Source organism: Pseudomonas sp. JUb42, from assembly GCF_024807945.1.
Taxonomy (GTDB): Bacteria; Pseudomonadota; Gammaproteobacteria; order Pseudomonadales; family Pseudomonadaceae; genus Aquipseudomonas.
Window position 1 is genome coordinate 229,692 of record NZ_JANUFD010000006.1, and the last position, 115,343, is coordinate 345,034.

The window sequence follows — 115,343 nt, forward strand, 5'->3', positions numbered from 1 at the left end:
CAGGGCGTCTGCGGCACCTGCAAGACCGCGCTGCTGCAAGGCACCGTGGATATGCAGCACAAGGGCGGCATTCGTCAGCGGGAAATCGACAAGGGCCTGCGCCTGCTGTGTTGCAGCAAGCCTACTTCGGATCTGGTGATCGACCTTTAGCCCGTTAATGTGCGGTCAGCGAACAGGAAATAGCGGCGGTCATTGAGCTACTCGAGTCGACGTTCTAGAGTTCCGACACTTGAACAAAACGAAGGATCAGCTCATGCCCACCGTCACCCTTGCCGACGGCGACCTGCATTATCAACTCGACGGCCCGGCCACTGCGCCGGTGCTGGTGCTGTCCAACTCTCTAGGCACGGACCTGCACATGTGGGACGCGCAGGTCCCGGCGCTCAGCCAGCATTTTCGCGTGCTGCGCTACGACACCCGTGGCCATGGTCGCTCCCTGGTTACTCCCGGCCCCTACAGCATCGAACAGCACGGCCGCGATGTCCTGGCCATGCTCGATGCCCTGGATCTGCAGCGCGTGCACTTCTGTGGCCTGTCCATGGGCGGGCTGATCGGCCAGTGGCTGGGTATCAATGCGCCGCAGCGCTTAGGTCGCCTGGTGGTCTGCAATACCGCAGCAAAAATCGGCAACCCGGATATCTGGAATCCGCGCATCGAAGCGGTATTGAGCGACGGCGCAGCCGGGATGCGCGCGCTGCGTGAAGGCACCATTACCCGTTGGTTCACCCCAGCTTTTGCCGCTTCTCATCCGGGCGAAGTGGACACCGTGGTCAGCGTGCTGCAGAACACCTCCCCCGAAGGCTACGCCGCCAGTTGCGCCGCCGTGCGTGATGCCGACTTCCGCGAGCAGATCGTCGGCATCAAGCTGCCGGTGCTGGTAGTTGCGGGCATGGCTGATCCGGTCACGACCCCGGATGACGGGCACTTCATGCTGGAGCGGATTGCCGGGTCACGGATGGTCACCCTTGAGGCAGCGCACCTGTCGAGTGTCGAGGCGGTCGAGGTGTTTTCGCGGTCAGTATTGGACTTCCTGCACGGTTGACTGCCAAAAATCCAAAACCCGCTCAGGCACCGGACTATGTGGGAGCGAATTCATTCGCGAAAGCGGTATTACAGACGATACAAATGCCTCGGATGCACTGGCCTATTCGCGAATGAATTCGCTCCCAAGCCGAAGATGGCGCGAGATCCAGCCCATGTATCACCTCGCCCAATACTCGGGATTCTCAATCACCCGCACATGCCCAGCCAACAGCAGCGGCAATTGCTCCTGCAGGAACGCCACCCAAGTCCGCACCTTGGCATCGAGAAAACGCCGTGAAGGATACAGCGCAAAGATATTGCGCTCGCGTAGCCGATAATCGGGCAGCAGACGCAGCAGTGTGCCCTCGCGCAAGGCCTGTGTGGTACTGAAGAACGGCAGTAGGCTGATGCCCATGCCTTCCTGAGTGGCCTTGACCATGGCGTCGGCGACATTGGTGGTAAAGGCGCCGTCCGATGAGATCTCGATCTGCTCTTCTCCCTCTTTGAACAGCCAGACATCCTCCTGAAAGTCCTGCAAATGCAGACGTCGATGCTGCAATAGCTGGCTTGGATGACCTGGCACTTCACGGCCTGCCAGGTAGCCGGGTGCCGCGCAGGGCACGCTGAACAGTTGCCCGATGGTCTGGCTGACCAGTGCCGAATCAGGCAGCGAGTGGGCAATGGAAATCACCACATCATGGCCTTCCTCCAAGGGATCGGGGTTGTGCTGGGACAGGGTCAGTTCGATGCAGACGTCCGGATAACGCTCGCTGTAGCGGGCAATCAGTGGGGTGATCAACACGCCCACGCCACTCATGCAATGCACCCGCAGACGCCCCCGCGGATTCAAATGCGAACCCCGCGCTTCGGCGGTGGCCTCACGCACGTCTTCGAGAATCTTGCGACAGCGCAGCAAAAAACGCTCCCCCGATTCGGTCAGCCCCAGGCGTCTAGTGGTGCGTTGCAGCAGGCGGGTTTCCAGGTGCTTTTCCAGCTCAGCAATCAGCCGCGAAACCTGGGCGCCGGAAACATCCAGCGCTTGGGCAGCCGCAGCAAAACTGCCGCTGTCGACTACCTTGGTGAATACCTGCATGCCGTTAAGTAAATCCATGAGAGTTGCGCCTTGATTGCTACCTGAAACGTACGAGTCCATCACCGGTTTGCGGCTTTATCCCGACTGAGGAATCAATAAAATGGACCCTACTTACAGAGGATTTGAATATGAACAGCAAAGTTGCCGCATTCGCCTTGATCGTTCTCGCCAGCAGCAGCGTCATGGCTGCCGAAAACAGCAACGTGCCGGATATCCAGCACGTCGTTTCCACTACCGCAGTGCCCGGCAGTTGCCAGGTGGAACCGGCAACCATGGTTTATCTCGACAGCCAGGGCGTCAGCCACACCGTCACCTACCGGGTGATGGGCACCTGCCAGGGCGGCGTCTGAGTCAGAGCAGTTTCCAGGTGTAACTGAGGATCAGACGGTTCTCGTCGATATCCGAGCGGTAATTCGAGCGGGCCATGACATTACGCACCCGAATACCCAAGCCGCCTAACAGGCCACTCTGCACCACATAGCCGACATCCAGGTCGCGCTCGCGGTCCTTGCCTTCGAAGCCCGCGCCGGTATCGACATTGTTGCCGCTGATATAGCGCACGGTGGTCGTCAACCCCGGCAGGCCCAGTGCTGCAAAGTCGTAGTCATAACGGGCCTGCCAGGAACGCTCATCGGTATAGGCGAACTCATAGGTCGGCACCTCGTTGCCCAGCGGCGTGATATTGGCAAACACCCGAGGGAAGGCGCTGTCGCCATACATGCCCTGATAACCGGCATAGAAAGTGTGACCGCCCCGCCTGGCCGACAACAGCGAGAAAAATGCGCGGTTATCGATCTTGCCCAACAGTTGCGAGCCGTCCTCACGCGCATCGTAGTAACCGAGGTTGGCACCCAGCACCCAGTCGCCTACGGGCTGACTGTGTTTTAGACCGATGAAATCCTGCGCGTAGATATCCTTGAGCTGGCCATGCCAGACGCTGACACTTGTGCGCTTGTCGTTGAAGGCATAGTCGCCGCCGACGTAGTTGAATGCATCGCTCTCGGCCTGGCGTTGCGGCACGTGGCCGAGCATGGCAACCATTTTCTCGTCGCCGGCCTCGTTGCGCAGACTGGTGCCGGTCAGGTGCCCGGCCTGTAGCGTCAGACCGCTGATCTCGCTGGAGCTGATATTCAGCCCCTGATAACTCGGGGGCAGCAGGCGGATATCGCTGAAGGCCAGGACCGGCAGGTTCGGTTGCAGCTCACCGACTTTCAGCTCGGTATTGGATAACTTCGCCTTGAAGGTCAGGCCCAGGCGGCTGTAGTCGTCGGCGGCGCGGCCGTCATCCTTGACCGGCAGCAAGCCGGTATTGACCCGGTCCGGGCTGCTGTCGAGTTTCAGGCCTAATGTACCCAGAGCATCGAGGCCAAAACCCAATGGCCCCGGGGTGTAGCCGGACTTGAAGGTGAGAATGAAACCCTGGGCCCACTCCTCGGCCTTGGACTGTTTGTTGGCGCCGACAATGTCGGAAAAGTCGCGACTGAAATAATAGTTGCGCGCCTGCAAGGTGGCGCTGGAACCCTCGATAAAACCGCCCTCACCCGCGCTGGCCGCCAGGGGCACACCGATAAGGGAAAACCAGATGCGTTGCGTGGTCCGCTGATTCATGTCGTCGCTCTTTGTCTTATTTTTATGGGGATGCCGTGCCGCAAAGGTGCAACCGGAGGACCGGCTTTAGCCGGGAGGGCACCCTAGCGGCTGAAGCTCCTACAGGCTGTATTTGATGGCCTCAGGCTTGAACGCCAGCCACCGCCACCACACCCCGCCGCTCACTCAGCGCATAGGCCGTCATGGCCAGGGCTGCGACGGCGCCGGGGACGGCAAAGGCGAGGAAATTCAGCTGCAACGGCAGTTCGATGCCCATCAGCGCACCGCCCAGCAACGGCCCGACAATGGCGCCATTGCGGCCGATCCCCGAGGCCCAGCCCAGTCCGGTGGAACGGATCGACAGGCCATAGAGCTGCGCAGCCCCGGCGTACAACAGGATCTGCGTACCAATGGTGGTAGCCCCGGCGACGAAGATCAGCAGGTACAGCACCGGCATCGGGCTGTTGATCCCCAGCAGGCTGATCGACACTGCAGAGGCGATAAAGAAGCCGACCATGACCTTGATCAGATTCAGCCGATCCCCCAACCAGCCGCCGATAATGGCACCGGCCATGCCGCCGAAATTCAGCGCCAACAGGAACGACAGGCTCGAACCCAGGCTGTAGCCCGCCCCGGCCATCAGCTTGGGCAGCCAGGAACTCAGGGCGTAGACCATCAGCAGACAGCAGAAAAACGCCACCCAGATCGCCAGAGTGCGCAGACCCAGGCCATGGCGGAACAGTTCCAGCACCGAAGCGCCGCGGCCTTTGCCGTCGCTGATCTGCAAGACATCATCTGCATCCAGCACGGTTTCCGGCGAAAGACGCTTTAGCAGCAACCGGGCCTGTTCCGTGCGCCCCTGACGAATCAGGAAGCCGATGGACTCGGGCAGCAGATAGAGAATCAGCGGCAGCAACAACAACGGAATGGTCGCGACGAAGAACATCGACGACCAACCGAAACGCGGCAGCATGTAGATGCCGACACCCGCCGAGAGCATGCCGCCCAGGGAATAGCCGCTGAACATCAGCGCCACCAGGGTGCTGCGCATTTTCTTCGGCGCGTACTCGTTCATCAGCGCCACGGCATTGGGCATCAGCCCGCCGCAGCCCAGCCCGGCGATAAATCGGCAAATGCCGAACTCGGTGGGCGAACTGGCGAAACCGTTGATCACCGTGGCGATGCTGAACAGCGCAAAGCAGATGGCAATGCCCTTCTTGCGGCCGATCCTGTCGGCCAGGCTGCCGAATGCCAAAGCGCCGAACATCATGCCGAACAGCGCATAACTGCCCAGAGCACCGGCCTGCAAGGGCGAGAGCCCCCACTCCTTCATGATCACCGGCAGGACCACGCCGTAGATGAACAAGTCATAGCCGTCGAAGATCAACAGCAAGGCACACAGGCCCATCACCAACCAGTGAAAGCGGCTGAAACGGGCATTATCGATAAGCGAATGGACATCATGGGTACGCATGGCAGTGCTCTCATTATTGTTGTTGTGAGTCAGTGTCCGCAGTAAGGCCGTGGCTTCAGCCCAGGTCGCCACCTCCCACCGGCAGGGTCACGCCGGTGATGTACGACGCTTCATCGCTGGCCAGGAACAGGATCGCGCCCGCCTGTTCGTCGATGCTGCCGTAGCGTTTCATCAGGGAGCTGTCGAGGGTCTGGTCGACGATCTGCTGATACCAGACGCGCTCCTGCTCGCTTTGCGCCTGGCTGTTGCGCGGGATGCGTCGTGGCGGTGCTTCGGTGCCGCCCGGTGCGGTGGCGTTGACGCGGATGCCGCTGCCGGCGGTTTCCAGGGCCAGGCAGGCGGTCAGGGCATTCACCCCGCCCTTCGCCGCGCCATAGGGCACGCGATTGACGCCACGGGTGGCGATGGAGGAAACATTGACGATGGCGCCGCGGCCCTGTTCGAGCATGTAAGGCAGCACGCTATGGCAGCACCACAGCGTCGGGAACAACGAGCGGCGCACTTCTGCCTCGATCTCGTTGGGCTGGTAATGCTCGTACGGCTTGGCCCAGATGGTCCCGCCAACGTTGTTGACCAGAATATCGATGCGGCCGAAACGTGCTTTGGCCGCGGCCATTACCCGTGCGCAGTCTTCATACTGCTCAAGATCAGCGGTGAGGATCAGGGCGTTGTCGTGCTGCAGTTCATGGACGATATCCGAGCGATCGACGGCCACCAGCAAGGCGCCCTCTTCCAGCAAACGCTCGGCGACTCGGCGGCCGATACCCTGGGCTGCGCCGGTAACCAGCGCAACCTTATGGTTGAAACGTGAGTTCATGGTGAATCCCTCAGGCAGCGTCGCCAGTGGTCACGGGAGCAGAGACGGCGTTGGGGGTGAACTTCTCGTAGTGGAAGCTGGCCGGATTCACGCCCTGATTCTTGAAGTGCTGGCGCACGGCATCGACCATGGGTGGCGGCCCGCACAGGTAGACATCGACATCGCCGTCATTGAGGACCTCGGTGGCCATATGCTGGGTGACATAGCCCTGCCGTTCATGACCGGTGGCGGGGTCCGCCACGCAAGTCACGAAGCTGAAATCAGGCAAGCGCGCGGCGAATGCCTGCAAGGCCTCGACCATGACGAGGTCCTGATCCCGGGTCACACCGTAAATCAAGGTCACAGGCTGACGGGCCTTGCTCTCGGCGAGCACTTCCAGCATGGCCAGGAACGGCGCCAGGCCGGTGCCCCCGGCGAGAAACAGCAATGGCCGGCTGACTTCGCGCAGATAGAAGCTGCCCAGCGGCCCGGTCATGGCCACGCTATCGCCGACCTTTGCCCGCTCCAGCCAACTGCTCATCAGGCCGCCGGGCACCTGTTTGATCAGGAAACTGGCGCGCTTGTCGCCGGGGCGGCTACTGAAGGAGTAGGAACGGGTCTGGCCACTGCCCGGAACGCCGATATTCACGTACTGGCCGGGCAGAAATACTGGCGCCTGATCCAGTTCAAAACTGATGTCTACGGCGGCATCGGCATGCCGGGTGATACTGGCCACCGTGGCATTGAATTGCCCGGTGCCGGTCTTGCAGGCACTGGACGGCACCGGCACGGCAATTACACAGTCCGATTGCGGCACCATCTGGCAGGTCAGCACCTGGCGTTCCAGGGCTTCATCCTCGCTCAAGGCGTCTTCGATATAGTCGTCGCCCAGGTCATAGGCACCGGTTTCGCAGTGACATTTGCAGGTGCCGCAGACACCGTCCGAGCAGTCCATGGGCAGGTTGATACGTTGGCGGAAGGCCGCATCCAGCACCTTCTCGCCCACTTTGCAGTCGATAAAACGGGTCACCCCATCCTCGAAATTCAGGGCAATGGCGTATGTCATGGGCGAGTCCTCAGATGTGGTAGATATCGATGACCTGGTGGATGTAGTCGTTTTTCAGCACCACCTTCTTGCTCGTGATCAGCGGCTGCCCGCCGCGCACATCGAGACGGTAGAAGGACGTGCCGAAATACATATCCGTGGTCTTGTAGCGATGGCTGAGGGTTTGCCAGTTGAAGCGCAGCTCGACGGACTCGCCGTCGTTGGCCAGCACTTCCAGGTTGCTGACGAAATGCGCGGTGCGCGGCTCCGGGGTGCTGGCACTGGAGCGCTCGGTCTTGATGCGGAACACCCGGTCTTCCAGGCCGTCACGGTTGGGGTAGTAGATCAGCGAGATTTCGCTCTGGGGGTCTTCGGTCAGGCTGTCGTGGTCATCCCAGGCCGGCATCCAGAACTCCACCTTGGGCGAATAACACTCCAGCCATTCGTCCCACTGGCGATCATCGAGCAGGCGCGCTTCGCGGTAGAGAAAGTCCAGCAACTGGTCGCGGGAAATGCTCATGAGTGCACCTCCTTGTCCGTGGCGATCAAGCCTTGCTGCTCCCGCTCGATGGCCCGTTGCAGGCTCGCCGCCCAGTGGGCGTGCTGGCGTACGAACAGCCCTTCGTCTTCGGTTTTAACGCCACTGAGCTGCGGGCTCATGCCCATGGCCCTGGCGTTCTCATCGGCGCCTTCGATCCACTGTTTGGCGCCACGGCTGAGGTCATTCCACAAGGTGGTCGCGCCCTGGTAGCCGGTCTGACAAGCGCGGAATTCCTCAAGATCGTCCGGTGTGCCCATGCCGCTGACATTGAAAAAATCTTCGTACTGCCGAATCCGCGTTGCGCGCTCCTGGGCACTTTCGCCCTTGGGTGCCATGCAGTAAATGGTCACTTCGGTCTTGTCCACGGCAATGGGCCGCACGACACGGATCTGCGTGGAAAACTGATCCATCAGGTACACATTGGGATAGAGGCAGAGGTTGCGGGTCTGGTCGACGATAAAGTCGGCGCGATCCTGGCCCAAGCGCTCGGCCAGGGCTTCACGGTGGGCGTGCACCGGGCGCACTTCAGGGTTGAGCAGGCGCGTCCACAAAAGGATATGGCCGTGCTCGAAGGCATAGACGCCACCCAGGCTTTTCGACCAGCCATTGGCGTCAACGGTGCGGGTGCCTTCAGCTTCGTAGTTGCGGCGGCCCATGGTTGCAGAGTAGTTCCAGTGCACAGAGCTGACGTGATAGCCGTCGGCACCGTTCTCGATCTGCAGCTTCCAGTTGCCGTCGTAGACATAGGAGGAACTGCCGCGCAGCACTTCCAGGCCTTCGGGGGCCTGATCGACCATCTGATCGATGATGATCCGGGTTTCGCCCAGATAGTCGCTCAGTTCCGGGGCGTCCTCGCTGAGGCTGCCGAACAGGAAACCGCGATAGTTCTCGAAGCGGCCGAGGCGCTTGAGGTCGTGGGAGCCGTCGCAGTCGAAGCTGTCGGGATAGGCGCCGGTCTTGGCGTCCTTGACCTTGAGCAGCTTGCCCGCATTGCTGAACGTCCAGCCATGGAACGGGCAGGTAAACGAACCCTTATTGCCCTGTTTACGGCGGCAGAGCATGGCGCCACGGTGGGCGCAGGCATTGACCAGACCGTGCAGCGCGCCTTGTTTGTCCCGGGTGATGACCACCGGCTGACGGCCGATCCAGGTAGTGAAGTAGTCGTTGATCTGCGGCACCTGGCTTTCATGGGCCAGGTAGACCCAGCCACTTTCGAAGATGTGTTTCATCTCCAGGGCGAAGAGTTCGGTGTCGGTGAAGATATCGCGGCGGCAACGGAAGACGCCGGTGGCGGGGTCTTCGTGGACGGAGTCGCGCAGTTGTCGGGCGAGTCGGTCGAGTGTGCTGATCATGGCGTAGGCCCTCGGTTGTTCTTGTATCAGGCCCCCTCACCTTATGTGCTTGCCTCGTCCCCCAATATCCGCTGGCTGCAAATCGTTGTCCGCTGAGTGCAGCAGCCTGATTGCATAAACATCGCGCCTCAACACATTACAAAACCTGATATCAGTGGGTATCGGTCAATACCGCCCCGTGCCTACAGCCCTCATGGCGCAGGCATAGATCCAATAGTGCGCGACTTATAACCGGGACAAACCATAAGCATATGCACTATCAACTGTTTATTTTCCCGGACGGGACACGGCACGATCGGCTCATTTTCAATGACAAGCCCTACCACAGAGGAGCGATCGGTGCCTGCGATAGACCTGCCTAACGGCACACATATGCACTACGAAATAGCCGGAGAAGGCCCTGTCCTGCTGGCCCTCGCCCCAGGCGGCCTGCACTCGCGCAGCGAACTCTGGAACTACCGCGAAGATGGGCGGCCACGGGGTGGCGTCAGCCCCGTTGCAGCGTTTGCCCATCGCCATACCGTGCTGACCCTGGATCAGCGCAATGCCGGGCGCTCGACCGCACCGATCAGCCAATCCGATGGCTGGCAGGCTTACGCTGAGGACCATCTGTTGCTACTCGATGCCTTGGGCATCGAGCGCTGCCATATCATCGGCGCCTGCATCGGCCCTTCCTTCGCACTGAAGATTATCGAGTTGGCGCCTCAACGCGTCCTGTCTGCCGTCCTGCAACAGCCGATTGGCAAGAGTGATGACAACCTGCAGTTGCGTCGCCAATCCTTCAACTCATGGAGTGAGAAGTTATTGGCCCAGGGGCGTCAGTTGGATATGCGGGTGATGGCGGCAATAGAGCGCAATCTGTTTGGCAGTGACTTTGTCTACAGCGTCAGCCGTGACTTTGTCCGCGCCTGCGCTACACCGCTATTGGTACTGCCGGGCAACGATGCCCGCCACCCCAAAGCCGTAGGCGAAGAAATCGCCGCGCTGGCGCCGAACGCCCGCCTGTTCAGCGACTGGGACAGCGCCGCCGGGCAGGCGCTCTACGCCGAAACCTTGCATACCTTTTTCGATAGCCACAATGAACCGGTTGGTCAGCCCTGATGACACAGAAACTACTTGCCTGCCTGTTGGCAGCTGCTGCACTCCTGACCCTGCCCCTCGCTCAGGCGGATGACCTGTACACCACTATCAAGGAACGCGGCAAGGTGCGCATCGGCGTGAACCTCAGCGGTTTGCCATTTGGTACCTATAAACCCGGTACACAAACGCCGTTCGGTTTTGCCGTGGACCTGGCCCGGGATATCGGCGACAAGCTTGGGGTCGAGACGGAAGTCGTGCCTGTGGTGGCTGCCAATCGGGCGGTGTTCCTGCAACAGGGCAAGGTGGATCTGCTGATCGCCAATATGACGGTCACACCGGAACGCAGTGAAAAGCTCGATTATGTGCCGACACCTTACGAACAGCTGGGCGGCGCCCTGGTGGCTCCACGCAATTCGGGGATAAGTCGCTGGGAGGATCTCAAGGACAAGACCGTGTGCATCTCCCAGGGCGCGAGTTTCCAGCAACCCCTGACCCAGGACTATCACGTCAACCTCAAGGCCTATCGGGGCCAGTCTGAAGTACTGTTGGCCCTGCGTGGTAACAGTTGTGATGCCGTGGTGCTGAATAGCCCGATCATGCACGAACTGTTGCGCCAGCCTGAATGGTCGGGGTTCGAGATTCCCATTGCCGAGGATCTCGTCCCCGCCGACTCGGTCATCTGGCTGCGCAAACAGGAACCGCGCATGCAGCAACTGCTGGATCGCATCGTCCAGGACTGGCACGCCAGCGGCTGGCTACTGGCGCTGGGCCAGCAATACCGGATGCAGCCCTCACCCTTGATTGTCGCCCTGCATGATCGCTATCAGGGCGCCCCGGCGCTGAAAACCCCGGTGACGCCCTGATACTTTGCTACGTGGCCTGGCGCTGGCGCCGCCAGGTCTGCGACGGCAGCTCGCCAAAGCGCTTGCGATAAGCCTCGGAGAAGCGCCCCAAATGCAAAAAACCATGATCCAGAGCGACCTCGGTCACACTGCGCGCAGTGGCCAGTTGCAGCACGGCATGGACCTTTTCCAGCTTGCGCTGACGCATGTAGTCGCGTGGAGACAAACCTGCCTGGCGTTCGAACAGGGTATACAACGAGCGCTCGCTGACCCTGGCCACGGCCATCAATTGCTCGATGCTGATGTCTTCGCACAGATGTTCTTCGATGAACTGGCGTACCGGCTCGAAACCGCCGCTTTCATCGGGCCGGGGAATGACCCGCAGGACATTGCTGGCCAACAGCGCCAGCAGTTTATTGGCGACGATGCGCTCGTAAAGCGCCTGCATCGGTGCTTCGGCGGCATTCTCCGCTTCGTGACAAATCAGCCCGAGCAGTTGCAGGAAGCCACCCATTTCAGCCAGCTCGTGACGCGCGGCGATAAAACGGATGCCCTGCTGGGGCAGGCTCCAGTGCTGTTCGAGGCAGGCGTTTTCCAGCAGGCGCACCGGCAATTTGACGATGAATTTCTCGCAGTCGGCGGAATAGGTCAGGTCCACCGGGTCATCGGGGTTGATCAGCAACACTTCGCCGGGGCCGAACACCTGTTCCTTTCCCCGGGCGCTGGAGCGGCAATGACCCTGCAGGAGAATTTGCAGGTGATAGATGGTTTCCAGCGCCGTAGAAGTGACCTGCACCGGCGCACCATAGCTGATGCGGCACAGGTCCAGACTGGAAAAGGTCCGGTGGCTGATGCTCGCCTCGGGGCGGCCGCGGCGTGGCAGGCGAATGCAGTGGCTACCCACATGCTGGTTAACGTAATCCGACACGGCATAGGCATCGGCACGATCGAATATCCGGCTGCGCTCACTCAATAGCACGGTCATGGTTGCGCCTCTTATAGTTGTATTAGGCTCAGACTCAAGGCAAAACGCCCCCGCAGGCAAGACCTGTGGGGGCGGCTGGTTAGGTAATGCAGTGCATCAGGCTTCCAGCGCCCTCACCCGCACATGGCGACTTTCGTCCTTGGGCGCAGCGGTGGGTTGCAGCACGAAATCGAAGTCGATATCGGCGCGACGGCCATTGGCATCGTCGCTGAAGTGAATCTCGGCGATCAGCTCGTCACGGGTGGCGTAGGCAAAATCGTCGTGCAGGTATTGGTCTCCGGCCAGGTTGATCTGTGTGGTCAGGTGGCGATGCCCCGGCGCCGAGATGAAGAAGTGGATATGCGCCGGGCGCTGACCATGACGGCCCAATTGATCGAGCAGCTTTTGGGTCGGCCCATCCGGTGGGCAGCCGTAGCCGGACGGCACGATGCTCTGCAAGCGATAGCGGCCTTCGGCATCGGTCTGGATACGACGACGCAGATTGAACTCCGATTGCGACGGGTCGAAATACGAATAGGTACCTCCCGTATTGGCGTGCCAGACATCGACAATGGCATTGGCCAGTGGCACGCCATCGGTGTCTCGGACCTGACCGGTCATGTACAGCACGGTGCCGGGGTCCTGGCCATCATCGAGGCGGGCAAAGTGCTCGCTCAGCGGCGCACCCGCTACGTAAAGCGGGCCTTCAATGGTCCGCGGCGTACCGCCGACATGGCCGGCCTGTTCGTCTTCGGCATCCATCAGCAGGTCAAGGTAATGCTCCAGCCCCAGGCCCGCGACCAGCAGCCCGGCTTCCTGGCGACTGCCCAGTTCGTTGAGGTAATTGACGGCTTTCCAGAACTCTTCAGGAGTGATCTGCAGGTCTTCGATGATCTTGATGCTGTCGTTCAGCACTCGGTGCACGACATTCTTCATGCGCTGGCTGCCGCCAGCCTGGTCAAAGCCGCAAGCGCCCTCGAAGAATTGCTGGACTTCGGCAGTTTGCGAGATACGGATGGTCATGGCGGTGGTCCTCATCATTTCTTTGTTCTTGTTGATATAGGTGCTACGCAGGAGACATAGGTGAATGCAATTCTTGTGGGAGCGAATTCATTCGCGAAAGCGGTATTTGAGGCAACACAATTGCGTCGAATGTACCGGCCTCTTCGCGAATGAATTCGCTCCCACGGGGTTATGTCCACTCAGCGATCGTCGTCGTGAACCGAAGACGGATGTCGGCACAGCGCCGTGACGTCCATCTCCATATAGGGGTAAAGCGGCAGCTGCATCAAGGTGTCGTGCAGTGCCTGGTTATCCGCCACATCGAAAATACTGACATTGGCGTACAACCCGGCAATGCGCCAGAGGTGGCGCCAGACGCCGTCACGTTGCAGGCGCTGAGCCAGTTCCTTTTCATCGGCCTTGAGCCGGTTGGCCTGTTCGACGGGCATGTCGGGAGGCAGTTTGACGGTCATGCGGACTTGAAAGAGCATCGCGTGGTGTCCTTTTTATTGGAGAAATCAGCGGCGGGCAAAGCGCGCCAGGCGTTCATCGTCCAGCTCCAGGCCAAGGCCCGGGGTGCGCGGCACCAGCAGTTGGAAATCGCGGTAGACCGGTGGCTCGACCAGAATGTCTTCGGTGAGCAGCAACGGGCCGAACAACTCGGTGTGCCATTCCAGTTTGTCGAGGGTGGCGAAAGCGTGGGCCGAGGCCAGGGTGCCGATGCTGCCTTCGAGCATGGTGCCGCCATACAGGCCGATACCTGCCGCCTCGGCGATCGCCGCTGTGCGCAACACGGCCTTGGGGCCGCCAGTCTTGGCGATCTTCAGGGCAAAAATCGACGCCGCGCCCATTTGCGCCAGGGCAAAGCTGTCAGGCACCGACTCGATGGCTTCGTCGGCCATCAACGGAATCGGGCTGTGGGCACTGAGACGCACCATGCCCGCACGGTCGTAGCGGGATAGCGGTTGCTCGACCAGCTCGACCCCGGCGTCGGCCAACAGGTAGCAGGCGCGAATTGCAACCGCTTCGCTCCAGGCCTGATTGATATCCACCCGCACGCTGGCGCGGTCGCCCAGGGCGCGTTTGATCGCGGCAACGTGGGCAATATCCCGGACCGGCTCCCCGGCGCCGATCTTCAGCTTGAAATGCCGATGGCGACGCAGGTCGAGCATGCGCTCGGCCTCTTCAATATCCTTGCCGGTGTCACCGCTGGCCAGGGTCCAGGCCACTTCGACACCGTCGCGCACCCGGCCGCCCAACACTTCGGCCACCGGCAGGCCCAGGCGCTTGCCCTGGGCATCGAGCAAGGCGGTTTCCACGGCGCTGCGGGCGAAGGTATTGCCACGGATACCGCGATCGACGCGCTGCATGGCGGCATTGAGGTTGGTGGCATCCTGGCCGATCAGCAGCGGCGCAAACCACTTGTCGAGGTTGACCTTGATGCTTTCCGGACTTTCCCCGGCATAGGCCAGGCCGCCGATGGTGGTGGCTTCGCCGACGCCGATGATGCCGTCGCTGCTGTAGATACGCAGGATCACCAAGGTCTGACCGTGCATGGTATGCATCGCCAGCTTATGCGGGCGGATGGTGGGCAAGTCAACAATCTGGGTATCGAAGCGTTCGATGGTAATGGCGGTCATGGGACGTTCCGGCTGTGTTGTGTTTGTTCTTGGCCACAGATTGACGCTGCACCGGCACAGCGTCCAATATTGAATAGGTCTGGTTTGATACCCTGGAGGTATCGTGGAGCTTCGTCATTTACGCTACTTCCGGGTGCTGGCCCAGACCCTCAACTTCACCCGCGCCGCCGAACAGTTGAATATCGCCCAGCCGCCCTTGAGCCGGCAGATCCAGCAACTCGAGGATGAACTGGGGGTGGCCTTGCTTGAGCGCTCCCGGCCGTTACGCCTGACCGAGGCCGGGCGCTTCTTTCATGAGCACTCCAGCCAGTTGCTCGAACAGCTGGCGCGGATCAGTGACGATACCCGGCGGGTAGCCGCAGGCCAGAAACGCTGGCTGGGTATCGGTTTCGCCCCGTCGACCCTGTACGGCGCCCTGCCCGACCTGATCCGCCGCCTGCGCAGCCTGGGGGATATCGAACTGGGCCTGTCGGAGCTGATCACCTTGCAGCAACTCGAAGCCCTGAAGAGCGGGCGCATCGATATCGGCTTTGGCCGCATCCTGTTCGACGATCCGGCCATTACCCAACAAGTCCTCCGGGAAGACCCGCTGGTCGCCGCCCTGCCCGCTGGCCACCCGCTGCTGGCGGAGCCGGCGACGCTGGAACAGTTGGCCGCCGAGCCTTTTGTGTTGTATCCGGGCAGCCCGCGCCCCAGTTACGCTGACCATGTACTGGGCATATTTGCCGCCCAGGGCCTGCATATCCACGTTGCCCAAACCGTCAACGAACTGCAGACCGCCATCGGTCTGGTCGCCGCAGGGATCGGCATCACTCTGGTGCCGGCCTCGGTACAACGCCTGCATCGCGACGATATCGGCTACACCGCGTTGCTCGACAGCAGTGCTACGTCGCCGATAGTGGTCAGTTATCGCGCTGGGGATGTCTCGCCGGTCTTGCAGCAATGCCTGGGCCTGCTGGGTCATCGCTGAGGGCATTACCGCCCAAAAAGTCCGAAGTGTTGGGACAGTCGGCCCGTTTATCCGCCGGGATGAATCGCGTCTACTGGCCGGGAACAAAAGCCCCCGGACGCCGCCAGTGCAACAGCGCGCCACGGCGCAGGGCTTTCACCCGCTTGAATACCGAGGCTCTCATGTCCACATTGCATTCTTCCGTCAAAGTAGGCCCTTACACCTTCGCCCACCGCGTCGTCCTCGCACCCCTGACCCGCATGCGCGCCGAGCCCGGCGCCAAGCCCGGCCCGTTGATGGCTGAGTACTATGCCCAACGCGCATCCGAAGGCGGTTTGCTGATTGGTGAAGCGACCATCGCCGCCGCAAATGGCAACGGTTACCTGGGCGCTCCCGGGCTGTTCGAAGACAGCCAGATCGCCGGCTGGAAACGGGTCACCGACGCCGTGCACGCCAAGGGCGCGAAGATTTTCCTGCAGCTGTATCACGCCGGTCGCCAGTCCAATATCGATGTACAACCGGCTGGCAGCATCCCGGTCGGGCCTTCGGAAATTCTCCACGGCGGCGTGGCCTACACCACTGAAGGCTGGGTGCCGAACACACCCAACCGAGCCCTACAAATCGACGAAATCAAGGCACTGGTTGAAAGCTTCCGCACAGCAGCAGAGCGCGGTATCAAGGCCGGTTTCGATGGCGTGGAACTGCACGGTGCCAATGGTTATCTGGTTGATCAGTTTCTGCAGGACAACAGCAACAAGCGCACCGACAGTTACGGCGGTTCCATCGAGAACCGCACGCGCTTTTTGCTGGAAGTCACGCAGGCACTGATTTCGGTATGGGGCAGCGACCGCGTCGGTGTGCGAGTCGGTCCGAGCGGCACCTGGGGCGATATGGGCGACAGCAATCCAGAAGTTCTGTTCTCTTATGTCGCGCAGCAACTGGCGCCGTTAAACCTGGCCTACCTGCATTTGATCGAGCCGCGGATCCTCGGCAATATCGAAGATGAGAATGCCAACCCGGCCCCGATCGCCGCACAGCTGATGCGCAAGCACTACAAAGGCACCATCATTGCCGCTGGCGGCTTCAATGGCGAAAGTGCCGAGGCGATCCTGCAAGCCGGTGACGCTGACCTGGTCGCCTTCGGCCGCCACTTCATCGCCAACCCTGATCTGCCGGAGCGCCTGCGCCAGAATCTGCCATTGAACGCCTACGACCGTCCGACCTTCTTCGGTGGAACCGAGGTCGGCTATACCGACTACGCGTTCCACGCAGTAGCCGCAACGGCCTGATTCAGCCCAGCCACATGGACAGTTCCACGTCCTCGGCAAAGGGAATCGATAGGAACCCGCTGCCTGGCGCCCTTACCAGCGCCAGGTACTCTGGGCTGTAATCAGCGTTGTCAGCAATGATCAGCGCGCCGGGGCACAGGTGCTTTTGCACCAGGGCCAGTACTTCCATGTACAGCGACTTGGCGCCGTCCAGCAATACCAGGTCGATGCCGTCGGGCAGATCCACCGCCAGGGTCTGCAAGGCGTCTCCCTCGCGAATCTCCACCAGATCCTGCAACCCGCCCGCCGCCAGGTTCTGCCGAGCGCGTTGGGCTTTATCCGCTTCAAACTCACTGCCGATCAAATGACCGCCGCCGTTATCACGCAGGGCTGCGGCCAGGTGCAAAGTGGAAATCCCGAAAGACGTGCCAAACTCGACAATGCTCCTGGCCTTGCTGCTGCGCGCCAGCATATACAGCAGCGCACCGGTTTCCCGGGACACCGGCAGGGCAAAATCCTTGAGATGGGAATACAGCTGTTGGTACTCGGTTTTGCTGTGCATCAAGCGATTCAACTCGCCTTCGGGCAAGTCGCGAAAGGCGGCACTGTTCACCGGTGAAGTGGCTTCTGACTCGGTAAACAGGCGATTGAGCAAGGCAGTTATAGAGGTCAAGGTATTCATGCAATTCTCCGTTCAGATGCACTAATGTGAACACCGGATTAGAATGCGACGAATCCCTCACATTTAATATTCGCGTTTCCAGGGCCGCCATGACCGATCGCCAGAACCCCAGGATTTCCCAGCGTAAGCAGCCGAAACAAGCCCGTTCGACCGAGCTGATCGGCATCATTCTGCAGGCTGCTACTCAGGTTTTGGCCAAGGATGGCGCACAGCTGTTCACCACCGCTCGGGTTGCCGAACGGGCTGGCGTCAGCATTGGTTCGCTGTACCAGTATTTCCCGAACAAGGCAGCGATTCTGTTTCGCTTGCAGAACGATGAGTGGCGCCAGACCACGGACTTGCTCAGCAGCATTCTCGAGGACCGCCAGAAGCCGCCCCTTGAACGCCTGCGCCTGCTGATCCACGCCTTCGTACACTCCGAGTGCGAAGAAGCGCAAATGCGTACGGCCCTCAGCGACGCCGCCCCACTCTATCGCCATGCCCCTGAAGTTCAGGAAGTCAGGGCGGAGGGTGCGCAAAGAATCTTCGCATTTATCCGTGAAGCCGTGCCGAACGCGAGCGAGGCCAGACAGCTGTTGGCGGCCGACCTGGTCAATCTGACCATGAGCACCGTGGGCAAGCGCTTCTCCGAACAGCCACGCAGCACTGCCGAAATTGATGAATATGCCGGGGCCATGGCGGATATGTTGTGTGCGTATCTGCGGGAGATTGAAGCCAGCACAGCCTTTTGATTTTGTGCGCGATCCTGCGCTGTCGTAGAGCAAAACCCGTGGGAGCGAATTCATTCGCGAATGCACTTTTTAGGCGCTATATATCGAATGTACCGGCCTCTTCGCGAATGAATTCGCTCCCACAAAACTCCTCCCTGCCAAGGGTTTGCTAATCGACAGCGTGGCGCGTTAGCGGCGGGACGGCGCCCACTGAACTCCGATATTCAGTGAGTACTGTTTTGTTGGTAATCGCGAATCGCATCAATCCACACTCAACCCCCACAACACCTCCAGCACATGCCGGGTCGTGCGTTCTATCTCACCGCTACGATGGGCAATGCCCAGTTCGCGCCAGAGCGGCGGGTTCAGCGGGCGCATGGCGATGCGGCTGTCGGGCAATGGCGTCAAGGTTTCGTGGGGCAGCAGGGTTGCGCCGTACCCGGCGGCCACCAGGCTTTTGATCGCGTCGTTGTAGTTGAGTTGAATGCGTGCGACCGGTTGCGGGCCGTCGCTGGCGAACCACTCGGCGGTCAGGCGCGAGAGGCGCGTGCTGTTGTCATTGAGAATCAGCGGTTGCGCGGCCAGCCAGGTCGGGCTGATCAGTGCCGGGCTCTGCCAACGCGCAGGCAGGAAGGCCATGACCGGGTCGCGTCGCCATGCTTTGAGCTGCAAACCCTTGACCGGCGGCTGCGGCAAGGCGACCAGGCCGATATCGAGGCTGCCGTCCGCCAGTTTCTGCAAAGTCTGCTGCGAGGTCAGTACGGCGACCTGCACGTCGATATCCGGATGATCCTGCTCCAACACCTCGAGCGCATGGGGGATCAACTGAGCGATGACGCCGGTGGATGCACCAACCCGCACCCGACCGGCCAACCCCAACACCTGGCGCTGCACATCTTCCAGCGCCTGCTCGGCATCGGCCAACAAGCGCCGTGCCCGTTCGACCAACGTTTGGCCAATGACCGACGGCTGCACCTGGCCACGGGTGCGGGACAGCAGCGTGGCGCCGACACGCGCTTCCAGATCGGCGATATGCAGGCTCACGGTCGGCGGCGCCAGGTTCAAGACCCGCGCCGCTTCGGCGAAGGAACCCAGGTCGGCAATCGCCACCAACGTGCGCAGGCGGTCGAGACTGATTTCACGCATACAAACCTCTAACGTTCAGAAAATATGAATCTTACCGTTATCAAATTCAACTTTCCCTATGTTACGCCTGCGCCGAAGATAAGCGCTGTTGATTTCTGCCTGTGAGCGCATCCATGACCATTGCATCTGTATTTATCGACGGCGACCAAGGCACCACCGGGTTGCAGATTCACCAACGCCTGCACCAGCGCAAGGATCTGCGCCTGGTGACCCTGCCAGCCGAGCAGCGCAAGGATGCCCAACGCCGCGCCGAGGCGATCAACAACTGTGATATCGCCATTCTGTGCCTGCCCGACGAGGCGGCAAAACAGGCGGTAGCCAGTATCGAAAACCCTGAGGTACGAGTGATAGACGCCAGTTCGGCGCACCGGACTCACGCCGAGTGGACCTACGGTTTCGCCCAGATCAGCGCGCAACAGAAACAGGCGATCATCCATGCGAAGCGCGTCAGTAATCCCGGCTGCTACCCGACCGGCGCCATTGGGCTGCTGCACCCGTTGCTGCAGGCAGGTTTGTTACCCGCGGACTATCCGGTCAGCATTCACGCGGTGTCGGGCTACTCCGGCAAGGGCCGCGCAGGAGTCGATGAATATGAAGGCGCAGACGCAGCCCAGGCCCCGGCCTTCCAACTGTATGGACTGGGCCTGGCGCACAAGCATGTGCCGGAGATCCAGCAATACAGTGGTCTTAGTGAGCGGCCGCTGTTCTCGCCGGCTTATGGTGCATTTCGCCAGGGCATCGTGCTGACCGTTCCCCTGCAACTGCGCTTGCTGGCACCGGGTACCAATGCCGCCCAGGTGCATGCCTGCCTGAGCCAGCATTATGCCGAAGCTGATTGCGTGGAAGTCATGTCGCTGCAGGATGCCAAGGCCATGGCGGTGCTTGATCCTCAGGCGCTTAACGGCACCGACAACCTGCGCCTGATGGTCTTCGAAAACCACGGTCAGGTCTTGCTGGCGGCGGTATTCGACAACCTCGGTAAGGGCGCGGCCGGTGCGGCAGTGCAGAATCTGGATCTGCTGTTGCAGCGCTAATCACGGTGCCGCCGTGATCATGCCGATGTTAAGGTGGCCCGATTGTTTACAGCCACTGACTGAGGGACATCATGCACGGTTTGACCATCGGCATTATCGGCGGCACGGGATGGCTGGGACGCTCCATTGCCACGGCACTGGTGCAGACGGAGTGGCTCGACCCCGCAGCACTGATCCTTTCCAGTCGCTCCGGCAGCCTCAGTGAACCGGGGATTCTGTCCGGGGTGCGTATCACCGCCGATAATCAGGATCTGGTCCGGCAAAGCGACATGGTGATCCTCTCGGTACGACCTGAAGACCTGGCCGCCGTGCGCATCGATATGCAGGACCGATTGCTGATATCCCTGGTGGCGGGCGTGTGCATGAGCGACCTGCAAAACCATGTCGGCAGCCAGCGGGTGATCCGTGCCATGCCCAATGCGGCCCTGGAAACTCGCCAGTCCTATACCCCGTGGCTGGCGAGTGAGCGGGTCCAAGCCGCTGATAAAGCCCTGGTTCAACAACTGTTCGAAACCTGTGGCCAGGCCGATGAAGTGCATAGCGAACGGGAGCTGGACTACCTCACCGGCCTCACCGGTACGGGCCCGTCCTACCCTGCTCTGCTGGCCAAGGCCATGTACAACTGCGCCATTGCGCAGGGCATTGCCGAACCCATTGCCCGGCGGGCCGTGGCGGCGGTGGTGGTACAGGCCAGTCAGCTGATCACACCGCAGCGGGATTTCGAGGCGTTGTTACAGACGCTGTTGGACTACAAAGGCGTCAGTGCAGCGGGGATCAATGGCATGCTCGCTGGTGGGCTTGAGGCCAGTGTGAAAAGCGGGCTGGATGCGGCGATGGGGGTGGCGCAGTCGAGTCTTTGGGACGGGCCCGACCGTAACAAATGATGAGCGGCTCTTATCAGACAACGCAAAACCTACTGAATCATCGAAACTCTGTGGGGAAAATTGTGGGAGCGAATTCATTCGCGAATGCAATATTTCAGGAGCTGCATATAACTCGAATGTACCGGCCTCTTCGCGAATGAATTCGCTCCCACAGGATGTGCGCCCAGCCCCCATCGATTGTTTGCTGAACGACAGCGCCGCGTCGAAGGACGGGGCAGGATAGTCAATTCAGGCTATTGAGGCGGCCTGATTCAACCGTTCGATAAAGTGTTCCCAAACCTGCGGGTTGATCAGGTGCGGCGGCCGCTCTCCCCTTAGCATCGCCTGAATCTGTAACGCCGATGAGCGCGCCACATTACGTCGTCCGCCATGGCTGACCCCGGCGGTATGGTAGGTGGCGATCACCTGTTCCAACCGCAGCAAGGGTGACTCATGGGGCGGCGGCTCGACTTCCCAGACATCCAGCCCGGCGCCGGCCAGATGGCCCCGACTCAGCGCATCGAACAGCGCCGCTTCATCGTGGATGCCACCTCGCGCGGTGGACAGAAAAATCGCCCCGCGCCTCATCGCCGCGAACTGCTCGGCACCCATCAGGTGACGGGTCGAGGCCGTGAGCGGGCAATGCAGGGAGACGAAGTCCGCAGCCCCCAGCAATTGCTCAAGGGATGCCGGCTCCGCACCCCGATTTCGAACAGTCTCGGCATCCAGGTACGGATCGTAAGCCAGCACCCGCATGCCAAAACCATTGGCGACCCGCGCGGTGCGCTCTCCAATCACTCCCAGGCCGATGATGCCGAGGGTACTGCCGTGAATTTCTTCGCCCATCAAGTCTTCCCGGGCAAAGCCCCGGTCCGTACGCAGACGACGGTTGGATTCGATCAGGCGTTTGCTCAGGGCCAGTAACAGGCCGAAGGTATGTTCGGCCACCGAGTTGGCGTTGGCTCCGGCCTGATTGACCACGGCAATACCGGCGCGGGTGCAGGCCTCGACGTCCACGGTGTCGTAGCCCGCCCCGCCCGACGATACGCAGAGCAACTGCGGGCATTGTTCAATCAACGCCTGGTTGGCGAACCACTGGCTCGGCAGCTCATCCTTGGCGGCGGTGATGTGGTAGGCGTTGGTGCGGCGCAGCCCGGACCAGACCCCGGCTTCATCGGCCCGGATCAGGCGCTGCAAGGCCAGTTCCGGAGTGGCTTCAATCAGTTCGTCGAAGATGGGGTTGATCCACAGGTCCAGACGACTGATCACGGCATTGTGCAAAAGCGTAGACATAAGGTGTCCTTGATATTCAAGCGTTGCTGGCGACGTGGGGGCCATTCGGCACAAGGGGTTGCTGGGTCACGGCGCTGGCCTTGGGCCGCGGCTCGATCATGGTCAGCAGCACGACAAAAGTCAGCAGCGAGCAGACGCCAAGGAAGGTGAAGACCATGTTCCAGTCGTAGTTATCGAGCAGCACGCCGACCACGAAAGGCGCGAAGGCACCACCCAGGGAGCCACCGGTATTAATGATCGACGCAGCGAACGGCACCTTGTCCTTGGTTGCCAGGCCCATGGGATAGACGAGAAAGGTCGAGTAACCGATGTTGAGCAGGATCCCGGCGACCAGAAACACCCCGGCCAACAGGATCGGATCATCCGGCGAATTGAGCAGAACGAACATGGTCACGACCGTGGCCAACGAGGTAATCAGCATCACCGGCTTGCGGCGCTTGTCGAAGACCTTGTCCGAGAGCCAGCCACCGAGCAGGTTGCCGATGATCGCGCCGACCCAAGGGGCAGCGGCGACGGCGCCCATTTTCATCACCGAATAGTGTTTGACCGAGACCAGATAAGTGGGCACCCAGGTCATGATGGCGTAGGTGATGCCGACCATCAGGAAATAGCCCAGGGCGCAGGCCCAGATATTCCATGAGCGCAGGATGCTGGCGTTGTCGTGCAGCAGGTCGATGTCACGGGTACGGATAAAGCGATCCAGCCAGCTACGGCGTGGGGCCAACGCAGTCGGCGCCTTGACTGGCGCGTCGGACTCGTCGATATAGCGGGCTTCCTCCGGGGTGCAATACGGGCTTTTCGACGGATCATCCTTGACCAGCCACCACCACAGCACCGCCACCAGCAGGCCAGGAAAGGCGAAGATATAGAACACTTCGCGCCAGCCGTACAGGTGCACGATCCATGCACACAGCGGCGGCACGAAGGCCGGAGCAAACTTGATCGAGGACATGAAGATCCCCGTGGCCAGGCCCTTTTCCCGCGCCGGGAACCAGCGGTTGATGATCGACACGATGCCGATGTTGATCGGGCCTTCGGCGGCACCGAGCAAGGCGCGGGCAAACTTGAGCTGCAAGACGTTGCTGGTCATGCCGATCAGCAGTGTGGCGATGGAGGTCAGCACCAGGGACGCCGTCAGCAGATTGCGAATACCCCAGCGACTGAACAGATAACCGGCGGGGATCTGCACCACCGCATAGGTGAGGTAGAACAGGCTGGCCAGGGCACCGATATCGGTGTTGCTCAGGGCGTATTCCTGCTTGATGAAAGGCACCACCACACCGATATTGGCGCGGTCCGCGCCGGCAATCATGTAGGCGAGGAAGAACAGCCCGGCGACAATCCAGCGAAAGCCGCCTTTCTTGGAAAGGGTCTTGATCATGACGATACCGATATTATTTGATTTGTGTCGGTTGGCGAACGGGGTCAGCGCTGATCGCTAATCCAGCAGGCCCTTGGCGGCCAGGGCCTTGTCGATCCAGCTTTGCTGCAGCGCACCCGTGGCGATTTCCGCCATCACCCGCTGTTCATGCTCGGCGTGGAGCCCGGCCTTGTGCAAGACCTCTTCGGCCTGATCCATGGGGAACGCCACCAGGCCATCTTCGTCGCCGACGAGAATATCCCCTGGCGAAACCAGCATGCCGCCGATGCTCACGGGTACATTAACCTCCCCCGGGCCCTCTTTGTAAGGACCGCAATGCACCACGCTGCGGGCATAGCAGGGAACGTGCTCGAAACTGGCGACATCTCGGATGGCGCCATCCACCACAAAGCCTACACAACCGCGCTGCAAGGCATAGAGCTTGATCAGCTCGCCGATCACCGCATTATTGGCGTCGCCCTGAGCGTCGATGACCAATACGTGGCCGGGCTGCAACAGCATCATCGCTTTGTAGATATACAGATTGTCGCCGGGCCGGGTCTTGACCGTCAGCGCCGTGCCCACCAGTTTGCCGGTGCGGTTATAGCGGGTCAGGCCACGGGCACCGATATGGCGGCCAAGGTTGTCGCTGATATGGGGGGTGACAACGTGATCGAAGGCGCGGATCACCTCATTGTTCAGAGGTGGAACGGCGGGATTGACGCGAAATCCTGGGAAGCTCATGGCGGCACCCTTTGTTGTTGGAGAGTGCCTTGGATCTTATGCAGTCGTCGCAAATACTTTTAGCGATATTAACGACTGACTAACCATCGCTTTTTTTCCATAAGCAGTTTCAAGCAGCCTTAGCGCGCAATCAGCAAACGAGTGAAATCACACAGCTCCTGAGCCATCCGCGCGATGTCCGCACTGACCCCCGCCCAACGATCACCGCGGTATTGGGTTATGTAAGGACTGTCCGGCAATGCCGGTTCGCTGTTCAGCTCGCACAGGCTGCCCTGCTCCAGCAAATGCGCCAGGCAGTCCTTGGGCAGGTAGGCAATGCCAAGACCGGAAATGGCCAGGCCGACCTGCGCCAGCAGATTGTTGACGTTGATGGTTCGCTCGAAGCTCACGCCCTGGGTGGCGAACCAACGCTGGTAATGCAGCCCCGCGCCGGAAGAACCGCCCTGGGTCAGCAGCACCTGCCCGCACAGGGCTTGCAGCGACCAGACTTGCTGGTTATCCAGCAGCCGTGGTGAACACATCCAGGTATTGCGCACGCTGGGCAGCTCAAGGCTGACAAAACGGGCATCGGCATATACAGCCGGGACCACGATCAGGTCGAGCTGATCCTGCTCCAGTTGGCGAAACAATCCGGAACCCACGTCCACCGAAGGCTCAAGCTCCAGCTTGGGGTACACGGCATTGACCCGTTCGACCAGGGCCGGCAGCCAGGTCATGGCCGTCAGCTCGGTGACGCCAAGACGAAAGCGCCCGACCAGGGCCGACTTGTCACTGACCTCCAGCAGCATCTGGTCACGCCTGTTCAACAGGTCGGTGGCGTGATCCAGCAGCAAGGCGCCCCGTGGCGTAAGACGCGAGTTACGCCGGACACGGTCGAAGATCGGCTCGCTGAAGGTTTCTTCCAGTTCACCAATACGCTTGGAAATCGCCGACTGCGACATATTCAGCTTGGCCGCCGCCGCTTCGAAGCTGCCCAGGCGCGCGATCCAGTACAGCGCTTCCAGCTGTTTGAACGTGACCATCAGCGGTTTTCCAGCAGGACCGAAGCGTCAAGACTGGTCGGATAAGACACGCCGAGCAAGCCCAGGTCCCGTTTCAATTCATCGCAGATCAGCTTGATGGCGTGGGCCACACCGGCCTGCCCGGCCACCGTCGCCGCATAGTTGAATGGCCTGCCGACAAAGGCCGCCTTGGCGCCGAGGGCCATGGCCTTCATCACATCGGTGCCGCGACGGATACCGCTGTCGATCATCACCACGGTATCCGGCACCGCCTCGACAATCCGTGGCAACACCTGCAACGGTGCGACGCTGCCATCGAGCTGGCGGCCGCCATGGTTGGACACGATGATGCCATCGATACCCATAGCCCGCGCCTTGATCGCATCCCGCGGATTGAGGATACCCTTGAGAATCATCGGCCCCTGCCAACGCTTGCGAATGGCCGCTACATGCTTCCAATTCAGATGGCCGCGATCGGAAAAATCGCGCAGCACGCTCTTGGACATGATCGGCGCGCCGCGCGTGGCGTAGTTGTTTTCAAAGTGCGGCATACCGTGTTTGAGAATGGTCTTGAGGAAAATCCCCAACAGCCAGCGCGGGTGGGTCACGCCTTGATAGGCCAGGCTCAGGCTCGGCCGCAGAGGCGTAGAAAATCCGGCGCGGACATTGTTCTCGCGATTGGCTGCGACCGGGGTATCCACTGTCACTACCAGGGTCTGCACGCCGGCGGCAGCGACCCGGTCGATCAGCGCGTCGATCTGCTGTTGATCCCCCGGCAGATACGCCTGGAACCACATATGTGGCGCGGCCTCGACCACCTCTTCCAGACGAATCAATGAGGATCCGCTCATGATGAAGGGCACTTGTTTCTCAGCGGCGGCGCTGGCGAGGATCAGATCACCGCGATAGCTGGTCAGGGCAGAAATCCCCATGGGCGCCAGGCCAATGGGCGCCGAGTAGGTCTGGCCGAACAGGGTCGTGGTCATATCGACCTTGGACACGTCCACCAGCACATTGGGAATAAAGCCGAATTGCTCAAACGAACGGCGATTGGCGCTGACGGAAATCCCGTCCTCCACGGCACCGGATACATAGGCGTACAGCGGGCCGGGCAAACGCTTCTTCGCCACGGCCTCGAAGTCATGCAGCGACAGGTATTTTTGCAGCGATTCAGGCATGGGGCGCTCACTGGATTGTTGTTGTGGCCGGGCGACCTATCAGCCTAGAGCCTTCGGCGAGGGGGTTAAAGGAAAAAATGCTGTTTTGCTCCCAGGCTTCAGATGAATCCGTTGGAGCGTGGCTTGCCCGCGAAGAGGCTAATAAAGGCGACATCTCATGAGCGCCTACACAATCGATTTTGCTGGCGATCGAGTGCGCAGCACTCGCAATAGCATCGGCGATGGACCTGGCCCCCCCCCCTTAATCAATGCCCCCTCGTGGGACCGAATTCATTCGCGAAAGCGGTAGTCAAGGTGATACACATGAGTCGGATGTATCGGCCTCTTCGCGAATGAATTCGCTCCCACCAGCCTTGCTGATCCCCGCCATATCGATATTCAATATTGTTATTTAAATAAAAATACTTATACCTATATCGTCTACCGGAAAGCGGAATTCAATCTCACGCATCCGGAGCCGATCATGCCTAAAACCATCCCCCGATTTTCCCGCCTGACCACCGCGCTGGGCCTCACCACCTCGCTGCTGACCGGTACCCTGGCCATGCCAAGTGCAGCCCAGGCTGAAGGGCAACTGCGCATCGCCGAACAGTTCGGCATTGTCTATCTGCTGCTCAATGTGGTGCGCGATCAGCAGTTGATCGAGAAACATGGCAAGCAGGACGGTGTCGAGATCAAGGTTGACTGGACACAGCTCTCGGGCGGTTCTGCGGTCAATGATGCGCTGCTGGCCGGGTCGGTGGATATTGCCGGGGCCGGGGTTGGCCCGTTGCTGACCATCTGGGACCGCACCCATGGCAAGCAGAACGTCAAGGCGGTCGCCTCCCTGGGCAACTTCCCCTACTACCTGGTGAGCAATAACCCCAAGGTCAAGACCATCGCTGACTTTACCGAGAAGGACCGCATTGCCGTGCCGGCCGTGGGCGTTTCCGTGCAGTCGCGTTACCTGCAATATGCCTCGGCCAAGCTCTGGGGTGATGCCGACTATGCGCGCCTGGACAAATACACCGTCAACCTGCCCCACCCGGATGCCGCTGGCAGCATCATCGCCGGTGGCACCGAGCTGACCGGACATTTCTCCAACCCGCCGTTCCAGGAGCAGGAGATCCAGGCCCCCGGCGTGCATGTGGTGCTCAATACCTACGACTTGCTGGGCCCGAACTCGCCCACCGTGCTGTTTGCCACGGAGAAATTCCGCACCGACAATCCCAAGACATATCGGGCCTTTATCGATGCGCTGGCTGAAGCCGAAGACTTTATCCGCAAGGACAAGGGTGCCGCAGCCGATACTTACATCCGTGTGACCAAGGCCAAGATCGACCGTACGACCCTACTGAAGATCATCGACAACCCGGATTTCGACTTCACCATCACGCCGAAAAACACTTACCCACTGGCCGAGTTCATGTATCGGGTCGGCGCGATCAAGAACAAGCCGGCGTCATGGCAGGATTACTTCTTCAAGGATGGCAAACCATTACAAGGCAGTTGACTGCCAGAGAGTAAGGCAAAGTGCCACCTATCATTTGATCAGTGGCGCTTTATTCAAGTTCCAACGGCGACAGTCACTACACCTCGCAAGTTCAATCCACTATTTGTTCCTGTAACCGGCAGCACACTTTCAAACTTCGACTGCTGTCCATAATATTACACTGCCCCCCTTCTCTGATCGATCAAACAGACCTATCATTCTCCCGCACCCTGCACGTTCTGCCACCTCGGCAGGACGCATCACTGAAGCGTTTCACCCAATACCTCCCAACACTTCCGATTAACACCCAAGCTAGAATTGACCCTCCACTTCAGGGAAAGTTTCATACACTTCCCACTTGATAAAAAGTTGTAAAAAATCAAAAAAACCGTTTTGCAGCGTTCTTTTTTATTTGCTAATAATCCGTCCCGTTACCGGTAACAGGGACTTTGCATTGCACATTGAAGTGGCAGTCGAACTTTTGTTTCGCTAAATGCACCTAACCATAACTACCTGCTAGTGACTTGAATCCATTTTGGCTCAAGGACACTGCTGTGCAGCGCATGCAAATGCGCGGGAGGATTCAATGGCTCGTGCACAATCCAGACTGAAAGTTCTTTCGATTTTCGGCACCCGGCCGGAAGCCATCAAGATGGCACCGCTGGTCAAGGCTCTTGAAGCAGAACCTGGCATCGACTCGCGCATCTGCGTTACCGGCCAGCATCAGAGCATGCTGCAACAGGTACTGCAGACCTTCGATCTCAAGGCCGATTACGTCCTTGAAGTCATGACCCCTGGGCAAACCCTCAATACCCTGACGGCGGCGCTGTATTCGGCCATCGACCCGGTGCTCGAAGAAATGCAGCCCGATCGTGTGCTGGTCCATGGCGATACGACAACTGCGATGGTCGCGGCGATGTCCGCTTTCCATCGGCGTATCCCCATCGGTCATATCGAAGCGGGTCTGCGTACCGGTGATATCCATCAGCCGTGGCCGGAAGAGATGAACCGGCGCAGTATCGATCTGATTGCCGATCACCTGTTTACCCCTACCGCCCAGGCCCGGCGCAATGTGTTGGGTGAGCGCCTGCAAGGCAAGTCTTTCGTCACTGGCAATACCGTGATCGATGCCTTGCAGATGACTGCCCGCCGTATCGAGCAGAACCGCCAGTTGCGTGCCGCGCTGGACCGCCAGTTCAGCTTCCTGCTGCCCGAGCGCAGAATGCTGTTGGTCACCGGCCATCGTCGGGAAAACTTCGGCGATGGTTTCCAGGACATCTGCCAGGCGCTGCGTACCCTGTCCCAACGCGATGACATTCAGATCGTCTATCCGGTGCATTTGAATCCCAATGTTCAGGGGCCGGTCAACGAGCATCTGGGCGGGCTGCCCAATGTGCATTTGATCGAGCCACTGGATTACCTGTCGTTCGTGCGCCTGATGCAGCGTGCCCATGTGGTCCTCACCGACTCCGGTGGCGTGCAGGAAGAAGCACCATCTCTGGGCAAGCCGGTGCTGGTGATGCGTGATGTCACCGAGCGCCCCGAGGCTGTTGAGGCCGGCACAGTGCGCCTGGTCGGTACGCACCCCGAGTCCATCGTTCAGGGTGTGAGCATGCTGTTTGACGATGCATTGCTCTGGCGCAGTGCTTCGCAATCGAGCAATCCCTATGGCGACGGTCAGGCCTGCGGGCGGATTGTCGATGTGCTGATGGGCCGTGCGGTGGATGAGTTTGTCGCCACCCCGACGGCGCGGCGCAGCGAGGCCACCGAGGCGCTGCATCAGTCGATGCCCTTGCGCTCGGTGCGGGTGCATTAGCGAGCACATTTGATCGCAGGAGCGAGGCTTACCCGCGAAAAAGGTCGGTATATCAGGACCATTGTCGTGATCTGAACCATTGCCTTCGCGGGCAAGCCTCGCTCCTGCCAGCCCCTGCGCCAACAACTTCCGTTTTAGCCGAGATCTGCCTGAATGAAGTATTCCGTTACCGTGAACACGGCCGCGTGGAACGCGCTCGCCTGCACCATGGGTCTGCTGGCCCTTGCTCCGACTTTTGCCCTGGCTGCCGAAACCCCGCTGAGCCAGGCGATCAGCCGCATGAGCGCCGACACCCGGCAACAAAGGGTCATAGAACTCAAGGATCTGGGCATTGACCGGCCAATCATTCTTAATGCCAGTGATGCTCGCCGCGAGCTGTACCTGCCGGTGCCGGCCGATGTACCGCTGACCGACGCCAGCCTGAATTTCGAGGGCAGTTATCTCAACGGTCAGGCCGGCCAGAACACCCTGTTGCTGTCCCTGGACGGCTACCCGGTGCGGGCCATGGGCCTCAACGACGGCGAAGGCAATGCCAGCTTCGCCATCGGCGTCGACAAATCTGCGCGAGACAGCGGCTCGGTACGCCTGGGCATTGCCTGGTCGTCGGTGGTGGCGCGGGTCTACTGTGAGGACGACCGCGCTATCGGCAATGTGCTGCGCATCGACCCGCACACGCGCCTGAGCTACAGCTACGACGCCGATCAGTTGCACGACGTCGGCGCGGCCTGGAACGCCCTGCCCGGCAAGCCCGGTATTCTGGTGGCGCCAGGAACCCTCGGCACCGCCAGTTATGACGCCGCCTGGCGTCTGGGTGTGGCTCTGGAACGCATCGGCAAACAGGCACGGATTGTTGCGTTTCCGTCGCTGCAGGACAGCATCGACCTGAGCGGACTGCGCGTGCCCGACGAACTGAAATCCATCCCGGCCTTCGCCAGCCTCAACGGCAAGGGCCTGCTGACCCTGAACGACCCGGCGCAGATCGGCGCCTTATTGATGCTCGGCCAGTTGCCTGCGCTGAACGCCGATCTGGCGGTCAGCGACCCGCAGTTGCTCAAGGCGGTCAGCGATGCGCTGGATGCCCTGAGCACTCAAGTGCAGCGCCTTGACCCCACTGCGGCTGACGCCCTGGGCCGCTGGCGTGAGAGTCACGTCAATGCCGCACTGAGCAACACTGGCGGCGACAACGTGCGCCTGGCGATGCTCGGCGCTCACCCGCTGCTGATGATCAAGCCCGAGGCCACGACCCAGGCCATTGATCTGTTCGGTTCCGCCTGGAACAAACTGGCGCGCAATCGCCAGCTGACGTTGGGCGAAGAGTCAGTCGGCGAACTGAGCAAAGACGATCGCGTCGCCCTCAGCCGCCTGGGCGGCAAGCCCGGTGCCGTGGATGTGCTGGCCAAGACCGACTGGAGCACATCATTCCCCTTGGGCAGCGTCGCCTATGACGGCCGCGTGCCGGTCAAGGCGGTCATCGACGTCAGCGCTTCGCCGGGAGTGGCCGGTACGCCGCCGGTGGCCACGCTGTTCTTCAACGACTATCTGATCGGCGCCAGCCAGCTGCAGGCCGACGGCCAGAAGCAACGCATCGAAGCGCGCATTCCACGCTACGCCCTGGCCGCGCAAAACACTCTGCGTGTGTCGTTCCAGCGCCAGCCGGTCAGCGACCAGTGCCGGGAGACGCCACAGCCATTCCCGGTCTCGGTCCTGCCCACCAGCCATGTCGTCCTCGACAAGACCGCTCAGGGCGACGACTTTTCCGGCATCGCTGCGCGCTTCGCCGTGGCCAGCCAGTTGCTGGTGCCCCAGAGCTATCTCGCGCACCCGGTCAGCAGCTTGCCGCAAGTGATCCGCATCGCCAGCGCCGGGGGTGTCTCGCCGTTGCGCGCGCAACTGACGGTGAGTGCTGACGGCCAGGCTGCCGTCAGCCCGGACAAGGCTTTCCTGGCCTTCGAACTGCCGGTCAAGGGCAGCGATGAGGCTGTGCAAGTCGACACCAGCGGTCATCTGTTGATTCATCAGCAAAAGCAGACCCTGCTCGACCTCAAGAGCCTCAATCACCTGGCCGCCCTGCAAGTGGTCGAGTCCGGCGGCCAGCATGGCCTGAGCTACCGCACCCTTGGCGGGCAGCCCCCGGACTTTGCCCGGCCGGTACTGCTTGAGCGGGGCAACGTCAGCATCCTCGGCGACAGTGGCGCCCTGAGCACCTTCGACAGCAAGGATCCGAACGGCAGCCAGTTGATCGATGACGACGAAGACAAAGGCCTCGATGCCTGGCGCAAACCGTCGTGGCTGTGGCTGATTCCTGGCGGCGTGATCGTCGTTCTCCTGCTGATTGCCGCTGGCCGTGCTGCCCGCCGCAAGCGCCAGTAACGGGGCCTGACCATGACGTCGCTCTATTGGCCTTACTGGCTGGCCCACTACTACAGCGCCCTGGAAATCGCCACGGTGATCGTTGGCGCGATCATCCTGGTATCGAGCCTGGACGACCTGGTCATCGACCTGTGGTACTGGTCCAGGCGCCTGTACCGCAAGTTCACCGCCGAGCGCCAGTTCCGCCCGCTCACCGTGGAACAGCTGCTCGCCCGGGACCAGCAGCCCCTGGCGATCATGCTGCCGGCCTGGCTGGAGTACGACGTCATCGCGCCGATGATCGAGAACATGGTCTCGACCCTGGATTACCAGCAGTACGTGGTCTTTGTCGGCACCTATATCAACGATCAACGCACCATCGACGAAGTCGAGCGCATGCGTCGCCGCTACAAGCAACTGCACCGGGTCGAAGTGCCCCACGCCGGGCCGACCTGCAAGGCCGACTGCCTGAACTGGGTGATCCAGGCGATCTTCCTGCATGAACAGACCCACGGCATCAGTTTTGCCGGTGTCGTGCTGCATGACAGCGAAGACGTGCTGCACCCGCTGGAACTGCGTTTGTTCAACTATCTGCTGCCACGCAAGGACATGATCCAGCTGCCGGTGGTGTCGCTGGAACGCAACTGGTACGAATGGGTCGCAGGGACCTACATGGACGAGTTCGCCGAATGGCACGGCAAGGATCTGGTGGTCCGGGAAAGCATGACCGACAGCGTGCCCTCGGCCGGGGTCGGCACTTGCTTCTCCCGACGCGCCCTGCAAGTGCTGGCCGACGAAACCCAGAACCAGCCGTTCAATACCGACAGCCTCACCGAAGACTACGACGTCGGTGCGCGGCTGTATCGCTACGGCATGAGTTCGATCTTCGTGCGCTTCCCGGTGCAGTACCGGGTGCTGCGCAAGTCCTGGTTCCGTCCGCAGTATGAATCGAACCTGGAAATGCCCCTGTGCGTACGCGAATTCTTTCCCGATACCTTCCGCACCGCCTTCCGCCAGAAGGCCCGCTGGACCCTGGGCATAGGCCTGCAGGGCTGGGAACAGGTGGGCTGGACCGGGTCGTTTGCCAACCGCTACTTGTTGTTTCGTGATCGCAAAGGGGTGGTGACGTCTTTTGTCAGCATCATTGCCTATCTGATTCTCGTGCAATTGCTCGCGCTCATCGTGCTACGCAGCAGCGGATTGTGGAACACCAGTTTCCCCACACCTTTCGACAGCAACGGGCTGATCAGTTACTTGCTGTTGGCCAACGGGATTGCCCTGTTGTGGCGCATTGCTCACCGGTATTACTTCACCACAGTGCTCTACGGCTGGCAGCACGGCCTGCTATCGATTCCACGCATGGTGGTGGGCAACTTCGTCAACTTCATGGCCGCCGCCCGGGCCTGGCGCATGTTTCTGGTAGGCAAACTGCTCAACCGCAAACTGGTCTGGGACAAAACCATGCACGACTTCCCCTCCACCGATCTGGTGGCCCAGGCGCCGCGCAAACTGGGCGGCGTGCTGCTGTCCTGGCAGGCGATCAACGACGAAAACCTGCAAAGCGCCCTGGTCGAACAACAGACCCGACAGATGCCCCTGGGACAGATTCTGCTCAGCCATGGCTGGCTCGACGACGAAACCCTCGCTGAAGCCATCGCCTTCCAGAGCGACCTGCCCCGGGTCTTCGATCTGGCCAGCAAGATGCAGCTGTCAGCGCGATTGGATGATGAGTACTGCCTGCGCTGGCGCGCTGTGCCCTTGGCCGACACCAGCGAAGGCCGCCCGCAGATCGCCGTGGCCAGCCCGTTGCCCGAAGATGGTCTGGCACAGATCAGCGAGCAACTGGGGGCCGAACCGGTGCAGTTGATCGCCCGGGAAAGCGAAATCCTCGCCCAGTTGCGTCGCCTCGACACCGTTGCCGGTCAGCCATTGCCGACCACTACGCCACTGCTCGGCGATTTGTTGATCGAACAAGGCCTGCTGGACCGCAAGACCTTCAACCGCGCCATTCGCCATTACCGCCCGCAGCTGCACGGGCGGATCGGCGACTACCTGGTCGATACCGGCGTGCTGTCCCGCGCCACCATCGAACAGGCCGTAGCCGGGCAGCACCGCCATTCCTCTACCACGCCTCAGGAGCCCTCCCTATGAAGCTCCCCATGCTGTCCCTGACCGCCGGCCTTGGCCTGTTGCCGCTGCTGGCCCAGGCACAAGTCCTGCCGCTGCCCCTTAGCGGCCCGGCCTACGCCATCGCCAATCAGGCGTATGAAGCCTACAACCACAAGGACTATGACCTGGCGATTGCCAAGGCCAGGGAAGCCCTGCGTCAGCGTGATGACGTGCAGGACCTGCGCAAGTTGATCCTGCTGGCCGAGCGCGACAAGGATCGCCGCGACCATCCGGAACGTTATCCCGGTGCCCACCCCAAGCCCGGTTATCTGGACGGCAACCGCTCGTTGAAAGCCTACGCCAGCGGCAATTACGACCAGGCCGCGCAGTTCGCCCGCAAGGCCATCGCACAGGCACCGCATAACGCCGATTACCACATGATGCTGATCGAAGCCTTGCAGCGTCAGCAGCACCTCGACGAAGCCCAGGTGGCGATCAATGAAGCCGTTCAGGAACTCGGCCCGTCGCCGCAACTGAACCACCGCCTGCAAGCGATCCATGAGCAGATGGCGGTCAATAACGCCGCCGAGGGTTATGCCGCCCTCGCCCGTGGCGACAACGACAGCGCCGTGAGCTTTGCCCGGGACGTGGTGCGCCGCTTCCCCGCAGAAGTCGCCTATCGGCGCCTGCTGGTCAGTGCCTTGATCGCCCAGGGGCAATATTCGGCGGCCCGTTCGGCCGCCACCGAAGCCCTGGCCCTCAAGGGCAACGACGCAGTATTGCTGGCCCAGCGCGGGCAGATGCGCCAACGCCTCGGCGATCAGGATGGCGCCCGCCAGGACTACGCCCAGGCCCTGGCGGTGGGCAACCTGCCCCTGCGCGAGCAAGCGTCGCTGTATGCCGCCCTTGGTCAGCCGCAAGAAGCCCTGCTGCGCCTGCAGAAAGCCCGAACCAATGGCGAGCTGAAAACTGGTGATGAAGTGCAGATTGCCTACTTCCTCGCTCAGGCCGGGGATGATCGCAGGGCCCTGCGTGAGTTCAAGCGTCTGGACCGGCAGAACCAGCTCAAGCCCAAGGAAGTCCAGGACGCCGCCTACAGCGCCATGCGCGCGGGCGACGATGCCCAGGCCATCGCCTATTTCAAGCGGGTCATCGACTATCAGCAGACCGGCGACCTGCACATGCCGGATCAACAGGTGTTCGACACCCGCCGCGCGGTGTCCGACCTGTCCCGGGAATGGGGCGTGACCAACACCACCACTTATCGCGGGGCCAGCAGTACCAACGGCCTCAGCGGTGCGCCGAGCAGCAGCAATGACAGCCTGCAGAACAGCACCGAAGTATCGTGGCGCCCGGCGGGCTACAACAATGCGCGCTTCGTTGAGCTGTACGGCCGGGTCACCGATACGCTGTGGAACAAGGAAAGCGGCAACGACAAGGGCCTCGATGCCCTGCAAGGCGCGGTGGGTGTGCGCCTCAAGCCATTCAGCGAATACAACGTCATGACCGCCTTCGAGCGCACCTTCCCTCTGGCCGGCTCCAACGCCAAGGGCGATTGGCTGCTGCGCCTGGGCTACGGCTCGAGCATCGGCACCGATCTGCGCGTAGATGTGCCGAGTTGGTGGACCTCCAACCTGTATGTCGAGGGCGGGCGTTATCTCAAGGACAAGCGCAACTACTTCAACAGTGAATGGCAACTGGGTCGCAGCATCCGCATGGACCGCATCAGCCCGCGCCTGGTGCTGTTCCCCCATGTGGTGCTGGCCGCCGACTATGATTCGCAGATGCACAGCAGCACCGATGCCTTTGGCCGCAACAAGACTTCATCCGGCAATGCCGGTGGTGCGGGCGTGGGCATCGGCGTGCGCTACTGGTTCCGCGAGACCCAGCACAAGGCGCCGCAGTCCTATGTCGACTTCTCGGTGCAGTACCGGGCCAAGGTGTACGGCGATGACCAGGCCGAAGGCGTGTTTGCCCGGCTGACCTACTCATGGTGAGCCTGCCGGGCAAATCCCGACTGGCGCAGACCGGGCTCGCAGCCCTGCTGGTCGGAGCGCTGGCGATCGCCGCCGACATTTTCCTGCCGTCAGCGCCCGCCCCGGCGCTGGTGGGTATTGTCTGGCAGCCGGATAACCAGACCGTGGGCATACGCGGCGACTGGCAAAAGCTTGGTGTGCACGACCTGTTGGTGCAATGGACGGCGGTGGATGGCCAATCCTTCGTGCCCGGCGCAGGCCTGCCCGAAGTGCCAGTGCTGCCTGACTGGTCGCGCATCGGCAAAGAGCCTTGGGCACAGAACGTGATTCTTGGCCTGGCCGGATTCTTCAGCGAAAACCGCTCCAGGGACAATATCGAAGAACTGGCGGTGTTGTCCGAACGCATGGCCAAGGTCAAGACGCCGCTCAATGTCACCGGCTGGTACTTTCCGGCTGAGGTCGACCCGAGCTGGAGTCGCGCCAAGGAGCTGCCTGCCCTGCTGGCCAAACTGCCCCGGCCGCTGTGGATCAGCGTCTACGACGGCGGCAATATTGGCCCCGCCGCCACTGCCGACTGGCTCAAGAGCTGGTTGCCGGATGATATCGGCGTGTTCTTCCAGGACGGCGTTGGCGTCTACACCCGCACCGCCCCGGTGGCCCGGCAATATGCCGATGCCCTGCGGGAAAGGTTGGGGCCCAATCGCGTCAAGGTCATTGTCGAAGCATTCCGGCCCAAGGTTGGCGGTGGTTTTCGCTCAGCCACGGTGGCCGAGCTAAAGCCGCAGATCGCGGCCTATGGCGGTTATCCGCTGTACCTGTTCGACGGGCCGCATTACCTGACGCCGAAGTTGGTGCAGGGGCTGCTCAAATAAGCGCGTCTGACGCCAACGGTTCAGGTCGTGCTCATCAAATTGCCGGCAATAAAAAACCCGCCGAAGCGGGTCGTATTATCAAATCCATCCCAACATCCTGTCGGTAGCCATCCAGGCAATGGTAGACCGTCCTTGATCTGTGAAGCACTCCTGCGCTTCAACTGATGGATCCAATTTATGCTTCTACTCAGGCGGTGTATACGGGAGGTTTTCGCAAGTCTATGTAAGTCTTTGGCTATACCCCCGTACACACCCTCCTCCCTCAGTTGAATACCTTTGCGGCGCGCTCACGGATTTCGTCGGGCGTCAGGTCTTCCTTGTGGGTCGCTACAAACCAGATGACACCATAGGGATCACGCAAAGTGCCGGTGCGGTCACCATAGAACTGGTCTTTGATTGCGCTGATCTGAATGGCGCCTTTGTTGATGGCGCGTTTGAAACAGGCGTCAACGTTCTCGACATACAGGTGCAGGGCAATCAGTCCGTCCTGAGACTTGCCAAAGGGCGACTGATCACAGGTATCGGCCAACATCAGCGCCGATTCGCCAATGCGCAGCTCAGCGTGGCCAACCTTATCGTCGGGGGTGTCCAGGCGGAACATTTGATGGGCACCAAAGACTTCGGTGTAGAACTTGATGGCCGCATTGGCATCTTGCAGGCCCAGGTACGCGGTGATTCGTGGTTGTCCTTCGGGAATGGCTTTGACTGTCATGATGGAAATCTCCTCTAGGCGTGACGGCTGGCGTATGACGATCGCGCCGACCAGGCCACCTATTGGGTATAGGCGTTCCTGCTCAAGGTTGCCGTGACGCCCGTCCGGGAGCCGAAAAAACGCGAGTAGCACTAGCTCGCAGGAACGGCTTTAGCCGCGAGGGCGCCCTCCCGGCTAAAGCCGGTCCTACAGAGGATGGTGCTCCAAAGAACGCGAATACCCAGGCCTGCCCACGCCCTCCATACTGGCCCGGTCATTCAGCGACTCGCGCGACCACCTGAACACCTCCACCCCTTCGTCTCAACAACCTGCCTGTCGATGCAGGTGGCGCAGCCATGGCTGCCTAGGAGTAATGGCTTGAAAATCGTACTTTCCCGACGCTCGGACCCCGACCTGTATCAGGTCATGTGGATTACCCTGGCGCTGTTCCTATCTTATCTGTGCGTTGCGATGTCCCTGCCGGTGACGTCGCTGTATGTCAGCAGTCAACTCGAGCTGGGCAATGCCCTGGCCGGGCTGGCCGTGGGCATCACCTCTGTCTCCACCATCCTCACCCGCAGCCTGGCCGGTCGCCTGTCAGATCATCACGGTGGCAAGTACGCCCTGGTGCGAGGTCTGTGGGTCTATGGGGTGGCGGGGCTGATTTGTCTCCTCAGTGGCTGGCATGGCCTGTCGCCGGTACTGGCCTACGCCGTGCTGATCGTCGGGCGGCTGCTGCTCGGTCTTGGCGAGAGCATGGCCCTGGTCGGCTTGCTGGCCTGGGGCTTTGGCATCATGGGGCCACAGCGCTCAGGGCGGGTCATCGCTCTTGTCGGCATGGGCATGTATGGCGCGTTTGCCGCAGGTGGTCCGCTGGGGCTTTACCTGTTCGAGCAAAGCGGCGTCATCGGGGTCATGACCGCCTGCGCCCTGGTGCCGTTGCTGGGCCTGGCGATGGTCCTGCCCCTGGCCGCAGTGAAACCTGCCGTCGGTGAGCGCCCATCGTTCTGGCGGATCATCGGGCAGATCTGGCAGCCCGGCCTGGTGGTCTGCCTGCAAGGTGTCGGCTTTGCCGCCATCGGCGCCTTTATCCCGTTGCTGTTCCTGCATCAGGGCTGGCCCCATGCCGGGCTCGGCCTGACCTGCTTCGGCGCAGCGTTCGTATTGATGCGCGTGCTGTTCGGTCATTTGCCGGACCGCGTCGGCGGTATTCCGGTGGCGATGGTATCGATGGCGATCGAAGCAGCAGGCCAATACCTGCTGTGGAGTGCCAGCAGCCCCGAGGTGGCCCTGGTCGGCGCCTTCCTGACCGGGCTCGGCTGTTCGATGATCTTCCCGGCCATGGGTGTGGAGGTGGTGCGCCGCATACCGCCGCATCTGCGCGGCACTGCGATGGGTGGGTTTGCCGCCTTCCAGGACCTGGCCTATGGCCTTACGGGACCTGTGACCGGCTTGCTGGCTGACCATTTCGGTTACGGCGTGGTGTTTCTGGTGGGCGGGCTGGCGGCCAGTCTGGGGTTGATGGTGCTGCTCAGTCTGGCTAAAGGTCATCGGGAGTTGGCTATCTAGATAGCTATAACGCGAGTCTGCGGGAGCTACTGAAGGGTTTTCGCGCGCGCTACAAAGCACCACGTCAAACGCCCACAATCGCGTGAGAACTTTGCGCCAGATAACCTAGACTTCAGCACCTCACAAGGTTTCAACAGGTCTCGCCCATGGGATGTCCGCAAGTCTGTTCCGGTGCCACCCTGCAATGCAGCTTCGGCGTCGCACCGTCGATGCTCAATGTGCTGCCGGTCAATCGCACCTTGGTGTCGAGCATGCCGGCGGCGAACCTGATGGACCATATCCCCCTGGTCAATATCCTGCCCTTCGGCATGTGCCAGAGCCTGGCCAACCCCATGGTTGCCGCAGCCACTGCGGCGGCACTGGGCGTGCTGGTGCCTATGCCGTGCATCCCGGCCACCGCCGCGCCGTGGATCCCCGGCGGTGCACCGACCATGCTGCTGGGGCCGATGCCGTCGCTGGACGCCAACAGCATCCTCATGTGTACCTGGGCCGGGGTGATCAAGATTGTGTATCCAGGGCAGGTGCAGATGTTGATTCCGTGATCGGTGAGATGCCTGACATGGCGACTATCGCTTGGTCAACACCATCCCGCAGCAGCTGCCAAAGGCTGCGAATGGGTCGACCTGATACACCGCTATTGCAGCCTACGGCAGCTCCTGCATCTTCGCGGGCAAGCCCCGCTACAACAATAACAGTCAGATCTCCGGCGGCTGCCGCCACTTCAGCCACCAGGCCTGCCAGCGGCCCATGGCCTTGCCCTCCTCGTTCAATGGTCGGCCATCGGGGTTGAACGAGCGCCCCTGCTCCAGCAGCTTGCCATGGTCATAGTCCATCTTCGCCGCCAGTTTGCCGTTGCCATGAAAGCGCTGGGACGCGCCATGCAACTGGCCCAGCCGGTAATGCTCGCGCGAAGCCAGGGTGCCGTCTTCGAAGTAGCTGTTGACCACGCCATGGAGCAGCCCGTTCTGATACTGCGCGTCGCGGATCAGCTTGCCCTGGGGACCGTAGAATTGTGCCGGCCCGTGCAGCTTGTCCTGACGGTAGTTCATGCGCGCACTGGGCTGGCCGTTGGAGTGGTAGATAAGCATCGGGCCGTCCTGCACGCCGTTGCGATAACTGAGCACGGCCTGGGGCCTGCCGTCCTCGCTGATGCGCGAGGTGCCGTGCAGTTGTCCTTCGGCCAGGTTGGCCTGCAACAGGCTGGAGGGACGCTGTACTTCGATCTTGCCTGATGTATCCATCGCCTGCTCCTCAGTTGACCTTCACGATACCGCCCTTGATGGTCAGCATCGCGCCGCCATCCACCGTCTGCTCGGCGCCGCCCTTGTTGGTCAGGCTAACCCCGGCATCGTTGGTCATGGTGGTGCCCGCCTTGTTGTCCAGGCTGGTGCCAGCCTGATTGGTCAGCGCCGTGCCCGCCTTGTTGGTCAGGGCGGTGCCGGCCTGATTAGTGAGGCTGACGCTGCTCTTGGCCATGAAATCTCCATCGCTTTGCAGGGTCAGGGTGCCGGTCACCTTGATGGTCAGATTACCGTCCACGGTCAGGGAATAGTTGCCTTTGACCGTATGGCTGTAATTGCCACTAGTGGTATGGGTCTGATTGCCGCCGACCTTGAGGGTACGGTCGGCCTTGACGTCCAGGCTATCGTTGCCGGTCTGTAAGGTGACGCTGCGGTCGCCCTTTTCCAGGGTCACGGTCTCGTTGCCTTCCTTGACCGTACGGGTGCGCGTATTCTGGACGGTCAGGGTCTCGTCGTGGCCGACGGTGGCCGTGGTGTCGTTGAGCACATTGACCTTGAGGTCCTTCTGCGCCTGGAGAAATACCTCTTCACTGTCCTTGAGGTCTTCGAAGCGCAGTTCATTAAATCCGTCGCCGCCCTTGGAGGATTGGGTCTTGATCCCGGACTGAGTCTGGTTGGCCGGCAGTTCGTAAGGCAGCGCATTTTCGCCGTTGTACAGGCAGGCGGTGACCAGCGGGCGATCCGGATCGCCGTCGATAAAAGTCACCACTACTTCCTGGCCGATGCGCGGAATGAACTGCATGCCGAAACCCTTGCCGCTCCAACCTTGGGCGACCCGCACCCAGCACGAGCTGCTTTCGTTCTTCTCGCCCAGACGATCCCAGGGAAACTGGATCTTGATGCGTCCGTACTGGTCGGTCCAGATGTCCTCACCGGCCTTGCCCACCACCCGTGCCACCTGGGTATGCATATGGGGCTTGGCGGTCAGGCGCAGAGGCCGATAGTGGGTGGACTTGGGAATGGCCTCGAAGCGATTGCGATAGTGCTCGTGATCGACATCATGACTGACCGACGTCACCACCCACTCGATGTTGGCCGCACTGTCATCATGACCGGTCAGGGTGAAGCTGTAGCCCGGTTGCAACCAGCGGCAGTCGCTCTCGCCGACAAAACGCATGGCCGCGCTGCGCAGGGCATCGATGCGTACTTTGTCCAGAGCATCGCCACGGGCCTTTTCGGTAAACCCGCCGGGGTATTCGTAGACGGTCAACGGCCCACTCTCGGCAGCTGCCTGGCCATACAGCGAAGTGGTCGGCGTGACAAACTGATAATCCGTAGCGCTGTAGGTGCCGGACACCGCCTGCCGACAGATACCGCCGGAACGCACGCCAAGCAATTCGCGATTGCCCATCTGCTGACCGAGGAAGGCAATGCTGGCGCCGTTCGGGCAAGGCAGGAAAGCGTCGTTGCTGTCGGCCAGAATCAGGGTATGAATACCGTCGGCATGGCTGAAAAACCAGAAGATGCCCTCTTCCTCCAGCAGACGGCAGACAAAGGCAAAATCGGTCTCGCCGTATTGCACGCAGTACTCACGCGGCTGGTAGCTGCCGGTCAGTTTGAGCGTGTAATCAGTGAAGCCATGCTTACTGAAAATACCCGTCACGATATCGCTGGTACTGAGGTTCTGGAACACCTGATTGTTGCGCGCCAGGGTCAGCCACCACAGCCAGGGACGCAGCACCAGTTGGTAATGATCAGCGGTGGCATCGCCCGGCAACTGACGGATTTCGGCGCACAAGGCATCAATGATCCGCGTGTTTTCGCCACTGTGCAGGTTGATCGTGACATGACTGGCAATGGCGCTGCTCAGGGTCAGCGGCGTCTCGCTATGGCCGTCCAGGGCCTGCCAGCCCAGGCCATTGAGACTTTCCTCACCGCGCCAGGCGTCGGGGTACAGGTCAGCGACGGCTGAAGCGGTCAGCGAGAGGCTGGTATTGCTGTCGGTAGAACGGGGCATCGATACCTCTTGATGATTGTGTGGTTAGGTGCCGGCTTGCTGGCGATAACATCGGTTCAGTCACCCGTACACTGCGGGCGCCTCCAAGGCATCCTCATTCCAATACCCATTGGGCGAGCCTGCCCGCCACCTGATTCATCAATACATGCTCCACATCCCGCGCCCCCGCCGCGCTGCAGCGGGCCAGTACGGCCTTGACGATGCCGTCGTCGTAATCGAAACGCTTGCCGGTGGCGGCCAGGTAGCGGGCGCGGAGTTTTTCCAGCTTGGCCAGGACAATCCCTTCCAATACGGCGTTATCCAGGGCGCGGTACGGAATAACCGTCATCCGTGCCAGAAAGGCCGAGGCGAAGTGCTGATGCAGGGTCGTTTGCAATCGAGCGTTGAACGCCTCGCTGGCCTGTTGGCGTACCGGGGTATCAAGCAGCAGTTCGGCGCCGACATTACTGGTGGCGAGGATCACGGTGTTCTTGAAATCCACCACCAGACCGGTGCCGTCCTCCATTACGCCCTTGTCGAAGACGTTATAAAAGGCCTCCAGCACATCGCGGTGAGCCTTTTCGATTTCGTCCAGCAGCACCACGCTATAGGGCTTGCGCCGCACCGCCTCGGTCAACACCCCGCCGCTGCCGTAGCCGACATACCCCGGCGGCGCGCCCTTGAGCTGGCTGACTGTGTGAGCCTCCTGATATTCCGACAGGTTGATGCTGATCAGATTGCGCTCGCCGCCGTACAGAGCGTCGGCCAGCGCGTAGGCGGTCTCGGTCTTGCCCACCCCGGTCGGGCCGAGCAGCAGGAACACACCTACCGGCTTGTGCGGATCGGTGAGCCCGGCGCGGTAGGCCTGCAAGCGCTGGGCGATGGCCGCCAGTGCCGGGCCCTGGCCCATGATTCGTTGCCCCAGGCGGTGCGCCAGGGTGCGCAAAGCATAGGCTTCGTCGGCGAGCATTTTGCCCAGCGGGATGCCGGTCCAGCCGGCAATCACGGCGGCGACGATACGTGAGTCCACCTGTTCCGGAACCAGAATGTCGTCCTGACGAATCACCGCCAACCCGCTTTCCAGGCGTGCCAGTTCCACGGCCAGTTGATCGATGCGGTTGTCCAGTTCAGCGTCATCACTGGCCGGGTCGACCTGTTCAGTGAGTTCCAGCAGTTGGTGACGGGTCTTGAGCAACTCCACCACCGATTCTCGCTCCTGGCTCCAGCGTATTTGCAGCTCCTGAATGGATTGATGGTCCTCGCGCTCCTGAACTTCCAGCACCTCGATACGTTGCGTGTGCTCGTGGCCGGTAGCCTGTTCGCGGCGCAGGCGTTGCAGTTCACTCAGGTTCGAGGCCTGACGATGACGCAGGCTTTCCAGCGCCGGGGGCACGTCGTGCTGGGCCAGGGCGACCCTGGCGCAGGCGGTGTCGAGCACGCTGATGGCCTTGTCCGGCAACTGCCGCCCGGAGATATAACGCTGGCTGAGTTTGACCGCGTCCTGGATTGCTGAATCCAGCACCTCGACGCCATGGTGCTGTTCCAGGCGCCCGGCGACAGCCCGCAGCATCTGCACGGCGGTGTACTCATCCGGTTCTTCGACCTGCACCAACTGGAAACGCCGGGCCAGCGCCGGATCCTTTTCGAAGTATTTCTTGTACTCCAGCCAAGTGGTGGCGGCCAAGGTGCGCAGCTCTCCCCTGGCCAAGGCCGGCTTGAGCAGATTGGCCGCGTCGCTCTGGCCTTCAGCGGCCCCGGCACCGATCAGCGTATGGGCCTCGTCGATAAACAGAATGACCTTGCCCGACGCACTGCGCACGCCTTCGATCACCCCTTTGAGACGCTGCTCGAACTCGCCCTTGACCCCGGCCCCGGCCTGCAGCAGCCCCAAATCCAGCACCCGCAGGCTCAGGCCCTGCAAGGCTGGCGGAACGTCCCCCTGAGCGATGCGCAGGGCCAGCCCTTCGACCACGGCGGTCTTGCCGACGCCCGGCGCGCCAACCAGGATCGGGTTGTTCTGTCGCCGCCGCAGAAGGATGTCGATGCACTGGCGAATTTCTCCGTCGCGACCAATGATCGGGTCGATACGGCCCTCGCGAGCGTCGGCGGTAAGGTCCTGGGTGTACTGCTCCAGTAACGGGCTGTCGTCACTCGCCTGCGCCGAGCCATGAGCCGTTCGGGCCGGGGTGCTGGATTCGCTGGAACGTTCGATACAGGCCGCCAGCTGACTGCGCAGGGCTTCGCGGCTGATACCGGCCAGGGACGGCATGCTGCCCGGCAGCGCGGCACGATGCTCATCGCGATCGACCAACGCCAGCAGCAACAGCCCGGAACGCACTCCGTTAAAGCCCAGCACACTGGCTTCGATCACGGCGTCTTCGATCAACGCCACCAGTTGCTGCGACAGCAACGGATTGCGGGTATTGCCGGTCTTGAAACTGTCCAGCGTGGCATTGAGCTCGACGCTCAGGCGTTCGCGCTGCACGTTCAACGCTGGTAGCAGGAAGGCCAGGTCGCCGCCGTCGATATCCAAGAGTTCGAGGATCAGGTGTTCGGTTTCGACGAAATGCTGGTTGCACTGCTGACTGCGTTGTGCGGCCCGCTCCATGGCCTCACGGCACGGGCTGTTGAGGCGCGAGATCAGCGCGGCGATGTCCATGTCAGGGCACCATGTGCTGTTGCAGTGTCAGGTCGACACTGAATTCACCGTCGCGCTCGACCCGATTCAGCCAACTGCTCCACCCCAGGCGAGATGGCTGCGCGTGACCCAGCACGGTGGTTTCGGCGCGAATGAACAGCAGGCGCAACGTGCACACCAGATCGGCGCCGAAATAGAACGAAGCCAGCGCCTGCAGCTCGACGTGACCGGCACTGCCCGGCAGAAAAACTTCAGCGGCCTCCCGCTTCAGCAGGCCGAGGGTGATCCGCACACCGCGCTGCTGATCCCACACGCGGCTGCCGCAAATGGCGTTGCGGCCCAGTGTCAGATTACGCCCCGCGCGCCCCAGGCAGGTCTGATTGGCCTCGGCAATCTGGCTCCAGCCGCCCTGGAACCCTTCGAGGCGCACCGGCAACTGAAAGTGATGTTTGAGCAGGCTTTGTAACCCCGCCAATGAGCGCCGGCCATTGGCAAGCAGACCGGCACGGGCGATCAGGGCTTTTTCCGGAATCCGGGCAAGGGTGTCCATCGGTCGCGGCCGCAACCCGCAGAGCGCCAGCAATTGCTGATAGACCGGACTGCGCTCCGGGGCCTGGTAGGGCAAGGCGACGCGGTGCTTGAGTTGAACCCGGTATAGCAGGCTCAGCAGGCGATGCTGGAACAGATCGAGAAACGCCATGGTGCCGCGGTCCTTGAGCCGCGCACGCTGTTGCAGCCACTCCTGATAGGCATAAGGCAAAGGGCCGTCAGGCCCGCCGAGACCAAACACCGGCGTGTGCAGGACCAGCCGCGACGGCGCTGCGGCGTCCTTTTCATGGGGTACAGGACCCTCGCGCAGACTGCCGATCTGGCTCGCGGAAAACTCCGGCAGCAAAGGGCCGCGCAAACGCACGACCTCCTGTTGCGGGTCATTGCTGCAGGCCAGCGACGGGACATCCGGTTGCTCGCGCTCAAGGATCATCAACGCTTGCACCAGTTCGAACCGTTGAGGTGCGCGGCGCAGTAACGCCCCTAGAGAATCAGGCCGGGGTCGCTGCTCGGTTGCCATGTCTTGATCTCCTTATCGCCATCGACCAGCACGGTACGAATAAAGCCGTTGGCATTGGCATACAGGGCGAAAAAATGCGCCAGCACCCCGGAAAACAATACCCGGCTATTACCCGCGAAATACTTGGCCGGCAGATTCAGGCGTACTTCCAGGCCATTGCGCCAGCCGCGCCAGGCATCCTCGCCGACCCGGTCGACCACGCGCAGGGTGTGCAGGCCGGTGATGTGGTTGATCTGATGCTGCACCGTCGTATCGTCGCGGACGTTATGCAAGGTCAGCATCTCCTTGAGAGAAGTTAGCGCGTGCGGGCCTTCGACCAGGGATGCGTGATTGAGGTTGAGTTGCGACACCAGACGCCAGCGCGACGAGCCCTTGAGCGGCGCGATGGACTGCGCGGTCGGGTTTTTGAGCAGGACTATTTCCGCCACCGGCCCGCTGCTTTCGAATTTGAGCTTGGTATTGGCCGGCAATTGCTCGGCCATGTGCCGATTGGTGCACAGCACCTTGGCCGTGAAACTGTGGCCGGGCAGCGTCTGGCCGGGGTTGAAGTCGCTGTCGACCAGGCTCAACAGCAACTCGGTGCCCGCGCGGTCCGGGGTATAGCCGCTGACCCGCCGGGCATGCCAGAACAGCGGATTCCTTTCGGTGCCGTGCTGGGATCCGTAGTACGGCGTCACGGCGTGAAAGCGCTGACCATCGGTGGTAGCGCGGATGTTCTGAATGCTGTGGATTTCCGTGCTGTCATGGCGATGGGAGTCAGCCACCAGTCGGTGTTCGCTTTGCGTGCCGTCCGGACGCAGGGTTTCGGCGGTACGCGCAAACAGGTTGATCACCGGCGTACAGCCTAGAGAGATGTCTTCGCGTTGCAGGCTGACCTGACGTTCAGGCGGAATATCAAAACCGATATACACCTGCAGACGATCAGTCGCCCCAGGGGGAATGCTCAGCGGAATGTCAAAAAAGGCGAACTTCTCCGGAAAGGAGAAATACTCGACCAACAACCGCAAGCCCGGATGTACCCCGTCCTCTTCCGGCAATAGATGTTCATCACCGGCAAAGCCCACCGGCACCGGCAAGCCATCAATGTCCTGGCGCAGACCGTCCGGCACCACGCATTTCATCTTGACGCTATGGGCTGCCAGCAAGTCATAGAGAAAAGCCCGGTTGCCCGGCGAGCCGGACAGGTGGATGCGCAGGGTCGTCAACTCGCCGACTAACGCCTGCCAACCCTTTTTATCCGTGCACCGCAGATGCAGGCACAGTGATGACGGCACCTGGGCCAGCCCGCCATCGGCCAACGCCCGGTCGCCGTCGAGCAGGGTCACGTCATCGACCTGCACCGGCCACAACGTCAGGTCAGCACAGGTGCGAAAGTAAATGCTGTCGGCCTGGGCCTTGTCCGGCTGCTTGAAAACCGACGTCCCGCGCGGCAGGACATACCCGGAGGCCAGGCTGGTTTCGGGAGACTTGGGCAGGAAACGGGCAATGGCGCAGGACGGCATAGGCCGCAGAATCAGCGGATACAGCTGTTCCAGCAAGGCGTCACTGAATTGCGCGTAACCGTCATCGAGCCGCCGTTGCAGGCGTGCCGCCAGCAGTGCAAAACTTTCCAGCAAGCGTTCGACGTGGGGGTCCTGAGAGCCCGCCGGCGACAGTTTCAGATTGGCCGCCAGCGTTGGGTGGCTGGCGGAAAAGTCGACCCCGGCGCGATGCAGCCAGGTCAGTTCACGTTGGTAATAGTCCAGCAGTGCCGCGTCAATCGAATCGCTCATGCCTGACCTCAAAACCACCTTCACCCAGGCTCATGGAGAACGCCATGCCTGATTTCGCCATGCCGCGAATATGCCCGAACACCCGTACCGTCATGCGGCTGCGTTGCCCGGCGACAGCCTGTACATCGATTTCTTCCAGTACCAGACGCGGTTCGAAACGGTTGATGGCCTTGCGCATCTCCCGCATCAGCGTGCGGTGGTCTTCCTCACGATCGGCATAGAGAATGCTCCAGTCACCAATGCCATAGTCAACCACGCTCGGCGTCATGCCATGCACCCGTTCACTGCGTCGGGTATTGAGTAGACGCTCCAGCTCCAGGCGGATCGACTCAGCGATCCGCTCGGGATCGTCAGCCTTGAAACCCTCTTCCTGACCGTCGGCCAGCAGATCGAAAAGTGCTACGCGCATAAGGGATTTCCGATCTTTTAAGGAAGATCAAACACATGTCGAACAGCACAAAGCCTTTGAATCAGAGGAACTCTGTGGGAGCGAATTCATTCGCGAAAGCGTCAGCACAGGAGATACATTTGTCTCGAATGTACTGGCCTTTTCGCGAATGAATTCGCTCCCACGTATTTGCTGCCGGACCGGTTCTCCTGCACAACAGCTTTCAGTCGTTGAAACCGGCAGCCATCAGGCCTTAATCAGCTTGTTCGCTGCCAGGTCCCACGTGGTCGCCGCCGTGCCTTCCTTGGTGCCGTCGTCTTTCTGCGCAGTGAGCTCCCATTTGATCTTGGTGAAGTTCAGGGAAATGGTTTCTACCGGCTTGCCACCGGCCCCACCGCTGACGCTGACGTTGGACAGGATCACGTTGCTCAGTGTGTAGATGATGAAGGGCATGACCTGGCCGCTCTCTTCAGCGGCGTTGCGCGCCACGATCACCTTGGCTTCGGGGATCGGCTTGCCAGCGCAGCAATAAGTATTGAGGGTCGGAGTCGACGAGTCGACGAACTTGGTCAAAGTGAACTCGCCGATATGCGGCTTGCCTGACGTGCGTTCGGAGTTGCTGACGTCGTTGGTGACCTGCATGGCGACGTTATGGCTGTAAGACATGATTTCAATTTTATCGGTGTAGCCTTCGATCAGGGAGTCGCCCTTGATCGTGGCGCCCAGGTCCAGAATGATCGCATCCATCGGGTGTATTTCCTTGTTCGGTTTGCAGGCTGGGAAGCGCCCGCCAGGTCACGGCGGGCGGTGCAGCGGTTATCAGGCCGCAGCCGGTGGTGGCAATGCGGCAACCAGACGGATAGACGCGGTCAGCTCCTCGAGCTGGAAATGCGGACGCAGGAACACTGTCGCCCGATAGCTGCCCGGACGCCCTGGCACATCAGTGACGTCGACCCGGGCTTCACGCAGCGGATACTGCGCCTTGATTTCCTGGGGCGCGTTATCGTTGATCAGCACGTAATCGGCGATCCAGTTGTTGAGGTAGGTCTGCACGTTGTCACGGGTGGCGAAACTGCCCACCTTGTCGCGCAGGATCACCTTCAGGTAATGAGCAAAGCGCGAGGCGGCGAGCATGTACGGCAACATGCCGGAGATACGCGCGTTGGCGTTGGCCTCGAAGGTGTTGTAGGTCTTGGGCTTGTTGGTGGTCTGGCCGCCGAAAAACACCGCCAGGTTGCTGTTCTTGCGATGGCACAGGGCGATAAAGCCCAGGCTGTCGAGCTCCTTTTCCCGGCGGTCGGTGATGGCCACTTCGGTCGGGCACTGCAACGCCAGGTCACCGGCTGGCGTGCTGAAGGTGTACACCGGCAGGTCGGCACAGGTGCCGCCACCTTCCGGCCCACGAATCGCTGCGCACCAACGGTACTGGGCGAAGGCTTCGGTAATGCGTTGGGTTAACAGCCAGGCCGCATTGCCCCAGAGGAATTTGCGCGGGTCCGGCGCCAGCAGTTTTTTCTCAGGTGTGCCGCCATCGGCGTCGTTGGCCGCGCTGTCATCGTCCACCGAAACCACTTCGGTAAAGGCCGACATACCTGGCACCGGCGCGTTTTCCGGGTCGTAGGGCTGACGTGCCAGATAGTGCGGCAGGACCATGGAAACGTAGCGCGAATCCTCGGTCTCGCGGAAGGCGCGCCACTTGATCAGGGCACCGCTTTCAAAGACCTTGGACAAGTCACGGGGCACCGACAGGTCGGCGAAGCTCTTGATATCGAACAGTTGCGGGGCAGCCGCCGTGATGAAGGGCGCGTGGGCGGCGGCGGCGACGTTCGACAGGCGGGTCAGCATGTCGATGTCCTGGGCGCTGCGACCGAACTCGAAGTCGCCCATGAGCACGCTGAACGGGCTGCCGCCAAAGGTGCCGTACTCTTCCTCGTAGACCTTCTTGAACAAGGTGCTCTGGTCGAATTCGATGGCCTTGGCCAGATCGTTGCGCAGCTCGTCCTTGGTCAGGTTGAACAGACGCAGTTTCAGCGAAGTGCCAGTCTCGGTATTCATTACCAGTTGATGCAGGCCACGCCAGGACGCCTCAAGGGTCTGCAGCTCGGGGGCGTGCAGGATCTCGTTGAGCTGGGCGTTGATCATGGTGTCCAGCTCGGCGATACGCTGGCTGATGGTCGCAAGCATGTCCTCGTTGGCCTGGACCTTGGTGCTTTCCACTTCAGCGGTGAACGCGCTGAGCATCAGCCGTGCGTATTCCTTCTGTTTATCGTCCGGTTCCTGAGTCATCGTCGCGACGATATTGTCGAGCAGGGACGGTGCGGCGAGCGTCGTGGTGGTGGTCGTTTCAGTGCTACTGGTGGGCTTGGCCATCGCAGTTCCTCCATGAAGGGAAAACGAATCAGGATTTGGTCACGTCGTCGCCGTCTGCCGGCGCTGCGGGATCAGCCTTGGTGTCGCCTTCATCGGCGACTACGCTGTCAGCCTTTTTCTCGGCGGCCGGCGCAGGTGCAGGCAGCGCCGCAGGTGCCGGGGTTCCCGCATCCGTCAGCAGTTTCTGGAAGCTTTCGCGCTGTTCTTTGGTGGCCAGGCTGTCACGCAGGCTCTGATCCAGCACTTCGTTGCCATCGAGCTTGATCAGCAGGTCCTGCAACTTCTGCCGACGATCGAACAGGTCTTTGAGGACCGGCACCTTGTCGACGATGTTTTCCGGGCTGAAATCATCGAAAGCGGAGAACTCAAGACTGACCTTGAGGTTTTCGGCGCCGCCGCCCAACAGGCTGCGGACCTTGAAGTCCAGGTTCGGCTTGATCTGCCTGAGCACAGTGTCGAAGTTGTCGCGGTCGATATCGACGAATCCGCGTTTATCCATCGATTCGGACGGCGTGACCTTGCCAGACAAGTCGGCGAGGATCCCCACCACCAGCGGCAGTTCCTTGGTCTCGAAGGCATTGCCTATTTCAACGTCGTAGGTGATCTGTACACGCGGAGGACGGTTCCGCCCCAGGTAACGCTGCTTACTTTCACTTGCGGCCATGCCCTACTCCTTCTGGCGTATCTGCCGACATTTCGACGACAGAACTGCGCGGACGGGCGCGGCAAATTCCTTGGCCGCACCAACTGTGCAAAACCTTAGAAGAGGTCTATAAGAAATCAAGAAACAAACTGAAAAACTTATTTTGGAATGCCATGAAGCCCATTTGGTTCCCAGGATTTCGAGCAGCGGCAATCCTCCTTGGTATTTTTCTGATCAGTGGCTGTGGTCTGTTTCCTCCCAGGGTGGAATTGCAAAGTGTCACCATTGATGTGGAACCCAAGGCCAACAACAACACGCCCGTTGCCCTGGATTTTGTCGCCGCCAACGATGCGCAGATGCTCGAGCGCCTCAAGGGCACTCCCGCCAGTCAGTGGTTCGAGCAACGTCAGCAGTTGCAGCGCGACTACCCCACTGGATTCACGGTGTGGAGCCTGGAAGTGGTGCCGGGGCAATTCATGGCCCTGAAAGATAATCCGCTGCACAGCCACAAGGCGGATGGACTTTTGATCTATGCCCGCTATAACACTCCCGGAGCCCACCGTTTGCTGCTGGATGCGCAGAACAGTATCTGGCTCAAGATCGGCTCGCGGGAAATGCGCCTGCTCGATGCTCAGGGTCAGTGAAGTCAGTTTTCTCAGGATGGCCAGGAGTGAAGGATGCGCGGTATCCCGGATGCAGTTTGTTGGTCTGAGGGCATGCACTTGTTGCCCCAGCATTTTCAGTTACAAAGCCTGCGTGCAGAAACCCTGAGTGCCCGTCTGGCCGAGGCCGCCCATCCCTGGTACTGGGGCGTGCGCAGCCTGCAGGTAGACAGCCTGGCCCTGAGTGGCGCAACCCTGCATGTCACCGATCTGGATGCAATAATGCCCGACGGGCTGGTGGTGGATTTCGACCCCCGGCTGGACCAGGACTTTCCCCTGCAACTCAAGCTCACGCCCGAGGACTTCGCCGATCAGGACAGCCTGCTGATCTATCTCGCCGTGGACCCGCTGACCCGCAACGATGAACTGGAGCCGCTCAAGGGGCGGCTGCGCGACAGCAATATCAGCGAAATGCGCGACCTCAACAGTGCCAGGGTCGAAGCCAATGTCGACCGGGTCACGGTCTGGCGTCCACGCCTGCGTCTGGCCAGGTACGAAGACCTGCTGGACGCCAAGCGTCTGCCATTGGTCCGTCTGGGCTTCGAAGACCAGACCATCCGCCTGATGCCGTACACGCCGCCCTGCCCCACGCTGCTGCATGACTCGCCGCTCAACGCCCAGATCAGTGACTTATGCCTGTTGGTGCGGCGCAAATGCGAGTTTCTGGCCGGACGCCTGAAACAATCTCAGGACAGCGGCCACACCCTGGAAAGCGCCGAACTGCGCATGCAATTGAGCGCATTATGGGCACGTTTGCCGGAGTTACAGGCAAATCTGGAAACCGGCATCGCCCATCCGGCCACCCTGTACCTGCAATTGGTCGGGCTGGCCGGTGCCCTCGCCAGCCTGCAACCGGAGCAAGGCGTGCCAGCCTTTGCGCCGCTGCACTATGAGGATTTGCAGAGCGGCTTCGACAAAGTGCTGGAATGGCTCAATGAGCGTCTCAATGGCATTCGCGTGGGCTATCGCCGACGCAGCTTCCAGTACAAGGACAAGCACTTCTTCATCGAACTGCAGGATCGCATCAGCTCCGAGCAGCAATTGGTCATCGGCTTGCGCATGCCTTCGGGGACTACCACCCAGGCCGCTCGTGAATGGCTGGAGCGGGCCATTATCGCCTCCCGCCCGCAATTGCCGTCCCTCAGCCGTCAGCGTCAGCACGGCCTGAAGTTCACTGCACTGGAACGCAACGAACAGGTGGCTTACGGGGTTGGCGAGGAGATTCGCCTGTTCAAGCTGCAGGCCCGTGGCGAATGGTTCGTGCCGGACACCGACCTGTGCCTGTTCGTGCCGCCCGGCAGCGGCTGGGTCGATCCAGCCGACATCCTCATTTTCGACCCCAGCAAACGGGACTGAATTGCATCAAGGACTGAGCGCTCATGTTTGACAACGACTCTTCGCCCTCGATCAGCGCGTTTGCCAACGCACCGCTGAGCACCGCCTTCAACCGCGCCTGGAGTGAATGGCTGCTGTTCTGGCAGGCCCTGCCGCGGACCAGCCCGGCGCCAATTCAGGAAGCGCGGGTGGCCGAGGAGATCAGCCATATCGCCCGGCGCCTGTGGCGCAACTGCTTTGCCGCAGTCGGCGAAGCCCAGGGCGATCAGGCCAAAGCCACGCTCTACGCCTTCATTGGTCTGCTCGACGAGTGTCTGTTGTTCGAAAACTGGGCCGGCCAGGGTGCCTGGGAAACCCAGCCCATGGAGGCGCGGCTGTTCAATACCCGCTCGGCGGGCGACCGCATTCCGGTGGCGATCCGCAAGCTGCTGGAAAGTCGCGACCCGGCCCTGCGCGACCTGGCCAATGTCTACCTGCACTGCCTGATCCTCGGTTTTCAGGGGCGCCTGCGCACCGGCAACGGCAAGGGGCTGCATGAAAAATGGCGGCGTGCGCTGTTTGCCTTCAGCCGCCAGCGCCACCCATCGCTCAATGAGGTGCAGACGCAACTGGAACTGCCCACCGCCCGGCAACCGCAACAAATGCCCCTGCGCAACAGCATGCCTGACGGTTATCGCCTGGCGCTGGCGGTAGGCCTGGGCCTGCTGTTGTGCCTGGCGATCAGCCAGGGCCTGTGGTGGAGCATCCAGCAGCGCGTACAGCCGGAGCTGTATCAGGACGCGCAGAAACTCATCACCGAGCAGGCACGCTGATGAGCCAGTTGAGCCTGATCCTGCTGGGCCTGTTATTACTGCTGGTGGTTGCGGTGCTGGCCTGGAAATACTTCATAGTCCACCTCAACGGTGCCAGCCGCAGCTTCTATAACGCCCTTAACGAGTGGGAGCAGTTACTCGGGGTCAACGACCGCTACGAAACGCCCTGGCTGCTGATGGTCGGCGATGACGAACGCAGCGAGCCGCTGCTACAGGGCTGGGGCCTGACCCCGGTGGCACGGCCGGCCTGGTTCGGGCGTTGGTGGTACGGCCCCGAGGGTGCCGTACTGGTACTGCCCCAGGCGCTGTTCAGCCATGGCGAAAACGCCGGTGTGCAGCTCAAACTCTGGCGTCAGTTGCTCGACCTGTTGGTGCAAAGCCGCGCCCGGCGACCATTGGACGGCGTGATCTGGCTGCATGCCATGGAGCAGTTGTCCGGCGACAGCGACAGTGCCGCCGAAGGTGCTGCCGCCCGGCGCAAGTTCATCGATCTGCAACAACGCCTGGGCCTGAGCCTGCCGGTCTATATGGTGATCACCGCCAGTGAAGGCCTCAAAGGCCTGCCGGAACTGATCGACGTGCTGCCCCTGAGCACCCTCGGCACGCCGTTGGGCTGGACCTCGCCCTACGGCACACAAACCCACTGGCACCCGAGCTGGATCAGCCAGGGTGTCGGCCTGATGCAGCAGACCCTGAGCGATCTGCTGGTGGAGATCGGCACCCTGCGCGGTCAGCTCGATACCACCCTGTACCTGCTGCCGCAACAACTGCACAACCTCAACGACCCGTTGCAGTCACTGTGCGACCCGGTGTTTCAGGGCAACGCTCTGGGCGAGGCACCGCGCCTGCGTGGCATCTACCTCAGCGCGACAGCCAAGGTCGACAGCGACGCCGACAACGTCGATCCGTTCGCTGAGACCGGCCCGGTCAAGCTCCCGCCGCCGCTGTTCAGCCAGCGCCTGTGGCGTCAGCGCATCGTTGCCGAACACGGTCTGGCCCAACCCATCGGCCGCATCCTGCATCTGCGCCAGCGCTGGCAGCGCATGCTGGGCCTGGGCACCCTGGTATTCGCGGTGCTCTGGCTGGCAGGCATGATTTGGGCCTGGCAAGACCGCAGCAGCGATGCCCAATCCCTGGCAGACCTGCTGTATGACGATCAACTGCACACCCCGCCGACCATTGACGATGATGCCGCGCGGCAACGCATCCAGAGCTTCTGGCGCCTGCTGATCCTTACCCCGCGCTGGCAACTGAGCGCCCTGACCCTGCCCGGCTCCTGGTTCTCCAACCTCGATCAGCAACTGGCACAGGAACTGCGGGTCCGGGCGCGGGAGCAACTGTTCGAGCCGATCCACAGCCGCCTGCAGCGCGACCTCGACAGCCTCACCGGCGTCACCCCGACGCAACGCGACAACACCACCCTGAGCAGCGCCAACGCTTACCAACAGGCCATCCAGATCGTCAACGATGCAGTCAGCCTGGAAGCACACAACAGACGTCTGGTGCAGAGCGTTCAGGGTGACGAGCGACCATTGGACGACGCGGTCAGCCTGGCCAACGACCTGTTCGGCCTTAATATGGTGCCCAAAAGCCTGCCACTCAACGCCCAGTACAATCAGGTGCTGGCAGTGCCACTCAAGCCGTTGTCGACCTCGCTGGACATGGACGGCGCCAAGCCCAAGGTTTCGGCCCGTTACCTGGCGGCCATGCGCCTGTGGCTGGACACCCTGTTCGCCAGCGCCAACTACAAGAACATCGGCGGCCCGCTGAACGAGCAGCTGCGCAATCTGCAAAGCAGCCAGCGCAGTGACCTGGCCGATCTGGAGGCGATCAGCAACTCCTTCGATCAGTTGCGCCAACTGGTAGCACTGACCAATACCGCCTGGAGTCAGGCTGCAGGTAACGAACTGACGCCGGGCTATCAGGCCGACCTGGAAAAGGCCCGGCACAGCAGCCTGATCAACGTTAATACGGTGGATCAGGTGCAGCGCTACGCCGACACGGCCCGACGCACCTTTCATGAGCGCTGGCTGGAACGCGGCGAGGATCAACTGGGCATCCTGCGCGAGCAAAGCGGCGGCGTGCTGGCCCTGCAAACCAATCTCGATCAGCTCGACCAGGGCATCGACGCGCTGTTGCGCGAGGACTTCAGCCAGGCGGCGCTGAACCGCGCCGGCACCATCTCCGATTCCGGTGAAAGCCTGCACAACCTCGACACCACCGGGCTGGACGCCGCTCTGCACTTCTACACCAGCTATCAGGCGTTCCTGCAACAGCAGGTCGCCGCGTTGCCGGTCGACTATCGCCAGGGCATGATCGGCGCGGCCCGACGTGCCGCCAGCAGCGCCATGTGGAAACGCCTCAATGCCCAGGCCGACAGCTCGGTGCTGATCAGCCAGACCCGTCTGACAGCGTCGTTCAACCTGCCGGTGGACAAGGCGCGCCAGGTTCTGCAGGCCTTGGGTGATGTCGGTGACAGCCGCCAGGTCGAACTGCTGCGTCGCGAACTCAATGGCCGGGCCATGAGCGACCTGCGCCGCGCCGCTGAAGATCTGCAGCGCCTGCCGCTGCTGCACCTGCCCATCGACTTCAGTCAGTGGGACGGCACGCCCAACCTGTCGTTGCGCAGCTTCCGCGAGCCGGATGTGCAATCGCTCAAGCTCTCCCTGGGCCGGCAGTTCAGCCTGATCGGCGATGGCGTCGACAGCATCCGGCCGGCCATTGACTGGCTCGGTTCCCAACGCGAATACCTGAATACCGGCGAAGGCATGATCGTCGACGAGTTTGTCGAAACCACCCTGGCCATGAAGAAGTTCGGCGAACAGAACCCGACGTCACCGCCCCTGCTCTATCAGCAACTGCTGGTCCGTGACTTCAACGACATGGACCTGAGCACCTGCAGCAAGATCCTCGGCGCCAGCGCTCTGCCCGACGGTCGCGGCCGCCTGGCGACCCTGGCCCGCAACGCCTGGGACCAGGCACACCTGCGCTGCGCCGCGCTGCAGGACTCCAAGGCATCCATGGCCTGGCAGCAACTGAGTACCTACTTCAATACCTATCTGGCCGGACGCTTTCCTTTCGTGGCCAAGGATAACGGCATCGATGCCAACCCTGACCGGGTCCGTGAGTTCCTTGAGCTGATCGATAAATACAAGGCCGATGCCTACAGTGGCCTGCAAGGCAGCAACTCGATCAATAGCGGTGCCGCCGCCGAGTTTCTGTTCAACCTGCAAAATGCCCGGCTGTGGCTGGGCCCGTTGTTGATTCGCGACAAGGAAGGCCTGCGCGGCCTGGACCTGGAAGTGCGCTGGCGCACCGATCGTGAAGAAGAGCGCGGTGCCGATCAGGTCATTGACTGGAACCTGGCGACCGGTGCCCGGGAAGTCAGCTACCCCGCCGAGAGCATCAGCCACGCCAACTGGGTGGTAGGCGAGCCGGTACGCCTGGCCCTGCGCTGGGCCAAGGGCAGCAACCAGCGACCGCAGGATGACTCGACGCAACCTAACCTGGCCATTAACGACCTGCAGGCCAGTTGGTCCTACGAAGGACCCTGGGCCTTGCTGCGCTTTATCCGCAGCAACCAGGCCAGCAGCCTGTTCACCAGTCAGAATGACGATGACCGGCCGCTGGCCCTGCATGTGCCGGTGCGCTCTGACGCCAAGAGCAATGCCAATGCGCAGATGTTCCTGCGGTTCGCCATCAAAGCCATCGGCGGCAAGCAGCCCCTGACCCTGACGCCGTTACCGGTCAGCGTACCGCCGTCGCCCTACAACACGGTTTATCCGCTTCCTGTGAGCAGTATCGAGACGCAGCCATGATCGAATCTTCCACCCTCGCCAGCCTGCGCGAGCAACTGCCGGCCCTGCTCGCCCCCATCCCCGGCGCCGACCCGGCCGGGCATGACCTGCAGCAGGAACCCGAGTTCGCGGTGTTGCACGAGGCCCGGCGAGAAGATGACAGCAGCCTGCCGATGGGCGTCTGGGAAAGCGAACTCAAACGGGCCGACTGGGGCAAGGTGGAAATGCTCGCCAGCGACCTGCTCGGTCATCGCGGCAAGGACCTGACGGTGGCCGCCTGGCTGGGTGAAGCCTGGCTGCAACGTTACCGTTTCGATGGTCTGTATGCGTCCCTGGAGCTGTTGTGCGAACTGGGCGAGCGCTACGGTGCGGCGCTGTATCCACGCCCGCAAAACGAGGAAGCCAGCTGGCTCGGGCCACCTCTGGCCTGGATGGCGCGCAAGTACGTCGAGGTACTCTGCTCGCGCACGCCCTTGCTCGATGCGCATATCCGCGATGTCGAAACGCCGACCCAGATGCAATGGCAGGACACCCTGCGCAAGGCACGCAATAAAAGCGAAGACCGCCGCTCCCTCGCGGAAGCCGCCGAGGGTCAGGCCAATCTGCGGCTGTGGCAGGACATGGTGCTGAGCGTGCCATTGGCCGAGATCCAGCAGCAGGTCCAGGTGTTGCACGGCTGCATCGAGAAGCTTGCACAGCTGAACCGCTGGAGCGATGCACACCTGCTGGACGAAGCGCCCAGCTTCAGCGCCCTGCAAGCCGCCATCGAGCGGGTTATCCAGACCTTGCAGGAGTTGATCGCCATGCACCCGCAACCTGTTGTGGCGCCGGTCCTGCTGGACGTGGTGGTGGAAACGGTGGCCGTGGAGGCACCTGCGGCGCCGGTTGCCGCCGTGGCCATGGGCTTCCCCGATTCCCGTGATGCCGCCTATCAGCAGCTCAAGGTAATTTCCGACTACCTGGCCAGTGTCGAGCCCCACAGCCCGGTGCCCTACCTGATCGAGCGCGCCATCGAGTGGGGGCACATGCCGCTGCGCGAGCTGCTTGGCGAACTGGTCAACGCCGATGTTGATACCCGGCGTATCTGGTCGGTGCTGGGCGTTTTGCCCTGAGACAACGCTATGATCTGAACGGGACTGAGATCCTGTAGGAGCTAAGCGGCGGTTCAGACGGACCAGTTCGCAGCCTGCGGCAGCTCCTACAAGTCCCTGCATCAGCAGCATCCCTTCAAAGGATTTGAGGAACCATGCTCATGAACAAACACCCCGATGGTGAAGTGATCGTGGTTTTCAACGCCGGCTCCTCCAGCATCAAGTTCGCAGTGTTCGATGTCGGGACCGGTCAGTTGCCACGCGAGCCCCGCTGGTCAGGCAAAGTAGAAGGCATTACCGGAGCGAATCCGACCATCAGTGAAGACAGCGGCGCACCCTGTCAGCTGTCCCTGGACCCCGGCAAGCCCTACCACGCGGCCATGGATCACATTCGCCAGCGGTTACGGGTCAAGCTTGAAGGCCGGGCTATCCGGGCCATTGCCCATCGCGTGGTGCATGGCGGGGTCAAATACCACCAACCGGTGTTGATCGATGCTGCGGTACTGGCCGACCTGAAAAGCTACATTCCCCTGGCTCCGTTGCATCAACCCTTTGCCCTGGATGCCATCGAAACCCTGTTGCTCAGCCGTCCGGATCTGCCCCAGGTAGTGTGTTTCGACACTGCCTTTCACCAGACCCTGCCCGACGTCGAGAAAATCCTGCCGCTGCCCTGGACCGCCTGGGAAAACGGCCTGCGCCGCTATGGCTTTCACGGTTTATCCTACCAGTATCAGTCTTTGGCCCTGGCCGAACGTTACGGCGCACTGGCCATGGGCCGCACGCTGGTCGCGCATCTGGGCAGCGGCGCCAGCCTGTGCGGCATGCAAGAACTGCGCAGCGCCGTCACCACCATGGGTTTCTCGGCCCTGGACGGCCTGATGATGGGCACCCGCAGCGGCGCCCTCGACCCCGGCGCGGTGATCTACCTGATGGAAATCGGCAAGCTGAGCCTGGAGCAGGTCAGCCATATGCTTTATCACGAGTCCGGCCTGCTCGGCGTCTCGGGAATTTCCGCCGATCCGCGCGTGCTGCTTGAGTGCGAAGCCGACAAGCCACGAGCGGCGATGGCGCTGGCGTTGTATCAACGACGTTTCCTGCATGAGGTCGGCGCCCTGATGGCGGCCCTTGGCGGCCTGGACATGCTGGTATTTACAGCAGGCATCGGCGAGCACAATGCCGAGATCCGGCGGCGCTTATGTGCGGCGTTGAGCTATCTCGGTATCGAACTGGATGACGCCGCCAATCGTGCTCATGCAGCGGTGATTTCCACCGCAGCCAGCCGGGTCAAGGTGGTGATCGAGCCAACCAATGAGGAGTGGGTGTGTGCCATGACGGCTCATCACCTTACTGATTGATGCGATCTTTGTGTAGGCGCTGCCGAAAGCTGCGAACCGACACTATCTGACACGCCGCTTTCGCAGCCTTCGGCAGCTCCTACAGTTTTATCCGGGCGGGCGCGGAAGAACTCACAGAAGAAGCTGATCGCACCGAACACTGCGATAAACGTCAGGATCAGCATGCCGAGGGTTGAGTTATTCATGGGGAAAGCCCTGTGGTGGAAGACAACCCCGGCAGTAATCCACTTCCCGCGTTCGCGGCGCAATCGACTCTACGGGATCTTTACGCGCTGGCCCCGGCTGATACGCACTCTATACGCGGGCAGCGCTGCGGCCTGGAATATCCGGTAATAGTCGCGGGCTGAAAAAAGAGAAGGGAGTAGATATAAATACCGCCTTTGCGTCCTGCCAAGGCTCTAATCTGCGCGCCTTCGTTGCCTCGGCAACGAGCGGATTTGACGATCCGACGCAAAGCTTTACGCCTCAGCTAAACACTTTTGATCCTCAATCGTGCTATGGCGGCTGCGTATGGAAGATCCTCGGATCTACCGGTTCTGCGTCCCGGTCGTCAATCCATATGTAGCCGCCACCCATTCGCCTGACGACGATGCAGGCGGCATTCATTTAGACGTAGAGGTTTGTTGATGACAGTTAATAACCTGCAAGACCGCTATACCCCCCTCTCCCACCCCGGCCTCGACAGCCCTGTCCTGATGCTCGATACCCAGGCTTCACTCAAAGACCTGCACGCCTGCACCGTGCTGCGGGTCAATCTCGTGACCCGATTCCTCGACACCCTGGCCAACCTCAAATGCACCGGCGCCGACGAACACGACCTCGTTGCCCTCGCCGGCACGGCGCATATGCTGATGCAGGAAACCTGTGATGTGAACCGGGCGATTGAAGCGCGGTTGTGGCGTGGGGCTCAAGCGCGTCTTTAACGCGTAAGCCGGCCTCTAACAGCCCAGAATCTACTGATTCTACAAAACTCTGTGGGAGCGAATTCATTCGCGAAAGCCGAATTTCAGAAGCTACTGATGCATCGACTGTACTGGCCTATTCGCGAATGAATTCGCTCCCACCAGATTTTCTAACACCCCCCGCCAACTGTTTACTCTGCAACAGCGCGGCGCTATTGACGGGGCCAGCGCCTGCAGTTACTCATCCAATCCAGCAAACAGAATCACCGCCGCCCGCAATTTGTCCGCGCCAAAGCAACTCATGCGATTGAAATCGGAATGACTCACCGGCAAATGCTGACAATCCAGCGCCTGTCGATGCTGGCTATGGTCGATATCCGGGTCATGCAGATAAACAAAGTCCTGATCGCAATCGGTGACCATCACCCAATGCGGCGCCTTGGAGCGGGTCAGCCTGTAGCTGCTGATCAATACCAGCGGCCTGCCGCCCTCGGCCAGCAAACGCGGCAGGTTCAGTGGCTGATTATGCAGCTGACGAACATCGCTGGCCTGCAACTCGCGCTCGAACTCTTCATGCACCAGGCGCATCACCTGCTTCTTGTGCTCATCGCGCACACCACCGAGAAACAACGGCCCCGGCACCGATACCAGCAGGCTCACGGCAAAACCCCGTCGGGCCGCCGCCAGGGCCAACCCCTGCGGGCTACAGCCGCCATGGCCGGAGGTCATGAACACCGTGGTCGCTTCACGCCACAGTTGCAGCTCCTCACGCCGCTCCATGGCACGCGCAGGCTGCAAGGCTTTCATCGCCATCAGCAGGCACGCCGGGCCGCAGGTGAAATCCAGGGTTTGTTGGTAATACGGCACCTGACGCATTTGACTGGCGCTGGGTTGCAGAATGCGCTTCTCGTAGCGCAGGGCCGGGGCATGATCCTGATAGTAATCCTCGACTTCGGCGAAGCGTCGATAGCCCATGCGCTCGTACAGGCCGATGGCAGTAGGGTTATCGGGGCGCACCTCCAGACGCAGGTAGGCACAATCACGCTTGCGGGCCTGTTCCTCGGCCTTGCCCAGTAACTGTCGGCCCAGCCCCAGGCCCCTGGCCGAATCGGCAATCGCCAGGGAATACAGACGCCCCAGCGAGGTGCCGCGATGGAACAGCACCAAAGCATAGCCGCACAATTGCCCGCCGCCCTCGGCGACGATCAGGCAGGCGTTGGCCCGGCTGACCATCCAGTGGAAATTGCGCGCCGATAGCCGATCCATGGCGAAGCATTGATTCTCCAATTGCATCAATGCGTCGACATCCGCCGCGGTGGCATCGCGATATATAAAGTTCATGGGCACCGCCGTAAAAGTTAAGTAACGAAACGGGACATTTCCAAAAGCACATGCTTAATAGAAACGACTTGTTCCCCAATGGATCGACTACTTATGTCTGCGGTGCCGGTGAAGATGAATGAAGTATCGACGCAACTTTCCCGTTCGGCAATCACGAAAAACATGGCGTCGGGCCGGGCAGGCAGCAGCCAGAGCCAACTGTTGATCATCGTTGAACGCCTTGAGGACTGGGCCTCGTACTTTCCCAGCGAGGACCTGATCAGCGCCCAGGACTACCTGGAAAAACCGCAACCCGACAACAGTGGCAAGCGCGTTCAAGTCATCAATCTGTGCCGCAGTTATAAATACCTTGGTCACGGTTACTACTGTTCTCTCTTGGCCGAAGCCCGCGGCCATCACGCATTGCCCTCGGTAAAAACCATTAGCGAACTGACCCGTAAATCGCTGTACGGTCTGGCCCTGGATGACCTGGACAAGTTACTCGAACATACCCTGCTCGATCATCCTTATAACGACACCGAAGCCTTTACCCTCAGCCTGTATTTCGGCCAGACCACCCTCGCGCCCCTCAAGGACCTGGCCCGACAACTGTTCGAAGCCTTTCCCTGCCCGATCCTGCTGGTGGAGTTCCGCAAGCGCGGTAACTGGCATATCACCGGGATCAAGGCCGGCGCACTGCCGCGTCTGCGCGACGCTCAACAGGACGAATTCGCCCTGGCCCTGGACGGTTTCAGCCGCAAGATCTGGCGTCAACCGCGCTCGCGACGCGTGGCCCGCTACGACCTGGCGATCCTGCATGACCCGCTGGAACAACTGCCGCCGTCCAATGCCAAGGCGCTGGCCAACTTCATCCGGGTCGGCCAAGGCCTTGGCATTGATGTCGAACTGATCGAAAAGAAAGACTACGCCCGCCTGGCCGAATACGACGCGCTGTTGATTCGCGAGACCACCAGCGTCGATAACCACACCTACCGTTTCGCCAAAAAGGCCGAAAGCGAGGGCCTGGTGGTGATGGACGATCCGGCGTCGATCCTGCGCTGCACCAACAAGGTCTACCTGACCGACCTGCTCAAACGCCAGGGGCTGGGCATGCCCTGCACCGAGATCCTCTACAAGGATCGCCCCGACGATCTGGATCGGGTTGCCCAAAGGCTGGGCTTTCCCCTGGTCCTGAAAATTCCCGACGGCTGCTTTTCCCGTGGGGTGATCAAGGTGCAGGACCGCGAGGAAATGCTTGAAGCGACCGCGCAACTGTTCGAACACTCCGTGCTGTTACTGGCCCAGGAGTTTTTCTACACCGAATACGACTGGCGCATCGGCATTCTCAATCGCAAGCCGATCTTTGCCTGCCAGTACTTCATGTCCAAGGGCCATTGGCAGATCTATAACCACAAGGCCAAGGGCGGCGAGATCAACGGCGAATGCCGGACCATGGCCGTCCACGAGGCACCCCGCGCTGTCGTGGAGTTGGCGCTGCGTACCGCCAACCTGATCGGCAACGGTCTGTATGGGGTCGACCTCAAGCAGTCCGGGGACAAGGTGGTGGTGATCGAGGTCAATGACAATCCCAACCTGGATGCCGGTATCGAAGATGCCTATCTGAAAGATGATCTTTACAGCCTGGTGCTTGAGGAGTTTGTCCGCCGCCTGGAAATCAAGCGCCTCGGCCAGGCGTGGTGAGGCGATGATCAAGTCACTGCGACTGCAAGACGGTCGGCTCTACCCCGCCACGCAACAACCTGCCCAGGTGTTATGGTGCAGCAAACCCGATGTCGGCGACCACGACTGGTTGCGCCTGCACTTTCGCCTCGATGAGCACGCCGTGGCCTCGGCCCTGGACCCGGACGAGGTGTCGCGTATCGAGTTTCATCCCGACTCGCTGTTTCTGATCTGGAAGCGCCCGCAGAGCTACTCGGGGCAGGACAACTTCTCCTTCGATGTATCGTCGTTCGGCCTGCTGCTGCGTGATGATTGCCTGCTGCTGATCTGCAACGACGACCAGCCCCTGAGCGGGCTTGGCCGTCGTGAGATGATGAATGGGCCGATGGATGTGTTGCTGGACTTGTTGTTCAACAATATTCATCACTATCTCGGCCACCTGAAGGTGATCAAGATGGTCGCCCGGGAGTTACAGCAGAAATTCAATTCGTCCCTGGAAAACCGCCATCTGCTGCAGATGTTCAACCTCAGTGAGAGCCTGGTCTATTACATCAACGCGCTGCACAGCAACGGCGCAGTCCTGACCCGCTTGCGCAACCACGCCGAAAAAAAGCATTACAGCAGTGATTGCCTGGGGCTGATCGACGACATGATCATCGAGAACAACCAGTGCTACAAACAGGCAGAGATCTATTCGACGGTATTTGCCGGGCTTATGGATGCCCGGGGCAATCTGGTCAACAACAGCACCAATAACCTGCTGCGCAAGCTGACACTGATTAACGTGGTGTTCCTGCCGCTGAATCTGGTGGCGGGGATTGGCGGGATGTCGGAATACAGCATGATGACCGCACCACTGCCGTGGTGGTGGTCTTACACGGCACTGATCGTGGCGATGCTGGGGATGGGCGCGGCGATGGTCTGGGGGTTGCGGCGGATGGCCAGGGCGTCGTGATCAAGCAGAGGAAACACCAACCTGTGGGAGCGCGGCTTGCCCGCGAAGACAATATTTCAAACGATATAGCTCTATCGGATTCACTGGCCTTTCGCGGGCAAGCCTCGCTCCAACGGGTCGTCTGAAGAATCGATCAGGTGTCAGCTCGGGCAACCCACCGGCCCATTGTTCAAGCCCTGCTTGTAGTTTTCATACTCCAGCGATGCCTTGCCATTGACCCACTTGAGGGTCAGGACCAGCACCGAGTCGAAATCGTCACCGGTCCAGTCGTCCACCAGTTTTACTTTGTGGCCGGAGGCTTGCTGCGCCACCTTGTTGACCAGCTCTGGCAGATAGCCGTGGGACCAGGCGGTGTACACCGTTGCATCATGATATTTGTCGCGCAGCAGCTCTGCGGCCAGATCGGTGGTGTCGTTGGCGTCGTAGTCGATATTGATCGGCAGGCCGAGCTTGATGGCGCTTGGGCCGACTGTCATCAGAGGGCGCAGGTAGCTGTAGGACTTATCCCCGGCGCCTTCTTCGACGTGGCGGCTGGGGTTGGCGGCAAAGATGAAGTCAGCCTTGCCGAATTCCTTGGGCAGTAACTCCGACAGGTCGATGGCGCGGTTCAGGCCCTGGCAGTTCAGTTGCCCCAGGCCCATATCAGGCTTCTCGGCGTGGCGCAGGAACACCAGGGTCTGGGTGCCGTTGGCCGGCTCCGCATGCACGCCCAATCCGGCACCGAGGCTGAACACCGACGAGGTAATGATCAGCACAGGCAAAAGATAGTACCTGCCGTGCTTGCGTATACGGCTGAATAGGGGCGCTTTGAAAAAAGTCATGGGGGATGGCAGTCCGGGTATACGTTTAGGAAAGTACGACCGTTGAGGCGGGCCGCCGTGCAGCCCTGGATGACATCCTGTCGATCAATCGCCCGTCTTTGCTTAGGCTGTCTGAGAGTAGTGGCAATTTATTTCGGTATGAAGAACGCAGCAATCAGACGCGCAAATCCCCAAGTGGTTGCATCCGCCGGTCAAATAAATGACTTTTTTGATGATTTCTCGCAACAAAATATTTCGAAAAGACAAGGTGTTACAGCCACGGATCACTGTTGGAGCGAGGCTTGCCCGCGAAGGTGACAGTACATCAGACGGATACTCAGGGTCCGATCTACCGTCTTCGCGGGCAAGCCTCGCTCCAACAGATCACTGCGGCATCGCGGATAAAGGAATCACCGCCCCGCGATGCTGTATCACGGTACTGGCCAACCGATGCCCGGCCTCGGCCGCCGTGACCGGCTCCGCGCCCAGCAGCCGCTCGGCCAGATACCCGGCACTGAACGAGTCCCCCGCCGCCGTGGTGTCGACCACCTGGGCGACCGCCTGGGCCGGGATCTCGAAGCGCTGGCCTGCAGCCTGGACCACGCAATGTTGCGCGCCACGCTTGACCACCACTTCAGCGATATCACCGTAGGCCGCCAGCAGTTGCCCGGTATCGGCATAACCGTACAGGGCCTGCTCGTCGTCCTCGGTCAGCAGCGCCAGGTCCACCTGTTGCAGGCAATCCCGATAAGCCGCCCGGGCCTGCTCGACGCTGGCCCACAAACGCGGCCGGTAATTGTTGTCGAACACCACTTTCGCCCCGCGACTGCGCGCTTCGCTCAGCACTTGCAGCAAACGCGCCCGGCCCTGCTCGCCGAGCACGGCCAACGTAATGCCGCTGAAATACAGCACGTCGTATTTCGGCAAAGCCTTGAGGATCGGCTCGGCCGCCGCCGTGGTGAAGCAGTCCCGCACCGCCGCTTCATTGCGCCAGTACAGGAAGCGCCGCTCGCCATTGCCGTCGGTCTGGATGCAATACAGCCCCGGTAAACGCCCCGGCAGACGCTGGACCTGATCGAGGCCGATGCCTTCTGCCGCCCACTGCCGACACATGGCGTCGCTGAAGCTGTCGTCGCCCAGGGCCGTGACGTAGTCCACCTGCGCCCGGCTGCCCAGCAGACGGGCAAGGTAGACGGCGGTATTCAGCGTGTCGCCGCCAAAGCTCTGGTGCAGACTGCCATCGGCATGCTGCTGCAACTCGATCATGCATTCGCCGATCAGGGCGATGCGCAGATTGGATTCAGGCATGGGCTGGCCCTCAGAAACAGGTATCGAAGGACTCGATCACCGCCAGGTCGTCACCGACCAGGCAGCCCGAACGCCATTTATCGAACGTCAGGCAGGGGTGTGAAGTGCCGAAGGCAATGATGTCGCCGATCTTCAACTCACAACCCGGCGCCACCGTCATAAAGGCATGTTGGTCCATGACCGCGGTGACCTTGCAGGCGCTGACGTCTTCGCCCACAGCAGGCAGCACACCGGCCTTGTAGCGCAGCAGCGGCATGGGCAGACCAGCGTCATAAGCGACGTCGCGCTTGCCCAGGGCGATCACGGCAAAGCCCGGCTCCGGCATGGATTGCACATGAGCCCAGATTTCCAGGGCCGGGCGCAGGCCTTCGGTGAGCTCGGTGCGACGGTCGAGAACGCAGCATTGCGCGTCTTTATAGATGCCGTGGTCGTGTACCACGTAGCTGCCAGGACGCAGCACGCTGAGGAAGCGCTCGCGCACAGCCTTGGCGTCGAAGGCTTCGGCGATCAAGTCGTACCAGGCCGAGCCCGAGGCGGTGACGATGGGCCGGTCCAGAGCAAAGGCGCCCTTGTCCTGCAACTGCACGGCGAGGCTGACCAGCGAGGCCGCAAAAGCCTTGATGCCGCTGACAGCCTGATCTCCGTGAATCACCCCTTCATAGCCTTCGATGCCGGTCAGGGCCAGGGCCGGTTGGGCGGCGATGGCAGCAGCCAGGGCCAGGACTTCCTGCTCGGAACGGCAACCACAACGACCGCCAACCACGCCGTATTCGATCATCACGTTCAGACGCAGGCCGCGGGCGCCGAAGAATTCGCCCAAGGCAGCGACGTTATCCGGGTGATCGACCATGCAGTGGAAATCAAACTGGCTGTCGGCAAGCAGCTCGGCGATCAGCGCCATATTCGGCGCGCCGACCAACTGGTTGGCCATCAGCACCCGACGCACGCCATGGGCATAGGCGGCGCGGGTCTGCACGGCAGTGGCCAGGGTGATGCCCCAGGCGCCTTCTTCCAGTTGGCGACGGAACAGCGCCGGAACCATGCTCGTCTTGCCATGGGGCGCAAGCTCGGCACCGCTGTTGCTGACGAAAGCCTGCATCCAGCGAATATTGTGTTGCAGCGCTTCCTGATGGATGACCAGGGCAGGCAGGCTGACATCACAGACCAGGCTGTCACCGGGTTGCGCGGCGCCTTTTTCTACAGCGGCAATGCTCATTGTTGTTCTCCTGAAACAAAACACTGGATGCTGAATTGGAACGCGATCCGTAGGACCGGCTTTAGCCGGTCCTACAGCCGGTCGTTCAGTATTGGATGGGGTTGGAACTGAGCCCCATCAATCATTGATCCGGCGAGCCAGGCCGTTGGCGCTGTCGATCAGCACCCGGCGATACTCGTCGTAGTTTTTCTTCGCGTCGGCCCGGGGCGCGACGATGCACAGGGTAGCCATGCAGATGCCATGCTCGTCCCGGACCGGGGAGGCGAAGCAATGGGTAAAGGTGTCGGCGACGCTGTCGAAGGAAAAGAAGCCCTCTTCCCCCGCGCGACGAATTTGATCGATGAAGGTTTGCAGCGGCAATCGCTCACCGTCGGGCAGGATGAAATCCTCGGGGTCGATCAGGTCACGGATCGCCTGGTCGCTCAAATGGGCCAGTAACAGGCGACCGGAAGCCGTCCAGGGAATCGGCGCGTCTTCGCCGATATCCGAGGAAATACGGAAGTGCCGCTCGCCCTCTTTCATCAGCGCCACGGTGTATTTACGCCCATTGAGCAGGCACATTTGCGCGGTTTCCCGAGTCTGGCTGACGATCTCGCCGAGGCTGGCTTCGGCTTCGCGGGTGAAGTCAAAATGACGCAGGTGCGCCTGACCAAGGAAATACAACTGCCGGCCCAGATAGACATGGCCGTCCTTGCCGACGGTTTCCAGGATGCGCCGTTCCAGCAGCGAGCCAACCAGTTCATAGACCGTCGATTTCGGGCTGCCAATGCCGCTGGCGATTTCATTGGGCCGCAAGGGCGTACCCTTTTCCTTGAGGAAATCGAGAATATCGAACGCCCGGTCCAGACCACGGGCCCTGCGTTTGATGGTGTCTTCGGTCATGTCGGTGCTGTCCATGGAAAATTGCCCCGCAGTTTACCTTCACACTTCTCATACCGCGCTAGGCAACAAACCCGGACAAGAAAGCAATTAATGGTGGGAGCGAATTCATTCGCGAAGAGGGCGGTACATTCGACACATCTTTAGTGCCTGAAACACCGCTTTCGCGAATGAATTCGCTCCCACCTTACAGAGTTCACCTCTGTAATGGAGTTGGTTACACCGCCTTTTTCTTATAGGCAATGCAATCAATCTCAACCTTGCAGTCCACCATCATATTGGCCTGCACGCAGGCCCGGGCCGGGGCGTGTTCGGGGCTGAAGTATTCGCCGAAGACCTTGTTGAAACTCCAGAAGTCCCGTGGGTCTTCCAGCCAGACGCCGACGCGCACCACGTCCTTGAGTTCGTAACCAGCTTCAGTGAGGATCGCGACCAGGTTCTTCATGGTCTGGTGGGTCTGCTCAACGATACCGCCATTGATGATCTCGCCATCAACGGCAGGCACCTGGCCGGACACATGCAGCCAGCCATCGGCTTCGACGGCACGGGCGAAAGGACGGGGCTGGCCGCCGCCAGCGGTGCTGCCTGCACCGTAACGAGTAATGCTCATGGGGATCTCCTGTCAGTGAGCTTAAAAGCGGATGTTCTTGAGGAATTCGCTCAAGCGCGCGGATTTCGGCTGCTCGAACAATGTCTTGGGTGGGCCCTGTTCCTCGATGCGGCCCTGGTTCATAAAGACAATCTGGTCCGACACTTCATAGGCGAAGCGCATTTCGTGGGTGACCAACAACATGGTCATGCCCTCTTCGGCCAAGTCCTTGATCACGCTGAGCACTTCGCCAACCAGCTCCGGGTCCAGCGCCGAGGTGACTTCATCGAACAGCATCAGGCTGGGATTCATGGCAATGGCGCGGGCAATGGCCACGCGCTGCTGCTGACCGCCGGACAGTTGCCCCGGAAAGTGATCGCGACGCTGCAACAGGCCGACCCGGTCGAGCCATTTTTCGGCCAGTGCGACGGCCTGATCCTTGGGCATCTTCTTGACCTTGAGCAGGCCCAGCGTGACGTTCTGCAAGGCGCTCAGGTGCGGAAACAGGTTGAACTGCTGGAACGCCATGCCGGTCATGGCGCGGTGCTGAGCGATGACCCGCTCGGCATGGCGCACGCGCTTGCCGTCGATGTCGCTGTAGCCGATGTCCTGGCCGTCAAGGCGGATATGCCCACCCTGGAACTCTTCCAGCAGATTGACGCAGCGCAGCAGAGTGGTCTTGCCCGAGCCGCTGGAGCCAATCAGGGTCACCACGTTGCCCTTGTTCATGCGCAGGTCGACGCCCTTGAGCACCTCGACTTCGCCATAGGACTTGTGCAGGCCTTCAATGCTCAACAGCGCCGGGGCGACTGTTGCGGTAGTGATATTGGTCATGGCAGGGCCACCCGTTTTTCAATGAATCGCCCGAGCAGCTCGATGGCGTAGTTGATGATAAAGAACAGAAAACCGGCGAACAGATAGAACTCCAGGGTCATGAACGTCCGGGCGATGATCTGTTGGGTGCTGAGCAGCAATTCGGCGACGCCGATCACCGAGAGCAGGGTCGAAGCCTTGACGATCTCGGTGGACGAGTTGACCCAGGTCGGCAGGATCTGCCGCAGCGCCTGGGGCAACAGTACGTATGCCAGGGACTGCTGGAACGTCAGGCCAATTGCCTTGCCCGCCTCCAGTTGCCCGCGAGGGATGGCCTGCAGCGCGCCGCGAACGATTTCTGCAACGTGGGAACCGCAGAACAGCGTCAGGCCCAGGGCACCGGCCTGAAAAGCGCTGATCTGCCAGCCCAGGGCCGGGGCCATGTAAAACACGGCCAGTACCAGAACGAATACCGGTGTGCCGCGAATAAGGTCGACATACAGGCGAAACGGCAGGCGTGTCAGCGTGTTGCCGTAGGTCAGGGCCAACCCGGCGAACAGGCCGATGAACGTGCCGCAGACAATCGCCAGGGCCGAGCACTGGATACTGGTCAAAAAGCCTGACCACAGGGTTTCCCGGGCGGCCCAGAGCACTTGCAGCCAAGTGAGTGGTGGATTCATCACAGCCTCCTAACGGCGTATCGCCAAGCGCTGTTCGAGGTAGCGCAAGAGCATGGCAATGAGATAGCAGGCAGCGACATACAACGCCGTGGTCACCAGCCAGGTTTCGATCACTCGGTAGCTTTCGACGTTGATCTTGCGTGCGTAATAGGTCAGTTCCGGCACGGCAATGGCCGCGGCCAGGGAGGTATCCTTGAACAGCGATATAAAGTTGTTGGACAGCGCCGGCAAAACGTTGCGCAGCATCACCGGCACAAGGATGTAAGCCCGCACCTGCCATTCACCCAGGCCAATGGCCAGCCCGGCTTCACGCTGGCCCTTGTGAATACTCAGCAGGCCGGCGCGAAACACTTCAGTCAAATAGGCCCCGGCGTAGAACGACAGGGTGACGATGAACGAGGACAGCTTATCCAGGCGAATGCCCAGTCCGGGCAAGGCAAAGTAGATCAGCAGAATCAGCACCAGAATCGGCGTATTGCGCACCACGGTGACGTAGACCGAGGCCAGCACTCGAAGCGCGCGATAACGCGACAACAAGGCAAAAGCCGCCATCAGGCCGATCACGCAACCGATGGCAATGGAGATCAGTGCCAGCTCAAGGCCTAGCCCCAACCCCGCCAGCAGGCTGGGAAAATCGCGCCACACGGCGGAAAAATTCAACTGATAGTTCATGGTCAGCAATACCAGGGACGGGCAAGCCTTGCGGCCCACCCTGCCCCATCAATCAAGGTTCGACTTATTTGAATTCCATCGGGAAACCGATCGCAGGCGTCGGCAGATCCACGCCGAACCATTGTTTGAACGACGCGGCATACATCGGGAACTCCACGCCGGTCATGGCTTCATGCAGGGTGGTGTTGACGAAATTCAGCCAGTCCTGGTCGCCGCGCTTGACCGCACAGGCGTAGGTCTGCGGGCTCCAGGCGTAAGCCGGGGAACGATAGCGGCCAGGGTTCTGCACCATCAGATACTTGACCGAGGACTGGTCGGTGGCGGCGGCATCGGCACGGCCGGAATTGACCGCCTGGTACATCAGGTCAACGCTGTCGTATTGATCGACCTTGGCCTGAGGCAGGGCCTGGTGCACCAGTTCTTCGGCGTAGACGTTCTGCAACACGGCCACGGTAACGCTGGAACCGGCGGCCTTGAGGTCGTCGATTTCCTTGTACTTGCTAGCTTCCGGCAGCAGCAGGCCGACGCCTTCGCGGTAGTACGGCAGGGTGAAGGCCACCTGCTGGGCGCGGCTGGCGGTGACGGTGATGAACTGACAGGTGATATCGACCTTGTCCGTCAGCAGGTTGGGAATTCGCGCATCGGAGGACTGCACCACGTATTCGACCTTGCTCGGGTCGTTGAACAGACCCTTGGCAATGATGTGCCCGATATCGATATCGAAGCCGTGCAGCTTGCCGTCAACACCCTGGAAGTGCCAAGGGGCGTTGGTGCTGCCGGTGCCGACCACCAGAGTGCCGCGTTTCAATACCGTATCCAGTTTGCTGTCGGCTGCCTGCACCGAAGTGACCAGGGTGGCTGTTGCCGCCAGCGCAAATGCACAAGCTTTTAGAAAGGAAGGTCCGCGATGCATGACATGAACTCCGCCGAGATAAGTGTTTATTCCGCTATACCGGAACTAGGTATGTAACAACGGAATAGACAGCAGAAAGTGTGCCACAGAACCCCATGGCCCGGGCAAGCCCGAAAAAAGCGATTCAGATCAAGGTAATAACAATTGCCGCAGCGGTGGCTGGCGTGAATGCAAGGGGTAACCGTCTGCTACCGGCTCACCCAGCGCTGGGTAACAAGGCCCCAATGCAGTGCGCGATTGCGCCACAAAGGCGCAGTGCTATATTCGCAGTTACATCCATACGACTCCCAAGGAGCACCATGTCCCTGCCCGAACAGCCGCATCAACGTGCGCTGGCACTCTTTCTCGCGGATCGCCCCGCACTGCAGGAAACCCTGGACCACCTCAACCCCCTTGCCGCCCAGGCTGCGGGGCTGACGCAACAGCAATACCGGGAAGAGCGCCTGCACGAAGCCTTCGAGGAAGAAGCGCAACGCCTGGGATTGTTCGCCTGGGAACTGACCTTGCAACTGACCACCGAATCGCCGCAGCACTTCGAAGCACAGCGCCTTGAAGTACATAAGGAAGTGGCCGAGATGGCCGGAATGGAATGGGCGGAGTATTGCGAGTTGAATGGGCTCAACAGCGCCGGATAAGCGGGATATACACAAACCACCAGGGCAAACTGTGGGAGCGAACTCATTCGCGAAGAGGCCAGTGAATACAATAGACATGTATCGTTTGTAGGGCCCTATTCGCGAATGAATTCGCTCCCACGACGCATCAGGCAGTTTCTCATGATGAGGGAAGCAGCTTTATACTCCAGCGCACACAGACGCGCGGGCAAACTTTTATTTATTCGACAACCCCCTCAACTGCTTGGTTTCAAAACCGCTTAAAACCCACCAGCCTCAGACCAGTTTCAGTACATTGGCAAACTCACTTCAATTTCGAATACCCCCCATTAGGATTAATTTCATATCGGGATCCACAACCATCACCATAATTATTTCGGCATCCGTTAATGGGATCTTTATAAACACCATCCCACGTACCGAGTGACTCAATACTCCCAGCCGGAGGAATACGCACTAACTGATAACGCCGCTTTTCAACAAGATCCAGGAGATACTTTCTCTTATAACTATCGCTGTAAAGATAGCGCACCCCTTTCGTATCCTTGAAATTGACAGGGGGAAAATCATCATATACCAACGAATCGTCAGGATTAAAGTCGATTCGCGCGCCAGGAGCGCTATCATATTCCACCATCACCAGATAGTCATAATGGCCCTCACCCTCACTTTCGGCACCTGTAGACTTTATGCAATTAGTGAATGCCTGAGAAGTATCCTTGCCTGCCAACCAAATGACGCTAAAATCATAGCTACTAAACTTCGACGAGCCTTCAAAGATCGCGGGCGCAGCCCTCAGCAAGTCCACACAACCTTCAACCTTTGCGGGATCTAAAGGAGCGGGGTTTACATCGGCACTAGCAATTAGCGAACTAAAAGCCGACGATACAACAAGCGCCACCCCTACAGCGCCTTTTACATAACCAACCATTTTGGTCACCTCACGTACCTTTCAATGCATGTGACGCAATCACGCGCCATGTATAGCACTGTCAATTGTGGACCAATTAAAAATCGAACGATAGATTATAGCGCGATAACATACACCGCATTTAAAGCATTCACCGCAAGAGACGGCACGCTTTCAGCATAGCGCTAATAACAGCCAGGGCATCACAACGGGAGCGTATAGTGAGGTTGGTGCGCTTGACGTACTCAAGCAGCGCCTGATCCAATCGCGTCTGCAAGCCACTTCCCCCGTCTTGAAGTAGTTCACGACTTCAGCAGAGAGGCGCAAATAACCCGCCCTCAGCGGCCCTTGCCCCCTGGCGGCGAACGAAGGAGTGATCCCAAAAGGGGAGGACGACCTGCCCCACATTGGTGTCATGAAAAACTTCGAAGATCATGGATCTACACGATTTAATCAGACATACAATTAAACAGGCCGTGCCTCCCTAGATTGGCGCGCCTGGAGCCGCTGCCTCGTTGGAGTCAAGCTTGCGAACCGGGCGACGAGGTAGGCCACATCGCGCCCTGGCATCACGGGAAAACCTCGCTCCAACGGATTACTGTTTTGTTGAGAGACAGCATGGTGTTTCGGAGGCCAAGGCAGCTCCGACAAAAATTGCGCTCCAATCATGGCATTTGCGTGTTGTCCATCATGAGCGAAGCAAAAGCCTTGTTTTGATACTTCAAGGGTACACCGCAAGTGGCTGAGCCCTCGTTAGCATCAGGTGTTGCAGCCAGCGATTTATCGAGTGGACTCAGCCAGTTACATCGCCATCGATTTCGAGTCAGGCTCAGATGTTGTGGGAGCGGATTTATCCGCGAAAAAGTCTGCACGATCATGACTTTTTCGCGGATAAATCCGCTCCCACAGAATTCGAAATACCTCATACGCAATACTTAACGCAGACAGAGCCAATGAATTCGCTCACATAGATTCAGAGACAGGTCGCGATAGCCGCTACCCGCCGCTCCGAAACCTCGCCACTGCGCCTGGTGTAGTACTCGACCAACGTACCGCGCCCTTGGGCATACACATCGGCAAAGAATTCGTTCTCAGTGGTAAACACCGTATGACCGCCCTCGCCTCTCGGGTTCATGAACACATCGAAGCTATTGCCGAACAGTTTTTCATCCTGCCAGGCAATCTGCAGGCATTGCGCCACGGCGGCTTCTGGCTTGTCGCTGGTCAGGGTCTGCTTCGGGCCACCCGAGCGCGCCATCCCTGAAGGCGCGGCGCACCCGGCCAGCAACGCGGCAGTGAGTACACAGAGTAGAGTTTTCATGGCATGCCTTTGCGGAAAAAGCGCGATTCTATCATCGCCCCCGCATCACGCCAGTTCGAACAGCACATCCTGGGCACCTTCCCACAACGTCTTGACCCCCAGCTTGCGCAGGTTTTCCTTGCCTTCGACGATGGTCAGAAAATGATTGCCCGCCAGTTGCCCCATCTTGCTGGCGAAGCAGCAGGAGCCATAGGCCACAAGCAGCTCGGTTTCGCTGTAACCGCCGGGATAAAACAGGATATCGCCCACCGAAGGATGGCTGGTGGCGTTCTCAAAATCGATGGGCTTGCCGTCCAGCGCCAGTTGGTAATCGCCCAGCGGCACCCAGCAGCCTTCGCCACTCCAGCGCACATGGATGAATTTCTGGCGGTAAGGCAGCAGCTGCAGGAACGCTGCCACGGTCTGCGGGGCGTCAGGGTTGGTTTGGGCGAGGAAGGAAAAGCCGCCGGCAGTGATTTTGAGGGTGGTCATGGCTGGTCTCATGGTTGGAGGTAAACATAGATCAGCATGATTCAAGCGTGCCTTCAATCAAAGAGAAGCGTTTGCGCCGTACCAACGGATTATTGTTTGCCGATGGGAAGTTCTGTATCAGGAATGCCGTTGTTCTTGCAAAAATCGGACTCCAATCGAGGCGGTCAGTTTTTGTCCGCCAGTGACGAAGCAAAAGCCTTGTTTTGATGCTCCTCGGGCAACCGGAGATGCCAAACCACCCACCTGCCCGACCAATCAAACACTGACCGTCGTACAACTGTCGTCACACCTATGCGACAATGCCGCCCAAAGTCTGGCACGAACCCCGCATACATCTTCCCGCGCAGCTCGACACATCCCTGTCGATGCTGCTGTAGACGTTTGCGCGATGATCAACTCAGGCTCGGATTTGAGTGAGCCGGCAAAACTCAAAATTGGTATCGAATCGGTTCCGGTTGTCAGCAATCGAACCTAAGTCATTGATAGGTAAAGTAATTGATCTCCACAGCTAACATCACGATGCAGTTCGGCGCCAAACCCTTGTTCGAGAATGTCTCGGTCAAGTTTGGCGGCGGTAACCGTTACGGCCTGATCGGCGCCAACGGCTGCGGCAAATCCACCTTCATGAAGATCCTTGGCGGTGATCTGGACCCTTCCGGTGGTCAGGTGATGCTGGAGCCGAATGTGCGCCTGGGTAAATTGCGCCAGGATCAGTTCGCCTACGAAGAATTCACCGTGATCGATACCGTGATCATGGGCCATGAAGAGCTGTGGAAGGTCAAGGCCGAGCGCGATCGCATCTATTCGCTGCCGGAAATGACCGAAGAAGACGGCATGGCCGTGGCTGAGCTGGAAACCGAGTTCGCCGAAATGGACGGCTATACCGCCGAATCTCGCGCAGGTGAACTGCTGTTGGGCCTGGGTATCGGCATCGAACAGCATTTCGGCCCGATGAGCGAAGTCTCGCCAGGCTGGAAACTGCGCGTGCTGTTGGCTCAGGCGTTGTTCTCTGATCCGGAAGTGCTGTTGCTCGACGAACCGACCAACCACCTGGACATCAACACCATCCGCTGGCTGGAAAACGTGCTGACCCAGCGCAACAGCCTGATGATCATCATCTCCCACGACCGTCACTTCCTGAACAGCGTGTGCACCCACATGGCTGACCTGGACTACGGCGAGCTGCGCCTGTTCCCGGGCAACTACGACGAGTACATGACCGTGGCGACCCAGTCCCGCGAGCAACTGCTGTCGGACAACGCCAAGAAAAAGGCGCAGATCACCGAACTGCAATCCTTCGTCAGCCGCTTCTCGGCCAACGCCTCGAAAGCCAAGCAGGCCACGTCCCGCGCCAAGGCAATCGACAAGATCCAGCTGGCCGAAGTCAAGCCATCGAGCCGCGTGAGCCCGTTCATCCGTTTCGAACAGACCAAGAAGCTGCACCGTCAGGCGGTCATCGTCGAGCGTATGGCCAAAGGCTTCGACGGCAAGCCGCTGTTCAAGGATTTCAGCTTCCAGGTTGAAGCCGGCGAGCGCGTGGCGATCATCGGCCCGAACGGTATCGGCAAGACCACCCTGCTGCGCACCCTGGTCAATGAACTGACTCCGGATGCCGGTAGCGTCAAGTGGACCGAGAGTGCCGAGCTGGGCTACTACGCCCAGGACCACGCCCACGATTTCGAAGACGACGTCAGCCTGTTCGACTGGATGGGTCAGTGGACTCAAGGCGAGCAAATGATTCGCGGCACCTTGGGCCGGATGCTGTTCTCCAACGACGAGATCCTCAAGTCGGTCAAGGTGATTTCCGGTGGTGAGCAAGGCCGCATGCTGTTCGGCAAGCTGATCCTGCAAAAGCCAAACGTGCTGATCATGGACGAACCGACCAACCACTTGGATATGGAATCCATCGAAGCGCTGAACCTGGCGCTGGAAAACTATCCGGGCACACTGATCTTCGTCAGCCACGACCGCGAGTTCGTATCGTCCCTGGCCACGCGCATCATCGAGCTGAGCCCCAATGGCGTGACCGACTTCAGCGGCACCTATGACGATTACCTGCGTAGCCAGGGTGTTGTTATCTGAGCTAAAAATGCTGCTTAGATCGGAGTAGCGCAAGGTTTGGTTGATAAAAGCCCTGTCGTGATGACAGGGCTTTTTTGCATTTGTAACAGGCCATAACGGACAATATCGTTAGCCTGCTTTCATTTGCCACGGCCTCGGGCGATGATGTCGTACGACTACCGCCTGCCCGCGAATGAGTACCCATGTCTGCCGATCCCACGCCTGATCCTGTCGCCGCCAAATCCGGTTCGATGAGCGTCACGCTGCAAATCATTGCCATCGTTTTCTACACCTTTATCGCCTTCCTCTGCATCGGCCTGCCCATCGCGGTGTTGCCCGGTTATGTGCATAACCAGCTGGGTTTCAGCGCGGTGATTGCCGGGCTGACCATTGGCTCGCAGTACCTGGCCACCCTGCTCAGCCGCCCTTTCGCCGGGCGCATGTCCGACAGCGTGGGCACCAAGCGGGCGATCGTCTTCGGCCTTGCAGGCATTGCCATCAGCGGCGTGCTGACCCTGTTGGCGGTGCTGCTGGAAAGCCTGCCCCTGGCCAGTCTGTCGGTGTTGATCGTCGGCCGTTTGCTGCTGGGGATTTCCCAAGGGTTGATCGGTGTCGGCACCATCAGTTGGAGCATCGGCAAGGTAGGCGCTGAACATACGGCGCGGTCGATCTCTTGGAACGGTATCGCTTCGTATGGCGCGATCGCCATTGGCGCACCGCTGGGTGTGGTGATGACCTCAGCCTGGGGCTTCAGCAGCCTGGGGATCGTGCTGTTCCTGCTGGCGGGCATGGCGCTGCTGATCATCCGCAACAAGCCTTCGGTGCCGGTGATTCGCGGCGAGCGCCTGCCGTTCTGGGCGGTATTCGGCCGGGTGGCGCCTTATGGCGTCAGCCTGACCCTGGCGTCCATCGGTTACGGCACCCTGACCACCTTTATTACCCTGTATTACGTCAGCCTGGGCTGGGAAGGCGCGGCGTATTGCCTGAGCGTGTTCGGTGTGTGCTTTATCGTTGCGCGGATCCTGTTTATCGGCGCCATCAACCGTTTTGGCGGTTTCCATTCGGCGATCCTGTGCATGATCGTCGAGACCTTGGGCCTGGTCCTGCTGTGGCTGGCGCCGAATACGGCAGTGGCGTTGATGGGCGCGGGGCTCACTGGTTTCGGCCTGTCTCTGGTGTATCCGGCCCTCGGCGTCGAGGCGATCAAGCAGGTGCCGGTCAGCAGTCGCAGCTCCGGGTTGAGTTCATATGCGGTGTTTTTCGATCTGGCCCTGGCGATTGCCGGGCCGGTGATGGGCGCGATTGCGTTGAATCTGGGCTATACGTGGATTTTCTTCAGCGCGGCGTTGCTTGCCTTGATTGGGCTTGGGTTGACTATGTTGCTGTCGGCGCGGGCGCGAAAGGCCGGGTAGCCGGTGCGGTCCAGGCCAAAACCGTAGAAGTCGGCTTGCTGGCAATGGCGGTGTAACAGGCAACAATTTCATCGTCTGTTCTGCCGCCATCGCCAGCAAGCCGGCTCCCACAGGATCTCATTTCAATTTAAAAGCAGTGATTACTGCTCCGCCCTTGGCTTGAAAATCAACACGGCCAACGGCGGCAAGTCCAGGGCCAACGACATCGGCTGTCCATGGCTCTTGATCTCCTCGGCCTGCACGCCGCCACCATTGCCCATATTGGAACCGGCATAGGTCTGCGCATCGCTGTTGAGCAGCTCGCTCCACACACCGCTAAATGGCACGCCAATGCGGTAGCCCTCCCTCGGCACCGGCGTCAGGTTAGCCACTACCAGAATCGGCTCGCCCTCCTTGCTCCAGCGCAGGTAGGCATAGACGCTGTTGGCAGAGTCATCGCCGATCAGCCACTGGAAGCCCATGGGTACGCAATCCTGGTCATGCAGGGCCTTTTCCGAGCGGTACAAACGGTTCAGGTCACTGACCAGGGTCACCACGCCCTTATGCTCGCTGTAGTCGAGGAAATGCCAGTCCAGTTCGGTGTCGTGGTTCCACTCGCGCCACTGACCAAATTCGCAGCCCATGAACAGTAGCTTCTTGCCGGGATGGGTCCACATGAAGCTCAGATAGGCCCGCAGGTTGGCAAATTTCTGCCAGCGATCGCCAGGCATTTTGTCGATCAGCGAGTGTTTGCCGTGCACCACTTCGTCGTGGGAGATCGGCAGAATGAAGCGCTCCGACCAGGCATAGACCAGGCCGAAACTCAGTCGGTCGTGGTGATGCTGGCGGTGGATCGGGTCCTGCTCGATGTACTTCAGGGTGTCGTGCATCCACCCCATGTTCCATTTGTAATTGAAGCCCAGGCCACCCTGCTGCGTGGTGTTGGTCACGCCCGGCCAGGCCGTGGATTCTTCGGCGATCACCAAGGCACCCGGTGCTTCCAGCGCTACGACATCATTGAGATGGCGCAGGAAATCGATGGCTTCCAGGTTTTCCCGGCCGCCATAACGGTTGGGCACCCACTCCCCGGCTTTGCGCGAGTAGTCGCGGTAAAGCATCGAGGCCACAGCATCGACCCGCAGGCCATCGACGTGGAAATGTTTGAGCCAATGCAGCGCCGAAGCCAGCATGAAACCATGCACTTCCGTACGACCGAGGTTGTAGATCAGCGTGTCCCAGTCCTGATGGAAGCCTTCCTGGGGGTTGCCGTATTCGTATAGTGCGGTCCCGTCGAATTGCGCCAGGCCGTGGGTATCGGTGGGAAAATGCGCCGGCACCCAGTCAAGGATCACGCCGATTTCCGCACGGTGACAGGCATCGACGAAGGCGGCGAAATCGTCCGGCGAGCCATAACGCGCTGACGGGGCGAATTGCGACAGCAACTGATAGCCCCAGGAACCGCCAAACGGGTGCTCCATAATTGGCATCAGCTCGATATGGGTGAAACCCAGGTCCTTGATGTAAGGAATCAGGTTATCGGCCAGTTCGTGCCAGTTGTACGGCCGATCCGCCTCGCCCTCACCGCCGTGGTGCCAGCGCCAGGAGCCGGCGTGCAGCTCGTAGATCGACAGCGGCGCATCGGCGGCATGGCGCGCGGTGCGGCTGTCCAGCCATTGCTGATCCTGCCACTCATAACGCAGAGGCGCGGCGACTTTCGAAGCGGTGTCCGGCGGCAGGGTGGTGGCCAGGGCCACCGGATCGGCCTTGAGCGGCAGGATGCCGTGGCTGCCGAGTATTTCGTACTTGTAGGTTTCCCCCGGTTGCAGACGTGGGACAAACACTTCCCATACGCCGGAAGGATGACGCAGACGCATGGGATGACGACGGCCATCCCAATTATTGAAGTTGCCTACTACGGACACCCGCCGGGCGTTGGGCGCCCATACGGCAAAGCGCACACCGTCGATGCCGTCTACCGCCATCAATTGCGCGCCCAGGCAACTGCTCAGGTCGCGATGGTTGCCTTCGGCGAACAGGTACAGGTCCATCTCACCGAGCAAAGGGCCGAAACTATAGGGATCTTCGGTGATCTGCTCGCCACCGGCCCAGTTGACCTTCAGCAGGTAGGGCATGCGGTGGTCGAAATGTCCGGCAAAGAAGCCCGGCACTTCAGTCATCGGCAGTTCACCCAGCTCTTCGCCGGAGTCTTTGGCCAGTACCCGCACGCTCAAGGCATCGGGCAGATAGGCGCGAATGTATTGGCCCTGGCCACCATCGCCATGGGGGCCGAGGATGGCGAAGGGGTCGCGGTGTTCGGCACGGATCAGCGCGTCCATGTCCACGGCGGCGGGCAATAGCTGGGAGGCCGCGCCGTTCTTATCAAGGGAATTCATCATGCATCTCCATCAGACAGGCTCAGCAACCCATGCAAACCGCGTAACGGCACCGCCAGCCAGCCTGGGCGGTTCTCGGCTTCATAGGCCACTTCATAAGCGGCTTTTTCCAGGGTAAAGAGTTCCAGTGCGGCACTTTCCCCCTGGGGGTCTTTCCAGGCGTGGGGGATTTCTGCGGTGGCCAAACGATAGCCCTGCATGAACGCCTCCTGTGCCTGGGTCAAATAGGTTTGCGCGACGCGCTGGCGTGCAGCGCTCGCTTCGGCAGAGCTATCCACGCTCTGGGCACTGCGTACGGCCATGGCCGCAGCGTAATCGAAAGAACGCAATACGCCACCGACATCTTTGAACGGACTGTATTTGCCCCGACGCTCTTCCAGCGGCCGGGCAGGCTCGCCCTCGAAATCGATCAGATAGGCATCGCCCTTGACCACCAACACCTGGCCCAAGTGAAGGTCGCCATGCACGCGCATGCGCAGACCACCCACCGAACGTTTGGCCAGGTCCTGCACATGGGCGAGCAACTGCTTGCGTTTGCCCAGCAGGGATTGCACCAACGGCTGATCGCCCGGTTCCAGGCTTTCCTGATGCTGTTCGAGCAACTGTAAGGCACGCTCGACCTGGGCAGCGACGCTTTTGCCGCTGGCCTGGCTGTCCTTGAGCGAAGTCGGCTCGGCAACGAAGTCCTTGTCGCGGGTCGGTGCCGCCAGAATCATGTGCATCTCGCCCAGACGCTGGCCCAGCAGACGAGAAAAATCAGCCAGTTCCAGCAGCGCATTGAAATGCTGATCCTGGCCGGACAGGCCATGGGCCAGCTCATCACGTACAGCGCGCTCCAGGTTGTTCTGGGTCCATTCCCAGGCATCGCCCTGATTGCTCAGGTAGCCCTGGGCAATCATCAGCAGATTGCCCTGCCCGCTCTCCTCGACCCGGACCACCGAACCCAGCAGCGGCGAGATATGGGTGTAGCCGGCATTGGTCAAATAGGCGCCCATTTCCAGTTCCGGGTGAGTCCCGGCAGCGACCCGGCGAATCATCTTCAGTACCAGTGCGCCGCCGACGACCACAGAACTGTTGGACTGCTCGGCCGACAGGTAGCGCACTTCGGATGCCTCGTTGAGACCCAGACCGGCCATATGGGCAGTTCGCTCGAAGCGCAGCTCACCGTTATTGCTTTGCAGCACGGTATTGTCCTGCATGCCCTTGATGACCGCGTGAATGAACGGTTGCAAAGTAAAGGCATCGGTGATCAGACCGACCTGACGACCACGGCGGACTCGCGCCAGCGCCAGCTGTTGCGGCAAGGGGCTGCTGAAGTCGTCTTCGGCGAGGAAGCCCAGGGGCAACTGATAGCGACCCTGATGCTCGCCTGCAGACACTTCGATTTCGCTGAGCAACACCGGGCGCTCGGCGTCGCCAAAGCGTACGCCATAGGCAATGTGCACATTCTCGATGGGCTGGCCCTTGCCCGCGAACCAGCGACGTTTGGGCAGGTACTGGGTCAGCGAGGTTTTTTCCAGGGTGCCGCGCAGCGGCTCGTCGAGGAGTTCTTCCATACGGTTCTTCAATACCAGAGTGGTGAAGTCCGGCAGGCTTTGCGCCGGTTCCACATGCCAGCTCGGCATCTGGTTTTCCGCCGCCAGGGCGAACCAATAGAAGCCGTAGGGCGGCAGGGTCAGCAGATAATTCAACTGGCCGATGGGCGGGAAGGCACTGCCACCAAGCATCTCCACCGGCACCATGCCGGCGTACTGGGACAGCTCAAGCTCCGCTGCCTGGGCGGCACTGGAGACGTTAGATACGCAGAGAATAATGTCCGTCTTGCCGTCCGGCCCGGTGTACTCGCGGGTATAGGCGAGGATGCGGCGGTTGCTCGGCGAGAGCATTTTCAGGGTGCCGCGACCAAAGGCTTTCTGCTGCTTGCGCACGGTGAGCATGCGCCGGGTCCAGTTCAGCAGCGAGTGCGGGTCGTTGTTCTGGGTTTCAACGTTGATCGACTGATAGCCGTAGAGCGGGTCCATGATCGGCGGCAACACCAGGCTGGCCGGATCGGCGCGGGAGAAACCACCGTTACGGTCGATGCTCCATTGCATGGGCGTGCGCACGCCATCCCGGTCGCCGAGGTAGATATTGTCGCCCATGCCGATTTCGTCGCCGTAATACAGGGTCGGCGTGCCCGGCATGGACAGGAGCATGCTGTTAAGCAGTTCCACCCTGCGCCGATCGCGCTGTACCAATGGCGCCAGGCGTCGACGAATGCCCAGGTTGATCCGCGCCCGGCGGTCGGCGGCGTAGTAGTTCCACAGGTAATCGCGTTCACGGTCGGTGACCATTTCCAGGGTCAGCTCATCGTGGTTGCGCAGGAAAATCGCCCACTGGCAGTTTTCCGGGATTTCCGGGGTCTGGCGCAGAATATCGGTGATCGGAAAGCGGTCTTCCTGAGCCACGGCCATGTACATGCGCGGCATCAGCGGGAAGTGAAAGGCCATGTGGCATTCGTCGCCGTCCTTGCCCTTGCTGTCGCCGAAGTAAAGCTGCGTGTCTTCCGGCCACTGATTGGCCTCGGCCAACAGCATGCGGTCGGGGTAGTTGGCATCGATCTCGGCACGGATCTGCTTGAGCACCTGATGGGTTTCCGGCAGGTTCTCGTTATTGGTGCCATCGCGCTCGATCAGGTAGGGAATCGCGTCCAGACGCAGGCCGTCGATGCCCATGTCCAGCCAGTAGCGCATGACTTCCAGCACCGCTTTCATCACCTGAGGGTTGTCGAAGTTCAGGTCTGGCTGGTGCGAGTAGAAACGGTGCCAGAAGTACTGGCCCGCCACCGGGTCCCAGGTCCAATTGGACTTTTCCGTGTCGAGAAAGATGATCCGCGTGCCGTCATATTTCTGATCGCTGTCGGACCAGACATAAAAATCCCGCGCTTTGGAGCCGCGCTTGGCATGCCGGGCGCGCTGGAACCATGGGTGCTGATCCGAGGTATGGTTGATGACCAGCTCGGTAATCACCCGCAGCCCGCGCTTGTGGGCCTCGGCGATAAATTTCCTGGCATCGGCCATGGTGCCGTAGTCGTTATGCACGCCACGGTAGTCGGCGATATCGTAGCCGTCATCGCGCCGTGGCGACGGGTAGAACGGCAGCAGCCAAATGGTGTTCACGCCCAGTTCGGCAATGTAGTCGAGCTTGGCGATCAGGCCGGGAAAGTCGCCGATCCCGTCGTTATTGGAGTCGAAGTAGGATTTGACGTGAACCTGGTAAATCACCGCATCCTTGTACCACAGCGGGTCTTCGATAAAGGCTGCGTTCCGGGTTTTCTTTGCCATGAACGGTTGCTCCTTAGGCCGGGTTCGAGGACTGGATACGCCAGATACCGAAGGACTGGTACGCCGGATCCAGACGCATCCACTGGTTCTTGCCGTACCAGGTCCAGCGATGGCCGGTCATCAAGTCTTCGCCCTGAGTTTCTGCGTCGTCGGCCAGGCCCATTTCCCACAGTGGCAACTCGAAATGCGCTTCCTGAGCATTGAACGGGTCGAGGTTGACCGCGATCAGAATGAAGTTGCTGCCATCGGCACTGCGCTTGCCGAAATACAGAATGTTGTCGTTCCAGGCGGTGTACAGGCGCAGGCCCAGGTGGGTCTGCAACGCCGGGTTCTGTCGGCGGATACGGTTGAGCTGGGCGATCTCGGCGATGATATTTCCCGGCGCGGTGAAGTCCCGTGGACGGATCTCGTATTTCTCCGAGTCCAGGTACTCTTCCTTGCCTGGCACCGGTGCCGCTTCGCACAGCTCGAAGCCTGAATACATGCCCCACAGGCCCGAGCCCATGGTTGCCAGGGCTGCACGAATGAGGAACCCCGGACGCCCGGAGTGATGCAGAAATGGCGGGTTGATATCCGGGGTATTGACGAAGAAATTCGGCCGGTAGCAATCGCGCCAAGGCGCCTGATTGAGCTGGGCGAAGTATTCCGACAGTTCGGCCTTGCTGTTGCGCCAAGTGAAGTAGGTGTAACTCTGGGAGTAACCGACCTTGCCCAGACGGGCCATCATCGCTGGCTTGGTGAACGCCTCGGCAAGGAACATTACCTCCGGGTGCTGGCTGCGCACATCGGCGATCATCCATTGCCAGAACGGCAGCGGCTTGGTGTGCGGGTTATCGACGCGGAAGATTTTCACCCCTTCGTTGACCCAGCCCAGCACGATATCGCGCAGTTCCAGCCACAGGCTGGGAATGGCATCGGCGGCATAGAAATCAACGTTGACGATGTCCTGGTATTTCTTCGGCGGGTTTTCCGCGTAACGAATAGTGCCGTCCGGACGCCAGGAGAACCAGCCCGGATGCTCCTTGAGCCACGGGTGATCCTGGGAACACTGAATGGCGAAGTCCAGAGCGATTTCCAGTCCGTGATCGGCCGCAGCGGCGACCAGATTGCGGAAGTCCTCACGGGAGCCCAGCTGCGGGTGAATCGCTTCATGGCCACCGTCAGGGCTGCCGATGGCGTACGGGCTGCCGGGATCGTCGGGGCCGGCGGTCAGGGAGTTATTCGGCCCCTTGCGATGGGCGCGACCTATGGGATGGATCGGCGGGAAATACAGCACGTCAAAACCCATGTCGCGAATCATCGGCAAGCGCGAGTGCACGTCATTAAAGGTGCCGTGGCGCTTGGCGTCATCGGTAATCGAGCGCGGAAACAGCTCGTACCAACTGGCGAACTGCGCCCGTTCCCGCTCCACATCCAGAGGGAAATCGATACTGCGGCTCAGATAGGCATGGGGGTCAGCCTGGGCCATGGCGGCTGCGGTCTCACCGTCAAGCAGTAAAGCTACGCGACCGTCGAGATCGGTCTGCTCCAGACGCTGCAGCACACTGTCGATCTGCCCGCGCAATTCGCCCTGGCTGCGTTCGGCGGCGTGCAATAGATGCAGGCGGCCTTCTTCCAGCTCAAGCTCGATGGGCACGGCAGCGTGAAATTTCTTTTCCAGCTCGTAGCAATAGCTGGCGTATTGATCGATCCAGGCTTCCAGGCGGAAGTCATAGCGGCTGACCTGATCGGGGACGAACTCACCCGTCCAGCTGTCGTTACCCAGTTCGAGCAAACGCGCCGATTGCCAGTCCTGCGCATCGGCGGCGCGCCAGCACACCCGTACAGCCATCTTGTCGTGACCGTCGGCATAGACCTTGCTGGTCACCGTGACCGGCTGGCCGACAATGGCCTTGGCCGCGAACAAGCCACCTTCAATCACCGGCGTCGTATCCTCGATAACGATACGGGGTAATTGCAGGGCCTGGGTCAGCGGCAGTGGGCGGGAAGATTGGGATACATCGGTAGCCAGGGAATCCGGGCCATAAGGCTGGTCGGCAGTCACATTCATCGAGCGTCACTCCTCACGCCCGAACGCTCCAGTACGGGGCATTCGCGGCGCTCTTTTGCTAATCCGTGCAGTGAATATCAATCGAGCCAGGACCTGCCGGGATACCCGCCTGCCCTGCTCCCACTAAAGTCCGAACGCTGCTCAATGAGAAAAGTTCAAAGACTTTCCTCGCCGTGATGGAGCGTAGCCCACCCGCCCCACAGACAAAGGCAAAGCAAGAAAGAAGCCTGATGCGGGTCAATGGCGAAGCGGGGGCGATGACGGATTATGGTGTTACCCGTTATTCGACCCGATAAACCCCTTGTGGGAGCGAGGCTTGCCCGCGAAAGCGGTATATCTGATGCAAGTTATGCGTCTGTCAATCTGGCCTCTTCGCGGGCAAGCCTCGCTCCCAGAGGGGCTTTGCCGTTGCCTTCCAGACATCTGATATGGTTTTAATTTAAAAACCTGAATCTGTTCTGCAAACAGATTGCCCCTCACAGTGCACGCATTCCACTGCAGCCTGTGAGTTCCACCATGAACCAGCGAATTCCCACCCAGCTTCTGGACAGCCAAGCCCCCACACCCGCAAGGGCCAGCCTCAAGCAGCGTGGCGGGCTGATCCATACCCGCAGTTTCACCGGACTGTTCCGTACCCTGCGCCTGTCCGGCGCCGGAGTGTTGTTCCTGCTGTTCTTCGCCACCTTGTGGCTGAACTGGGGGGATCGCCAGGCGGTACTGTGGGATCTGTCCGAGAGCAAGTTCCATATCTTCGGCGCAACCTTTTGGCCTCAGGACTTCATTCTGTTGTCCGGGCTGTTGATCATCTGCGCCTTCGGCCTGTTCGCCATCACCGTCTTCGCCGGGCGCGTCTGGTGCGGCTACACCTGCCCGCAGAGCACCTGGACCTGGTTGTTCATGTGGTGCGAAAAGCTGACCGAGGGCGAACGTAACCAGCGCATCAAGCTCGACGCCGCGCCCTGGGGCCTGAACAAGCTGCTGCGGCGCTCGGCCAAGCACACGCTGTGGCTGCTCATCAGCCTGCTTACCGGCCTGACCTTCGTCGGCTACTTCACCCCGGTACGGCCCCTGGCCCATGAGCTGCTGACCCTGCAAATGGGTGGCGTCAGCCTGTTCTGGGTGCTGTTCTTTACCGGCGCCACCTACCTCAACGCCGGTTGGCTACGTGAAGCGGTGTGCATGCACATGTGCCCCTATGCGCGTTTCCAGAGCGTGATGTTCGATCAGGACACCTTGGCGGTTTCCTACGACAGCAGCCGTGGCGAAAACCGTGGCCCGCGCAGACGTGAAGTTGACCCGGCAGCTCTGGGCCTGGGTGACTGCATCGACTGCCAGCTATGCGTGCAGGTCTGCCCCACCGGCATCGACATTCGCGACGGCCTGCAGATGGAGTGCATCGGTTGCGCGGCGTGCATCGATGCCTGCGACTCGATCATGACCAAGATGAACTACTCCCACGGCCTGATCCGCTATGCCTCAGAGCGCGAGTTGCTCGGCGGCACGACCCACTGGTTGCGCCCGCGCCTGCTCGGTTATGTCGGCGTGCTGGTACTGATGATCGGCGCCCTTGGCCTGGCGCTGCACGAACGGCCCATGGTGTCTTTGGATGTGAACAAGGATCGCGGCCTGTTCCGCGAAAACGCCCTGGGCCAGATCGAGAATATCTACACGCTCAAGGTGATCAACAAGACCCAGCACAGCCAGCACTATCGCCTCACCCTGACTGGCACGGATGGCGGCGACGCCTTCGAACTGCACGGCAGCAGCGAACTGGCCCTCAACGCAGGGGAAATCAGCGACTTCCCGGTCTCCGTCGCCCTCTTGGCCGAGCGGCCGAAAAGCAGCTCCCAGCCTATTACCTTCCAGATCATCGACCTGGACCAGCCCGCTATTCAAAGTACCGCGACGAGTCGATTCGTTGCCCCGCTCAACCGTTGATCGAGTAACGTATGCCAACCCCATCAAGCAGAGCGCCAGACAGCATGAAGCGCTACGAGAAATATGCCGATGACATTGCCGAGTTGATCCGCAGTGGCGTACTCGGCCCCGGCCAGCGCGTGCCGTCGGTGCGCTATGCCAGCCAGACCCACGGCATCAGTCCCTCCACGGTGTTCCAGGCCTATTACCTGCTGGAACGGCGTGGCCTGATCAGTGCCCGGCCGCGCTCGGGCTATTTCGTCAATAACAGCTTCGTCGGCAACACCCCGCAGCCGTTCCTGGAGCCCCAGGCCCACAGCGCGGTCAATGAGTCCACCGAAGTCGATGTCAGCGAACTGGTGTTCTCGGTCCTCGACTCGATCAAGGACCCCAACACCGTGCCGTTCGGCTCGGCCTTCCCCAGCCCGCTGCTGTTTCCGCTGCAACGCCTGTCGCGCTCCCTGGCCACGGCCAGCCGGGAAATGGACCCGCGCATGGTGGTCACCGACATGTCGCCGGGGCATCCGCAACTGCGCCGGCAGATCGCCCTGCGCTATATGGTCGGCGGGCTGATGCTGCCCATGGAAGAACTGCTGATCACCAACGGCGCCCTCGAAGCCCTGAACCTGTGCCTGCAGGCGGTCACCGAGCCAGGCGATCTGGTCGCCATCGAAGCCCCGGCGTTTTACGCCTGCCTGCAAGTGCTGGAACGGCTCAAGCTCAAGGCGGTGGAAATTCCCGTGCATCCGCGGGACGGTATCGACCTCGCGGTCTTGGCCCAGACCCTGGAAAAGCACCCCGTCAAAGCCTGCTGGTGCATGACCCGCTTCCAGAACCCCACCGGCGCCATTGTCCCGGAAGCCCGCAAGCGGGCATTGGTGGAGTTACTGCGCGAGCACCAGGTGCCGCTGATCGAGGACGATGTCTACGCCGAACTCTATTACGGCCAGCACGCGCCGAAACCGGCCAAGGCCTTCGACACCGAGGGTCTGGTGATGCACTGCGGTTCGTTCGCCAAGAGCCTGGCTCCGGGCTACCGGATCGGTTGGGTCGCGGCCGGGCGTTATGCGCAGAAGGTCGAACGGCTGAAGCTGATGACCTCGCTGTCACCCTCCATGCCCGCTCAGGCGGCGATTGCCGACTACCTGCAACATGGTGGCTACGACCGTCATCTGCGGCGCTTGCGCTATGCCCTGGAAGACCAGCAACGGGCCATGCTCGCTGCCATCGCCCGCTATTTTCCGGGCCAGAGCAGGGTCAGTCAGCCCCAGGGCGGCTACTTCCTGTGGGTGGAACTGCCGGAACAGCTGGATTCGCTGAAGGTGTTCAAGATGGCCCTGGCACAAGGCATCAGCATCGCGCCGGGGCCGATTTTTTCGGCGACCCGGCGCTTTGCCAACTGCATTCGCCTGAACTACGGCAGCCCATGGGATGATAATTGCGAGAAGGCGATGGAGACACTGGGGCGGATTATTCGGTCGTTGTTGTCCAACAGCGCTTAACCACTACCGACCGATGAGAGTCCGTTGTGGGAGCGAATTCATTCGCGAAGAGGCCGGACTATCCAATACAACGCCATCGCCTGAAACTTCGCTTTCGCGAATGAATTCGCTCCCACAACTCACAAGCACCCAACCCTGCTTGATCTTCAGCGCCCGCCGCCCAGATCAATAAAGGTCCCGGTGGCATACGAGGCTTTGTCCGACAGCAGCCAGACAATCGCCTCGGCCACTTCTTCAGCGGTGCCGCCGCGTTGCATGGGGATGCCCGGTTCCAGTTTGCTGACCCGTGAAGGATCGCCGCTCAAGGCGTGGAAGTCGGTGAAGATATAGCCTGGCCGCACGGCGTTGACCCGTACGCCCTCGCCCGCCAGCTCCCGGGAAAGACCTATGGTGAAGGTGTCCAGCGCGCCCTTGGAGGCGGCGTAGTCGACGTACTCACCGGGTGACCCCAGGCGTGCGGCGACCGACGACACGTTGACGATGCTGCCTCCCTGCCCGCCATGGCGCGGCAACATGCGCAGCAAGGCGTGCTTGGCGCACAGCATCGGCCCGATCACGTTGCAGGTCATGATCTTGAGCATGCGGAACTCGGACATGTCTTCCAGACGCGACGACTGGGCCACGGTCCCGGCGTTGTTGACCAAGGCAGTCACGGGCCCCAGTTCGGCATCGACCCTGGCAAACAGACGAATGATTTCGTCTTCGTTGCTGGCATCGGCCTGCACAGTGATGGCCTGGGCACCCAGCTCGCGCACTTGCGCGCAGGTGCGCTCGGCGGCCTGGTGATCGGACAGGTAATTGATGGCGATTTTATAACCTTGGCGGGCGGCAAGCAGCGCCGTGGCCGCGCCAATGCCACGGGAACCGCCAGTGATCAGGAGGACTTTTTCCATGGATAGATCTCGTAACCGTTACAGACACACAGCATAGCCAAACGGGTCAGCGGCAGAGGCAGCGCTGACCATCAGGAAGCATCGTGCCAGCGAATGGCGTTAAACACCACCGACCGGCGATGCCGGCTGCTCGCTGCTCGACAGCGTCAAGCGACGGGCTTCGCCGCTATGGATATCGGCGATAAAGCGCTGGGCAGGGAGTGGATGGCCGAGCAGATAGCCTTGCAGCGAATCACACCCCAGACGGGTGAGGAAGCTCTGCTGCTGGTCCGTTTCGACGCCTTCGGCAACGATGCGCAGGTTAAGCGCCTGCCCCATGGCGACAATTGCCGAAACGATTGCCGCGTCATCGCTGTCCTGTTCCAGATCGCGGACGAAGCCACGGTCGATTTTCAGCTCGTTGGCCGGCAGGCGCTTGAGGTACATCAGGCTCGAATAACCGGTGCCGAAATCGTCGATGGACAGGTCTACGCCCATGTCCGCCAGTTGCTGCAACACTTCCATGCTCGCGTCGGCATCGCTCATGGCGGTGGTTTCGGTAATTTCCAGGGTCAGGCAATTGGCTGGCAGCCGGTTACGCACCAGCGCCGACGCCACTGTATTGACCAGCCCCGCGTGACAGAACTGCAGCGCCGACAGGTTCACCGCGATGCGCCAGTGCACGTAACCCAGCTCATACCATTCGCGCATCTGCCGACAGGCTTCGTCCAGCACCCATTCGCCGATGGGAATGATCAACCCGGTTTTTTCCGCCAGGCCGATAAAACGGTCCGGCGCGACCAGACCCTGCTCCGGATGATTCCAACGCAACAGTGCTTCGGCGCCTACCGGCAGGCCGCTGACGGCGTCGAACTTGGGCTGGTAATACAGGCAGAAATGCTTCTCGCGCAGGGCCAGGCGCAAGTCCTGCAACAGCTGCAACTGGTTGCGCGCATCGGTATTCATTGAGGTTTCGAAGAAGCTGTAGCCGTTCTTACCCGCCGCCTTGGCGTGGTACATGGCGGCATCGGCATTCATCAGTAATTCGTGGGCGTTGAGGCCCTTGCCCGGATAAATGGCGATACCGATGCTGACCGAGACCTGCACGGTATGTTCGGCCAGGGCGAACGGCTGGCACACCACGCTGACCTGACGGGCCGCAATGGAAGCCGCATCCTCGGCATGACGCAGCTCCACCAGCAGGACGAACTCGTCACCGCCGATCCGCGCCAAGGTATCTTCATGGTGCAGGTTGCCGCGCAGGCGCGCCGCCACATCACAGAGCAACTGATCGCCGACATGATGGCCGAAGGCATCGTTGACCGGCTTGAAGCTGTCCAGGTCCATGAACATCAGGGCAAAACAGCCGCCTGTGCCGCTGACACGCTGGATCGCCTCTTCGATGCGTTGCGCCAGCAGTTCGCGGTTGGGCAGGCCGGTCAGGGTGTCGTGCAGTGCCCGGTGGGTCAGCTCACGGTTGGCCTTGCGCAGGGAGTTGGACAGCTCGGCGGTACGGGCTTCCATCCGCGCATCGAGAATCGACGCCATCAGGGTGATCGTCAACACCGCCAGGCAGGTGATCAGCACCAGGCTATAGAGGCCATCGGAGCGAATGCCGTTGATCAGTGCGCCACAGAAACTGTTGTCCGCGAAGTTCGCTGCGAGCATGCCGGTGTAATGCATGCCGACAATCGCCAGCCCCATGATCACCGCTGCCCCGCCCCGGACCAGCTTGACCCAGGGGGTTTGCTGGCGCAGGCGAAAGGCAATCCACAGCGCGGCGCCCGAGGCGACGATGGCGATGACAAACGACAGGATCAGCCACACCGGCTCGTAAGTAAGACCCGGCTCCATGCGCAAGGCGGCCATGCCGGTGTAGTGCATGGCGCTGATACCGGCCCCCATGAACAAGGCTCCCAGGACCAGCTGCAGCTTGGGCAGCTGCGGCTGGCTGACCAGCCACAGGGCAAAGCCTGAAGAAAGCATGGCAATCAGCAGCGACAGCAGAGTGATGCCCAGATCGAAACCCAGATCGATGGGCAGCTCGAAGGCCAGCATGCCGATAAAGTGCATCGACCAGATGCCCACCCCCATGGAGAACGCCCCACCGGCCATCCACCACCACGCAGCACGGCCTCGGGCCGAGGCGATGCGCCCGGCCAGATCCAGAGCGGTATAGGAGGCAAGAATGGCCACCAGAGTGGAAATCAAGACGAGGGAGGGAGAGTAGCTGCCGATCATAGTTTGGAAAGACCCACGAGGAGATGAGCCTCCATGCACGCGATAATGTGACAATTGTACAAGAGCCAAGGGACTTGTAGAGGTTTTCCTGCGGAAAATATGGCTCTTTGCCACGCCGCCCGTCGTCGCGCATTCTATCTCAACCTTCTCCCCCTCCCGGTAGCCCCTACGACGCTTAAGCCAGCCCTCCCGCCACTGCGGCAGACGCTCCCAGTACCAGGCTCACGCCGACCATCCGTCCAACTTTCTTTGTCGACGTAACACGCTTGTTGGTGCGACTGTCGAAAATCACCGTCCGGTAACGGAAATAATTGCCCCATAGCTCCCGTGAACCGATGGTGTCGTGCAGGAACCAGGCACGCGAGTCATGCACATGCTCGTCAAGCAGTGCGATCAATGCAGCCTGCGGCAAGGACTCATCAAACAGTTTCTGACGACATTGCTCGCCAATGTTCTTGATCTGCTTGTGCTCTCGCGGCTCATCATCGTCGTTGAGCAGGTTGATCGTATCCTTGAGCAGCACGTCCGCCACCCAACCTGCCGTACTGGTCTGATTGCGTCGCCAACCGTGATAGTCATGCTCGAACTCAATGGCGGCCTCGCGCATCTGCTGCTGATCGATGCTCCCCTGGTACGGCGGCGGGCAGATATAGCGCTTGAGGATCTGCAACTCATCGGGCTGACCACGGATCTTGCTGCGCTGGGCCTTGATGGCGTCGATCTCGGTCTGACGCTCGGCCTTCAACGCGGCCTGCCGGGAAGTATTAGCCTGCATGGCCAGGCCGAAAAAGGGCTGGTTGGCGTAGCTACCACGGCCATAGCGTTCAATCCGCCAACCGGTCAACCAACCCAATTGTTCGACCAGAATTTCCTCCAGGCTGCATCTCATGCGTGTGACTTCATAGCTTGCGGTCGCCGGGCAACGGGCTTCCTCATGCATTCTCAGGGTGTGACGCCAGGCATTGAAGCGTTCGATCAACTGCGCGCTGATCTCGAACTCCTGTTGCACCGCCTGACTCATCTGGCGCTGCGGCTGGATCTGCAGCAGCGCGTCCGGTAATTGCGTCACAGTAAGGGGCGCACCTGCGGCAAACGCGGCGGCATATAAGTCGTGCAAGACAATCTGCGAGAGCAATTCGCCCTGCCCTCCACGAGCCTTGCCTTGCGCACCTGGCGCGTAACCACCGCCGACGTCCGAGTGCATGCCAGGGTAAATCACCTCCCTGGCAAAATCGGGGTAATAGCCATCGGTGTAGCGAATCGAGTCCAGGGCAAAGCACAAGCGTTGCTCATGGGCCGCAACATAGTGGCGGCAAACCTTGATCAAGCCCGGAAAGCGCGCGCTGTCGGGCAGCGACTGAGTACCATCGGCCCAGTCCATATGGCCTTCGGTAAAGGGGGTGGCACGGGCACTGCCTACAGAGGCCACGGTATCAATCAGGCCCAGGAACTCGATGTTCAGAGGAATACCCAACACCTGCTGCTGAGGAATCACCGCGTCGCTTGAAGTCAGGAGCAATTCGCTCAACCAACTGACAAATGTCCGCGCCTGGGCCGCACCGCGGGAAAAGCCATAGATATAGAGCCTGATCTGCGCGGGTGCGGATTGACCGGCTACCCGGCGGGCCCGCAATGGCTTGAGCAGCGATACCAGCGCCCGGCGCCGCCGTCCCTTGCCCAGCGCCGTCAGCGGCCAGGTGGTCGCCATGGCACGGAGCTTTTCCTGCAAGATCGCTGTCGGCACAGACTGCTCGGTCAAGGTGACTGTCAGGGCATCGACCAATTGCAGTAACGCCCAGTTGATCCGGTCTTCACCCCGATTGGCGAAGGCCATGCCCAGGGTAGTGAAGTCCAGCTCGCCGATCTCCGGAAAAGGAGCGCCGACGCCGGGGATGTAACAAGCGAAGCAACCATCCTGCGGCTCTGCCAGGGTGGCGTGGTACAGACGGGCGATGTTGGTCGGACACGGTGGCGCGGCCTGACGGGTATCGTAGGTTTCGTTATGCCGGGTGCCATCGAAGAAAACACTGATATGCAGATTATGCGGCGCCAGTGATTCGTCCGCCGAGCCAACCTCGCCCACTTGTTTATAGTAATTTGCCATTATCTGTTGCGGTTCAACAGACAATCGTCCTTCACGAGGGAAAGGTGCCGGTGCATAAACCGGCTCGTTAACACATGTTTTATACATACAACCAGAAATCCTTCATTCCGACACTAGTTTGAGTCGGGTGCTACAGATGGATACCGCTTAATGGCCTAGCATCTTTCAGACATGCATGCAGGAACGCAGCGCCCGCCAGCGAACACAAACAAGCCTCAAGATAGAGGCTTGATCGTCAATCGAAGCGTACGGATTAGTCCTTGAAGGACCGCCTTGATAATGGGCAGTCGTCAGATAAAGTAAATTGCCATGTTATCGCAGTAGATTAGTCACAAGAGTTAAGATGTGCTTCACACCCGGTAACGGTGAATTATCTCGAGCAACTAATCCATAGCCATACTGACATTTAGGAAAACTCTTCTAAATTGTCGGAATAGTCCTACAAGCTAGTGGGTAACTTGTGAAGGCATAACCAACCATTTGAATTGATGCCAACGGGTTTACCCCCATAACAGAGTAAACCGGCTTATTCAGCCCTAGCCACGGTGCGAAGATGTTCCGCCCGCCCCGCCGCTCTCGAGAAAAATCTGCCTGGGCAACTTGAACCCCCGCAGCTTGAGCAACGCCAACGGCCCCGCACCCAGCTCGGTGCGCAGATGCCAAGTCAGGTTCAGGCCGTCGGGGGCGGTGATTTCCACGCGGTAGCGGCTGTCGCCGTCGTCCAGTGTGGTCACCTTGGCTTTTTCCAACAGGCGAATCAGGCCCCAGGTACCGGCGAAGTCGCCGTACAGGCGTTCGCTGGCCTTGACGCTGGTCCAGGTCAGCATCGCCCCTGGGTGATCGCCGCGCCCCGGCCAGTTGAAGCGTTGCCAGAATTCGCGCTGGTTGAAGTAGTGGTGCTTTTCGCCATTGAGCACGAAGGTGGTGTTGACGATGTCCCGCACCGGCTTGCCCTGCAGCTCGAAACTCAGGCCCATGCCGCCGTCGGTGTAGAGCACGTCGGCCAGTTCGCCGAGCTGGTTGATGGCCTTGAGAAACTGCGGGTTCAGGCGCAAACCCTGGCTATGGCGCGGGTCGGCGACCCAGCGATTGCCTTCCTTGCGCACCACCCCACTTAACTGCTGTTGCAGAAACTGCTCGATGCGCCCGGAGTCGGCACGGATCAGTTGCCCGAGCATGGGCAACGAGGCGTCGCTGTTGGTGGCGGCGAAGGGATAGCGGCTGGCGAAAGCAGTGTTCCAGTGGTCGACGATTGCCCGCTGCCATTGCTGGTTAAGCGCCCGCGCCGAAGGTTGCAGCACGTGCTGCCAGGCCTGGTCCAGGGGCTGGACGAACAGGGTCTGGCCAATCGTGCCCCACTCGGCGCCGAGGCTGGCGGCGATCAGGTTGGCGTAGGCCTGGGTGTCGGTCAGCTCGACGCTATTGCCCTGAAACACGTTCTGCGCCAGGGCCTGGCTGATGGCCTGAGGATCGGTTGCCTGACTGATCTGTTGCAGCTTCAGGCGGACCCGCGTCACTTGAGTGAGGAAGGCTTGCAGGCTCAGGCTGGCGTTGCCTTTGTTTTCCGGGTCGGTGCCCAGCAGGGCCAGCAAGGGGCCGAAGGTGGCGTCCAGCGGGCCGCTCGGGCCTTGGCCCAGTTGATCGATGGCGGTTGTTTTGTCCTGGCTGATCAACTTTTGTGCGGAGTTAATGAGAGAGTCGGCCAAGGCCTGACTGCGAGTCCCCGCACGGCCTTGGTAGGCCAGGGCATTGACCAGGGCAATCAGCGGCGACTGACGCACATCGCTCATCATCGTCAGTTGGTCGATGACTTCACCGAGGCTATCGGTCCGGTGCCAGCGCAGGCTATTGAGAAAATCCAGCCAGACGCCGCTGTAGTCCTGAAAATAGCGCTCGGTGAGGCGCTGCTTGAGCATCGCCGGGGTCAACTCCACCGCCAGTTCGCCGGGCGCATCACTGAGCACCCAGTCGATTTCCTCACGCCGCGCCTCGGCAATCTCATCGATGGAGCGACGCACCTGACCTTCCCAGGCCTGACGGGTAAACACGCCCGGCACATTGGCCGTGGTGGAAAACAGCGTCCAGGCCTCGGCATCGCCGACCATCTGCCGCAGATTCAGGTCGGGAAATTGATTGGCGCTGCGGTCGAGCACCTGCTGGTACAAGGCGGCCTCGGCATTGCGCTGCCCCAGTTGGCCGATAAGGATCTGCCGGACCTTGGCAATCAGCACGGGATCGGCATCGATGCGCCAGTCCGGATGGGCGGGTAATTGTTCGACGTAGAACTGCCAGAGATTGGGTTTAAGTCCATCGCGCACCGGCGCACTGTCACTCATGGCTTTGATCAAAAATGCGGGATCGGCTTTGTGCGGCTGCGCCAACATCAAATAGGCCTTGAGCGGCTCATAGGCATGCCGCGCTGCTTCGGCCCGCTCCGGACTGCCGGGTTTAAGCGCGACCAACTCACTCAACTGGCCTTGCAGATGGGCGACCATGGGGTCGCGGATCAGCCGGGAATTGGCCTCGACATAACGCGGCCACAGGGCGTCGAGAAGGATGTCGTTTTTACTGAGGCCGAAGCGCAAGTGCCAGGGCACGCCGTTTTGTGCGCGGTAGTCCAGGCGCGCGACTTCGTGGGCCAGGTTATGGAGGGCCAGGATTTGCTCGTGCGGGGTTTGCGCCTGTTGCAGAGAGGTCAGGGTGTTTTGCTCTTGGAGGATAAGCGCACGGTTGCCGTTGAAGGACAGGAGCAGGCCGATGGTGCCGATTAGCGCCGACGCCATGAACACGGCATAAACCATCCGGGTAACAGGCCAACCGAGGCGACGGCCTTTACCGCCGCGCTCGCCGAGCACGCCCTGCCAGGCCGCGTCCGCGCACCAATGGTTACTCTGCAGATCCTGCGCTTGAGCGGCGGGCAACGGCAGGCTGAACCACAGGCCGCGCAGGGGCAAACCGTAGGCGAACTCGCCGAGCAGCGGCGTCAGGACCTTGCGCCACCGAGCAATGCCTTCCACGTGCAAATCACGGGACAGGCGCGTCAAAAAGTCATGGGTGATCTTGACCTTCATCTGCTTCCAGCCAAGCTGACGCAGCGGGTCCACCAGTTGCGTGAGGCTGTCTTCCAATTGCTGCGCGGTAAAGCGTGCCGCCAGGCTTACGCCCACCGGCTGGGTGTCACGCCCGGTCTGCGGCGACAGACTGGCACAGACCTGCCACAGATGGATCGGCAACTGCCAGTGCAGCGAGCGCGCCAGATCCTGCAGGCGGCGCACGCCCTGACTCATCGCCGCCGCATCGCTGCTGCGGGTCTTGTCCAGCGCCCAGATCACCCCGTCCAGCGCCCGCCAGCGACTCAGGCCCTGCCACTGCTCGGCAAAGGTGACCTTCAATTCATCCTGCGCTCGGCCGCCCCACAGCAATACGCTGTGCTGGCCTTCCAGCCAGTGCTTGTCGGTCAGGCCGGGGGCGATGGCTTCGACGTGTTCGGGTTTGCCGACCACCAGCAGCAACCGTACCTTGTAGCGCCAGAGAGGGCCGTAGTGTTCGCGCAGATAAGCACGCGCCTTCATCCCTGGGTTTGGCTCTGCGGACTTGGACTTTGCTGGCGCCAGTTCAAGCACATCGTCTGCAGGCCCCGGCGAATACCCCGAACGCCCCACCTGCCGCCCCAACCAATGATAACCGCCCAGGAACATAACCGTGACCAGCGTCGTCACCGTGATCGCCCACAACCAAAACGCGTGTTGATCAGTGCCAGTGCGCATCCCCAGCCGCTCGGGGAACTGCCACACAGCTAGCCCCAGGGCCCCGCCCAGCAACAAAAGCGCGACAGCTACAGCCCCTATGCTCACAGAGCGTCGAAATTGCATATTGAGTTTCCTACCTGGAAAGCGGTGGTGCAGGCATTACGACCGTGCACCAGAGCCCTGCCTCAACCGAGGGCTCGCCGCTGAAAATGAATTGCGGCCCGACGCCGCGTTGAAGGTTCTGCGTGGCAGCGGCAATGGCCAGCCACGGGGAGACGTGTCCCGGATGACCCAGCAGAGCATCCAGATCACAGAGTCCTTGTTTAGGCTTCGACGGCAGTCCCAGGTCGGTCAGGATCACGGGTATTGATGCATCACGCTGCCGGTCGATGCCGACTTGCCAGACCTGCTCAATGGACTTCGCTTCCACCGGCACCCAATCCAGGGCCTGACGCGTGGCATAGAGCAGTGACGATTCGGTGTCAGGCTCACGCGCCTGCTCAGGGCGATGCAGGTAAGCCAACGGCGGCAAGGTCGTTTGCGTCAGTCGGTTACCGAATAACAACCCGACTGCCGCTTCGGCCGTGCCAGTGGGCTGTGACGGGGCAATTTGCAGTGCCACCACCATCAATAGCGCCTGATCAGTAATACGCTGGTCCAGCCATTGATCCACCGCAGATAAGCCGTCGCCGTCGATGAATTCGCACGATTGACGAATGCTGGAATCAAACCATGCCTTTTCCCATAGCCTGCGTAGTTCGTTCCTCTGTAAAGGACTATCGACATCCAGCAACAGCGTTAGCGGCTGATTGTGAGGTAATGGCGCCAGCGCTTGCGCCATATCTCCAAGCACCTCTCCCAATACCCGACATAGCATCGCCTCAACGGTCTCATCGCTCCTCGCTGGCAAACGACTGTGCAGCGTTGTTTCACCTTGCGAGGATGGCTGGGTCTTAATGGCCTGGTTCTTGTTCAACAGCGAATCAAGTTGAGCGGCAGGTTGAACGTATGGTTCTCGCAACGCTGTGTACAGGCTCATGCCCAAGACCTGCTGAGAACGTCGGCCACGACGAATCCTGCGCGTCAAGTCCTCTTGGCGAGCTTCATCCCAACCGTCCGCAACGCTTTGTTGGCCGATATATCCGGCTAATCGCACAAAACCCAGCACGCCCCAGATAGCCATGGGCACGCCGAAAACCATCTTCCAGAAGCTGGATGGCTGCTGATCTAAGGATTGAGTGCTGAACAGAACTCCCGCTGCCATCCCAATCAGCAAGAACAACGGCAATAACCCCAGCCAAAGCCAGATGCGAGGTCGTGAGGACCGCAATGCCGTCGCAGGAACTTTATCCAATCTGACTGGCATGACTAACTCGCTCGGGGCAGTGACGAAATCAACGTACAGCCGCACGCACAGCTATGCCCATGAAAAGCCACTGGCATGCCATTGTCCTTGAAAGTCGGATGTCCTTCCGCAATCACTGTTCGACCATGGGTCGGGCATTCCACCGGATCGCCCTTGCGAGCTACGCCGATACCGTCGAATTTCATGGCCCTAGAGCCAGAAAGGACTTTGCCGTCACTTGTTGTTTTGTCATCTATTCGAATGACACCCTTCATATAGGGATGCTCCGTATATAAAATGAATTTAAGTGGATTGATTGTCACTAATTACAACAATCAATTAACCTTTCGCCACTCTATGGAAAAATCCATATTTTGATTATTTAATTCGTGCATAGCACATTCTTCTGTTCTCCCTGTTAAAAATTCCCGCCAGCTAACGACTTTTGTCAAAGCCCCATTTTTTTTGCGCCCCTAGTTAAATTTACGAGCAACATTAAAAACTCCTCCCCTATAAAAACACTTATTCACCCTTCGCAATTGACAGATGGATTATATGTTGAATAACCTCCACCCCTACTGCAGAGCTACTATCTTCAATACGAGGAAGCTCTCGATGCTTATCTTGGTTATTACTTGTTTTAGCCTCTAAATAACCGCCCCCTTCAACTATGTAAACAGGAGAAAAACAATATGGATCTACGTCAATGCCTGTAGAGTATTTCGCTAAGGATACAAAAATACTTTTTTTCAGTTCCTCACCGTCTACGGTCTCACATAGTGAGTGGGAAGACATCATGTCAAAAATGAGAAGGGGTCGTTGACTCAAACCTTCAATAGTGACGCTCTTCCCAAGATGGATTTTTTGAATCCGTCGTTCTTCAAATGGTGTCTTCAAATCTATTACCCAACCGACATTATCGTGAGATGTACATTCACAATCACAGGCAATGAGAAATGCTCCTGGCCTTTTACGATTCCACATCACTGCCGCTTTTCGTGTTTCGCACGAAAGCAATATTTCGCGACCATATTCACCAATATCCGCTGTGCACTCTCCGAAATGATTGCAATTAGCAACATCCCGCGCGAGCGACGAATAAAATGGCTGCCGAAAATCATCAGCCCCGACAAGTTCCACATAGAACAACAAGCCAAAGGCAATAACTAAAACATTTCTAACCAACAGACTGCACCCTCGATTACTTATTAGGTTTCATGAGCAAAAACCATCTGAAACCCCCAACAAACTTAGCGATTCAATTGGCGCGCTAAACCACAACCTGCTCACTTAGAATCTATTCTATTACATTGCATCCACATAACAATCGGCCCTTTCTTTGAGGAGTATAATATTTTGCAAAACCCAGCCATCGAGGTCATCACCTCAACGTCGTCACCATTTATCAAATACATATTACTTGAATTTTGAATAGTAGGTTCTGTATCTCCCCCGTATAGAAAAGCTTTTCCGTTGACGACACCCTTAATCACTAACGATGATTTGACAGCCTGAAAAATTGGCGACCGCAAGGCATTCTTGATTGACTCCCTATTTTTATAGGGATAAACGTAAGTGGAGCCACCCTCAGAGTTTACAAAGTCCCCTCCAATATCAAAATAACTAGAAAGTTTCTCGTCCCTAAGCAACCTTTGCTCCCGACTTCTGAACACACTCACATCATAAATATCACCTACCGACTCCCACGCGCTTGGTTTATCCATGCTGTGAATGACAAATAAAAGCTCTTCTGCCTCACCTTCAATGGACTGTAAAAAAACATCATTTATCCGCCCCTTGGTCCCTGCATATGGAAATTCATAAATAAGCTCTAGCCTTCCGGATTCAGGCGCTGAATACATGGATATTTTGTGAGAGACAGCAGATATTTTTCCTCCTGTATTGTCATCCGCCTCCATGTGAAAAAAGCATGCTACTACGCCATTTATAGCTACCGATCGATAGGCTTCTTTCAGACCTAACTCACTGCATGCACGATCATCTGCAAGTGCAACCGAAAACAAGCAATAACAAAACAGAGGCAGCATAAACTTAATCATTTCTAGAACACCCGCTTCGGAAATGGCGATTAAATATAGGAGAAATCTCTCGTTTGAATCGTTGTCGCTCAGACAGTCCTTCCAATCCGGTATTTATCGGCCGTGTTACCGCAATGACTGCGGCATCTCCAGAAAGTGAAATGTTTTCAGCAATAGTCGCTATATTCCTACTCTTCCAGAACCACAAAGCGGTCTCTATGGCCACTGAAAAATCAGTTTCTAAAAGCTCAGGATTGGAGTCAATTGGAAGGCCAGTTTCTTTTGCACACTTCTTATATGTCTCATAATGCGTAAGATGGATCAGCCCCCGCCCGCGAAAATCTTTCCCCGGTTGCTCTTTACTCCCGAAGCAATGTTCGCCGTAGGCCGCATCATTTCCAATCAGGTTTTCATCAATCCATATTAGCTTTTCCGATTCGTTCGCAAATGTAATTCCTTTCCTAGCAAAACCTGCGTTAATTGCGGTCGGCGCCATTCTGTAAAGCTTTGCGGATGTATAAGTCCTTCTTGAATAATTCAAGGACTCTCGGAGATATACAAAACCACCGGTCTCTTTTTTTGCTTGTGCTAAAAGATGCTTAATCTGATCACAGCTATCCACATCATATTTTCTAAACAGCTGCCCAGAGGCTTCTACCATTGAGTTAATGAAGGATTCCGCCACTTTATCACCACATATCTCCTCAAAAAACTCTTTGGTCAAATGTATAACAGAACTGCATTTTTTGCATATTGAACTCGCGTATGTATTTCCCATAAACTTACTACTCATTCCTAGCGGGTGAAAGTGGTACACCTTCCCGCTCTCTTGCAACCCAACCTTCTCTGCCACCTCACTCCACCAACCCAATTGCTTGATCCGGTCTTTCTCCGCCAGCCAATTCAAGTTCGGCGTCGAGCCGCTATGCCCGAGCAGTTCATCCAGGGCATCCCACTTCTTCGGTGTGTGGTACCACTCGCTTTCAGAGTGGAAGATCAGTTGCGAGATGGATTGCGCATGGGCCGGCAGGCTGAGTGCCGCGCGCAATTCCGGAGCGGTGATCTGACCGTCGCGGTTGCGGTCGATGATGTCGTACAGACGTTCCTTGATCGGTCCTTTGTCTCCCGCGTCGGCGATTGGGCCAAAGCGTTCGAGTTGAACATCGTCAAAGCGATTGGCGATGCGCAGGTAAGACGCCAGCATGAGTCGTGGAGGATCGAAGTTGAACAGGGCGTCATAACCGTCCCACTCCCATGGGCTGACCCAAGGTGTGACGCCGACCTCTTCGCATATCCAGCCATCGAGCAAGGTGTTATTGGCGTCGTGCAGCAGGCCGTCGAGGCGATACCAGTTGCAGGTCTTGCGATCCCACGCAGCGGGGACGGTGATCTTGCGTTCGGCGGGTAAGCCATCGAGCAGACTTTTGGGAACCTGCAGGTCGGCGTCGCTCGGAGTGCTGGCGGCGCTGAGCGTGGGTGGATATTGAGGGCTGAAGTGCTCTTGATGGGCGACGACAGGCGTGCCCTTGGCAAGCTTCAGCCAGGTCTTGCTGGTGGCGGGTAGACGTTGCGCCCAAGCGCGGCTGTTCTTGATGAAGACTTCGACGTCATCGCCGCTGAATACCTCCAGGTGCAGCTTTCTTTCCGGCTGCTGCGCGCCCTGGTCTTGATACAGGCCGATATGGCCGATCAGATCCCCGGCCTTGATGGGGACAGGCTGGTCGAGAACGACTACTTGATCCTGCGCCAAGGGTTCCTGTTTGCCTTGCAGCGACGGGTAGTGCACGTACTGGTTGATGTGCTCCAGTTTGCGGAAGGCGCCTTCACCGCTGACCGTGACCTCCGTGCCGTTGGGCAGCGCCCCCAGGACTTCGACTTCTTTGCCAAACCGGTCACGGCTGCGCGGTTCGGCGCGGATATTCAGTTTCGTTGCACAGTGAATTCGGTACTGGCCGCCAGCGATGGGGCGTAAGTAATCGGCCGAGATATAGCCGCGCAGGGCACCCTCGGCATCCTTCAGGTAGTCCGGGCCTGAGGTGCTTTCCAGCTTGCGGAAATTCCCCTCGCCGCTGACCGTAACCTGACTGCCTCGTAGCGCCAGATCGAGAATGGGGCCCGTTGGGCCATGAGCCCGGACGTTCAGGCCTTGTTGGTCCGGGTAACGGATATGCATGTCGTTGACGTCCTGCTTGACGTAACGGGTGGCCCCTTCGGACCAGAACGGCGGGCGTGCGATGGTTTCGTCGCCCTCGTATACCGCCCAGTCCTGCAGATGCATGTACAGGCTGTAGAAGATCAGGCTGGGTGGTTCGACCTCGCTGCTTTCGACTTTCGGCAACTGGAGGCGATGGCGGACCAGCACAAAGTTGCGCGAGAAGGGTTTGTTGACGGTGATGTTGTTGACCCAGTACATCGTGGTCGGCGAATGCCGGTCAATGCGGTATGCCACCACTTCACCATCAGCCAAACAGTGGACACTGGATTGATCCAGCGTGTCGGCCGTGCCGCCGTCGAAATGGATACCGCCATGCCAGAGGCCGCTGGCGCCCAACGGATAGAAACCTGCCACTGCCTTGGCCAGATGGGTCAGTTGCTGCAATGGATTGCGGTTGTCTTTGAACGGGTGGCTCCAGTTCTTTACCACCGGCACGGCATTGGCGCGGACCTCGGACAGCAACGGCGAAAGGATGGGCAGCGCGTCTAGTGTTGGCGAGAACGGGTCGTAGGGTTGTTTGAACCGCAAGAAGTCGGGGGCGTAATTGACCATGGTGTGTTTTGCTCCTTGTGCAATGGCTTTAGCCAGAGAAGTCCGTGAGCCCCAAGGACTCGATCTCTTGTTTGGTGAGTTGAGGTGCTTGTGGCATACCCAGTGGCTGACTGGCTGCGCCGCTGTATTGGAAAACTGCGGATTTAACGAGGTAATCCCCCACCGTCCCCGACTCAATCTTGTTCGGATCAATGCTGATGTAGCTGCCGCCGCCGTTAAGGACGATCTTCTTCTTGGCGGTGATATGGATCTCATCTTCGGTGCTGATGATCTGTAAACCCTGCCGCGCCAGCAGTTCCAGGCTGTCGTTCTGCGCCTGCACTTTCACCGGGCCCTGATTGGCAATCAGCTTGATACCCAGCTTGCGCACGAACAGGCTCAGGCCTTCGCCGACGCCGATAAACAGGCGCTTGACCACGCTGATATCGGTCTGGTGACCGGCGTTGAGCATCAGGTTTTTCCGTGCCGTCAGTTGCAGGTGCTGGCCGCTGGTCAGAGCGATGCCTTGGGGGGCGCTGAGCAGCAGGACGGCGGATTTGAGTTGATCCAGGTCCTGTTTGAGCAGGTTGAGTTGCGCCTGTACATCGGCGGGATCGGCCTGGCTGGCCTGGGCATCTTTGGACAGGTCTTGCAGTTGCTCGCCCGCGTCTTGCAGACGTGTGACGGCGTCGGCCATGTCGAGGACCTGGCCTTGCGCCTTGGCCTGTTCATCGGCACTGATAAACACACCCTTGCCGCCACGTATCGCCCCCCAGCCATCGCTGCGCAGTTCAAACCCTTCACCACGTTTCTTCTTCTCGGCATCAACCAGATGCCCCAGATTCAACTGGCTCTTGCCGCCGTACTCGGTGCTGAGCTTGACGTGTTCTTCACCCCGGCGGTCTTCCATGCGCAGTTTGTTGTTGGCCGGCGTGCGCAGGACGTTGCGGGTGTAGTCGCGTTTGCCCAGGGTGACGTGGTCGGGGTGTTTATTGTCGTGCAGGGCGTAGGCGATGTAGGGGCGGTCGATATCGCCTTGTTCGAAGGCCACGGCCACTTCTGTGCCGCAGATCAGCGGCAGGTGCAGACCATGCGTGTCACCGGCGTAGGGCCGGGCCAGGCGCAGCCACATGCTTTCCCAACCGGGTTTCCAGGTGTCGCGGTCGAACAGGAAGTTGACCTTGTAGCGGCCTTCCATATCGATATGGCCGTAGGGGTCATTGGCGCGCGTGCTGGCGACTCGTGCCGGCACGGTGCCGGCGATTTGGGGTTTGGGCAGCAGCGGTGGGCGAAAGCAGATGTCTTCGGCATAGGGCATGGCCTGGAAGGTCACTTCCAGGCTGCGGTCGCGGGCGGCGGTGAGTTTTACCTGGGTAATCACTGCGCCGGGCTTGAAGGCGTCGAGGGCGTTGTCGGTGATCTTGAGGATCTGCGCCGGGGCCAGGGTCGCCAGGCTGCTGATGCCGCTGAGGCGGGCCTGGTCGTTGAGGTAGCGTTCGTGACGCAGGCGCGCATAGAAGAAGCCGCTTTCACTTTGCAGGTCTTCGTCCTTGGCCAGTTTGTCGCCGAGCACGCTGTAGGGTTCACCGTAGTGATAGGCCTCACCGTAGGTGGTGGGGTCGCCTCGGGTCTGGTCCACTTCGCCATCAAGCCAGGCACGGGCATCGCGGTGATGGTAGGCGCGGAAGTTGATGGTTTTTTCGACGACCTGATGCTGGGTCTGCAGAGCCCAAACGCTGTCCTGGCCGCTGTCGCTGAGGCCGGACGATGGCAGGTTCGGCAACTCGATACGCGGCCTGATGTAGTGACGCTGGTCATCGTGGAACTCCACCACGTCGATCTTCAGGCGCTCGTCACGGGTGAGGCGATACCAGATGCCCACCTCGGCCAGCAGACGCGAAATAAAGGCCAGGTCGCTTTCGTTGTATTGCATGACCTGGTCGCGCCGTGGGTAGTCGCGCACCAGGCTGAAGAGAAAGTCCTGGCCCTCGAAATCGTGACGGCTGCGCAGGACGCTTTCAACGATCTGCGGCACGGACTGCTGTTGGTAGATGCGAAACTGTTTGCCCTTGCCCAGCAAGGCCAGGCGAGGTTGCAAGGTGACTTCATAGCGGGCTTCGTCGCGGGAACTGGACAGGCGTTTGAAGTCCGTGATCATGCCGTGCAGGGTGCGCAGGGGCGCTTCGGGCACGATGTCGGACGAGCTAAGCCGTTTTTTCGTAAACGTGGCAGGCATCCGGTGCAGAGTGAAATCGGCGCGTTTGCCGAGGATGCGGTCCACGGCGATGTCCTGCTCGGGGCAGGTGAATTCCACAACATATTTATAGGGTTCGCTCAACCGCTCCGTGCCGGTGAAGGCGAGGATGTCGAGGTTGGCGTCGAGGCCTCTGACGCGGAGTTTGTGGCGGGTGTGGTCGAAGAACACCTTGAGTGGGCTGGCCATGATCAGAGCCCCTTCAAACACGTGCCGAAGGACACATCCAGATGATCCACCAATAACTCAGTTATTTTCTTCATATGACTAACATCCTCATCTCACCTAAAAATTCGCCATTGCTGTGCCGAAAATAGAGAAGCTCGCAGGCCAACTGCAGGAGTCAACAACGAGAAGAACGTCTTAAATCCACGATGGCAAAGCGATGAAGCCGGACACGTAGGCACAGCTCATATATCAGACACCGAACACTGAGTTATCCTTCATCGCGAGTCCATACCACAAAGCAACTTTGGGAAAAATCGCCGACAACATCGGAAATATCCTACGCGCAAACTTCAAACTCTATTCCAACTAACAAAAACCAGCTCCGTTTAACGAACATAAATATTGTTTAATAGAGATAAGTCAGCACCAAGCTGGAAACATTGAAGTCCAAGCTCATTAGCAGGAGTTGGAAGTAATATCGCACTTACATACCCAGCGACGCATTGCACGCCGCCAGGCCCCAATCAACCAGTCAATCCTTGAGCTGCAACCCCTGCCCGGCGTCCCAACCGCCGCCCAGCGCCGCAATCAGCTGCACGCTGGCCACCAGGCGGCTTTGCAGCAACGTCAGCACACTGCGTTCATTGCTCAGGGCCGTGGTCTGTACGTTGACCACATCCAGGTAGCCGATCAGCCCGCTCTTGTACTGGTTGTTGGTCAGGCGCAGGGATTCCCGGGCTGAATCAAGTGCCTCAGCGCGCACCACGGCTTCGTCGGCGTAAACCTTGAGCTGCACGCGGTAGTTCTCCACTTCCTGGAAGCCGTTGAGCACGGCTTGACGGTATTGCGCGACGGTCTGGTCGTACACCGCTTCAGTGCGGTCGACCTCGGCCGAGCGCTGACCACCGTCGAACAGGGTCGTGGCCAGTTGCGGCCCTACGGACCAGAAGCGGTTCGGCAGGGTCAGCCAGTTGCTGAAGGTACTGCTGCTGTAGCCGCCGCTGAGGCTGAGGGTGAAGTCCGGGTAGTAGGCGGCCTTGGCCACGCCGATATTAGCGTTGGCGGCCATGACTGAACGTTCGGCGGCGGCGATGTCCGGGCGGCGTTCCAGCAGTTGTGACGGCACTGACGCCGGGATTTGCGGCAGCGCGGGAATGGACGTGGTCGGCGCCAGGCTGAACTCGGACGGCGCCTTGCCCATCAGCACGGCGATGGCGTTTTCATACTGGGCGCGCTGCCATTGCAGGTCGATCAGGTCGGCCTGGGTGCTTTTCAACTGGGTCTGGGCCTGGGCGATGGCATCGCGGGCGGAGATACCGGCGCGGTACTGGTTTTGGGTCAGCTTCAGGGAGCGCTCATAGGCGTCCACTGTGGCTTCGAGCAGGCGTTTCTGTTCGTCGATCACCCGCAGTTGCAGGTAGTTCTGCACCAGTTCCGATTGCAGGCTCAGCTGCATCGACGCCAGGTCGGCGAGGCTGGCCTGGGCACTGGCGGTGTCGGCTTCCAGGCCGCGACGCAGCTTGCCCCAGATGTCCGCTTCCCAACTGACGCCCAGTTGGGTGTTGTAGGTATCGCGAATACCGCTGCTCGAGCTGCTCAGGCTGGAACTGCTGCTGCCGGTGCCCTGGCTGGAGCGGGTCTTGCCGGCGGACAGGTCGACCGTCGGGAAAAACGCCCCGCGGGCGCTGCGCACCAGGGCACGAGCCTGGCGGTACTGGGCCTCGTACTGGGCCACGGTCTGGTTGGAGCTGTTGAGGGTTTCGACCAGGCCATTGAGCTGGCTGTCGCCGTAGATTTCCCACCAGGCGCCACGGGCGAAGGCATCGGCAGGCTTGGCCTGGCTCCAGCCTTCGGCGTTCTTGAACTGCGCAGGCGTGGTCACGTCCGGCTTGTGATAGTCAGGCCCTACCGCGCAGCCACCGAGCAGCGCCACGCACAGCGCCAACTGCAAGGTACGCAGCGGCCATGGATTGAGGGTTTTGGCAGTCAGGTGAGCGGTCATAGCGGAGTGTCCAGAGCGGCATCGGTGCGTACGCCACGCCATTGATTGACGCGATGGCGCAGACGGTCGAGATAGAGGTAGACCACCGGGGTGGTGTAAAGCGTAAGGACCTGGCTGAAGACCAGCCCGCCGATAATGGTCAGGCCCAGGGGGCGACGCATTTCCGCACCTTCGGCACTGCTCAGCAACAGCGGCAAGGCGCCGAGGATCGCTGCCATGGTAGTCATCAGGATCGGCCGCAGGCGCTGCAGGCAGGCGCTGCGGATGGACTCCAGCGGGCTCATGCCTTCGGTGCGTTCCAGCACCAGGGCCAGGTCGATCATCATGATCGCGTTTTTCTTCACCACACCGATCAGCAGGAACAGTCCGAGCAGGGAAATCAGGCTGAACTGCCCGCCCAGCAGGTAGATGCTCAGCAGCGCGCCGACGCCGGCCGACGGCAGGGTCGAGAGGATGGTCAGCGGGTGGATGTAGCTTTCATACAGCACACCCAGCACCAGGTAGACCACCAGCAACGCGCCAAGAATCATGAACGGCTGGGCCTTCTGGGTCGCAGCGAAGGCGTCGGCCGTGCCAGCCATCTTGGCGATCACATCGCTGGGCAGGCCGACACTGGCAACTGCCCGCTCGATGGCTGCCGTGGCTTTCTCCAGTTCCACACCGTCGGCCAGGTCGAAAGAGATGGTTTCCGAGGCGAACTGGCCGTCGTGAGTCACACGGTCATCCTGCAGGGTGTTCTCGTAGCGGGCGATGGCTGACAGCGGTACTCGGGCACCGGTGGAGGTGATGACCTGCACCTGATTGAGGGTCACCGGGTCCTGGGCATACTTGGGATTGACCTCCATCACCACCTTGTACTGGTTCAGGCTTTCATAGATGGTTGCCACCTGGCGCTGGCTGTAGGCGTTATTGAGCACGGCGGTCACCGCGCTCATGTCGATACCCAGACGCTTGGCCGTGTCGCGGTCGACCTTCAGGGTGATTTGCTGGGCGCCACGCCCTTCCCGTCCGTCAATGGCCGTGAGCTCCGGCGTGGCCTTGAGCGCCGCCAGCACCTTCGGATACCACTCGCGCAACAGGCCAAGGTCACCGCTCTGCAGGATGTACTGATATTGCGAAGTGGTCTGCTCGCGACCGCCACCCAGTTGCAGGTCCTGGTCCGGCTGCAGGAATACCCGCCCGCCCGGCACCGGCGGCATGTTCTTGCGCAGACGATCGACCACTTCGGTGGCAGAAATCTTGCGTTCCTGAATCGGCTTGAGGCGCACGATCATAAAGGCGTTATTGGTGCCGCCGTTGCCGCCAATGAAACCGGCAACGCTTTCCACTGCCGGGTCAGCGAGGATTGCCCGGCGGAAGGTCTCCATTTTCGGCTGCATGACCGAAAATGACAGGCCGTCATCGCCACGGACGAAGCCCATCAACTGGCCGGTATCCTGCTGCGGCAGAAAGGTCTTGGGCACTACGACATACAGAGCGATGTTGAGCCCGATGGTGGCGAACAACGTCAGCAAGGTCAGGAGCTGATGGCGCAGCACCCAGCCCAGACTGCGGTCATAGACCACGACCATGCGGTCGTTGGCCTTGCGGCTCCAGCGTTGCAGGGTGGTTTCCTGCTGCGGTACGTGGGGTTTGAGCCAGCGGGCGCAGAGCATCGGTGTCAGGGTCAGGGACACCACGAGGGAGACAACGATCGCCACCGAAAGCGTAATGGCGAACTCGCGAAACAGCATCTGCACCAACCCGCCCATGAACAGGATCGAGAGGAACACCACCACCAGCGACAGGTTCATCGCCAGCAGCGTAAAACCCACTTCCTTGGCCCCGAGAAACGCTGCCTCCATCGGCGGGACACCGTCGTCGATATGCCGGGAGATGTTCTCCAGCACGACAATGGCATCGTCCACCACCAACCCCGTGGCCAGAATCAGCGCCATCAGTGACAGGTTATTCAGGGAAAAGCCGTACAGGTACATGACTGCGAAGGTGCCTACCAGAGACACCGGCACCGCCAGCGTCGGAATCAGCGAGGCGCGCAGACTGCCGAGGAACAGGAATACCACGATGATCACCAGCACCACGGCGATCAGCAGGGTCATTTCCGCTTCATGCAGTGTCGCCTTGATCACCGGCGATCGGTCCATCGCCAGGTCGAGCTTGACGTTGGACGGCAGCAGCGACTGTAACGCTGGCAACTGCGCCTTGATCTGTGCAACGGTCTCGATGATGTTGGCCCCGGCCTGGCGGTTGATCACCAGCAGCACAGCGGCCTTGTCGTTGAAGAAGCCGCTGTTGTAGCGGTCTTCCACGGCATCGCTGACCTTGGCCACGTCCTTCAGGCGCAGGGCCGCGCCGTTCTGGTAGGCAATGATCAGCGGCTCGTAGTCCTTGGCCTTGCTCAACTGGTCGTTGGCCTGAATCTGCCAGTTATGCTGGGCATCCTCGATAAAACCCTTGGGCCGTCGCACGTTGGAACCGGTAATCACCGTGCGTACGGTATCCATGGAGATGCCGTACTGGTCGAGCAACTGCGGTTCCAGCTCGATACGCACCGCAGGCAGCGAACTGCCACCGATCTGCACCTCGCCCACACCCTGCACCTGGGACAGGCTCTGGGACAGAATGGTCGAGGCAAGGTCGTACAGCTGACCCTTCTTGAGCACGTCGGAGGTCATCGACAGGACCATGATCGGCGCCTGGGACGGGTTGATCTTCTTGTAGGTCGGCATGCTGCGCATCCCGCTGGGCAGCAGATTGCGCGAGGCGTTGATGGCCGCCTGCACTTCCCTGGCGGCGCCATTGATATCGCGTTTGATATCGAATTGCAGGGTGATCCGCGTCGACCCCTGGCTTGACCGGCTGCTCATGGTGGTGACCCCGGCAATAGCGCCGAGGGAACGCTCCAGCGGCGTCGCCACGGTGGAGGCCATTACTTCCGGACTGGCCCCGGACAGGCTGGCCGAGACCACGATCACCGGGAAGTCCATATTGGGCAGCGGCGCCACCGGTAGCAGGCCGAAGCTGACGCCGCCCAGCAGCATGATCGCCAGACTCAGCAACAGGGTCGCGACCGGACGGCGGATAAATGGGCCGGAAAGATTCATGCGTCCGCCCGTTCCAGGTTTGCCGGTGCGTCAGGCTTGCGGCCCCAGCGACGACCGAGGCGGTCGAAGAACAGATAGATCACCGGCGTGGTGAACAGCGTCAGCACCTGGCTGACCAGCAACCCGCCCACCATCACCAGACCCAGCGGCTGGCGCAGCTCCGCGCCGGAACCAGTGGCGAACATCAGCGGCACGGCACCGAACAACGCCGCCAGGGTGGTCATCAGGATCGGCCGGAAGCGCAGCAGCGCCGCTTCATAGATGGCCACGTCCGGGGCGATGCCGCGATTGCGTTCGGCGTCCAGGGCGAAGTCGATCATCATGATCGCGTTCTTCTTGACGATGCCGATGAGCAGGATGATGCCGATAATGGCGATCATGCCCAGATCGTTGCCGCTGATCAGCAGCGCCAGCAAGGCGCCGATGGCTGCCGATGGCAGGGTCGAGAGAATGGTGATCGGGTGGATATAGCTCTCGTAGAGCACACCCAGCACGATGTACATGGTCACCACCGCCGCCAGGACCAGCAGCAAGGTGCTCGAAAGCGACGCCTGGAAAGCCGCCGCCGCGCCCTGAAACTGAGTCTGCACGCCAATTGGCATGCCGATGTCCTGCTGCACCTGATTGATCACGTCCACCGCCGCGCCCAGAGACTCTCCCGGCGCCAGGTTGAACGACATCATTACCGCCGGGAACTGGCCGATATGGGAAATTGCCAGTTGCGCCTGACGCTGTTCCACATGGGCCAGGCTCGACAGCTTGACCTGCCCGCCCGCCGTGGTCTTGACGTGGATCTGCTCCAGGGCTTCAGGGCCCAGGGTAGTGCCCGAATCGGCCTGCAACACCACCCGGTACTGGCTGGCCTGGGTATAAATAGTGGAAATCTGCCGTTGGCCAAAGGCGTCATACAGCGCGTCGGTGATAGTGGCCACGGTCACACCCAGTCGGCTGGCGGCATCGCGATCGATGGCCAGATACACCTGAAGCCCCCTGTCCTGCAGGTCGCTGGTGACGTCCGTGAGTTCCGCGCGCTTGCTCAGGGTATCGACCAGACGTCCGCTCCACAGGCTGAGCAGATCGGCATCCGGTGACGACATGCTGAACTGGTACTGGGTGCGGCTGACGCGGTCCTCAATGGTCAAGTCCTGCACCGGCTGCATGAACAGACGGATGCCGGAGACCTCATCGACATTGGGTTGCAGGCGCTGGATGATCTGCGCAGCGGTCAGGTTGCGCTCGGCATTGGGCTTGAGGTTGATCAGCAGCCGACCGCTATTGAGCGTGGCGTTGTCACCATCGACACCAATATAGGAGGACAGGCTGGCCACCGCCGGGTCTTCCAGGATGACT

General features: G+C 60.2%; 90 protein-coding genes (2 of these 90 cut by a window edge). 32 read left to right on the forward strand and 58 right to left on the reverse strand.

Annotated features, from left to right (window positions below):
- Both M2401_RS14070 and pcaD read left to right on the forward strand, forming a co-directional pair.
- On the forward strand, nucleotides 1-150 hold the 3' end of the coding sequence (locus tag M2401_RS14070; RefSeq protein ID WP_259103679.1) for a hybrid-cluster NAD(P)-dependent oxidoreductase. The gene continues 978 nt to the left of window position 1, outside the view; only the last 150 of its 1,128 coding nucleotides appear in the window; its start codon lies off the left edge, out of view; the stop codon is at nucleotides 148-150.
- Between the two features lie 103 nt (nucleotides 151-253).
- On the forward strand, nucleotides 254-1,042 hold the full coding sequence (pcaD, locus tag M2401_RS14075) for a 3-oxoadipate enol-lactonase (protein ID WP_259103682.1): 789 nt from the start codon (nucleotides 254-256) through the stop codon (nucleotides 1,040-1,042).
- Between the two features lie 159 nt (nucleotides 1,043-1,201).
- On the opposite strand, the gene M2401_RS14080 is transcribed toward pcaD, so the two are convergent.
- Nucleotides 1,202-2,134 carry a LysR family transcriptional regulator gene (locus tag M2401_RS14080; protein WP_259103687.1) on the reverse strand — a complete coding sequence of 311 codons (933 nt, stop codon included), beginning with the start codon at nucleotides 2,132-2,134 and terminating at the stop codon, nucleotides 1,202-1,204.
- 110 nt (nucleotides 2,135-2,244) lie between these two features.
- Here M2401_RS14080 and M2401_RS14085 point away from each other — a divergent pair, with 110 nt between their 5' ends.
- Nucleotides 2,245-2,466: a DUF2790 domain-containing protein gene (locus M2401_RS14085; RefSeq protein ID WP_259103688.1), complete on the forward strand. Its 222-nt coding sequence runs from the start codon at nucleotides 2,245-2,247 to the stop codon at nucleotides 2,464-2,466.
- A 1-nt stretch (nucleotide 2,467) separates the two neighbouring features.
- On the opposite strand, the gene M2401_RS14090 is transcribed toward M2401_RS14085, so the two are convergent.
- The 6 genes from M2401_RS14090 to M2401_RS14115 all read right to left on the reverse strand — a co-directional run bounded on the left by M2401_RS14090 (nucleotide 2,468) and on the right by M2401_RS14115 (nucleotide 8,911).
- Nucleotides 2,468-3,724: an OprD family porin gene (locus M2401_RS14090; RefSeq protein ID WP_259103690.1), complete on the reverse strand. Its 1,257-nt coding sequence runs from the start codon at nucleotides 3,722-3,724 to the stop codon at nucleotides 2,468-2,470.
- Nucleotides 3,725-3,845: 121 nt separating this feature from the next.
- Nucleotides 3,846-5,177 carry an MFS transporter gene (locus M2401_RS14095; protein ID WP_259103691.1) on the reverse strand — a complete coding sequence of 444 codons (1,332 nt, stop codon included), beginning with the start codon at nucleotides 5,175-5,177 and terminating at the stop codon, nucleotides 3,846-3,848.
- A 55-nt stretch (nucleotides 5,178-5,232) separates the two neighbouring features.
- Nucleotides 5,233-5,994: a 1,6-dihydroxycyclohexa-2,4-diene-1-carboxylate dehydrogenase gene (locus M2401_RS14100; RefSeq protein ID WP_259103692.1), complete on the reverse strand. Its 762-nt coding sequence runs from the start codon at nucleotides 5,992-5,994 to the stop codon at nucleotides 5,233-5,235.
- A gap of 10 nt (nucleotides 5,995-6,004) precedes the next feature.
- The gene (gene benC, locus M2401_RS14105) at nucleotides 6,005-7,039 is read right to left on the reverse strand and encodes a benzoate 1,2-dioxygenase electron transfer component BenC (RefSeq protein WP_259103693.1); all 1,035 of its coding nucleotides are present in this window, start codon (nucleotides 7,037-7,039) and stop codon (nucleotides 6,005-6,007) included.
- A 10-nt stretch (nucleotides 7,040-7,049) separates the two neighbouring features.
- The gene (benB, locus tag M2401_RS14110; protein ID WP_259103696.1) at nucleotides 7,050-7,538 is read right to left on the reverse strand and encodes a benzoate 1,2-dioxygenase small subunit; all 489 of its coding nucleotides are present in this window, start codon (nucleotides 7,536-7,538) and stop codon (nucleotides 7,050-7,052) included.
- Nucleotides 7,535-8,911 (reverse strand): Rieske 2Fe-2S domain-containing protein, encoded by a 1,377-nt coding sequence (locus M2401_RS14115; RefSeq protein WP_259103699.1) that lies wholly within the window; start codon nucleotides 8,909-8,911, stop codon nucleotides 7,535-7,537. Before M2401_RS14115 ends, benB begins: the two co-directional genes overlap by 4 nt.
- Before the next feature lie 339 nt (nucleotides 8,912-9,250).
- Here M2401_RS14115 and M2401_RS14120 point away from each other — a divergent pair, with 339 nt between their 5' ends.
- Entirely contained in the window at nucleotides 9,251-10,012 is a 762-nt protein-coding gene (locus tag M2401_RS14120; RefSeq protein ID WP_259103701.1) for an alpha/beta fold hydrolase, read from the forward strand.
- A complete protein-coding gene (locus M2401_RS14125; RefSeq protein WP_259103703.1) occupies nucleotides 10,012-10,854 on the forward strand; it encodes a transporter substrate-binding domain-containing protein in 843 nt (280 codons plus the stop codon). The genes M2401_RS14120 and M2401_RS14125 overlap by 1 nt, the downstream gene beginning before the upstream one ends.
- Nucleotides 10,855-10,861: 7 nt before the next feature.
- Here M2401_RS14125 and M2401_RS14130 read toward each other — a convergent pair whose 3' ends face one another.
- The 4 genes from M2401_RS14130 to M2401_RS14145 form a co-directional block, all read right to left on the reverse strand.
- Entirely contained in the window at nucleotides 10,862-11,818 is a 957-nt protein-coding gene (locus tag M2401_RS14130) for an AraC family transcriptional regulator (protein ID WP_259103705.1), read from the reverse strand.
- A 96-nt stretch (nucleotides 11,819-11,914) separates the two neighbouring features.
- The gene (gene catA, locus M2401_RS14135; RefSeq protein ID WP_259103967.1) at nucleotides 11,915-12,820 is read right to left on the reverse strand and encodes a catechol 1,2-dioxygenase; all 906 of its coding nucleotides are present in this window, start codon (nucleotides 12,818-12,820) and stop codon (nucleotides 11,915-11,917) included.
- A 179-nt stretch (nucleotides 12,821-12,999) separates the two neighbouring features.
- The gene (gene catC / locus M2401_RS14140) at nucleotides 13,000-13,290 is read right to left on the reverse strand and encodes a muconolactone Delta-isomerase (protein ID WP_259103707.1); all 291 of its coding nucleotides are present in this window, start codon (nucleotides 13,288-13,290) and stop codon (nucleotides 13,000-13,002) included.
- A gap of 27 nt (nucleotides 13,291-13,317) precedes the next feature.
- Entirely contained in the window at nucleotides 13,318-14,439 is a 1,122-nt protein-coding gene (locus M2401_RS14145) for a muconate cycloisomerase family protein (RefSeq protein ID WP_259103709.1), read from the reverse strand.
- 103 nt (nucleotides 14,440-14,542) lie between these two features.
- Here M2401_RS14145 and M2401_RS14150 point away from each other — a divergent pair, with 103 nt between their 5' ends.
- Both M2401_RS14150 and M2401_RS14155 read left to right on the forward strand, forming a co-directional pair.
- A complete protein-coding gene (locus tag M2401_RS14150) occupies nucleotides 14,543-15,409 on the forward strand; it encodes a LysR family transcriptional regulator (protein ID WP_259103711.1) in 867 nt (288 codons plus the stop codon).
- Nucleotides 15,410-15,570: 161 nt separating this feature from the next.
- Entirely contained in the window at nucleotides 15,571-16,677 is a 1,107-nt protein-coding gene (locus M2401_RS14155; RefSeq protein ID WP_259103712.1) for an alkene reductase, read from the forward strand.
- A gap of 1 nt (nucleotide 16,678) precedes the next feature.
- Here M2401_RS14155 and M2401_RS14160 read toward each other — a convergent pair whose 3' ends face one another.
- Nucleotides 16,679-17,338, reverse strand: a complete 660-nt coding sequence (locus M2401_RS14160; RefSeq protein WP_259103713.1) for an O-methyltransferase — start codon at nucleotides 17,336-17,338, stop codon at nucleotides 16,679-16,681.
- 89 nt (nucleotides 17,339-17,427) lie between these two features.
- On the opposite strand from M2401_RS14160, the gene M2401_RS14165 reads away from it, so the two are divergent.
- Nucleotides 17,428-18,069 (forward strand): TetR family transcriptional regulator, encoded by a 642-nt coding sequence (locus M2401_RS14165; RefSeq protein WP_259103720.1) that lies wholly within the window; start codon nucleotides 17,428-17,430, stop codon nucleotides 18,067-18,069.
- Between the two features lie 240 nt (nucleotides 18,070-18,309).
- On the opposite strand, the gene M2401_RS14170 is transcribed toward M2401_RS14165, so the two are convergent.
- On the reverse strand, nucleotides 18,310-19,194 hold the full coding sequence (locus M2401_RS14170) for a LysR family transcriptional regulator (protein ID WP_259103722.1): 885 nt from the start codon (nucleotides 19,192-19,194) through the stop codon (nucleotides 18,310-18,312).
- A 113-nt stretch (nucleotides 19,195-19,307) separates the two neighbouring features.
- Between M2401_RS14170 and argC the strand changes: the two genes are divergently transcribed.
- Nucleotides 19,308-20,228, forward strand: coding sequence for an N-acetyl-gamma-glutamyl-phosphate reductase (argC, locus tag M2401_RS14175; protein WP_259103724.1), 921 nt, complete (start codon nucleotides 19,308-19,310; stop codon nucleotides 20,226-20,228).
- Nucleotides 20,229-20,299: 71 nt separating this feature from the next.
- Nucleotides 20,300-21,112, forward strand: a complete 813-nt coding sequence (locus M2401_RS14180; RefSeq protein WP_259103726.1) for a pyrroline-5-carboxylate reductase — start codon at nucleotides 20,300-20,302, stop codon at nucleotides 21,110-21,112.
- Nucleotides 21,113-21,340: 228 nt separating this feature from the next.
- On the opposite strand, the gene M2401_RS14185 is transcribed toward M2401_RS14180, so the two are convergent.
- The 5 genes from M2401_RS14185 to M2401_RS14205 all read right to left on the reverse strand — a co-directional run bounded on the left by M2401_RS14185 (nucleotide 21,341) and on the right by M2401_RS14205 (nucleotide 26,667).
- Entirely contained in the window at nucleotides 21,341-22,384 is a 1,044-nt protein-coding gene (locus tag M2401_RS14185; RefSeq protein ID WP_259103731.1) for a hydroxyacid dehydrogenase, read from the reverse strand.
- Between the two features lie 16 nt (nucleotides 22,385-22,400).
- A complete protein-coding gene (locus M2401_RS14190) occupies nucleotides 22,401-23,765 on the reverse strand; it encodes an MFS transporter (protein ID WP_259103732.1) in 1,365 nt (454 codons plus the stop codon).
- Between the two features lie 57 nt (nucleotides 23,766-23,822).
- Complete coding sequence (locus M2401_RS14195) at nucleotides 23,823-24,488, reverse strand: RraA family protein (RefSeq protein ID WP_259103733.1); 666 nt, start codon at nucleotides 24,486-24,488, stop codon at nucleotides 23,823-23,825.
- Nucleotides 24,489-24,607: 119 nt separating this feature from the next.
- A complete protein-coding gene (locus tag M2401_RS14200) occupies nucleotides 24,608-25,510 on the reverse strand; it encodes a LysR family transcriptional regulator (RefSeq protein WP_259103734.1) in 903 nt (300 codons plus the stop codon).
- Nucleotides 25,510-26,667, reverse strand: a complete 1,158-nt coding sequence (locus M2401_RS14205; RefSeq protein WP_259103735.1) for an alpha-hydroxy acid oxidase — start codon at nucleotides 26,665-26,667, stop codon at nucleotides 25,510-25,512. The genes M2401_RS14200 and M2401_RS14205 overlap by 1 nt, the downstream gene beginning before the upstream one ends.
- Nucleotides 26,668-27,130: 463 nt before the next feature.
- Here M2401_RS14205 and M2401_RS14210 point away from each other — a divergent pair, with 463 nt between their 5' ends.
- From M2401_RS14210 to M2401_RS14235, 6 genes are all read left to right on the forward strand, one after another.
- The gene (locus tag M2401_RS14210) at nucleotides 27,131-28,159 is read left to right on the forward strand and encodes an ABC transporter substrate-binding protein (protein ID WP_259103737.1); all 1,029 of its coding nucleotides are present in this window, start codon (nucleotides 27,131-27,133) and stop codon (nucleotides 28,157-28,159) included.
- A 565-nt stretch (nucleotides 28,160-28,724) separates the two neighbouring features.
- On the forward strand, nucleotides 28,725-29,954 hold the full coding sequence (gene wecB, locus M2401_RS14215) for a non-hydrolyzing UDP-N-acetylglucosamine 2-epimerase (protein WP_259103739.1): 1,230 nt from the start codon (nucleotides 28,725-28,727) through the stop codon (nucleotides 29,952-29,954).
- Between the two features lie 153 nt (nucleotides 29,955-30,107).
- Complete coding sequence (locus tag M2401_RS14220) at nucleotides 30,108-32,324, forward strand: cellulose biosynthesis cyclic di-GMP-binding regulatory protein BcsB (RefSeq protein ID WP_259103741.1); 2,217 nt, start codon at nucleotides 30,108-30,110, stop codon at nucleotides 32,322-32,324.
- Nucleotides 32,325-32,336: 12 nt separating this feature from the next.
- Entirely contained in the window at nucleotides 32,337-34,454 is a 2,118-nt protein-coding gene (locus tag M2401_RS14225; protein WP_259103743.1) for a glycosyl transferase family protein, read from the forward strand.
- Nucleotides 34,451-36,409, forward strand: coding sequence for a bacteriophage N4 adsorption protein A (locus M2401_RS14230; RefSeq protein ID WP_259103745.1), 1,959 nt, complete (start codon nucleotides 34,451-34,453; stop codon nucleotides 36,407-36,409). The genes M2401_RS14225 and M2401_RS14230 overlap by 4 nt, the downstream gene beginning before the upstream one ends.
- Entirely contained in the window at nucleotides 36,403-37,260 is an 858-nt protein-coding gene (locus M2401_RS14235) for a hypothetical protein (RefSeq protein WP_259103748.1), read from the forward strand. The genes M2401_RS14230 and M2401_RS14235 overlap by 7 nt, the downstream gene beginning before the upstream one ends.
- A 262-nt stretch (nucleotides 37,261-37,522) precedes the next feature.
- Here the strand turns inward: M2401_RS14235 and M2401_RS14240 are convergent, their stop codons facing one another.
- On the reverse strand, nucleotides 37,523-37,972 hold the full coding sequence (locus tag M2401_RS14240; RefSeq protein ID WP_259103750.1) for a VOC family protein: 450 nt from the start codon (nucleotides 37,970-37,972) through the stop codon (nucleotides 37,523-37,525).
- Nucleotides 37,973-38,329: 357 nt separating this feature from the next.
- Here M2401_RS14240 and M2401_RS14245 point away from each other — a divergent pair, with 357 nt between their 5' ends.
- Both M2401_RS14245 and M2401_RS14250 read left to right on the forward strand, forming a co-directional pair.
- Entirely contained in the window at nucleotides 38,330-39,520 is a 1,191-nt protein-coding gene (locus M2401_RS14245) for an MFS transporter (RefSeq protein WP_259103752.1), read from the forward strand.
- A 146-nt stretch (nucleotides 39,521-39,666) separates the two neighbouring features.
- The gene (locus M2401_RS14250; RefSeq protein WP_259103753.1) at nucleotides 39,667-40,062 is read left to right on the forward strand and encodes a DUF4280 domain-containing protein; all 396 of its coding nucleotides are present in this window, start codon (nucleotides 39,667-39,669) and stop codon (nucleotides 40,060-40,062) included.
- 153 nt (nucleotides 40,063-40,215) lie between these two features.
- Here the strand turns inward: M2401_RS14250 and M2401_RS14255 are convergent, their stop codons facing one another.
- The 9 genes from M2401_RS14255 to tssB all read right to left on the reverse strand — a co-directional run bounded on the left by M2401_RS14255 (nucleotide 40,216) and on the right by tssB (nucleotide 51,658).
- Complete coding sequence (locus tag M2401_RS14255; RefSeq protein WP_259103755.1) at nucleotides 40,216-40,761, reverse strand: toxin-antitoxin system YwqK family antitoxin; 546 nt, start codon at nucleotides 40,759-40,761, stop codon at nucleotides 40,216-40,218.
- 10 nt (nucleotides 40,762-40,771) lie between these two features.
- Nucleotides 40,772-42,778 carry a type VI secretion system tip protein VgrG gene (gene tssI / locus M2401_RS14260; protein ID WP_259103756.1) on the reverse strand — a complete coding sequence of 669 codons (2,007 nt, stop codon included), beginning with the start codon at nucleotides 42,776-42,778 and terminating at the stop codon, nucleotides 40,772-40,774.
- Between the two features lie 94 nt (nucleotides 42,779-42,872).
- Nucleotides 42,873-45,416: a type VI secretion system ATPase TssH gene (gene tssH, locus M2401_RS14265; protein WP_259103758.1), complete on the reverse strand. Its 2,544-nt coding sequence runs from the start codon at nucleotides 45,414-45,416 to the stop codon at nucleotides 42,873-42,875.
- A gap of 1 nt (nucleotide 45,417) precedes the next feature.
- Complete coding sequence (tssG, locus tag M2401_RS14270; protein WP_259103759.1) at nucleotides 45,418-46,464, reverse strand: type VI secretion system baseplate subunit TssG; 1,047 nt, start codon at nucleotides 46,462-46,464, stop codon at nucleotides 45,418-45,420.
- On the reverse strand, nucleotides 46,428-48,236 hold the full coding sequence (gene tssF / locus M2401_RS14275) for a type VI secretion system baseplate subunit TssF (RefSeq protein ID WP_259103760.1): 1,809 nt from the start codon (nucleotides 48,234-48,236) through the stop codon (nucleotides 46,428-46,430). The genes tssG and tssF overlap by 37 nt, the downstream gene beginning before the upstream one ends.
- A complete protein-coding gene (tssE, locus tag M2401_RS14280; protein ID WP_259103761.1) occupies nucleotides 48,220-48,645 on the reverse strand; it encodes a type VI secretion system baseplate subunit TssE in 426 nt (141 codons plus the stop codon). The genes tssF and tssE overlap by 17 nt, the downstream gene beginning before the upstream one ends.
- A gap of 225 nt (nucleotides 48,646-48,870) precedes the next feature.
- Nucleotides 48,871-49,371: an Hcp family type VI secretion system effector gene (locus M2401_RS14285; protein ID WP_259103762.1), complete on the reverse strand. Its 501-nt coding sequence runs from the start codon at nucleotides 49,369-49,371 to the stop codon at nucleotides 48,871-48,873.
- 72 nt (nucleotides 49,372-49,443) lie between these two features.
- Entirely contained in the window at nucleotides 49,444-50,994 is a 1,551-nt protein-coding gene (gene tssC / locus M2401_RS14290; RefSeq protein WP_259103763.1) for a type VI secretion system contractile sheath large subunit, read from the reverse strand.
- Between the two features lie 28 nt (nucleotides 50,995-51,022).
- Nucleotides 51,023-51,658, reverse strand: a complete 636-nt coding sequence (tssB, locus tag M2401_RS14295) for a type VI secretion system contractile sheath small subunit (RefSeq protein ID WP_259103764.1) — start codon at nucleotides 51,656-51,658, stop codon at nucleotides 51,023-51,025.
- Between the two features lie 152 nt (nucleotides 51,659-51,810).
- Here tssB and M2401_RS14300 point away from each other — a divergent pair, with 152 nt between their 5' ends.
- The 6 genes from M2401_RS14300 to M2401_RS14325 all read left to right on the forward strand — a co-directional run bounded on the left by M2401_RS14300 (nucleotide 51,811) and on the right by M2401_RS14325 (nucleotide 60,689).
- Entirely contained in the window at nucleotides 51,811-52,281 is a 471-nt protein-coding gene (locus tag M2401_RS14300; RefSeq protein ID WP_259103765.1) for a type VI secretion protein, read from the forward strand.
- A 33-nt stretch (nucleotides 52,282-52,314) separates the two neighbouring features.
- Nucleotides 52,315-53,655 (forward strand): type VI secretion system baseplate subunit TssK, encoded by a 1,341-nt coding sequence (tssK, locus tag M2401_RS14305; RefSeq protein ID WP_259103766.1) that lies wholly within the window; start codon nucleotides 52,315-52,317, stop codon nucleotides 53,653-53,655.
- Nucleotides 53,656-53,678: 23 nt separating this feature from the next.
- Complete coding sequence (locus M2401_RS14310) at nucleotides 53,679-54,446, forward strand: DotU family type IV/VI secretion system protein (RefSeq protein WP_259103767.1); 768 nt, start codon at nucleotides 53,679-53,681, stop codon at nucleotides 54,444-54,446.
- On the forward strand, nucleotides 54,446-58,264 hold the full coding sequence (locus M2401_RS14315) for a type VI secretion system protein (RefSeq protein WP_259103768.1): 3,819 nt from the start codon (nucleotides 54,446-54,448) through the stop codon (nucleotides 58,262-58,264). The genes M2401_RS14310 and M2401_RS14315 overlap by 1 nt, the downstream gene beginning before the upstream one ends.
- Nucleotides 58,261-59,355, forward strand: coding sequence for a type VI secretion system protein TssA (gene tssA, locus M2401_RS14320; RefSeq protein ID WP_259103770.1), 1,095 nt, complete (start codon nucleotides 58,261-58,263; stop codon nucleotides 59,353-59,355). The genes M2401_RS14315 and tssA overlap by 4 nt, the downstream gene beginning before the upstream one ends.
- Nucleotides 59,356-59,495: 140 nt before the next feature.
- Entirely contained in the window at nucleotides 59,496-60,689 is a 1,194-nt protein-coding gene (locus tag M2401_RS14325) for an acetate/propionate family kinase (RefSeq protein WP_259103773.1), read from the forward strand.
- Here M2401_RS14325 and M2401_RS14330 read toward each other — a convergent pair.
- On the reverse strand, nucleotides 60,674-60,874 hold the full coding sequence (locus M2401_RS14330) for a hypothetical protein (protein WP_259103775.1): 201 nt from the start codon (nucleotides 60,872-60,874) through the stop codon (nucleotides 60,674-60,676). The two genes, M2401_RS14325 and M2401_RS14330, sit on opposite strands and share 16 nt — an antisense overlap.
- A gap of 441 nt (nucleotides 60,875-61,315) precedes the next feature.
- Here M2401_RS14330 and M2401_RS14335 point away from each other — a divergent pair, with 441 nt between their 5' ends.
- Complete coding sequence (locus M2401_RS14335) at nucleotides 61,316-61,612, forward strand: hypothetical protein (protein WP_259103777.1); 297 nt, start codon at nucleotides 61,316-61,318, stop codon at nucleotides 61,610-61,612.
- 216 nt (nucleotides 61,613-61,828) lie between these two features.
- Here M2401_RS14335 and M2401_RS14340 read toward each other — a convergent pair whose 3' ends face one another.
- Complete coding sequence (locus M2401_RS14340; RefSeq protein ID WP_259103778.1) at nucleotides 61,829-62,932, reverse strand: GNAT family N-acetyltransferase/peptidase C39 family protein; 1,104 nt, start codon at nucleotides 62,930-62,932, stop codon at nucleotides 61,829-61,831.
- Nucleotides 62,933-63,025: 93 nt separating this feature from the next.
- Between M2401_RS14340 and M2401_RS14345 the strand changes: the two genes are divergently transcribed.
- Nucleotides 63,026-64,612: a RimK family protein gene (locus M2401_RS14345; protein WP_259103969.1), complete on the forward strand. Its 1,587-nt coding sequence runs from the start codon at nucleotides 63,026-63,028 to the stop codon at nucleotides 64,610-64,612.
- 4 nt (nucleotides 64,613-64,616) lie between these two features.
- The gene (locus M2401_RS14350; RefSeq protein WP_259103781.1) at nucleotides 64,617-65,546 is read left to right on the forward strand and encodes a magnesium transporter CorA family protein; all 930 of its coding nucleotides are present in this window, start codon (nucleotides 64,617-64,619) and stop codon (nucleotides 65,544-65,546) included.
- 140 nt (nucleotides 65,547-65,686) lie between these two features.
- Here the strand turns inward: M2401_RS14350 and M2401_RS14355 are convergent, their stop codons facing one another.
- The 9 genes from M2401_RS14355 to M2401_RS14395 form a co-directional block, all read right to left on the reverse strand.
- Nucleotides 65,687-66,367, reverse strand: a complete 681-nt coding sequence (locus M2401_RS14355; RefSeq protein WP_259103782.1) for a hypothetical protein — start codon at nucleotides 66,365-66,367, stop codon at nucleotides 65,687-65,689.
- Nucleotides 66,368-66,730: 363 nt separating this feature from the next.
- Entirely contained in the window at nucleotides 66,731-67,654 is a 924-nt protein-coding gene (locus tag M2401_RS14360; protein WP_259103784.1) for a sugar kinase, read from the reverse strand.
- Nucleotides 67,655-67,664: 10 nt separating this feature from the next.
- A complete protein-coding gene (locus tag M2401_RS14365) occupies nucleotides 67,665-68,870 on the reverse strand; it encodes an amino acid deaminase (protein ID WP_259103786.1) in 1,206 nt (401 codons plus the stop codon).
- 117 nt (nucleotides 68,871-68,987) lie between these two features.
- A complete protein-coding gene (locus tag M2401_RS14370) occupies nucleotides 68,988-69,752 on the reverse strand; it encodes an IclR family transcriptional regulator (RefSeq protein ID WP_259103971.1) in 765 nt (254 codons plus the stop codon).
- A gap of 214 nt (nucleotides 69,753-69,966) precedes the next feature.
- Entirely contained in the window at nucleotides 69,967-70,359 is a 393-nt protein-coding gene (locus M2401_RS14375; protein WP_259103787.1) for a RidA family protein, read from the reverse strand.
- A gap of 21 nt (nucleotides 70,360-70,380) precedes the next feature.
- Nucleotides 70,381-71,172 carry an amino acid ABC transporter ATP-binding protein gene (locus M2401_RS14380; protein WP_259103788.1) on the reverse strand — a complete coding sequence of 264 codons (792 nt, stop codon included), beginning with the start codon at nucleotides 71,170-71,172 and terminating at the stop codon, nucleotides 70,381-70,383.
- On the reverse strand, nucleotides 71,169-71,831 hold the full coding sequence (locus M2401_RS14385) for an amino acid ABC transporter permease (RefSeq protein ID WP_259103790.1): 663 nt from the start codon (nucleotides 71,829-71,831) through the stop codon (nucleotides 71,169-71,171). The genes M2401_RS14380 and M2401_RS14385 overlap by 4 nt, the downstream gene beginning before the upstream one ends.
- Before the next feature lie 9 nt (nucleotides 71,832-71,840).
- Complete coding sequence (locus M2401_RS14390; RefSeq protein WP_259103972.1) at nucleotides 71,841-72,503, reverse strand: amino acid ABC transporter permease; 663 nt, start codon at nucleotides 72,501-72,503, stop codon at nucleotides 71,841-71,843.
- A gap of 64 nt (nucleotides 72,504-72,567) precedes the next feature.
- On the reverse strand, nucleotides 72,568-73,416 hold the full coding sequence (locus tag M2401_RS14395; RefSeq protein WP_259103791.1) for a transporter substrate-binding domain-containing protein: 849 nt from the start codon (nucleotides 73,414-73,416) through the stop codon (nucleotides 72,568-72,570).
- A gap of 299 nt (nucleotides 73,417-73,715) precedes the next feature.
- Between M2401_RS14395 and M2401_RS14400 the strand changes: the two genes are divergently transcribed.
- Nucleotides 73,716-74,051, forward strand: coding sequence for a DUF6388 family protein (locus M2401_RS14400; RefSeq protein WP_259103793.1), 336 nt, complete (start codon nucleotides 73,716-73,718; stop codon nucleotides 74,049-74,051).
- Between the two features lie 283 nt (nucleotides 74,052-74,334).
- Here the strand turns inward: M2401_RS14400 and M2401_RS14405 are convergent, their stop codons facing one another.
- From M2401_RS14405 to M2401_RS14415, 3 genes are all read right to left on the reverse strand, one after another.
- The gene (locus tag M2401_RS14405; protein WP_259103795.1) at nucleotides 74,335-74,970 is read right to left on the reverse strand and encodes a hypothetical protein; all 636 of its coding nucleotides are present in this window, start codon (nucleotides 74,968-74,970) and stop codon (nucleotides 74,335-74,337) included.
- 943 nt (nucleotides 74,971-75,913) lie between these two features.
- Nucleotides 75,914-76,261 (reverse strand): YgdI/YgdR family lipoprotein, encoded by a 348-nt coding sequence (locus M2401_RS14410; RefSeq protein WP_259103796.1) that lies wholly within the window; start codon nucleotides 76,259-76,261, stop codon nucleotides 75,914-75,916.
- A gap of 45 nt (nucleotides 76,262-76,306) precedes the next feature.
- On the reverse strand, nucleotides 76,307-76,732 hold the full coding sequence (locus M2401_RS14415) for a DUF3830 family protein (protein ID WP_259103798.1): 426 nt from the start codon (nucleotides 76,730-76,732) through the stop codon (nucleotides 76,307-76,309).
- Between the two features lie 495 nt (nucleotides 76,733-77,227).
- On the opposite strand from M2401_RS14415, the gene M2401_RS14420 reads away from it, so the two are divergent.
- Nucleotides 77,228-78,814 (forward strand): ABC-F family ATPase, encoded by a 1,587-nt coding sequence (locus M2401_RS14420; RefSeq protein WP_259103799.1) that lies wholly within the window; start codon nucleotides 77,228-77,230, stop codon nucleotides 78,812-78,814.
- 182 nt (nucleotides 78,815-78,996) lie between these two features.
- A complete protein-coding gene (locus M2401_RS14425) occupies nucleotides 78,997-80,205 on the forward strand; it encodes an MFS transporter (RefSeq protein WP_259103800.1) in 1,209 nt (402 codons plus the stop codon).
- A gap of 140 nt (nucleotides 80,206-80,345) precedes the next feature.
- On the opposite strand, the gene glgB is transcribed toward M2401_RS14425, so the two are convergent.
- From glgB to M2401_RS14440, 3 genes are read right to left on the reverse strand one after another with little or no spacing between them, the layout of a single operon-like run.
- Entirely contained in the window at nucleotides 80,346-82,577 is a 2,232-nt protein-coding gene (glgB, locus tag M2401_RS14430) for a 1,4-alpha-glucan branching protein GlgB (protein ID WP_259103801.1), read from the reverse strand.
- Nucleotides 82,577-85,900, reverse strand: a complete 3,324-nt coding sequence (gene treS / locus M2401_RS14435) for a maltose alpha-D-glucosyltransferase (RefSeq protein ID WP_259103803.1) — start codon at nucleotides 85,898-85,900, stop codon at nucleotides 82,577-82,579. Before treS ends, glgB begins: the two co-directional genes overlap by 1 nt.
- Nucleotides 85,901-85,913: 13 nt before the next feature.
- A complete protein-coding gene (locus M2401_RS14440; protein WP_259103804.1) occupies nucleotides 85,914-87,950 on the reverse strand; it encodes an alpha-1,4-glucan--maltose-1-phosphate maltosyltransferase in 2,037 nt (678 codons plus the stop codon).
- A 516-nt stretch (nucleotides 87,951-88,466) separates the two neighbouring features.
- Here M2401_RS14440 and ccoG point away from each other — a divergent pair.
- On the forward strand, nucleotides 88,467-89,888 hold the full coding sequence (ccoG, locus tag M2401_RS14445) for a cytochrome c oxidase accessory protein CcoG (RefSeq protein ID WP_259103807.1): 1,422 nt from the start codon (nucleotides 88,467-88,469) through the stop codon (nucleotides 89,886-89,888).
- 44 nt (nucleotides 89,889-89,932) lie between these two features.
- Complete coding sequence (gene mapR / locus M2401_RS14450) at nucleotides 89,933-91,369, forward strand: GntR family transcriptional regulator MpaR (RefSeq protein WP_259103973.1); 1,437 nt, start codon at nucleotides 89,933-89,935, stop codon at nucleotides 91,367-91,369.
- 146 nt (nucleotides 91,370-91,515) lie between these two features.
- Here the strand turns inward: mapR and M2401_RS14455 are convergent, their stop codons facing one another.
- From M2401_RS14455 to M2401_RS14515, 13 genes are all read right to left on the reverse strand, one after another.
- Nucleotides 91,516-92,262 (reverse strand): SDR family oxidoreductase, encoded by a 747-nt coding sequence (locus tag M2401_RS14455; RefSeq protein WP_259103809.1) that lies wholly within the window; start codon nucleotides 92,260-92,262, stop codon nucleotides 91,516-91,518.
- A 99-nt stretch (nucleotides 92,263-92,361) separates the two neighbouring features.
- The gene (locus M2401_RS14460; protein WP_259103811.1) at nucleotides 92,362-94,482 is read right to left on the reverse strand and encodes a bifunctional diguanylate cyclase/phosphodiesterase; all 2,121 of its coding nucleotides are present in this window, start codon (nucleotides 94,480-94,482) and stop codon (nucleotides 92,362-92,364) included.
- Between the two features lie 175 nt (nucleotides 94,483-94,657).
- Entirely contained in the window at nucleotides 94,658-96,586 is a 1,929-nt protein-coding gene (locus M2401_RS14465; RefSeq protein ID WP_259103813.1) for a DUF2235 domain-containing protein, read from the reverse strand.
- 536 nt (nucleotides 96,587-97,122) lie between these two features.
- Nucleotides 97,123-100,158: an ImcF-related family protein gene (locus M2401_RS14470; protein ID WP_259103974.1), complete on the reverse strand. Its 3,036-nt coding sequence runs from the start codon at nucleotides 100,156-100,158 to the stop codon at nucleotides 97,123-97,125.
- A gap of 310 nt (nucleotides 100,159-100,468) precedes the next feature.
- Nucleotides 100,469-101,701 carry a hypothetical protein gene (locus M2401_RS14475; RefSeq protein WP_259103814.1) on the reverse strand — a complete coding sequence of 411 codons (1,233 nt, stop codon included), beginning with the start codon at nucleotides 101,699-101,701 and terminating at the stop codon, nucleotides 100,469-100,471.
- Between the two features lie 2 nt (nucleotides 101,702-101,703).
- Nucleotides 101,704-101,955: a PAAR domain-containing protein gene (locus M2401_RS14480; RefSeq protein WP_259103815.1), complete on the reverse strand. Its 252-nt coding sequence runs from the start codon at nucleotides 101,953-101,955 to the stop codon at nucleotides 101,704-101,706.
- Between the two features lie 247 nt (nucleotides 101,956-102,202).
- Nucleotides 102,203-102,865 (reverse strand): hypothetical protein, encoded by a 663-nt coding sequence (locus tag M2401_RS14485; protein WP_259103817.1) that lies wholly within the window; start codon nucleotides 102,863-102,865, stop codon nucleotides 102,203-102,205.
- A 101-nt stretch (nucleotides 102,866-102,966) separates the two neighbouring features.
- Nucleotides 102,967-103,740 carry a hypothetical protein gene (locus M2401_RS14490; protein WP_259103819.1) on the reverse strand — a complete coding sequence of 258 codons (774 nt, stop codon included), beginning with the start codon at nucleotides 103,738-103,740 and terminating at the stop codon, nucleotides 102,967-102,969.
- A complete protein-coding gene (locus M2401_RS14495; protein ID WP_259103820.1) occupies nucleotides 103,733-106,486 on the reverse strand; it encodes a glycoside hydrolase family 19 protein in 2,754 nt (917 codons plus the stop codon). The genes M2401_RS14490 and M2401_RS14495 overlap by 8 nt, the downstream gene beginning before the upstream one ends.
- Before the next feature lie 28 nt (nucleotides 106,487-106,514).
- The gene (locus M2401_RS14500; RefSeq protein WP_259103822.1) at nucleotides 106,515-108,908 is read right to left on the reverse strand and encodes a type VI secretion system Vgr family protein; all 2,394 of its coding nucleotides are present in this window, start codon (nucleotides 108,906-108,908) and stop codon (nucleotides 106,515-106,517) included.
- A gap of 511 nt (nucleotides 108,909-109,419) precedes the next feature.
- Complete coding sequence (locus M2401_RS14505) at nucleotides 109,420-110,889, reverse strand: efflux transporter outer membrane subunit (protein WP_259103825.1); 1,470 nt, start codon at nucleotides 110,887-110,889, stop codon at nucleotides 109,420-109,422.
- Nucleotides 110,886-113,993 (reverse strand): efflux RND transporter permease subunit, encoded by a 3,108-nt coding sequence (locus M2401_RS14510; protein WP_259103836.1) that lies wholly within the window; start codon nucleotides 113,991-113,993, stop codon nucleotides 110,886-110,888. The genes M2401_RS14505 and M2401_RS14510 overlap by 4 nt, the downstream gene beginning before the upstream one ends.
- Nucleotides 113,990-115,343 carry the 3' portion of an MdtB/MuxB family multidrug efflux RND transporter permease subunit gene (locus M2401_RS14515; protein WP_259103838.1) on the reverse strand. It continues 1,757 nt past the right edge of the window, so the window shows 1,354 of its 3,111 coding nt (coding positions 1,758-3,111); its start codon lies off the right edge, out of view — the gene reads right to left on this strand; it ends in the stop codon at nucleotides 113,990-113,992. The genes M2401_RS14510 and M2401_RS14515 overlap by 4 nt, the downstream gene beginning before the upstream one ends.

Coding starts and splice junctions, on each gene's coding strand:
- tssC (WP_259103763.1), bottom strand. CDS start 50,994: ATGGCCAAGCCCACCAGTAGCACTGAAACGACCACCACCACGACGCTC.
- M2401_RS14170 (WP_259103722.1), bottom strand. CDS start 19,194: ATGCGTGAAATCAGTCTCGACCGCCTGCGCACGTTGGTGGCGATTGCC.
- M2401_RS14255 (WP_259103755.1), bottom strand. CDS start 40,761: ATGGATACATCAGGCAAGATCGAAGTACAGCGTCCCTCCAGCCTGTTG.
- M2401_RS14220 (WP_259103741.1), top strand. CDS start 30,108: ATGAAGTATTCCGTTACCGTGAACACGGCCGCGTGGAACGCGCTCGCC.
- M2401_RS14190 (WP_259103732.1), bottom strand. CDS start 23,765: ATGATCAAGACCCTTTCCAAGAAAGGCGGCTTTCGCTGGATTGTCGCC.
- M2401_RS14195 (WP_259103733.1), bottom strand. CDS start 24,488: ATGAGCTTCCCAGGATTTCGCGTCAATCCCGCCGTTCCACCTCTGAAC.
- benB (WP_259103696.1), bottom strand. CDS start 7,538: ATGAGCATTTCCCGCGACCAGTTGCTGGACTTTCTCTACCGCGAAGCG.
- M2401_RS14480 (WP_259103815.1), bottom strand. CDS start 101,955: ATGAAGGGTGTCATTCGAATAGATGACAAAACAACAAGTGACGGCAAA.
- tssB (WP_259103764.1), bottom strand. CDS start 51,658: ATGGCCGCAAGTGAAAGTAAGCAGCGTTACCTGGGGCGGAACCGTCCT.
- M2401_RS14490 (WP_259103819.1), bottom strand. CDS start 103,740: ATGATTAAGTTTATGCTGCCTCTGTTTTGTTATTGCTTGTTTTCGGTT.
- catA (WP_259103967.1), bottom strand. CDS start 12,820: ATGACCATCCGTATCTCGCAAACTGCCGAAGTCCAGCAATTCTTCGAG.
- benC (WP_259103693.1), bottom strand. CDS start 7,039: ATGACATACGCCATTGCCCTGAATTTCGAGGATGGGGTGACCCGTTTT.
- M2401_RS14360 (WP_259103784.1), bottom strand. CDS start 67,654: ATGCCTGAATCCAATCTGCGCATCGCCCTGATCGGCGAATGCATGATC.
- treS (WP_259103803.1), bottom strand. CDS start 85,900: ATGGCAAAGAAAACCCGGAACGCAGCCTTTATCGAAGACCCGCTGTGG.
- tssI (WP_259103756.1), bottom strand. CDS start 42,778: ATGCCCCGTTCTACCGACAGCAATACCAGCCTCTCGCTGACCGCTTCA.
- ccoG (WP_259103807.1), top strand. CDS start 88,467: ATGAACCAGCGAATTCCCACCCAGCTTCTGGACAGCCAAGCCCCCACA.
- M2401_RS14425 (WP_259103800.1), top strand. CDS start 78,997: ATGTCTGCCGATCCCACGCCTGATCCTGTCGCCGCCAAATCCGGTTCG.
- M2401_RS14455 (WP_259103809.1), bottom strand. CDS start 92,262: ATGGAAAAAGTCCTCCTGATCACTGGCGGTTCCCGTGGCATTGGCGCG.
- tssH (WP_259103758.1), bottom strand. CDS start 45,416: ATGGACATCGCCGCGCTGATCTCGCGCCTCAACAGCCCGTGCCGTGAG.
- M2401_RS14460 (WP_259103811.1), bottom strand. CDS start 94,482: ATGATCGGCAGCTACTCTCCCTCCCTCGTCTTGATTTCCACTCTGGTG.
- M2401_RS14100 (WP_259103692.1), bottom strand. CDS start 5,994: ATGAACTCACGTTTCAACCATAAGGTTGCGCTGGTTACCGGCGCAGCC.
- M2401_RS14390 (WP_259103972.1), bottom strand. CDS start 72,503: ATGAACTATCAGTTGAATTTTTCCGCCGTGTGGCGCGATTTTCCCAGC.
- M2401_RS14185 (WP_259103731.1), bottom strand. CDS start 22,384: ATGTCTACGCTTTTGCACAATGCCGTGATCAGTCGTCTGGACCTGTGG.
- glgB (WP_259103801.1), bottom strand. CDS start 82,577: ATGAATTCCCTTGATAAGAACGGCGCGGCCTCCCAGCTATTGCCCGCC.
- M2401_RS14115 (WP_259103699.1), bottom strand. CDS start 8,911: ATGATCAGCACACTCGACCGACTCGCCCGACAACTGCGCGACTCCGTC.
- argC (WP_259103724.1), top strand. CDS start 19,308: ATGACCATTGCATCTGTATTTATCGACGGCGACCAAGGCACCACCGGG.
- wecB (WP_259103739.1), top strand. CDS start 28,725: ATGGCTCGTGCACAATCCAGACTGAAAGTTCTTTCGATTTTCGGCACC.
- M2401_RS14370 (WP_259103971.1), bottom strand. CDS start 69,752: ATGACCGAAGACACCATCAAACGCAGGGCCCGTGGTCTGGACCGGGCG.
- M2401_RS14310 (WP_259103767.1), top strand. CDS start 53,679: ATGTTTGACAACGACTCTTCGCCCTCGATCAGCGCGTTTGCCAACGCA.
- M2401_RS14375 (WP_259103787.1), bottom strand. CDS start 70,359: ATGAGCATTACTCGTTACGGTGCAGGCAGCACCGCTGGCGGCGGCCAG.
- M2401_RS14500 (WP_259103822.1), bottom strand. CDS start 108,908: ATGGCCAGCCCACTCAAGGTGTTCTTCGACCACACCCGCCACAAACTC.
- M2401_RS14080 (WP_259103687.1), bottom strand. CDS start 2,134: ATGGATTTACTTAACGGCATGCAGGTATTCACCAAGGTAGTCGACAGC.
- M2401_RS14180 (WP_259103726.1), top strand. CDS start 20,300: ATGCACGGTTTGACCATCGGCATTATCGGCGGCACGGGATGGCTGGGA.
- M2401_RS14155 (WP_259103712.1), top strand. CDS start 15,571: ATGTCCACATTGCATTCTTCCGTCAAAGTAGGCCCTTACACCTTCGCC.
- M2401_RS14470 (WP_259103974.1), bottom strand. CDS start 100,158: ATGAAGGCGCGTGCTTATCTGCGCGAACACTACGGCCCTCTCTGGCGC.
- M2401_RS14410 (WP_259103796.1), bottom strand. CDS start 76,261: ATGAAAACTCTACTCTGTGTACTCACTGCCGCGTTGCTGGCCGGGTGC.
- M2401_RS14400 (WP_259103793.1), top strand. CDS start 73,716: ATGTCCCTGCCCGAACAGCCGCATCAACGTGCGCTGGCACTCTTTCTC.
- M2401_RS14250 (WP_259103753.1), top strand. CDS start 39,667: ATGGGATGTCCGCAAGTCTGTTCCGGTGCCACCCTGCAATGCAGCTTC.
- mapR (WP_259103973.1), top strand. CDS start 89,933: ATGAAGCGCTACGAGAAATATGCCGATGACATTGCCGAGTTGATCCGC.
- tssK (WP_259103766.1), top strand. CDS start 52,315: ATGCGCGGTATCCCGGATGCAGTTTGTTGGTCTGAGGGCATGCACTTG.
- M2401_RS14415 (WP_259103798.1), bottom strand. CDS start 76,732: ATGACCACCCTCAAAATCACTGCCGGCGGCTTTTCCTTCCTCGCCCAA.
- M2401_RS14510 (WP_259103836.1), bottom strand. CDS start 113,993: ATGAATCTTTCCGGCCCATTTATCCGCCGTCCGGTCGCGACCCTGTTG.
- catC (WP_259103707.1), bottom strand. CDS start 13,290: ATGCTCTTTCAAGTCCGCATGACCGTCAAACTGCCTCCCGACATGCCC.
- M2401_RS14130 (WP_259103705.1), bottom strand. CDS start 11,818: ATGACCGTGCTATTGAGTGAGCGCAGCCGGATATTCGATCGTGCCGAT.
- M2401_RS14465 (WP_259103813.1), bottom strand. CDS start 96,586: ATGGCAAATTACTATAAACAAGTGGGCGAGGTTGGCTCGGCGGACGAA.
- tssE (WP_259103761.1), bottom strand. CDS start 48,645: ATGCGCGTAGCACTTTTCGATCTGCTGGCCGACGGTCAGGAAGAGGGT.
- M2401_RS14355 (WP_259103782.1), bottom strand. CDS start 66,367: ATGACTTTTTTCAAAGCGCCCCTATTCAGCCGTATACGCAAGCACGGC.
- tssG (WP_259103759.1), bottom strand. CDS start 46,464: ATGGCAACCGAGCAGCGACCCCGGCCTGATTCTCTAGGGGCGTTACTG.
- M2401_RS14505 (WP_259103825.1), bottom strand. CDS start 110,889: ATGACCGCTCACCTGACTGCCAAAACCCTCAATCCATGGCCGCTGCGT.
- M2401_RS14205 (WP_259103735.1), bottom strand. CDS start 26,667: ATGCCTGAATCGCTGCAAAAATACCTGTCGCTGCATGACTTCGAGGCC.
- M2401_RS14395 (WP_259103791.1), bottom strand. CDS start 73,416: ATGCATCGCGGACCTTCCTTTCTAAAAGCTTGTGCATTTGCGCTGGCG.
- M2401_RS14300 (WP_259103765.1), top strand. CDS start 51,811: ATGAAGCCCATTTGGTTCCCAGGATTTCGAGCAGCGGCAATCCTCCTT.
- M2401_RS14240 (WP_259103750.1), bottom strand. CDS start 37,972: ATGACAGTCAAAGCCATTCCCGAAGGACAACCACGAATCACCGCGTAC.
- M2401_RS14095 (WP_259103691.1), bottom strand. CDS start 5,177: ATGCGTACCCATGATGTCCATTCGCTTATCGATAATGCCCGTTTCAGC.
- M2401_RS14225 (WP_259103743.1), top strand. CDS start 32,337: ATGACGTCGCTCTATTGGCCTTACTGGCTGGCCCACTACTACAGCGCC.
- M2401_RS14380 (WP_259103788.1), bottom strand. CDS start 71,172: ATGACCAATATCACTACCGCAACAGTCGCCCCGGCGCTGTTGAGCATT.
- M2401_RS14345 (WP_259103969.1), top strand. CDS start 63,026: ATGTCTGCGGTGCCGGTGAAGATGAATGAAGTATCGACGCAACTTTCC.
- M2401_RS14160 (WP_259103713.1), bottom strand. CDS start 17,338: ATGAATACCTTGACCTCTATAACTGCCTTGCTCAATCGCCTGTTTACC.
- M2401_RS14090 (WP_259103690.1), bottom strand. CDS start 3,724: ATGAATCAGCGGACCACGCAACGCATCTGGTTTTCCCTTATCGGTGTG.
- tssA (WP_259103770.1), top strand. CDS start 58,261: ATGATCGAATCTTCCACCCTCGCCAGCCTGCGCGAGCAACTGCCGGCC.
- M2401_RS14365 (WP_259103786.1), bottom strand. CDS start 68,870: ATGAGCATTGCCGCTGTAGAAAAAGGCGCCGCGCAACCCGGTGACAGC.
- M2401_RS14230 (WP_259103745.1), top strand. CDS start 34,451: ATGAAGCTCCCCATGCTGTCCCTGACCGCCGGCCTTGGCCTGTTGCCG.
- M2401_RS14325 (WP_259103773.1), top strand. CDS start 59,496: ATGAACAAACACCCCGATGGTGAAGTGATCGTGGTTTTCAACGCCGGC.
- M2401_RS14235 (WP_259103748.1), top strand. CDS start 36,403: ATGGTGAGCCTGCCGGGCAAATCCCGACTGGCGCAGACCGGGCTCGCA.
- M2401_RS14330 (WP_259103775.1), bottom strand. CDS start 60,874: ATGAATAACTCAACCCTCGGCATGCTGATCCTGACGTTTATCGCAGTG.
- tssF (WP_259103760.1), bottom strand. CDS start 48,236: ATGAGCGATTCGATTGACGCGGCACTGCTGGACTATTACCAACGTGAA.
- M2401_RS14385 (WP_259103790.1), bottom strand. CDS start 71,831: ATGAATCCACCACTCACTTGGCTGCAAGTGCTCTGGGCCGCCCGGGAA.
- M2401_RS14165 (WP_259103720.1), top strand. CDS start 17,428: ATGACCGATCGCCAGAACCCCAGGATTTCCCAGCGTAAGCAGCCGAAA.
- M2401_RS14285 (WP_259103762.1), bottom strand. CDS start 49,371: ATGGATGCGATCATTCTGGACCTGGGCGCCACGATCAAGGGCGACTCC.
- M2401_RS14335 (WP_259103777.1), top strand. CDS start 61,316: ATGACAGTTAATAACCTGCAAGACCGCTATACCCCCCTCTCCCACCCC.
- M2401_RS14315 (WP_259103768.1), top strand. CDS start 54,446: ATGAGCCAGTTGAGCCTGATCCTGCTGGGCCTGTTATTACTGCTGGTG.
- M2401_RS14125 (WP_259103703.1), top strand. CDS start 10,012: ATGACACAGAAACTACTTGCCTGCCTGTTGGCAGCTGCTGCACTCCTG.
- M2401_RS14210 (WP_259103737.1), top strand. CDS start 27,131: ATGCCTAAAACCATCCCCCGATTTTCCCGCCTGACCACCGCGCTGGGC.
- M2401_RS14145 (WP_259103709.1), bottom strand. CDS start 14,439: ATGACCGCCATTACCATCGAACGCTTCGATACCCAGATTGTTGACTTG.
- M2401_RS14475 (WP_259103814.1), bottom strand. CDS start 101,701: ATGCCAGTCAGATTGGATAAAGTTCCTGCGACGGCATTGCGGTCCTCA.
- M2401_RS14440 (WP_259103804.1), bottom strand. CDS start 87,950: ATGAATGTGACTGCCGACCAGCCTTATGGCCCGGATTCCCTGGCTACC.
- M2401_RS14350 (WP_259103781.1), top strand. CDS start 64,617: ATGATCAAGTCACTGCGACTGCAAGACGGTCGGCTCTACCCCGCCACG.
- M2401_RS14200 (WP_259103734.1), bottom strand. CDS start 25,510: ATGGTCACGTTCAAACAGCTGGAAGCGCTGTACTGGATCGCGCGCCTG.
- M2401_RS14495 (WP_259103820.1), bottom strand. CDS start 106,486: ATGGTCAATTACGCCCCCGACTTCTTGCGGTTCAAACAACCCTACGAC.
- pcaD (WP_259103682.1), top strand. CDS start 254: ATGCCCACCGTCACCCTTGCCGACGGCGACCTGCATTATCAACTCGAC.
- M2401_RS14085 (WP_259103688.1), top strand. CDS start 2,245: ATGAACAGCAAAGTTGCCGCATTCGCCTTGATCGTTCTCGCCAGCAGC.
- M2401_RS14340 (WP_259103778.1), bottom strand. CDS start 62,932: ATGAACTTTATATATCGCGATGCCACCGCGGCGGATGTCGACGCATTG.